Source organism: Paracoccus xiamenensis (assembly GCF_011308835.1).
GTDB lineage: Bacteria > Pseudomonadota > Alphaproteobacteria > Rhodobacterales > Rhodobacteraceae > Paracoccus > Paracoccus xiamenensis.
The window spans coordinates 56,545-142,663 of sequence record NZ_JAAOHY010000009.1 but is presented as its reverse complement, the minus strand read 5'-3'; the positions used below and the strand labels follow the sequence as shown (position 1 = coordinate 142,663).

The window sequence follows — 86,119 nt, the reverse complement described above, 5'->3', positions numbered from 1 at the left end:
AGTTGGGTGATGGTATTCTCTGGCATGTGGCATATCCCTTTCTCGGCTGAGAATTGACGGCGCGTGAACACCGCCATGATATGCCGCCCCTCAGGGCATCACCAACTTTCGCTCATTACTCACGAGGATTCGCGCATAGCCCAAGAAGGAAAGAGACTTTTGCTGCTATCCGGAGCGTCGGGAACTTTCGAAAGAGTGTCGGCTATGCTTCGAATAGAGGCAATGTTTGAGATCGGATTTAGATCTCGCGTCTCATGGGCGAAATCGAAGGATAGTCGTGTACGCTCGCCTCTATAGTCGAGATTGAGTGCTGCTATGCCGTTCTTCGCATGCTGCGTATCGACATTCGTGTCGCCCTTGTCGAATGCCCCATTAAAGCGGATGCCAAACTCTTTGTTCGGTCCGAAGCGACGACCAAGATCGACATGGGCACCGAGTTGCGAGCGTGACTCGAAGCGGGTCGTAACTTCGGTCAACGGTTCATCGCCAGCTTGCTTGGTGACAAGATTGACCGAGCCGCCGATATTTCCGTGTCCTGCCCCTCCCATTCCGATGAGCAGGGCGCTTGGTCCCTTGAGCACGTCCACGCGCTCCAGATAGTCGGCGCCCGGGAATTCTATCGGTGCTATTCCGTTTAGGCCGTTCAGGCTTCTGCCACCATTTTGCCCACTATTGCTGAAGCCGCGAATTGTTTCCCAATCGTGGCGGCTTGCAGATCTATTCGTGATCACAGACGGGTCGTTCGCCAGAACGTCATGCACCGTCCGCGCCTGCTGATTCTGGATCGTCTTGTTCGTGTAACTGGTCTGGCTGAACGGCGTGTTCATCACGTCGCGGTTGCCGAGCATGCCCACCTGACCGCCGGTCGCCACCTGCCCGCCGACATAAGCATCGGGCACCTCGAAAGTCGAATTGGGATTTGCGCCCTGGATGATGATGGTGTCGAGGAGGATTGATCCGTCTTCCGCACGTATCGCCGCACCTGCCGGGCCTGTAAGGGCTGCCGAGCCGGGCGCGCTGATGCGCACTTCAATGCCGGTTCCAGCGACGAGGCGCTGCAGAGCTACGTCCGGGGCGAGGTTCCCGTTCACTGCCGTCGAGGTCTTGTCGCGCACGAGCGCGGAAGAGTAGCTGATCTGCCAACCGCTCTGCCTGATGAATGTATTGATCGCGGAGGACAGCGATTGCGCCGGAATCTGGAAGTTTGCCGTCTCGATCGTGGCTTGCGCGACGGCTGGCCGAGCGCTCGTCAGAACCGCACCTCCCAGCACTGTGGATGCGACAAGAAGCGACAGAAGGTGACGGCATCCGATAGGTGCCCTTGCCGCAGGACTGAATGTCGACGAAGTTTTTTTGGCCATGTTTCACTGCCCCTTGTGGTCCCGGGGCAGCCCGCACTGCGCGGTATTTTTGCCCCTCTACTACTCAGACGCAGCAGAGGGGCGGAGTCGGAAAAAATAATTTAGCTTTTATCTCAGAATTATCAGTCCGCCGGGAACGCGGGTCATCGTGACACCCGCAGCATCCGCCAGGGTTCTGATTGCCGCCTCGATATCGTCGAGGCGGTAGTTGCCTGTCACCAAGAGGCGGCTGATGCTGTCGCGGGAAACAAGAATACGCCCACCATAGTAGCGGGAAAGTTCGTCGACGATGTGTCCAAGCTGGGCCTCCTCGAACATGATCCTGCCCTCCCTCCAAGCCAGCGCCTGTTCGGGATTTACAAGCGATGCGGCCTGTGGCCCCTCTTCGGTTACCTCAGCCCCCTCACCGGGGTGAAGTTCTACCTGATCTGGGTTGTCGCAAAGGCAGGTCACATCGACCCAACCGCGCTCCAGCACAACTTCGTCGCGATCATCTTCCCGCCTGACCGAAAAGGACGTTCCTTTCACGACCGCCCGGCCATATCCGCCGGATACGCGGAAAGGGTGTTCAGGATCGTGCTGTACATCGAACCATGCCTCGCCTTGAAGCAGCGCAATGTCTCTTCGACCGTTCTCGAAGTCGACAGCAATAGCGGTGTCAGTGTTCAGGATCATCGTCGATCCGTCTGGCAACTGGATGGTGGATTGCTCACCTGTAGCGGTAAAATAATCTGCCCGCCATTCGAGCATCAGCTTTGGATACTGCCAAAGACCGACCGTAACGAGGACGACCGCGGCCGCCGACGCGAGACGCTTCACCCATTTCGTCGGGCGGTAGGTCGAGTATCCTGCAATTATGTCGGGCAATTCATTTGGAAGGGTTTGAACTGCCTTCGGGAATTCGTTGGACCCCCACATTATCTCAAGGGCGCGAAACTCGGTCTCATGTCTGGGATCCTGTGCAAGCCACACGCGAAACCCTGCAAGGATCTGGGGATCCTCCTCCGCATCCCGGAGCCTGACGAACCAGTCTAGGGCGGCGTCGACGACGGGATCGTCGTGAACGTAATCCGTCTCGTCGTCATCCATCTTGTCTCGGCTGCGCGGCACGTTCTCATCCATTATTCTGGCTCGGGCCTCTACTACCTTGACGTTTCTTCTTCTTAGAACCGGAAAATTTCGCGGCTTCGGCCCGGTTGATCAATGTCACGCCGACGGAGATCGGGACCTGTCATATTTCAGCAGAGCATCCCGGCAATGGCCCATCGCCATTTTCAGGTCGTTGAAGACCGTTCGTTCCGAAACACCGAGATATTCGGCAATCCTGCGGTTCGACCAATTCTCCAGCCGGCTGAGAAGCATGACCGCCTGAGCCCGTTTCGGCAGGCCGGAGAGCGCTTTTGCGATATGTCCGAGACGTTGCCGCTCGATGATCGCGTCTTCGATCGAGGGAATGTCCTGTCCGATCTGTTGCACATGGTCGGTATCGAGCCCCTCGGCCTCCACCCGCGCTCTCGTGCCCCGCCGACGCAAATGATCCAGAGCGAGGTTGCGGGCAGTCCGATGCAGGAACGCCTCGACATTGTCGACCGGACCGCTATCCGCCGCCTTGGTGGCGCGAATGTAGGTTTCCTGCGTCAAATCTTCCGCGACCTGGAAATCGCGCACGATACGCACAACGTTCCACAGAAGCGATTGTCGCACGTCCAGAAAGATCTCTGTCAGTTCTCCGCTCATGATACGGCCCGTGCCCTGCTCGTTCATCGGAACCGAAACGAGCATGCTCCATGCCCTCAGGTTCGTCGAGTTGCCGTTGCAGTCAGCTGGAGCCGTGGGGCCGGGTCTTGCGGCTGGCACATCCAATGTTTCGGATGAAATCTTGATGTCCCATCTCGATTATCGGTTTACCGACAGGTCGCCGAAGTCAGATGGTAACAATGCTCAGCGGACGGGCCAGACTGCGAACATGCTTTCCATAAGCAAATCAGCGAGATAGCGCAACCGAGTGAGTGGAGCGGCACACAACTGGGAAAAGGGTTTGCCGGTTGTAAGCGGCAAATATGCAACAGCTTACTCACGCCGGTAAGGAATTTTGAATCTGGCGAGCGGTCGATCAGCATGGGGTTGTGTTAGAGGAAATCCTCCAGTCACGGCGAGACCCGCGGGCAGCCAGGCGGCTGCCGGTCAAGCTGATGAAGCTGCACAGCTCTGCTTGATCCTCCCCCACTGAAGTGGCCCGCCGTTATGATTAGGAAACGGAGGAACAGGCGCCATCCGGATGTCTCCCGAATGAAGGTCAAGCAATGTGAACTGCACGCGACCATCTCCATCTCAGGAATATCCACGTTGCGGCGGCCACGGTGAGGCCAGCCGCGCCGATCCACCCCCACCCCCAAAAGGTCTGCAACATGCCAGAGCCGAACGCCCCAATGGCCGAAGCCGTGGCCACAAGCGTATCATTGGCCCCCTGCACCGAGGCACGGGCGCTTGCGGGTGTGCTGGATTGCAGCAGATGCGTGGCGCCTATGAAGCCGAAGTTCCAGCCGACGCCAAGCAGGATCAGCGACAGGTTGAACAGCCCAAAAGTCTGTCCGGAAACCGCCGCCACGCCGGCGGCGAACAGCAATGCCATGCCGGTCAGCAGCACGGTATGCGTGCCAAAGCGCCGGATCAGACTGCCCGTGACCAGACCCGGAGCAAACATCGCCAACACATGCCAGCGGATCGCGGCAGCAGCCTGATCGGCCGTGCAACCAACCGCCGTCATCGCAAGCGGCGCAGGTGCCATCAGCAGCACCATCAGACCCTGCGATACGGTCGCGGCCAAGATGGCTGGGCGAACGCCCGGGATCGCGAGTGCCTCGGCCAACGGTATCGCCTGGGGCGGCGCGGTCTTCGGTTTACCCATGCCGCCAAGGGACAGAACCGGCAGCGTTCCCAGCAGGCCAAGTCCCGCGATAACCAGATATGCGCCAGCCAGGGGCACCGGCCCAGCGTCACGTGTCAGCCGGAACAGCTCTGGCCCCACAAGTGCCGCGATCAGACCCGAGGCCAGAACCAGCGAGATCGCCTGTGCCTGCCGTTCGGGCGCGACGGATTCCGCCGCCGCAAAGCGCAGGTAGTTAATGGCAATCAGCGCGGCCCCCAGCACCAGATGCGCCAGCACCAGCAGTGCAAACTGGCCTGAGGTCATCGCAAGAACCGCCAACAGCCCACCCAGGGTCAGGCTGCCCGCGCCAAGCAGGAATCCCAGCCGGCGCCCGCGACGATACATCAATCCGGCAAGCGGTCTGGCCACGAACAGTCCCGTCGACATCTGCACCGCAGGCGGCAGCATCGCCAGTGTCGGACTGGGGGCAAGCACCCCACCCGCCAGCGCTCCAAGAATGATCAGCATGGGCATGGCCGTGCCCATCACGACATTTGCCACGAGAACCAAAGATAAATTCCGATTCATCACCACCTCGCAGAATGAATTCTCTGCGTGTTTATGCCGCTGGATGGCCAAGGCCTAAATGACATACAAATATCAATTATGGACAAACGAATCGTGACCTTCATGCTTTACGATGGCCTGCATCTGGTCGATGTCGCTGGCCCGGCCGAGGCAATGCGTCATGCGGGTGGCTATCACTTGCAATATACCTCGGTCGACGGCGGACCTGCGCGGGCGCAATGCGGGTTGTCGCTGGCGGCCGAACTGCCGATCGCTGATGTTGCCAGACCATCTGACCTGCTGGTGCCCGGCGGCGACGGGATCGAGACGGCCATGCAAAATCCGGCAATCCTGAGGCCGGTTGCGAGATGGCTGGTGGATCATCCGCAGTCGCGGGTGATCTCGATCTGCTCTGGCGCGCTGCTGCTGGCAGAGGCAGGCGTTCTGAACGGGCGCAGCGCCACGACCCATTGGTGCCGCGCGGATCAGGTTCATCGTAATTGGCCGCAGGTCGATTGGCGATTGAACCAGATCCATGTGCATGACGGGCCGGTCTGGACCTCGGCCGGCGTCACCTCGGGCATCGACCTGGCCCTTGCCATGATCCGGCAGGATCACGATGCCCAGACAGCGCTTGCCGTCGCGCGGCAGATGCTGGTTCCGGTGCAACGCGGAGGTGGGCAGGACCAATATGCCAAGCTGCTGGAGGCACAATACTCGACCACCGAACGCCTCGCGCCGTTGATCCGCGCCGTGACCGCGTCCCCCGGCCATAACTGGCACCTGAACAGCATGGCGGATTTCGCGGCCCTGACGCCCCGCACGCTTAGCCGACAGTTCCAGCGAGATCTGGGTGTATCGCCTGCGCGGTTTGTTGAACGGGTGCGGACTGACTGGGCAGGGAATGCCTTGGCGGGCGGTGCCGCGCCGCATCAAGTTGCGGCGGCCGCGGGCTTCGGCGACCTGCAGCGAATGGACCGTGCCTTTCAGCGGCACCATGACTGCACAAGCCGTGCGTGGTTGCGTCGCTTTGGAACGGCGAAGTAGGGCACACCGATCGATCCCTTCGGCGAAAGCGTCATTGCGATGAAGTCCGACCGGCTGCTGGCGCGGGGCAAAGTCCGGCACAAAGCGGTCATACGAAACGACCGAGACGATGCAATGCGGCACGCGCCCCGCCCGCCGTTCGCCAAAAGTGCAAATCAGCGCATTGCCCTCTGGCGTGGTGGCTGCAGGGATCGCTGGCGACACCAAAATGCCCGCTTTGGAACCACTGCGGACATAGCTATCAACCAAGGGCGGCCCAGTGCGGACACCCGCCCGCGCCGGGACATGCCAGACGGCGCTCTCCGACGTCGCCGTTCCGGCTATCACCAAGAAATTATCGGATGCTCATGGTGGCTTGGCGGGGCCGTTGCCGGTCGATCTCTGGACCGATTTCCGGCGACAGTTTACTGAAACCGCCCGCTCGGACGGATCTTCGTGAAGAACATGGCGATCCGTTCCGATCGTGGTTCGGTCCATTTCCAGACCAGGGCCATGACCAGCATCGTCAGCATCCAGCCAAGTACGACATCCGATAGGAAATGCGCCCCGAAGAGAACGCGATTCAACGCGATCATCATGAGCACGGGTGCCATGATGATGGTTGCAGTCCACCGCTGACCTGCAGGAACAAACACAAGAAGGGAAAGCGCTGCCGCTGCTGCGGCCGCCTCGCCAGACGGGAAGGAACAGTTACGAGCGCAGGCTGCCGAGAACTGCCAAACGGGTGTAAACTCTGCATTTCCGCCGAACTCCAGCAAATGCCGAGGACGTGCGCGGCCGATCAGGGCTTTCAGAACCTCGACAAGAAGCTGGCTGGCGACAAAACTCATCAGAACGAATAGCGGTTTGTGCGGTTCGCCGGGGATGTATCGCCGTGGCAGAAGGATGTGCAGACCCAGCAGCAACAGCATCGTGCCGGCGATGAGATACGAGCCCTTGAGGCCGAACTGTCTCAGGCCCAGCAGCAGCGGCTGCTCTGCCAGAACAAAGACCGACCCATCCGCGAACCAACGCGATACCGCCAGATCGAACGCCGGGAAAATCATGAAGAAAAAGCTGATGCAGATGATCGACCTGACGATAATGGAAATTGCCCGGTTTGCGCCGGCTTCAGGGCCAAGCCGCAACTGATCGGCAGAGGCTTTGGGCAGATAGTTCGGAACGGTTCTTTGCATGGCGGTCTCTTGTCGTGATAGATCGCCAGCCGTCTGGAACGCGACTGTCAAGAAATGGCGAAGACAGGATCAAGGCACTGTCCGGAATGGGTAATCCGCCCGTCAAAGGATTGTCCGGAATCGCTGAAACGCGTATGCCCGAACTGTTGACGGCAACAAGGCATTGAAATGAAGAACAGTCTTGTTCTCATCGTCGAGGATGAACCGGCGATTGCAAGGATCCTTGAGGCATATCTGCTGCGCGAAGGGCTTCGGACCGTTCAGGCCGCCGACGGTGAAACCGCTCTTCAGCACCACGCGCTTCTGAAGCCGGATATCGTGCTGCTGGACGCACGCATTCCAAAGCTGGACGGTTTCGCCGTGCTGGCCCGCCTGCGGCAGCTAAGCGCGACGCCGGTGATCATGGTGACAGCACTTGCCGACGACGTTGATCGGCTAAGCGGCCTTCATCTGGGCGCAGATGACTATGTGGTGAAACCGTTTAATCCGCAGGAGGTCGTTGCGCGGGTCAGGGCAGTTCTGCGCCGGACCATGGGCCAGCAGGATCAGGCCGTACTGCGTTTTGGCACAATAGAGGTGGATTCCGGCAGCTTTGCGGCCTTCGTCAACAGGGATGGGCAGCGTATGCCCCTGACCCTGACGCTCAGCGAATTCAGGATACTCGCGCATATGATCCGCCACCCGACGCAGGCGTTTGCACGCGCAGATATACTTGACGCCTGCATGCCCGAAAGCGACGCGTTGGCACGGACGGTGGACACCCACATCTCCAATCTTCGGCGCAAGCTGGAAGAGATGGGGGCGACCGGCTTCTTCCCCTCTGTTCGCGGCATTGGCTATCGTCTGGCTGACCCGCAGTGAAAATGCCGAAGTATCGCGCCCTGCCACTTGCCACGCTGACCGCGACTGCAATCGCAACCATGCTGCTGCTCAGCGTGGGCGTCGCCTATATCGGCGTAACCTCCTATTCCATCTATCTGGATGAGGTGAACTATCGCAGCCTCTCGCCGGAAGCGGCACTTGCCTATAAGCTGGTGAATGAAGGGCGGCTGCCGGATGCGGATGGCCTGCGGGCGGCGATTGAGCATCTGGACACGCTCATGGGCCCGACGGACCTCAGGATTCAGATAGTGACGCTGGTGATCGGCCTTCTCTCCGCGTCGGTTTGCGGCATTATCGGCGTTTTCCTGGCGCGACGGATTGCGCGGCCTCTCGAAGAACTGACAAGCGCCGCCGAAACGCTGAGGTCGGGCGATTTTTCGGCGCGCGTCACGGCCTCGTCGAACAGCACGCGCGAGGTGACAAGTCTTGTCGAGACGTTCAACGATCTCGCCGCCAGCCTTGACCGGATGGAGCAGCGCCTGCGCTTCAACAATATGGCGGTTGCGCATGAGCTACGCACTCCGCTGACGGTCCTTCAAGGGGCACTGCAGGGGATCCTTGACGGCGTGTTCCCGATGGATCGCAAAATCTTGGGCGACCTTCTGCTGCAGGTCGAAGGGCTGGGACGGATTGTCGAAGATCTGCGCACTCTGTCTTTGGCGATTGGCCAAAGGCTCGTGATGCAGCGCGAATGGATCGACGTGGCCGAGGTGGCGGAGTCCGTTCTTTCGGCATACGGACCCACGCTGAATGCCAGTCGACTAGAGGTCGAATCCAGCCTCCGCCCCGCCAGAATAGCCGCCGACTCCGCGCGGGTCGGTCAGGCGGTATTGGCGCTTCTGGAAAACGCGAACCGATATGCTGCAAGCGGCGGCCAGCTGCGCTGCGAAACCGAACAATTGCCGGATAAAAGCGTCGTCATCCGCGTGCTCGATCGCGGGCCGGGGTTCCCGGAAGATATGGATGCGGTTGCGATCAATCCTTTCTGGCGCGGAGACTCTTCCCGGTCGCGAGAAACAGGCGGTACAGGGCTGGGCCTCTCGGTCGTCCAGGCCATAGCGGTCGCGCATGGTGGGATGTTGGACCTTGCTAACCGGCAAGGCGGAGGAGCCGTAGTTACAATCCATCTGCGTCCTGCATAGCACGCCTCTGCCGCAATCCAGTCCCGCGCCAGTTTCGCTCTGGCTGGACAGGGCACGGTCTTGGCGCGCCCGTAGGTCCTGGCGCATCCCACCGCCGCAAGCCATGACAATAGATGAAGACTATGCCGCGCAGAACGCGCCGATCATCAATGAGCGGGGGGTGCCGTCTTATTATGCGAAAAACGGTGTCAGCTGCTCTGCTTGGACCGCAGACAGCCGGTAAAGATTGCTGATCAGTCAGGCCTCCTTGCGCAGCCTGAATCATACCTAAAAACCTGAAGTCGGCAGGCCCGGAGCCTAGAGCGCTCGGCCGATCAGACCCGAAAACACCGCCAGATCGGACCGATCAGCCAAGCCCTCCACCGCCTGCCAAAGTGCATCCGCCGCGTCCGCGCTCAGCAGTGTGGTCGATTTTGCGCGCAGCCGCGCCTCGACCAGATCGGGCTCCAGCCGCACGGCAAGGTCATGCTGCACGGTAAGGCTGTCTCCGCCCGCATCGACTACCACCACCGCCTGCGTATCGCTGAGGCCGCTGTCGCCAATCACCTCGACCCGGTCGCGAAGCGCCACGAGATCGGGGCGCGCGGCGGTGCCGGCGCTATAGGCATCCAGCGCGGCGGTATCGACGCCGGCCAGCCGCATGGCAGCCGTCAGGCGATAGCTGAATTTGGCTTGAAGCCCGGTTTCGGGTTCAGGCTGGTTACAGACCGCCAGCCAGCGCGGATGCGTGCGTATCTGCACGCGGCTGACGCTGCCCGCATCCAGCGGCATCAAGCTTTCCACAGCCTCCAGCATGGCATGCAGCCCGTGGCAACATGCGTGGAACTTATAGGAGATGTCAGGGAAGACCCATTCGGACCCAAGCCCCTCGAAGGCATCGGCCTGCGCGCTTCCGGCATGAGTGGCCCCGAAGCCATGCGTTCCCTCGATCGCCTGCGGCGCGGAATCGGCGCCGGCCTGCGCCAGCAGCGCGCAGGTCACGCCGATCTCGGCGGCAAAGCCCGCGTTCAGCGGCTTGCCCATGGTGCCGAACTGGTTTTTCAGTCCGGCCGCCCGCGTGGCAGTCAGCGCCAGTGCCTGTGCCATGGCCGCGCGGTCCAGCCCCAGCAGCCGCCCCGCCGCCGCCGTGGCCCCGAACGCGCCCGAGGTGCCGGTCTGATGAAATCCGGCCTCGTAATGCGACCGGCCCAGCCACGCGCCCATGCGGCAGGCAGTTTCCAGCCCAACGGCAAGTGCCTGAAGAAACTGCGGCCCGCTGGCGCCCGCTGCCTCGGCAACAGAAAGCGCGGCGGGGATCACCGCGACGCTGGGATGACCGATATGCAGGAAATGGGTGTCGTCGTAATCCAGCGCGTGGCTGATCGCGCCATTGGCCAGGGCCGCTGCCCGCGGGGCCGCGCGGCCTCCGCCGATCACAGTGGCCCCGCCCCTGCCCGCGCTGTCGCCCAAAGCCATCTGCCGGGCGGCGCGGGCGACGGGTTCACCCTGCCCCGCCAGCCCCACCGTCGCCCAGTCGGCAAGCGAGAAGTCGACAAAGCGGCGCATCCGCGCATCGGCCGCGACAGGCGCGGTGGCAAATCCAGCCAGCGTATCGGCGAGGGTCATATGGGCGCTCCTTCCGGGAGGGGTTCGATTGCGTCGATGCCGGCGCGTTCCAGCAGCCCCAACAGGTCAACGGGCGGGGCGGGCGTCAGCGGGTCCATCGGTTCCAGCCGGTGGATCAGGACCTGTCGCGCAAGCTCCATCCGATCAGCCGCAACTGCGGGTGCGGAATCGGCCAGCTGCGCGGCCTCCCATGCCATGAAGCCTGCCGAGGCCGCGTGATACAGCGCCGACGCCGCGCGACGAGTCTCAACCTCGGCGCCATCGGCGACATTGCGGATCAGGGCAGCGGCGCGGTCCATTGCTGCGGTGATACGGGCGGCAAGCGCCGGGTCGGCGCCCTCCAGACAGGCATGAAGATGGTCCAGCAGCGCCTCCAGCGCGCCTTCACGCCGCGCCGCGCGGATCACGTCTAGCGCGACGATGTTGCTGGTCCCTTCCCAGATCGAACCCAGATGTGCATCCCGCAGGATGCGAGCGTCGGACCATTCCTCGATATAGCCGCAGCCGCCGCGCACCTCCATCGCGTCGCCGGCGACCTTGCGGGCATCGCGGCAGGTGCGATACTTGACCAAGGGCGTCAGGATGCGAAACACCCGCGCCATCTGGACATCGCCGCGATCGGCGGCATCCAGCACGCGGGCTGTGTGAAATACCATGCTGCGCCCTTGCTCCGCCCAGACCAGCATCTTGGCCAGTTGCCGCTGCATCAGCGGCATATCGATCAGCCGCTTGCCGAAGGCCTTGCGATGGCGGGCAATGAACAGCGCCTCGGACGTGGCGCGGCGCATCAGCCCGGCGCTGCGCACCCCATTGGCCAGCCGCGACATGTTGATCATGTCGGTCATCTGGCGAAAGCCCTGCCCCGGATCGCCGACAAGATAGGCCTCGGCCCCTTCCAGCGCGATCTCGCCCGAGGCCATGGATCGCGTGCCCATCTTCTCCTTCAGGCGCAGGATGCGATAGGCGTTTTCAGTCCCATCCGGCAGGAGGCGGGGCAGCAGGAACAGCGACAGCCCACGCGTGCCGTCGGCGGCGCCTTCAGGCCGGGCCAGAACCATTGCCAGCGCGGCATCAGGGTTGGAACAGAACCATTTGTCACCGTAAAGCCGCCAGGTGCCGTCCTCGTACCGCGCCACGGTATCAATCGCGCCCACATCGGAACCCGCCGCCTGTTCGGTCATGAACATGGCGCCCTGAAACAGCCGGTCCATGTCCTGAGTGGTCAGAAGGTCCAGAAACCGCGCCTGCAATTCGTTCGAGCCGAACTTGCGCAAGGTCCGCGTCAGTGAATCGGTCATGCTCAGCGGGCAGCACAGCCCGAATTCCGCCTGCACGAACAGGTAAACCAGCGCGTATTTCGCAATCGGGTGCAGCCGGTCAGGATGCCCGAAGACGCCGCCGCGATGGGACATGGCGGCAAGGCCGAATTCGCCGAAGGCCAGACGCTCCATTTCCGCATATGCGGGGTGCTTGGTGACAGTTTGGCAAGGTGCGCCAGTGCGGTCGCGGACATGCAGCACGGGCGGGTTCTTGTCGGCAGTCAGCGCAAGGTCTTCCAGCCGCCCGCCCGCCAATGCGCCCATCCGCGCAAGCTGGCCGGCAAGCACCGGTTGCAGATCTTCGGGCAGATAAACCCCCATCAGCGCCGCGAATGCCGGATCGGCGCGATAGGCGTTGGTGCCCCGGCTGTCAGGAATGTTGCGATAAATGCCCATGTTTCTGCCTATGTTTTCTGGTCGCTTACGGCCGGCCCGATCAGGTGACCCAGGCGGAGATCGGCCACCGCCATCATTCCTGTAACTCTGCACGTTGAAGGATCCGCCGCGCCCGCGCCACGACCGGCGCGTCGACCATTTCGCCATCGACAGCCGGGACACTGCCGCCACCAGAGGCGGCGACGACACGCCGCGCCCAGTCAAGCTGCTCGGCATCGGTGCGGAAACCCCGCAGCGCGGGCGCGACCTGACGCGGATGGATCAGCAGCTTGCCGCCAAAGCCCATCTCGGCGGCGTGCTGCGCATCGCTGGCGATCAGCGTCGCGTCCTGGGTCGAGACGGTGACGCCGTCCAAGGGCGCGGGCTTTCCGGCAAGCCGCGCCGCCATGACCAGCCGCGCACGCGCGGACAGCAACGGCAGGCGGGCATGGGCGCAGCCCAGATCCCAGGCAAAGTCGATGCTGCCAAAGGCCAGCCGGTCGGCCTCGGCCGCGATTTCCTCGGCCCGCGACAGGCCGAGGGCGCTTTCCACCAGCGCGATGACCACCATGCCGGGGTTCAGCGCGGCCCGCAGATCCGCGACCTGCTGGCCGCTTTCGACCTTGGGCAGCATCACCCCGTCAAACCCCGCCGCGACCGCGAAACCCACATCGTCGCGATGCCAGGGCGTGCCCACGGCATTGACCCGCAGCAGCAGTTGCGCCTTGCGGTCGGTCGGCAAAGCGCCTTCGGGGATGCGCCGCACGGCGGCCTTGCTTTCGGGCGCAACTGCGTCCTCGACATCAATGACCACGCTGTCATGCGCGGCCGCGCAGGCCTTGGCGAAGCGGTCAGGCCGGTCGGCCGGCACGAACAGCGGAAAGCTGTGCGACGGCTCCAACGGAACAGAGGCAGTCATTGCCGCACCTGCAAGCTGGGGACAGCCCGAGGCGCGCGTAGGTGGTGATCAGCGTCAATGGAACTGACTTTCACCGGATTCTTCCCTGTTTCAGCTTTGCGGACCGTTGTTTTTCAGGATCTCGTGCTCGGTGCGCTGCCAGATCTCATAGGCGAGCGGATCGCTGCGTTCTTCCAGCAGGTGCCCGACCAGCCCGATCGACCGCGCCATCACGCCAAAGCCGCGCACGATCTGCCAGGGAAAGCCAAACTCACAACAGATCGCGCCAATCGCGCCGGTGGCGTTGATCGGCAGGGACTTGCCATGTGCAGCCTCGGCGCGGGTCTGGATGCGTTGCAGCAGGTCGATATATTCGCCCGACATACCGTTTTCGGCGGCGATTTCAAACAGGCGCGGCGTGCGCGGATCGACCGGCTTGTGCAGCGGATGGCCAAGGCCAGAGATGATCCTCTTCTGCGCCACATGATCGGCCACGACCTTGTCGGCAATGGCATCGAGATCGGCGCCCGTGCCAACCTGATCCTGCGGCAGGGCCGCATAAAGCATCTTCGCCGCACCTTCCATGGAGCCGACAAAGACCGTGCCCAGCCCGCAAAGACCGGCCGCCACCGCCGCCTGCAGCGATTCCGGCGCGCCCATATAGGTCATCCGCGCGGCAATGGCCGAAGGGGTGATCCCATGTTCTACCAGCGTGACGACGATAGCGTTGAATACGCGCGATTCCTCGGGCGTGGGCTGGCGATGGGCGGTCAGCAGGAATGCCACGTCGCCCAGGTTCATCTTGCCAAGAATCTCGCTGGGCAGGTCCAGCCCGCGCACGGTGATCCGGTCGGGCGTGCTCCAACCGATTTCGGAGGTCAGGTTTTCCTTGCGCTTGGCCATTGGTCTTTCATCCTTGTTTATTGCGGTCTCGGCTCGGGCCTGATCGGATCAGGTCGGAATGGGGGGCAGAATCGTTGCATCGGTCAGGGCCTGCACCTCGTCAAAGGAATTGCCGGGCGTCAGCTCCACCAGGCGGAAGCCCTGGGGCGTGACATCCAGCACAACAAGGTCGGTATAGACGCGGCTGACCACGCCCAGCCCGGTCAGCGGATAGGTGCATTGGCGCAGCAGTTTGGGGCTGCCGTCGCGATTAACGTGGCGCATCATCACCAGAATGGTGGGCACGCCCACGACCAGATCCATGGCGCCGCCGACTGCGGGGGGAAATTTCTCGTCCAGCGTGGCCCAATTGGCCAGATCGCCGTTTTCGGCCACCTGATAGGCACCCAGCACGGCGATATCTATGTGCCCGCCGCGCATCATGGCGAAACTGTCGGCATGTTCGAAATAGGCTGCACCCGGGGCCGCGGTGACAAAGCGCTTGGACGCGTCGATCAGTTCGACATCCTCCTGCCCCTCGGGCGGGGTCGGGCCAACGCCCAGGATGCCGTTCTCGGAATGATAGATCACCTCGCGCCCCTCGGGCACGAAGGCCGAGACATGGGTGGGCTTGCCGATCCCGAGGTTAACATAGGAGCCATCGGGAATGTCGCGTGCCACACGCGCGGCCAGTTCGTTGTCATTCAGCGATTTCATGGTCGCACCCCGTATTCGACGACGCCCTGAACGAAGATGCCGGGCGTGACCACATGTTCCGGGTCCAGCGGTTCCGCCGACAGGTGGCGCACCTCTGCCACGGAATACCTTGCGGCTGTCGCCATCACCGGGTTGAAATTGCGCGCGGTGGCGTGAAAGGACAGGTTGCCCCACTTGTCCGCGCGTTCGGCCCGCAGCAGCGCGAAATCGGCGCGTAGGGGGGCTTCCAGCACATGGCCCACGCCGTCGATGATCCGGGTTTCCTTGCCCTGCGCCAGCAGCGTGCCATAGCCCGTCGGCGTGAAGAACCCGCCCAGCCCGGAACCGGCCGCGCGGATGCGTTCGGCCAGCGTGCCCTGCGGAACGACTTCCAGACCGATCTCTCCCGCCTCGAAGCGGCGCTCGAACCAGATCGAGCCGGGCGAGCGCGGATAGGAACAGATCACCTTCGCGACCCGTCCGGCCTTCAGCAGCGTGGCGATGCCGGTTTCGCCAGCGCCGGCATTGTTCGAAATGATCGTCAGCCCCGTCGCACCCTGTTCCAACAGGGCCTCGATCAGGCCAAAGGGGATGCCGGACGAACCGAAGCCGCCGATCATGACAACCGAGCCATCGGTGATCGGGGCCACCGCAGCGGCAAGGTCGGGAAGTCGCTTGTCCATGCTCTCCTCCGTCAGGCGCTTGCCGGCGTGGCCGGGCGCTTCATCATCAGGTTGATCACGATCACCCCGATCAGCAGCGCCACGCCCGCCAGGCTGGTCAGCAGCTCGGGGAAGATGATCAGCACGCCGCCGATGCCGAACAGCACCCGGCTGATCCAGCCAATCCGGCCGACCTTGTAGATCCAGCTTTCGAAGGCCGCGGTGATCGCCCAGATCGCAATCAGCGTCAGCGCCACGCGCTCGATGATCTGCAGCAGGCTGCCTTCCATGATCAGCGCCGGATCGTAGACGAAGATAAAGGGCAGCACGAACAGCGGCATGCCAAGGCGCATAGCCCGAAAGCCCGTCTCGACCGGCTTCGATCCGGCGATATTGGCCGCCGTAATGGCCGCCAGCGCCACCGGCGGCGTGATATAGGACAGCATCCCCCAATAAAGGATGAACAGGTGGCTCGCGATCGGGTTCAGCCCGGCCTGCACCAGCGCCGGGGCCAGCAGGATCGACAGGAAGATATAGCAGGCCGTCACCGTCATCCCCATCCCCAGCACAAAGCTGGTCACGGCCCCCGCCAGCAGCATCAGCGCGGTATTTCCGCCGGCATAAAGCAGCAACTCACGCGAGAAGGCGCCGGCCACACCGGTATAGGACAGGCCGCCGACAACAAGACCGATACCCGCCAGAACTGCCACCAGCCCGGCGATATTGATCGAGATGTCCATGATCAGCGCCTTCAGCCGCGCATAGGTCAGCCGCGTCTCCTTGCGGAATGCGGTCGCGACCAGCATCACGGCCGAGGCGAAATAGGGCGAGCGCGCCTCCATCCGCAGGCCCATCAGCACATAGATCAGCACTGCCAGCGACAGCAGATAGGGCCAGCCGGACTTGAGCACCGGCCAAATTGGCGGAGTATCCGCGCGCGGCAGACCCTGCAGCCCGCGCCGGGCGGCAAACATGTCCACCTGGAACAGCAGCGCGACATAGAACAGCAGCGCCGGAATGACGGCCGCGGTCACGATGCTGGAATAGGGCACCCCCAGAAACGAGGCCATGACGAAGGCGACCGTTCCCATGACCGGCGGCATCAGCGTCGCCCCGGTCGAGGCGCAGGCCTCGATCGCAGCGGCATAGCTGGCCGGATAGCCAACCTTGCGCATCGTCGGGATCGAAAACGGCCCAGAGGTCAGGATGTTGGAAATCACGCTGCCCGACAGCGAGCCAAGGATGCCCGAACCCAGCACCGCCACCTTGGCCGGACCGCCGCGGCTGTGGCCCAGCAGCGCCGAGGCCAGCTCCATGAAGAAATCGCTGCCCTTGGTGACGACAAGGACCGAGCCGAAGATGACAAAGCCGATCACCAGTTCGGCCACCACCTGCATCGGAATGCCGATGATCCCCTCGACCCCCAGCACATAGGCGCGCACGGTGCCAAGCGGCGAATAGGAAGTGCCCCACAGAAATCCCGGCATGTAATCGGCGTAAAGCGGATAGGTGCCGAAAAGCACCGCAGTACCCAGCAGAATGTTACCGCCGGCGCGGCGTACGCCCTCCAGCACCAGCACGATCAGGATGCTGGCCATCAGGTCGGCCATCGGCGGGGCGTCGTATTCCCAGCCCTGCTGAATGATTTCCAGCCCGTGCATGCCAAGCCAGGTTGCGCTGACCAGTGCAGCGACGGCCAGCGGCAGGTTCAGCCACAAAAGCCGGCCGTTCTGCCCACTGCTCACCGGCAGGGTCAGGAAGGCGATGGCCAGAAAAATGCCGATCAGATAGTACAGATAGGCGTTCCCCAGCGGCTGAAACCCAAACAGATTCAGCAGGAATTGCTGATTAATCGCCATCAGGACGCCCAGTGCGCCAAGCGCGATGACCAGCCAGCGCACCAGCCGGGTCTCTGGCGAATCTCCCGCCAGTACGGTTTGCGTCGTCAGCGCCGGTGCGTGATCGGTGTCTGCCGCGCCGCCCGGCGCTTCAGTCGGGTCTTTGTGGTGATCTTGGGACGTCATGAACGAGATCCTGACCTGCGGGATGTTCCCCCGGAACCTGCGCACCGGGACCATCTATTCCTGAAAGCGAAAACGGGGACGCCGTGGCGTCCCCGCATGCGTTGGGGCTTAACTGAGACCGGCCAGGACCTCGGCGCGGCGCGCCATCCAGGCATTGGTGAATTCCTCGCCGGCAAGGCCGGAATTCGCCGCGGTGAACTCTTCCCATGCTGCGATAAGCGCGGCTTCGCGTTCGACCCGCTTCTGGTTCCAGGCGTCGTCTTCGGCCGTCCAGATACCCTTTTCTTTCAGATAACGGATGGCGCCGTCATGGAAGGGCACGTCAATTGCGGGCTTGCCGGACTGTTCCAGCGTCCAGCGTTTCATCGTCGCGGTGCCGTCCTTGTAAAGATCGAAGGACTCATCCAGCGCCTTGATGAAGGCATAGACCTCGTCATCGGTCTTTTCCGGCAGCGTGGTGATGACCGGATAGCGATAAGCGGCCATCTTGGCGATCTCGCCCTCGGGCAGGCCGGCGGCGATATCCTCGTCAGACGGGCTCATGATCGGCAGCACGCTTAGAAGCGCATCCCACCCTTCCTGATTGTCGGCTTCGATCGGGGCATAGTGGATGCCACGCGGACTTTCGGCCAGTTCATACAGCTGGCTGGTGGTCGGTGTGGTGCAGGTCGCATCGGATTCGTTGCGCGTCATCGACGACATGGCCGCGGCATAGGTCGGGAAGGTCACCACTTCGACATCGTCCAGCGACAGGCCGCCGAAGGCCAGGATGGCCTCGCATTTGACATTGACCGACGGGTTGCCGGCGACAAAGGCGATACGCTTGCCGCGCGCGTCGGCGATGGTGTCGATCCCGGCATCACCGGCGGTGATCAGGGTGATGCCGGCGGGACGGCCGGCAACGGCGCGCAAGGCGCGCGGCCCCCATTCCGGCACCGCGAAATCGAATGCCCCTTCGTTGATGAAAAAGGCCTCGGTCGCCAGAAAGGCGTAATCGGCGCGGCCTTGAAACAACGGCTGCAATCGTCCGATGCCGCTGCCCGAAGGCTGAATGCGGACACGCGTGCCGAACTGCTTGCCGAAGGCGTCGGCAATGGCCGAGGCCTCGGCATAGCCGGCCGAGCCGACGTCATAAGACGTCCAGATCATCGTTTGCGGCAGTTCCTGCGCCGCAGCTGGCAGCGCGGCGGTCATCAAGGCGGCGAAGGCGGCCGCGCGATAGGTTTTCGTCATGCGTTGTTCCTCCCGATTGTTGGGCAGGTGGTCGACCTCCTCCGTCGGGCCGCGGCAGCTACGCGTCGCGGCACCCTGCCATTCGTGAATACACCGTGGAAGACTGGCGCCCATGTTTCAAATGCATTATTAATATATCAGTGATGCCACGGAGGCATGGATGGATATCCGCCAGCTGCGCAACTTTATCCAGATCGTCGAACTCAGCAGCATTACCGCCGCCGCAGAACACCTTCGCATCGCGCAACCCGCCCTTTCGCGTCAGGTCAAGGCGCTGGAAGAGGAACTGAACGTCGTCCTTCTGCGCCGCCACGGTCGCGGTGTAATGCCGACCGAGGAAGGGCTGCGCCTCGCCCGCCGCGCCAAGGCCATTATCGAGGAAATCGACAACCTCGCCGGCGATCTTACAGGCGATCAGCGCCTGCTGACGGGAACCGTGACACTGGGACTGCCGCCGACCGTGGCCGAGATTCTGGCCACCCATATGATCGAACGCACGATGCAGAATTTCCCCGAGGTGAAGCTGCGGATCGTGTCCGGGTTCAGCGGCCACGTCCAGGACTGGCTGCTGCGCGGAAAGATCGACCTCGGCGTGGCTTACGAAGGACAGAAATCTACCCTGATAAAATCTCAACCAATTCTTTTAGAGCAACTTTTTCTAATTCAGCCATCGACCGGCGCGGCCAGCTCGGACGGCATACCGATCCACGCGCATGAGGCGCTGAATCAGCCGCTGATCCTGCCCAATCCCGAACACGGGCTGCGCGGCCGCATCGACGCAATCGCCCATGCCGAGAAGATTGACCTGAATGTGGTCTTGGAAATCGATATCCTGCCGACCATGCTGGCCTTTGTGGAGCGGGGTCTTGGCAACACGATCCTGCCGCTGGTCAGTGTCATCACCCAGATCCGCGCCGGCAAGCTGATCGCGCGGCCGATCGTGCGGCGCACCATCGACCGCACTCTGATCCTGATGACACCGCTGAATCGCCCCGGATCGCGCCTGACCAGCGGATTCGCCGAATTTCTGACCGCAGAGGTCCATAAGCTGGTTACCGCGGGCCAATGGCCCGGAACTACCTTGTAGGTAGCTATGCCATAGCGGCATATTTAACTAACCAACGATACTATGTAGGCATTTCTTGCAGCTCGTCAGGCGGCTGGGTGTGACGCAATTTGCCCAGACCAGCAATTTCGCCCCCCCCTCAGACCACGCCAGAGATCATTAGCCCCCCCAGAAGCAGCAGCCAGACCGTCAGGATGGTCAGACTGTACGCCCCGTTCCACACCGGTCCGACGCGCCAGACCGGCCGCTCGACGATGGTCGCGGTAATGATGATGGTGGTGATGAAAGGGGACAGCCCAATCACCGCAGTCCAGCCGCCGGTAATGCCGAGGGCAATGGCCGTGTCCGACAGGTTCGGCACCGCCAATTGCACCGCCACCGATCCCAGGACCGAGGCCGATACGATCGGGTTCACGCCAAGAAAAGCCAGCGCGAAGATCGACAGCGTCAGCCCCAGCGCCATCGTCACAGGACCAAGCCCAAGCGCGCCGATCCCCTCGCGCAGGCTGTCCATTGGGATCAGCGCCAGCAGCAGCACGGGCAGGAAGCCGGCGGCAGCGAAGACGCCAACCTCGGGCGCCATGTCGGACAATCGGCCCCAGACGCCCGCGCCGGCCTGTCGCAACCCCTCGGCAGCTCCGCCCGGGCTGCGCAAGCCCGACGCCGCCGCCCACAGCGCGGCATAGCCCGGCACAGCAAGAATCAGCGCCTGCTGAAAGCTTAGCGCGGTCAGCCCGTGCAGCAGGAAGACCGCCGCACCCAGCGCCAGCACATGCCCCAGCAGCAGCGCCGCTCCGGTCCAGGATCCGTCTGGCGGCTTCGGTGGCGCCAGGCCGCGGCCACGGAATGGCCGGCCATCGCGGCGGTCAAAGGCCCAGCCGATGGCGACGAAAACGAAAGAGACGGCAAAGCCGAGCGGCCCGAACTGCACATAGCTGATCCCCGGCAGCGCGATCAGAATCGCATTGGTGGCAAACCCAAAGGGCGACCATAAGGAAATCAGGCCAAAGCCGCGTATGATGGCCAGCGTCATCCGGCGCAGCCGCGCCTCTCGCGCGTCCTCGGGCAGTTGGTCCGCGCCGGTCGCGACCATCGAACGCCGCGACAGGTCCAGCAGCAAGGCGAGGCCGCCGAAATTGATCAGCACGCCGAACAGGTGGCCGCCGAAACACAGCGCCAGATAGCGGCGCGAGGGCGGCTGGCCCGTCAGGAAGACGCCCGCGCGGGCGACCTCTGGCGCGATGGCGGCGGCGGCGCGCAGGGTGCCCAGCATGGCAATCAGCGCGGCCAGAAACAGCATCCGGTCAGCGGCGCGCATCAGCACCTCGGGCGGGACACCCCGGCGCAGCGCCAATACCAGCGCAGCCAGTGACAGCATCACCGGCACCCAGGTGCCGACGCTGAACTGCCGCCTGCCCAGCAGCAGAAACAGGCACAGCGCGGCCGAGGCCGCCAGCACCAGCCCGTCCGATTCCACGAAGACCAGCACCGCCGCCGAGACCATGGCGAAAGCCAGAAGCGCGCGCCTCAGGCTGGCGGCGGGATCGGCACCCATGGCATTGCGGCGGGCGGTCAGCATCCCCGAAACTGGGGGCTGCGCTTCTCGCGGAAGGCGGCGCGGCCTTCGGCGGCGTCACTGCTGTTCAACAGCAGCGATTGCAATTGCTGTTCATAATCCAGCGCCGCGCCCAGATCGCGGGCGAACCAGTCATTGACGAACTGGCGCGCCAGCGGCGCTGTCGCGGCTTCTTCCAGCGCATGGGCACTGGCAACCGCCAGCAGTTCGTCCGCCGTGGTCAGGTGGTCGGCAATTCCCATCGCCAGCGCCTCGGTCGCGTCGACGGCGCGGTTATCAAGGAACAGACGGCGCGCACGTGCAGGACCAATCCGCGCCGGCAGCGTTGCCAGCAGGCCCATATCGGGGATCAAGCCGATCCGGGAAAAGCTGGCGACGAAGCGCGCCCGGTCGGACGCCACGACAGTTGGGCAAGCAAGCGCCAGCGCAAAGCCGCCGCCCGCCGCCCAGCCATCCACCGCCGCCACCAGCGGCTTGGAAAAGCGCGCCATACGGCTGACCATGTCCTTGATGACGGCGAACCGTTCACGATGTGCGGAGATGCTGCGTTCGCGCTGATCGCGAATATCGCCCCCGGCCGAAAAGTTGCCGCCCGCTCCGGTCAGCACGACTGCCCTGACGGTGTCGTCGCCCTCGGCCTCGGACAGGGCGGCGGACAGGCGTTGACGCAACGGATGGCCGATCGGGTTGCGCCGTTCGGGATCGTTCAGCGTGATAAGAAGCAGCCCGTCCGGCTGTCTGGTGATCTCGATGCTCATGCTGCCTCTTTGACGCGGAACAATCCGTTGCCGATGACGACCTTGTCGCGTTCGACTGCGCGGGTGCGAAACGAGCCATCCGACCAGATCTCGGTCCGCAGCGTCTCGCCGGGGAAAACGTGGGCGGTGAAGCGCCCGGCCATAGCGCCGAACCGGCTGGCGTCGTAATCGCACATCACCGCCAGCAAGGCATGAGCCGCGCAGCCAAAGCTGCACATGCCATGCAGGATCGGGCGGTCGAAGCCGGCCTTCGCGGCCACGCGTGGATCCAGATGCAGCGGGTTCGGATCGCCGTTCCAGCGGTAATACAGCGCCTGTTCGAGCCGGGTCGGCGTGTCAAAGACGTGATCGGGTGGGGTTTCGGGCAGTTGATGGGCTGGTTTGACCGGACCGGCGGGCCCGCCATAGCCGCCATCACCCCGCAGGAAGGTGGTGCCGGTGCAGGTCGCGATCAGCGAATCGTCGGTCGCGTCGCGGATCTGCTTTTCGTAATACATCAACGCGCCGCGCCCCTCGCCCTTGTCGACCAGCCCTGTGACGCGGGTCCGGGCGCGGATGGTGGCCTGTTCGGGTATCGCGCGGTGGATGGTAATGCCCTGTTCGCCATGCACCACCTTCAGCGCATTGACCCCGGTTTCGGGATTGCTCAGCCAGAAGCCGGGATGGCCCAGCACGTTGACGATGGCAGGCATTACCCGCCGGTCATCGGCCAGTCCGCCGGTATAGGCCAGCTGGCGCAGATCCGTCGGATCCTGCCCCATTCCCACGGACAGGCCGTAAAGCGCCACCTCTGCCGGGCCATAGCTTTGTTGGATCTCGGGGATGTCGAAATTCAGCAGCTTGTCATGGTCAATGGTCACGGCCGCCCCCATCCAGTTCGATGACCGCATCCAGCGCATAGGCGCCCTGCCCCGCCGGCAGCGCCAGAACCGGGTTGAGATCGACCGAGACCAGCCGCTCCCCTGCCCCCGCCGCAAATATCGACAGAGACGAAAGCATCTGCGCCAGCGCGTCGATATCGGCGGGCGGCTGGCCCCGCGCACCGCGCAGGATCGCCGCCCCCCGGATCGAGCCGATCATCTCGCGCGCGGTATCCACATCGAAGGGGCAGGCCCGCAATGCCACGTCGTTCAGCAGCTCGACGAAGATGCCGCCAAGGCCAAAGACAGCGACCGGCCCGAAGGTCGGATCGCGGTTGATGCCCATCAGGCATTCGACGCCGCCGGTCAGCTGTTTCGCAACCAGAACGCCGCTGATCCGGGCATTCGGCGCGTGGGTGGCGGCCGCTTGCAGGATCTCGGCATAGGCGCTGCGGACCTCTTCGGGGGTGGTCAGGTTCAGCTTGACCGCGCCGATATCGGACTTGTGCAGGATATCGGGCGAGAGGATTTTCATCACCACCGGAAAGCCGAAGCTTTCGGCTGCGTCGATGGCGGCGGCGGGGTCGGTGACGGCCTGTTCGGGGGCCGCAGCAATGCCGGCATCGGCCAGCAGCGCCTTGGCGGCGGCCTCGTCCGGGGTGGCCTCTGGCAAGGCCACCGACGCGGCCCTGGGCGGCGGTGCGGGCTGGAGACGCTCGCGGTCGGCGCCGAAGCGCATCACCGCATCCAGCGCCCGCGCAGCCCGGCAAGGATCGCTGAAGATCAGGATGCCTTCGTCATCATAGCGCCGCAGCACCGCCGGATCGCCGAGGGCGCAGAAGGCAATGATGCGGTCGGGATATGCCGCACGCAGCGGCTTCATCGCGGTCAGGACCAGGTCCGACATGGCCGGGCTGCCGGCGACATAGGTCAGGAAGCACAGAACCGCGCCATAGCCGCCTTCTTCCAGCGCGGCGCGGGTGAAGGTTTCCAGAAGCGAAGGGTCGTTCAGCGCCTGCGCCGTGCAGTCCAGCGGGTTGACGGGCGAGGCATAGGACAGCACGCCTTTCAGCCGCGCCTGCGCATCTTCGGGCATGGGCGGCATCGGCAGGCCGATACGTTCGGCCTCGTCGCTGATGACGATGCCGGCGCCGCCGCTGACGGTGATGACCCCCAGCGAATGGCTGGACGGGAACACCCGTTTGGAGGCCGCATAGGCGTAATCCATCATCGTTTCGGGGTCGCGCAGGATGATCGCGCCGTGGTCGGTCAGCACCGCGTCGGCCACCACCGCATCCCCCGTCAACGAGGCCGTATGCGACGCCGCCGCCCGCGCGCCCACTGCCGAGCGCCCGGATTTCAGCGCGAAGACCGGCTTGCCCGCCGCGCGCGCCGCATCCAGCGCCGCCAGCAGCGCGGGCGCGTCATTCACGGCCTCCATATAGGCGCAAATCACGTCCGTGGTGTCGCTTTCCGCCATCCAGCGGATCGCCTCGGCCACGGTGATGTCGGCCTCGTTGCCGGTGGTGATGAGGACCGAACAGCCCAGCCCGCGGTCGCGCGCCAGCGCGCCCAGATGCGCGCCGAAGGCCCCTGACTGGCTGGCGATGCCAATATTGCCGGCGCGCGGATGGCCGGTATCCAGCGAAGAAGAGAAGGTCCCGTAATAGCCGATATCGACGTTATAGACGCCCAGCGTGTTCGGCCCCAGCACGCGCATGCCGTATTGGCGGGCCAGTGCCAGCATCTCGCGCTGCGCCGCCTCGCCTTCCTCGCCCGTCTCGGCAAAGCCGGCGGAAAACAGCGTCACCGCCTTGCATCCCTTGCGGCCAAGCGCGGTAATGGTTTCGGGGATCAGTGATGCCGGAACGGCGATCAGGGCGGCGTCGGGGGCCTCTGGCAGGTCATCGACGCTGGCGAAGCAGGGCAAGCCCTGAACCTCGGTCCGCCGCGGATTCACCGGCATGATCCGACCCTTGAAGCCAGCGCGCAGCATGGCCGCGATGGGCCGGCCACCGATGCGCGTTGGATCGTCCGAGGCGCCGATCACGGCGACCGAACGGGGGGCGATCAACGCATCAAAATGCGGTTGGCTGGTCATCGCATTGCCTCTGGGCTGCGGATGGCTTGTTTCGCTGTCATTGCTTCCTCCGAAAATCGCTGGCGCCCTAGCCGTCCCATTCCAGCAACAAATGGGTCTGCGTCGTCACCGCCGCGACCTTGCCGTCGCTGCGTGTCACGGTGACCTGCAACACCTGAATGCGGCGACCGGCCTGCAGCGGCACACAGCGCGCAGTCAGCACGTCGCCAACTTTCACCGCACGCATGAAGTTGGTCTTTGCCTCGACGGTGGTATTGGTCTGGTCGGCATCGCTGTTGATGAAGGCGGCGCTGCCGGCGGCGTTGTCGGCCAAGGTCATCATCGCACCGCCGTGCAGAACCCCGTTGCGATTGGCCATCGCCTCGGTCACGCGCATGCGGCAGATCACCTCTGCCGGCGTGACCTTGACGATCTCGATCCCCAGAAGCCCTGCAAAGTTGGACTGCGGGGGCATCTGGTCAAGTCGGCGCGTCCCCATGTCAGGCGGCGCGCGCGGCCAGCGTACGGCGTGCGATCACCAACTGCTGGATCTGACTGGTGCCTTCATAGATCCGCAGAAGGCGAATATCGCGATACAGCCGTTCGATGTCGTATTCAGACATATAGCCCGCGCCGCCATGGATTTGCAGCGCGCGATCGGCGATGCGGCCGGCGGCCTCGGTGCAGAAATACTTGGCACAGGATGCTTCAAGGATCGCCTTGCCCTCGCGGTCGAAGGTTTCGGCAGTGGCATGCACCAGCGCCCGCGCGGCGTGCAGGTCGGCCTGGCAATCGGCCAGCAGGCCCTGGACAAGCTGGTGTTCACCGATCGGCTTGCCGAATTGCTTGCGCTCCAATGCGTAATCTGTGGCGATGTCCAGCATCCGCTGGCCCTGCCCCACGGCCATGGCGCTGACATGAATGCGGCCCCGGTCCAACACCTTCATCGCCGTGCGGAACCCCTTGTTGAGGTTGTCCGGCCCGCCGATGATCGCGGTTTCGGGGATGCGCACGTCTTCAAAGATCACGTCAGAGGTCTTGGTGCCGCGCTGCCCCATCTTGCGGTCGGGCGTCGCAACGGTGATGCCCGGTGTGTTCGCCGGAACGATAAAGGCCGATACGCCGTCCGCGCCGGGCCTGGAGGGATCGGTGCGCGCAAAGACGGTAAAGACCCCCGCGCGGACCGCATTGGTGATGAAACGCTTGGTGCCGTTGATGACGAAATCGGTTCCGTCGCGGCGCGCCATGGTACGAATCCCGCCCGCGTCCGAGCCGTTATCGGGTTCGGTCAGTGCGAAGGACGCGATGACCTCGCCACTTGCGATGCCGGGCAACCATTCGTCCTTCTGTTCGGGCGTGCCGTCCATGACGATGCCCTGCGCACCGATGCCGACATTGGTCCCGATCAGCGAACGGAAGGTCAGCGAGGCATAGCAAAGCGCCTCGATCAGGCGCGCCTCTTGCGGGACGTTCAGACCGATGCCGCCATATTCTTCAGGCGTCGACAGGCCGAACAATCCCATCTCGCGCATCTCGGCGACGATCTCCTCGGGGATGTCGTTTTCTTCCTCGACCCGTTTTTCGGCGGGAATCAAACGCTCTCGCGCGAATCGGTCAACGACCTGCAAAAGCTGTTCGAAAACATCGGCATCCACCCCGGAACTCATGTCATCTCTCCTCGCTTGCTTACTGTGTTTCATTCTGTATGATGAATATCATTCTGCAAGGAAAATCTTGATGGGCGAAGAACAGACCTCGAAACCGGTGCCCGCAGTCCTGAACGCGACCGCGATCCTGCGGCTTCTGGCGGGGCGCGGGACGGCGATGGGCGCGACCCAGATCGCGCGCGAGGCTGGGCTGAATGTGTCTTCCGCATTCAACATCCTGCGCACGCTCGCCCATGAGGGCCTGCTCAGCTTCGACCCGGAATCCAAGACCTACCGGATCGGCATGGGGGTGATGGAATTCGCAGCCCCACTGCTGGGGGCGAACCCGGCCGACACGATCCGGCCGCTGGCCAATGCCATCGCCCAGGACCATCAGGTGATGATCGCGCTGTGGCAAGTGACGGCGGGCCGGCGGATCGTGCTGATCGACCATTTCGCCGCCCCGCGGATCGTGCAGGCGGTGATTGCGCCAAACAGCCGCCTGCCGGTCTTCGCCGGCGCCGTCGGCCGTTGCTATGCTGCCCGGTGCGGGCTGGACGAGGCGCAGGTGCGCAAGGGTTATGACAATGTGCGCTGGCAGTCCGCCCCCGGCTTCGATTCCTACTGGCAGGACGTGCAGGCGGCGCGCGAAACCGGCCATGCCCGCGATCGCGGCAACCTGTTCCGCGGCCTCGACATTGTCGCCGCCATGGCCTGCGACGCCGAGAACACGCCGCGGCTGGGTCTCAGCAGCATCACCATTTCGGGCCAGCACGGCGATGACAGCCTGCTGCGCGTGGCCGAAGCCCTGGCCGAAGCGGCCAAACAGATCGAGCGCGGCCTGTTCTGCCGCCCGAGCCCCCCATAACCCCAAGGACATGAAGGAGGAGACATGTCGCAGAAACCGCTTGAAGGGAAAGTCATCCTGGTTACCGGCGCTGGCGGCGGCATCGGTCGCGCCATCGCCATGGAAGCCGCCCGCGCCGGTGCCAGCGTGGTCATCAACGACCTGGGCGCAACCCTGGATGGGCGCCGCGAATCCAGTGCCGCCGCCAGCGCCGTTGTCGCCGAAATCGAGAAGGCCGGCGGCCGTGCCGTCGCCAATGGCGATGACGTGTCCGACCCGGACGGCGCGCGCGCCATGGTCAAGGCGGCCACCGACGCCTTCGGACGACTGGACGCGGTGGTCAACAATGCCGGTATCCTGCGCGATACCTTCTTCCACAAGATGAGCTTCGAAGACTTCGACGCCGTCGTGAAGGTGCATCTTTACGGCAGCTTCAATGTCAGCCGCGCCGCCGCCGATGTAATGCGCGAACAAGGCAGCGGCAGCTTGATCCACATGACCTCGACCTCGGGTCTGATCGGCAATCTGGCGCAGGCGAATTATTCGGCGGCCAAGCTGGGCGTGGCGGCATTGTCGAAATCCATCGCGCTGGATCTCGCTCGCTGGAATATCCGCTCGAACTGCATCGCACCTTTCGCATGGAGCAGGATGACATCCTCGATCAAGGTCGACAGCCCTGAACAGGAAGAACGCGTAAACCGCATGAAAGAAATGTCGCCCGAAAAAATCGCCCCGCTGGCGCTTTATCTGGCATCCGACGCGGGCGCGGACACCACCGGCCAGATTTTCGCCGTGCGCAATAACGAGATTTTCCTGATCTCGCAGCCGCGCCCGCTCCGCGCGGTTCATCGTGGCGAGGGCTGGGACATCGCCAGCGTCGCCAGCCACGCCATCCCGGCGTTGAAGCGCAGCTATGTGCCGCTGGAGGTATCGGCCGATGTGTTCAGCTGGGATCCGGTCTGACGGATCCGCTGCGAAAAGGGGCGTTCCCAGCGGCACCGATTGCAAATCGCAAACACGGTGCCGCGATGCTTGGATACGGTCAAGGTCGCCGTACTGCGCACAGTGTCGAATCTCGACCGCGCACATGCAGGGCAAACCACGGCCGAATCCCTTTCTGCGACGTCGGGCGGGTTCATGCCGGCAACGGACACCGCGTTCCGGGTTGAAAATGCGTTTTCCCACGCGATCATTGCCGATTGGTCCCGCTTTGAAGGCGGCGCTGCAACGAAGCGATCATCAACAGCGCAGCGGCTCTAGTGCCGCCGCCGCGCCGTTGATCCGTAAAATGACACCCGCGCCTTACCGTTCTGCATCCATCTGATGCAGCTTCTCGACCCGACGGCGAAAATCCTCATCCGTTGAGAACTCCGCCGCAAGGAACGAGTCGATCAGGTCGAATGCCAGCCACGGCCCGACGATCTGGGCGCCGATGCACATGATGTTCACATCGTCATGCTCGACCGATTGGTGGGCGGAATGGACATCGTGACAGACCGCCGCGCGGATGCCGCGCACCTTGTTGGCGGCAATGGCGGCGCCGACGCCGGTGCCGCAGACCATCAGGCCGCGTTCGGCACGACCATCACTCACCGCGCCGGTCACCTGCTTGGCCACATCCGGGAAATCGACCGGCTTTTCGTCGAAGCTGCCCACATCCTCGACCTCGTGACCCTGCTTGCGAAGGTGATCCAGCACGGCTGCTTTCAGCGGAAACCCGGCATGGTCAGAACCGACAACAATACGCATTTTGAAACCTCTCATTTCAGCGGAGCATTCTGGGAAGCCACAGGACCAGATCATCGGCGAAGGTGATGATGCCGAGTGTCAGCAGCAGCGGGATATAGAAGGGCAGCAGCGCGCGCAGAAGCTGCCGCAGCGAGATCTGGGCGATCTGGCTGACGAGGAACAGCGACAGACCCATTGGTGGGGTCAGCAGACCAAGCATCAGGTTGAAGATCACGATGATGCCCAGATGGACCGGGTCGATCCCGGCCAGCACCAGCGGCGGCGCGATGACGGGCACGACCAGCAGCGTTGCCGTTGTGCTATCAAGGAACATGCCCGCGATGAAGAAGATCAGGTTCGCGATGAGCAGAAGCACGATCGGATCGCTCGCGAACTGCAGGATGAAGCGGGCGAAATCCTGCGGGATCTGCTCGACCGCCAGGATCCAGCCAAACAGCGAGGCTGCGGCCACGATGATCAGGATGGCACTGGTTGCACGCGCCGTTTGCAACGTCGCGTTCCACAGATGCGACCAGGTCAGTTCGCGGTAAATCAGCCCGCTGATCAGCAGTACATAGCCGGCGGTGACCGCCGCGGCCTCTGTCGGGGTAAACATCCCCGCCATCATGCCGGAGATCATCAGGATCGGTGCCAGCAGCGCCGGAAGCGCGGGCAGGAAGGCGTCGAACAACTCGCGCAGGGTCGGCCAGCGTTCGGCGCGCGGCATGTTGCGCAGGATCGCGATGACCGCGGCGGTGATCATGAGCAGCACGATGCAGATCAGCGCCGGAACGATCCCCGCGATGAGAAGCTGGATGATCGATACGCTGGTGACCGACCCATAGACGATGAGCGGGATCGAGGGTGGAAAGATCGGCCCCACCACGGCCGAGGCCGCCGTAACCGCGGCGGAATAGGGGGCCGAGAACCCGCGCTTGCGCATCGCCTCGATCTCGATCCGGCCAAGCCCGCCGACATCGGCAAGGGCGGCACCGGACATGCCGGAAAAGATCAAGCTGGAGAAGATATTGACCTGTGCCAGGCCACCCGGAATCCGCCCGACCAGTGCATCGGCAAAGCGGAATATCCGCTCGGTCACGCCGGCCAGGTTCATCAGGTTGCCGACGAAGATGAAGATCGGCACGGCCACCAGCGGAAAGCTGTCAAGCGCATAGGTCACGCGCTGCGCCAGCAGTCCAAGCGGCAGGCCTTCGGCAATCACATAGACGATTGCGGGAAGCAGGATCGCGTAGACGACCGGCGTTCCCAGCATGAAAAGCACCAGGAAGGCGAAGATGATGGCCAGACCCATGTCAGGTCACCTCGTCGATTTTCGGGCTTGGGGGATTGCGCAGATGGACCAGATGCAGGACAGCCGCGCCTGCAAAGCCGAACAGCGTGGCACCCAGGAACAGCCAGAACGGAATTTTCAGCGTCGGCGTGGCATTGCGCATATTGTCCGAGATGTTGAGCGCGACGACCACGGCAACGAACGCGCAGGCGATGACCGAGCAGACGGCGATCACGCGGATGATGACGCGGCGCAATCGCTGCGGCAGGCTGTCCTGTATCTCGCTCATCACGATATTCTCGCCACTCGCCACGACCAGCGGATAGGCCACGAAAACGCAGCAGATCAGCAGGAAGCGCGTCAGTTCTTCGGCGCCGATGATGGGCCGGCCAAAAAGGTCGCGCATGACGACCTGTGCAAAGGGCACCAGGATCAGCACCAGAAGCAGCAGCACGCAAACGAGTTCAAGCAGTCGTTTCATGGACGCCTCGCATCAAGCGGGTGGGCAGACCTGCCCACCCGACCGGTTTCATTCGACCGCCGTGATCTGTTCGATATAGGGCGTGTAGTCGGGGAAATCGGTGTTGATCTGGGCCAGAACCTTTTCGCGGAAGGCATCCAGATCCAGCCCGTTCTCGACCGTGGTAAAGGTCATGCCGTTATCGGTCAGCTCGGTGATCAGCGCCGCCTCGTCCTCCTGCGCCCAATTCAGCGATTCCTCGGCCTTCTTGTCCAGGACCTCGGTGATTGCTGCGCGCTGTTCCTCGGTCAGGCCCTGCCATGATGCCTCGTTCACGAAGACGGCCAGCACCGATTGCATATGCCCGGTCATCGCGACATGGCTTTGCACCTCGTAAAGCTTGTTGGCCGAAATCATGGTCAGCGGGTTTTCCTGCCCGACGACCAGCCCGGTCATCAGTGCGGTCGGCAGTTCGGCCACTTCGACAGGCGTCGGTGTGGCGCCAAAGCCCTTGACCATCGACACCCACAGATCCAGCGGCACGGCCCGGAACGGCTTGCCTGCCATGTCATCAGGCGACTTGATCTCGAAATTCGACGAGATATGGCGCGCGCCGCGATAGATGCGGCCAATGATGCGCACGCCACCCTGTTCGACCAGCTTTTCGTTGATCTCCATCAGCGCGGGCGAGGTCGCGGGATCGGTCGCCGCCAGCGCGTGGGCGCCATCGCGATAGATGAAGGGGGCGTTGAAAACGGCCACCTCGGGCGTGATCCGTGCCAGCGACGCGAAGTCGTGATGCCCCATCTGGATGGTGCCCATCTTCACGCCGTCGACCATCTCGGCCACATTGCCAAGCTGGCTGGCCGGGAAGACCTGCAGCGTCACCTCGCCATTGGTGGCGGCGCTGATTTCCTCGGCCGCTTCGGCTGCATAGCGGGTCTGGATATCGCCCTCTGCGCCGACATGCGCATAGCGCAGTTCTTCGGCGGCGGCTGGGAACGCGCCCAGAAGGGCCAGTGCTGTTGCGCCAATCAGCGCCTTTGCGTTGGTGAATTTCATCTCTTCCTCCCTGATATGCCGGCCCCTCAGCCGGTTTTGCGGCGATAGGCGTCGATCAGGCTTTTCCGCCTCAGCTCATCACCGATTGAAAAATGTTCGCGCAGCCGCTGGTCGGCCTCGTCGGGGTTCTTGCCGACGATGGCCAGAAAGACCTCGCGATGGGCTTCCGCCAGATCGCCGATGATCTCGCGCGATTTGTAGGTCGTGCGCCGCCGTTCGATATGGCTTTCCTTCAGCAGCGTCGACAGCGCCGCATAAAGCGTCGAAAGCGAGCGGCTGTGGCTGGCCGCAACGATGGCCTGATGGAACATGAAATCGGCCTTGCCGCCGATTTCGGGATCGTCCAGCGTCTGCATCAGCACCTCCAGCCAGTGGCGCAGTTCAGACAGGTCGTGGTCCGTCGCGCGGCTGCAGGCCAGCCGGATCGCCTGACATTCGATCGCGATCCGCGCCTGCATGACATCCGCCAGCACATCGCTTTCCTGCGACAGGCAGAAGGTGAAGAAGTCGGTCAACACGCCGAAATCGGCCTGCGCGATATAGGTGCCGCTGCCCTGCCGCGACCTGAGCAAGCCCAACATGGTCAGCGAGCGTAGCACCTCACGCAGCAGCGGGCGGCCGACGCCGATCTGCTGGGCCAGTTCACGTTCGGGCGGCAGACGGTCGCCGACTTTCAGGCTGCCGTTAAGGATGTTGGCGCGGAAATAGGCCGATACCTTCTCGGACCCGCGTTCCCCGGCAATCTGTGCATCCTGCGTCATGGTCTTGGCTCGTCTAGCTGTGGTCGCTTTTCGCGACCCCTGCGAACATTTAGAGACGCCTGGGAAATTGGTTCAATATTAATCGTTATTGGTAATACCAATCATGCGGCGGCAAACCGCCCGTCTTGGCGTGGCCGCAGCGCAAAAGAGGCAGGCAGCGTACATTCCAGCCGCGAGAACGCGGCGGCCATCACGCCAGGCGCGTAACATGGGCGGTTTTGCTGGGGCGAGCCCAGCCCCAAAGAAAAGGCCCGGAGTTTCCTCCGGGCCGATCCGATTACCAGCTGGTGATGACCGAGCCTTGATACTTGTCCTCGATGAATTTCTTCACCTCGGGCGAGTGATAGGCCTCGACCAGCGGCGCGACCCATGCCGCACCTTCATCACCCTTGCGGACCACGATGATGTTCACATAGGGGCTGTCGGCGCCTTCGGATGCGATGGCGTCGGTTTTCGGGTTCAGGCCCGAAGCCAGCGCATAGTTGGTGTTGATGATCGCAATATCCGCATCCGCCAGCGCGCGGGGAAGCTGGGCGGCGTCCAGTTCAAGGAAGCTCAGATCCTTCGGGTTCTCGGTCACGTCCAGCGGGCTGGGGACCAGACCAGTTCCCTCGGCCAGCTTGATGACGCCCAGATCCTGCAGCACCAGCAGCGCGCGGCCGCCATTGGTCGGATCGTTCGGGATCGCCACCTTGCCGCCTTCCGGCAGCTCGGCCAGATCCTTGATCTTGTCGGAATAGATGCCCATCGGCGTGGTGATCGTGGTGCCGACCTCGACCAGTTCAAAGCCGCGATCCTTGATCTGGTTTTCAAGGTAAGGGCGGTGCTGGAAGCTGTTGGCGTTCAGGTCGCCGTCATTCAGCGCCTGGTTCGGCACGACATAGTCCGAGAACTCGATCACTTCGATGTTCAGGCCCTTGGGCGCGGCAACCTTGGCGACTTCTTCCATGATCTCGGCATGTTCGCCGGGCGAGACGCCGACCTTGATATCTTCGGCCATGGCGGCGGCAGCCGACAGGGCAAGGGCGGATACGATTGTGGTGAGACGAAGCATGTTAACCTCTCTTCGCTTTCAGAAACCTAGTTGCCGCGATTGCGCGGCGCGCGCTTGTCCACCCGCGCGGCGATCCATTCGCCGATGGATTGGACAAGCTGGACCATGACGATCAGGATGACCACGACGGCCAGCATCACATCGGGCATGAAGCGCTGATAGCCATAGCGGATGCCCAGATCGCCCAGGCCTTCGCCGCCGACCGCGCCGACCATGGCGGAATAGCCGATCAGGCTGACCACGGCGAGCGTCAGGCCAAGGGTGATGCCGGGCAATGCCTCTGGCACCAGCACCTTGCGGATAATCTGGTAGGGCGTGGCGCCCATCGCGCGCGCGGCCTCGATCAGGCCGGCGTCGACCTCGCGAATGGCGTTTTCGACAAGCCGGGCGATGAAGGGGGTGGCGGCGATGGTCAGCGGGACGATGGCCGCCGTGGTGCCGATGGAGGTGCCGGCGATCAGCCGCGTAAACGGAATGATCGCCACCACAAGGATGATGAACGGAACAGAACGCGCGGCGTTTACGACCAGCCCCAGCACCTTGTTCAGCAAGGGCGAGGACAGCAATTCGCCCCTTTGCGAGGTCGCCAGGAACACCCCCAGCGGCAGGCCCAGAACGGTGCCAAGAATGGCCGAGATCGCGACCATATACAGGGTTTGCAGGGTCGCGTCGTAAAGCAGGGCGATCAGGTTAGCGGACATAGCCAAGCACCTCTGTCAGCAGGCCGTGGCGTTGCAGATATTCGCGGGCATCTGAGCCGCGTGCAGCATCGACGGAAATCAGCAGGTTGCCGAAGGGATGCGGGCCGATTTCCTCGATCGCGCCTGCAAGGATATTGACCGAGATCCCCATCTCTCCGGTCAGTTTCGCCAGCATCGGATCAGTTGCGTGGCTGCCGGCAAAGGTTACGCGGATGACTTCTTCCGATGCGCCGTCGGGGCGGCTGTCCTGCATGCGGCTTGCGATAAAGGCCGGCAGGGTGATGCCGGTCACGCCGGACAGGAAGCTGCGTGTAGTTGGGTGCTTTGGCTGTACGAAAACGTCATAGGTCGGCCCGGATTCGACGATCCGGCCGCCGTCGATCACCGCCATGTGGCTGGCAATATCACGCACGACTGCCATTTCATGGGTAATCAGCAGGATCGTCAGCCCCAGATCGCGGTTGATGTCACGCAGCAGGCCCAGCACCGTCTGCGTGGTTTCGGGATCCAGCGCCGAGGTCGCCTCGTCCGACAGCAGCACCTTGGGCTGCGTCGCCAAGGCGCGGGCAATGCCCACGCGCTGTTTCTGGCCGCCCGACAGTTCGGCGGGATAGCGGTTCGCCTGCGCCTCAAGGCCCACGCGCGCAATCAGGTCGGTGACACGCTGCTTGATCTGGCCCGAGGGCAGACCGGCGATTTCCAGCGGCAGGGCGATATTGCCGTAAACCGTGCGCGAGGCCAGCAGGTTGAAATGCTGAAAGATCATCCCGACCTCGCGCCGGATCGCGCGCAGATCGGCGCCGCTGGCGCGGCCCACGTCGCGGCCGCCCACGGTGACGGTGCCCGATGTCGGCACCTCCAGCCCGTTGACCATGCGCAGCAGCGTCGACTTGCCCGCGCCGGACCGCCCGATGATGCCGCAGATATCGCCTGCACCGATGTCCAGCGTCACATCGCTAAGCGCGACAACGCGCCCGCGCCCGGACGCGTCGAAAGCTTTTTCAACCGCATCGAATCTGATGGCGGCACCGGTGGAAGTGGGCTCGGGCATGGTTTGCGTACTGTGTCCTTCAAACGCTGGGTCGGTAGCGCGAATCCCCATCGAATGGCAAGGCGGCGAAAGGCGCGGAGGCCACAAAGGAACCAGTTTCCAAAGCCTTTCGTGGCGCGGTGACCCCGTTTCGGGCTTTTTTGTCGCAGGGTGACAATGGCGCGCCAAATCCGCGCCGCGTGGCGCGTTGTTCCGCGATCAGGTTCCGCTGGCCGGGGTCAGCGTCCCCTGATCTATCAGGAAATGCGCCGCGAACGGCACCGCGACCGCGCCCAAGGTCCGCGCGTGGCGTCCCAGCGAGCCTTCGACGACCTGCGGCATGCTCATCCCCGAAAAGTCGAAACCCGGCAAGGCTGCGCTGATACGGGCGGCCAGATCGGCGCGGATATGGGCGGGCATCCAGCCGTCGATCACCACCGCGTCCAGATCCAGAACCGCGCAACTGGCGGCAATGGCATGGGCGGAACTGCGCGCAGCCCGGTCGAGCCATGCGTCCAGCACCGGCTGCGGCACCTTCCACTCGTCGCCATCGGTCAGGATGCGCCCATGCGGCAGCGCCTGTTCCAGCAAGTGGATCGAGGCGAGCTCGATCAGTTGCCGGGGCCGCCCCTCCCACCCGATCGGCATGGAACCAATGGCGCCGGCATTGCCGCTTGGCCCGTCATACAGGCGGTTATTCAGCACCAGCCCGCCGCCAATGAAATATCCGAAATACAAATGCAGGAAATCGGCGGGCAGGTCGGCAGAGCCGAACATCAGTTCCGCCCCGCAGGCGGCTGTCGCATCATTGCGGGTATAGACTGGCAGGCCGGACTGTTCCGCCAGACGCTCGGCCAACCCCAGATCGCGCCATCCCGCCATGTGTTCGGGGGCCATGCCGATCAACGCGCCCCAGTTCCACATCTCGGATGGAATGGCGATGCCGATGCCAAGGGCACGCGCGCCGTCGCCCTGCGCCATGATCCGCGCCACGGCATCGGTGACGAATGCCGCGACCGGCCCCGGCTCTGGCTGGGTGTAGGTCTGCGACAGCGTATCGCGGATCTGGCCGGTCATGTCCCCCAGCACGACCTCGGTACTGCGGCGGCCGACCTTGACGCCGACAAAGAAAGCGCCGTCCGGGTTCAATGCGAACGGGATCGAGGGCTGGCCAACGCGGCCCCGCATCGGCTCCCCTCCGACGATCAGGCCCTCGGTTTCCAGCTTGCGGGTAATCACGGATACAGCCTGCGCCGACAGCCCCGTCCGCGCCGCCAGTTCGGCCCGCGACAGCGTACCGTGACGATGCAGAAGCGTAATGACCAGCCGTTCGTTGCTGGCACGCATACTGGTCTTGTTGCTGCCCCGCAGGACAAGCCCGGTCGAATCGGTCAACGTCTTCCTCCCCCGACGTATCGGGTCCATTTCGGCGCAAGCCCCTGAATAAATCAACTGAAATGATTTATTGACAGAAAGCGATTCGCGCCGCACCATTTGCGCATGCGTATCCATGGGAGGATCAAATGCGCTTCAACAAGAAATTTGCCCTGCTGGCCGGTGTCGCTGTCCTGTCGATGGGCGGGGCTGCTTCTGCCCAAGACGCGGTGGGCGCTTGCCTGATTACCAAGACCGACACCAACCCCTTCTTCGCCAAGATGAAGGAAGGCGCGGTTGCCGCCGCCGAAGAAAACGGGATCGAGCTTTCGACCTATGCCGGCAAGATCGATGGCGATGTGGAAACCCAGGTCGCGGCGATTGAAACCTGCATGGCCTCGGGTGCGAAGGGCATTCTGATCACCCCGTCCGACAGCCGCGCGCTGGCACCCGCCATTGAACAGGCACGCAACGCCGGCGCGCTTGTCATTGCGCTGGATACCCCGTTTGAACCCGCCGACACCGCTGACGCCACTTTCGCCACCGACAACTTCAAGGCGGGCGAGTTGATCGGGCAATGGGCGGCAGCGACGCTGGGTGATGCAGCGGCGGACGCGAAAATTGCCTTCCTCGACCTGAACCCGTCGCAGGTTTCGGTCGACTACCTGCGCGATCAGGGTTTCATGCAGGGCTTTGGCATCGACATCAAGGAACCGACCAGGATCGGAGACGAGGATGACGCCCGCATCGTCGGCCATGACGTGACCGACGGCAATGAAGACGGCGGTCGCACGGCGATGGAAAACCTGCTGCAGCAGAACCCCGAAATCAACGTCGTCTATACCATCAACGAACCCGCCGCCGCCGGCGCTTACGAGGCGCTGAAGGCGATGGGCAAGGACAGCCAGGCGACCATCGTGTCAATCGATGGCGGCTGTCCGGGCGTCCAGAACGTCAAGGACGGCGTGATCGGCGCGACCTCGATGCAGTTCCCGCTGCTAATGGCGTCCGAAGGCATCAAGGCGATCAAGGCCTTTGCCGACAGCGGCGAGAAGCCTGCGAACTCGGAAGGGCTCGATTTCTTCAATACCGGCGTGACGCTGGTGACCGACAAGCCGGTCGACGGGATCGAATCCATCACCTCGGAAGAGGCCCTGACCCAGTGCTGGGGCTGATCTGACAAACGGACCGGCGGCACTGCGCCGCCGGTCGCTCGCGCCGTTTATGGGGGGATACCACGGTGACGGAAACCGAACAGCCGCCGCGCACGCGGCAGGATTTCGAAAACACATTGGATCAAAGCGACAAGCGCGTCGCCAGCTTCGAATCGAAGCATTCGGGCTTCATGGATCGCGCCCAGCATTTCCTGCATGGCAACCCGACCATGGTGCCGGTGATCGTGCTGATGATCTCGCTGCTGATCTTCGGGGTGATTGCCAACAACTTCTTCTCGGCATTCAACCTGTCGCTGATCATGCAGCAGGTGTCGATTATCGGGATGCTGGCCGCCGCGCAATCGCTGGTCATCATCACCGCGGGCATCGACCTGTCGGTCGCCGCGATCATGGTGCTGTGTTCGGTCGTGGCCGGCAAACTGGCGGTAGAGCTGGGCGTGCCGTCCATCATCGCGCTGCCCATGTCCTTCATCCTTGGCGCGGCCTGCGGTTGGCTGAACGGCTTTCTGATCACCCGCATCAAGCTGCCGCCCTTCATCACCACGCTTGGCACATGGAACGTGTTCTATGCGCTGATCCTGTACTTTTCCGGCGCGCAGTCGATCCGGGGCGCGGATATCGACGCCAACGCGCCCTTCCTGAAATTCTTCGGCAATTCGATCCCGATTGGCGGGGCGCAGATCACCTATGGCTCGATCCTGATGGTGCTGATCTTCGTCGTGTTGTGGTTCATGTTGAACAAGACCGCCTGGGGCCGCCATGTCTATGCCGTGGGCGATGACAAGGACGCGGCGGAACTGGCCGGCATCCAGACCAACAAGGTGCTGCTGTCGGTTTACGTTCTGGCGGGCCTGATCTGCGCGATTGCCGGATGGGCGTCCATCGGGCGGGTCGGTTCGATCTCGCCGCAAAGCTTCTATGAAGGCAACCTCAACTCGATCACCGCTGTCGTCATCGGGGGGATCTCGTTGTTCGGCGGGCGCGGCTCGATCATGGGGGCGTTGTTCGGGGCGCTGATCGTCGGCGTCTTCCAGTCTGGCCTGCGTCTGGCCGGTGTGGACGTGCTGTGGCAGGTCTTTGCGACCGGCTGGCTTATCATTCTCGCGGTCGCCATCGACCAATGGATCAGAAAGGTTTCGGCATGAGCACCCCTGTTCTGAAAGCGCGCGGGCTGGTCAAACGCTATGGCCGCGTCACGGCGCTGGATCACGCGGATTTCGACCTGTATCCGGGCGAGATCCTGGCCGTGATAGGCGATAACGGCGCGGGCAAGTCCAGTCTCATCAAGGCGATTTCCGGCGCGGTCCAGCCTGACGAGGGCGTCATCGAGCTGGACGGCAAGCCGGTGCAGTTCGGGTCGCCCATGGAAGGCCGGCAGGCGGGGATTGAAACCGTTTACCAGAACCTTGCTTTGTCGCCCGCCCTGTCCATCGCCGACAACATGTTCATGGGCCGGGAAATCCGCAAGGAAGGCTTCGCCGGCAAGTGGCTGAAGCAACTGGATCAGGCGCAGATGCGCAAGATCGCCCGCGAAAAGCTGTCGGAACTGGGGCTGATGACCATCCAGAACATCGACCAGCCGGTCGAGACGCTGTCCGGTGGTCAGCGTCAGGGCGTCGCAGTGGCGCGGGCGGCGGCCTTTGGGTCCAAGGTGGTGATCCTTGACGAACCCACGGCGGCGCTTGGCGTCAAGGAAAGCCGCAAAGTGCTGGAGCTGATCCTGGACGTGAAATCGCGCGGCCTGCCCATTGTGCTGATTTCCCACAACATGCCGCATGTGTTCGAGGTCGCCGACCGCATCCACGTCCACCGGCTGGGCCGCCGCCACGCCGTCATTCGGCCCGGCGACTACACCATGTCAGATGCGGTGGCCTTCATGACCGGCGCGAAGGACCCGCCGCCGGACAACGAAGCGGCCTGATCGGGGTCGCAAACCGGGGCAGAGGCAACTCTGCCCCGGTTTTCGTTTACAGCGTGATGCGGAAGGTCGCGAAGCCGTCCGCGCCGTCGCCGGCAGGCTCGATTTTCAGGCCCTTCACATCAGCCAGATAGTCCGCGGCTTTCGGGCCGGTATCGAACAGCACGCTGGTGCCTTCAAGCGGCAGAAATGACCAGTTGCTGTCGGCAGCGGGGTCGATTGTGCCCTGCTCGACGATATAGCGCACGATGATGTCGCGGTTGGTGTCCGGGCCTTCGAAGATGATGGTGCTCCCGTCATTGCCGGGGAAAGTGCCGCCGCCCTCGGCCCGGTAGTTGTTCGTGGCGACGATGAATTCCGCCGCCGGGTCAATGGGCTGGCCGTCGAAGGTCAGATCGGTGATGCGGTTCGCATTTTCATCCACGACCGCGCCGTCGGCATCGTATTTCGACGGCCGCGACAGGTCGATCCGGTAGCTGACCCCGTCGATCACGTCGAAATTATAGCTGGGAAATTCCGGGTTCAGCAGCGGCTGGTCGGCCTCGCCCGGGGTGATCTGGTTGAACATGCCCGCGCTGCGTTCCAGCCAGTCCTTGACCTGCTGGCCGGTGATCCTGACCGCGCGAATGGTGTTCGGATACAGATAGAGGTCCGCGACGTTCTTGATCGCGATGTCGCCGGCGGGCACGTCGGTATAGTATTCCGGCCCGCCGCGACCGCCCGCCTTGAAGGGCGCGCCTGCGGACAGGATCGGCAGGCCTTCATGCCGGGTGCCGGCAAGCATCTGTTCGATATACCATTTCTGCGCATTGGTGACGATCTGGACGCTGGGATCGTCGGCCACCAGCGCGAAATAGCTGTAGAGGGGGGCCGAAGTCTTGCCGACCGGGCGGCGGATATATTCCAGCGTGGCCTCGTGTTCGGGCTTCACGCTGTCCTCGACCGCCGCGACGCTTTCGACAAGCGGCACGACATTGCGGTCGGCGTCGCGTTCATAGATCGGGCGGGCCTCGACCGTGTGGCTGGCGATCTTCCACGCCTCGCCCTCGCGTTCCAGCAGCAGGTCGATCAGCCCCATGTGGCTGCCCCAGAAACCGGCCATGACGGCGGGCTTGCCCGCCAGCGTGCCGGCGGCGATGTCGGCGCCTTCCAGCGCTTCATAGTCGGGACCGGGGAAGACCAGATGCTGATGCCCGGTCAGCACCACGTCGATGCCTTCGACCCCCGCCAAGGCCAGTGAGGCGTTTTCGGCATCTTCCTCCAGCGGCAGGGGATCGATCCCGGAATGGGACAGCGCGATCACCAGATCGACCCCCTCGGCCCGCAGCTTCGGCACCCATGCCTCTGCTGCCGGGACGATGCCGCGCGTGGTCACGTTGCCTTCCAGATGCTTGCGGTCCCATTGCATGATCTGCGGCGGCACAAAGCCGATCAGCCCGATGCGGATCGGATGCGCCTCGCCCGCGCCATCGGTCAACTCGCGTTCAAGGATCGTATAGGGCGGGACCAGCGTTTCATCGGCGTCGGGCGTCGCGCCTTCACTGGTCACGACGTTGCAGCAGACGACCGGATATTTCGCGCCCGCGAGCGTGTTTTTCAGGAAGGGCAGGCCATAGTTGAATTCATGGTTGCCAAGCGTCCCGGCATCCACGCCCACCTCGTTCAGGGCGGTGACAATCGGGTGCATCTGGCCCTGATCCATGCCGCGCTCATAGGCGATATAATCGCCAAGCGGGTTGCCCTGCAGAAAATCGCCATTGTCGAGAAGGATCGAATTCGTCGCCTCGGACCTCACGGCATTCACCAACGCCGCCGTGCGCGACACGCCGACCGTATCGACGGGCTTGTCGGCATAGTAGTCATAGGGCCAGATATGGACGTGCAGATCGGTGGTTTCCATGATCCGCAGATGCGCCTGCCCCGCTTGGGCGCGGGCGGAAAACGGGTGCAGCACGGCAAGGCCCACGCCCGCGACAGACGCCGACAGGAGGCCGCGACGGCTGAGGTGAAGGGGGTTCGGCATCTTGCGCCTCCTGTGGCTGGTTGGATGCCGCGAAGGCTAGCATTCCTGACCTTGATGGCAAGCCACGAGGCACCCCGAGGGCGATTGATTTTTGCGCCCGGAAACGCCATTTTAGAAGGCCGCGCCCCTGCCTTGCGGACAGGCTGCGCGACATGTTGCCGCCGCCCTGCATCGCTGCTTGTCAGGGCTTCGCAGGTCAATATCTAGTAGCACCTGACGCAGAACCCACTAAGGAAAGCCCTGATGAGCCGCTTCGCCGCCCCCATTGCCGAACAGATCTGGGACATGAAATATCGGCTGAAGGACGCCGAGGGGCAGGCAATCGACGGCTCGGTCGAGGATAGCTGGCGCCGCGTCGCCCGCGATCTGGCCAGCGTCGAGGCAGAGCCTGCGGTCTGGGAAGATCGCTTCTATGCGGCGCTGGAGGATTTCAGGTTCCTGCCCGCAGGCCGCATTCTGGCCGGGGCCGGCACCGGCCGGGCGGTGACGCTGTTCAACTGCTTCGTCATGGGCACCATCCCCGACAGCATGTCCGGCATCTTCGAGATGCTGAAGGAAGCCGCGCTGACCATGCAGCAGGGCGGCGGCATCGGCTATGATTTCTCGACCATCCGCCCGCGCGGTGCGGCGGTGAAGGGGGTGGCGGCGGATGCCTCGGGTCCGCTTTCCTTCATGGATGTCTGGGACGCGATGTGCCGCACGATCATGTCGGCGGGGTCGCGCCGGGGCGCGATGATGGCGACGATGCGTTGCGACCACCCCGATATCGAAGCCTTCATTGCGGCCAAGCAGGACAGCGCCCGGCTGCGCATGTTCAACCTGTCGGTGCTGGTCACCGATGCCTTCATGGAGGCGGTGCGGGCAGATGCCGCCTGGGATCTGGTCTTTGACGGGCGCGTTTACCAGACCGTGCAGGCGCGCGACCTGTGGAACCGGATCATGCGCGCCACCTATGATTTCGCCGAGCCGGGGGTGATCTTCATCGACCGGATCAACAAGGCGAACAACCTGTCCTATGTGGAAACCATCGCCGCCACCAATCCCTGCGGTGAGCAGCCCTTGCCGCCTTACGGGGCCTGCCTGCTTGGCAGCATCAACCTGTCGCGGCTGGTATCTGCGCCCTTCACCGAGGCCGCGGGGCTGGACGAAAAGGCGCTGGATGAGCTGGTCCGCACCGCCATCCGCATGATGGACAATGTGGTCGATGCCTCGAAATTCCCGCTGCCCCAGCAAGAAGCCGAGGCGCAGGCCAAGCGCCGGATCGGGCTGGGTGTCACCGGGCTGGCCGATGCGCTGCTGATGCTGGGCCTGCGTTATGGCGCGCCCGATGCGGTGGAGCAGACCCGGATCTGGATGAAGGCGATTGCGCGCGCGGCCTATCTGGCCAGCGTGGATCTGGCGAAGGAAAAGGGGGCGTTTCCGCTGTTTGACGCCGACGCCTATCTGCAATCGGGCTTCATGCAGAAGATGGACGAGGATGTGCGCGAGGCGGTGGCCCGGCATGGCATCCGCAACGCGCTGCTGACCAGCATCGCGCCGACCGGGACGATCAGCCTTTATGCGGGCAATGTGAGTTCCGGGATCGAGCCGGTCTTTGCCTATGCCTATACCCGCAAGGTGCTGCAGAAGGATGGCAGCCGGACCGAGGAGGAGGTCGTCGATTACGCCGTCCAGATGTGGCGCGACCTGCATGGCGATGCGCCCCTGCCGGATTATTTCGTGAACGCCCAGACACTTGCGCCGCGGGATCACGTCGCCATGCAGGCGGCGGCGCAGGAATGGGTGGATTCGTCGATCTCCAAGACCATCAACTGCCCCGAAGATATCAGCTTCGAGGACTTCAAGGACGTCTACCTGGCCGCCTGGGATCTGGGCTGCAAGGGCTGCACCACCTATCGCCCGAACGATGTGACCGGATCGGTCCTGTCCGTCAGCGAAAAGGCCGAAACCGTGCCAGAGGCCGACACGGGCGCCGATGTCGTCTATCTGACCGAGCCGCTGGACCGCCCCGGCGCGCTGGAAGGCGCCACCTACAAGCTGAAATGGCCGGGATCGGAGCATGCGATCTACATCACCATCAATGACATCGTGCAGGCCGGCCATCGCCGCCCGTTCGAGATCTTCATCAACTCCAAGAACATGGAGCATTACGCCTGGACCGTGGCGCTGACCCGGATGATCAGCGCCGTCTTCCGGCGCGGCGGCGATGTTTCGTTTGTGGTCGAGGAACTGAAGGCCGTGTTCGATCCGCGCGGCGGGGCTTGGATGCAGGGGAATTATGTGCCCTCGATCCTCGCGGCCATCGGTGGCGTGATCGAGCGGCACATGATCGCGACGGGCTTTCTTGCGGGAGAGGGCATGGGCCTGAAGTCAGACCCGCAGGCCGAGGTCATGGTGATCGGCGAACGCCCCAAGGGGCCCGCCTGCCCAAGCTGCGGCCAATACGGCATGCGCATGGTCGAAGGCTGCATGACCTGCCCGAGTTGCGGGCATTCGAAATGCGGGTGATTCCATCAAGGGGCGGGGAAATTCCCCGCCTTCTTCAGTCCCCGCCTGAATGCCCGCGCAGGTCGCTAACGCGGCTTTCAGCCGGCGCCACGCAAGGGCGCATCGGCCCGTCTGTCACATGCTCGACAGCAGGATGCTGGTCTCGCTGTTCAGCACCCCGTCGACCAGCCGCACGTCGCGCAGCACCCGGTCGAACTGAACAAGGTCCTCGACAATGATTTCGGCGATCAGATCCCATTTTCCGCTGGTGGTGTGCAGCACCTGCACCTCGGACAGCCCGCGCAGCCGGCGAATGACCTGCGGTGTGTTGCGGCCCTGCACCTCGATCATCATGATCGCGCGGATGCGGCTTCTGTCGTAATCTTCGCCAACGCGGGCGGTGAAGCCCTGAATTGCGCCCGAGGCGATCAGCCGGTCCAACCGTGTTTGCACCGTGCCGCGCGCCACACCCATGATCCCGGCCAGCTTCGATACCGGCGCGCGGCCGTCCTGACGCAGCAAGGCGATCAGCTCGCGGTCGAGATCATCGAAGATATGCTTACCGCCGCCTTGCATCGTTCGACCTTCCAGATTGTATAATCATGGCAACAATAATGTAGAGGAACACAGCAAATATCTAGCAACTTCGTCATGTACTCTGCAAATTGCATTGTGGATACTGCCTTTTTTCAGTTCTACCCGAGGATCATCATGCCCGCTGCCCCGTCCAAACTGGCTTACGTTCCCTTTGTCAGCGTCGACAACATGATGCGCCTGATCCACCGCGTCGGCATCGAGGAGATGCTGAAAGGCATCGCCACCTATATCGAGGACGACTTTCGCCGGTGGGAGCTGTTCGACAAGACCCCGCGCGTTGCCAGTCACTCGGATGAAGGCGTGATCGAGCTGATGCCGACCTCGGACGGCGAGGTTTACGGGTTCAAATATGTCAACGGCCACCCCAAGAACACCAGGGAAGGCTTGCAGACCGTCACCGCATTCGGGCTGCTTGCCGATGTCAGCAATGGCTATCCGGTGCTGCTGTCGGAAATGACACTGCTGACGGCGCTCAGGACGGCGGCGACCTCGGCGCTGGTGGCGAAGTATCTGGCGCCCAAGGGGGCCGATACGATGGCGCTGATCGGCAATGGCGCGCAATCGGAGTTTCAAGCGCTGGCGATGCGGGCGATCTGCGGGGTGACGAAGCTGCGGCTTTATGACGTCGACCCCGCCGCAACGGCCAAAGCCATGAGCAACCTTGAAGGGCTGGGGTTCGACCTGACCGCCTGCAAATCCGCGCAGGATGCGATGGAAGGCGCGCAGATCGTCACCACCTGCACAGCAGACAAGCAATATGCGACGATCCTGACCGACAACATGGTCGGCGCCGGCATCCACATCAACGCCATCGGCGGCGACTGCCCCGGCAAGACCGAACTGCACAAGGACATCCTGTTGCGTTCAGACGTCTTTGTCGAATACCCGCCCCAGACCCGGATCGAGGGCGAGATCCAGCAGATGCCGGAAGATTTCCCCGTGACAGAGATGTGGCAAGTCATCACCGGCGCTGTCCCCGGCCGCAGGGATTCCGCCCAGATCACCCTGTTCGACGGCGTAGGCTTCGCGACCGAGGATTTTTCGGCGCTGCGTTTTGTCCGTGACCAGCTGGAAGGCACCGGGCTGTATCAGCAGCTGGACATGCTGGCCGATCCGGACGATCCGCGCGACCTGTTCGGGATGCTGCAGCGCGCAGGCAGTTGACGCGCAGGTTGATACGCGGCCCGGTCTGCTGCTAACATGTCGACAAAACACGACAAAACGAGCAGAAAGACCGACCATGACAGTGATCCGCAAGATGCGGCTTGCCGCCCTGCTGGCCCTTGGCCCGCTGGTGTTGGCAGGCTGCGGTATCGGCCACCACAGCCCGCAGGAATGCATGGAGCGGGCGATGTATTTCGAATCCAACCGCTCAAGCCGCGACGGAATGATCGCTGTGGGCAGCGTCGTGATGAACCGGGTGGAATCGCGCAAATTCCCCAACTCGGTCTGCGAGGTGGTAGGCCAGAAGAACCAGTTCGCGCCGGGTGTGATGACCCGCAAGATGGATTCGCGGTCCATGCCGTTGGTGCAGGAAGCCGCGCGATCCGTCCTGCGCGGCGAGCGTCACCCCTATATCGACAACGCGATGTTCTTCCACACGGCCACGCATCGCTTTTCCTATGACAACATGCATTACGTCCTGACCACAGGCGGCAATGCCTTCTATGAAAAGCGGAAATCCCGCCTGGTGACGCAGCCCTATCCGCTGCCCCCGATCGAAGGGGTCACCGGACGACGTTGGGGTTGGTTCTAGAAGGCAGACAGACCGGGCGGCGCAAGGCCGCCCGGTCGCCTTATCAGCGCGTCAGTTGCAGATGCGCGTTTTCGAAGGGCATGCCTTCGTCATCTTCGGGCCGGCGCGACAGTTCGATAAAGCCGAGCCGTTGATAGAAGCGCATGGCCTGTTCGTTCCGGGTATAGACATCCAGCGCCAGCGTGCCTTTCAGCAGAAGCGCATGGTCGATCAGGATACGCCCGACCCCATGCCCTTGCTGGTCGGGGGCGACAAAGATCGCCCCGATGAAACTGTCCATCAGGCTGATGAAGCCCACCGGTCCGACCGGCCCGCAGGCCACCCAGGTTTCGGCATTGGGCAGATAGACGTCTTCGACCATATGCCGCTGTTCCAGCAGACGCGCTTCTCCGATGAACGGATGCGCAATACGCGAAGCGTCGAGCCAGATGCCCGACAGTATTTTTGTGTCCGTGGCCGCGTCATAGGGCCGGATCACCATATTCTGGTCCTTCATGGGAACTCCGCAGAATAGATATGCAAAGAGGTTCGACACCACCATGGTGCCGGGCAAATACCGCTAGATGCGGGAAAAGGGGCCTCTGCGCATAAATCTCCTTCTGCAGGTGGCGGACCTATGGGCGATCGCTGCCAGCCAGTCAACAGTTTTAGCCGGACCCTAGCCCAGCACGTCCCTGATCGCGGCCGAGAGGCGGTCGACCAGCTGATCCACCTCATCCGCGCTGATTATATAGGGCGGAGCCAGCAGCACATGGTCGCCGCGCATGCCGTCAATGGTGCCGCCCATCGGATAGCACATCAGCCCGCGCGCCATGGCGGCCTTCTTGATCTTCGCATGGGTTTTCAGACCCGGATCCAGCGGCGCTTTCGCCTCTCGATCCGCGACCAGTTCGATGCCGCGGAACAATCCGCGGCCGCGGAGATCGCCGACATGGGGGTGCTGGCCAAGCGATGCCTCCAGCGCGTCCTGAAGATGCCGGCCCATCGCGTTCACATTCTCCATCATGCCGGGGCGGGACATGATCTCGACTACCTTGTCAGCGGCAGCCGCGGCGATGGGATGGCCCAGATAGGTGTGGCCATGCTGGAACAAGCCCGAGCCTTCGGCAAAAGCGCGATAGATCCTGTCCGACAGCAGCAGCCCGCCGATGGGCTGATAGCCGCCGCCAAGACCCTTGGCGATGGTGACGATATCGGGGACGATGCCTTCCTGTTCATGCGCGAAGATGCTGCCGGTGCGGCCCATGCCACACATCACCTCATCCAGAATCAGCAGCACGCCATAGCGGTCACAGACCTCGCGGATGCGCTTGAAATAGCCGGGCACCGCGGGCACCGCCCCCAGCGTTGCACCGACCACAGGCTCGGCCACGAAGGCGATGACCTGATCAGCGCCAAGTTCGCGGATCTTCGCCTCCAGTTCGTCCGCCAGACGGGTGCCATAGGCCTCGGGCGTCTCGTCATCGCGCATGTCGCGATAGGCGTAGCAGGGCGAAACGTGATGCGTTTCCGGCAGGATCGGCTGGAACTGGCGGCGGCGCCATTCATTGCCGCCGGTCGCCAGCGCACCGATTGTATTTCCGTGATAGCTTTGCCGCCGCGCGATGATGTGGCGACGCTGCGGCTGGCCGATCTCGACGAAATACTGCCGCGCCATCTTCAGCGCGGCCTCGACCGCCTCGGACCCACCCGAGACGAGATAAACGTAATCCAGCCCCTCCGGCGCCAGCCCGATCAGCCGCTCGGCCAGCGATTCCGCCGCATCCGAGGTGAAAAACGAGGTATGCGCATAGGCGATCGCATCCATCTGCGCGCGCATCGCATCCAGCACCTCGGCGTTGCCATGGCCAAGGCTGGTTACCGCGGCCCCGCCCGAGCCGTCGATATAGCGCCGGCCTTCGGCATCGGTGATCCAGACCCCTTCGCCCGCGACGGCGCGGGGTAGTTCGGGGCCAATGCTGCGATGAAGGATGCGGGTCATGAGCGGGTTCCGATTCGCACAGTGGGACGCAGGCAATCTGACAGCGTGCAACACGCGAAGCAACACTTGTTTCATATTACTCATCTGAGGTATATTCGTTTCACGCACGGAGCCCCAGCCATGACCGAACCATCCACATTGCAAGACCGGCTGATTGCCCAGTTCGACGCCATGCCGCCGCAGATGCAGATTGCCGCGAAGCACCTGATCGACCACCCGCAGGACGTCGCGCTGATGTCGATGCGCGATCTGGCCCGCCGCGCCGGCGTCAGCCCGGCAACGATGACTCGGCTGGCGCAATTTCTGGGCGCTTCGGGATATGAGGACCTGCGACACGAACAGGCCGAAACGATCCGCCGGGGCGAGGGCTTCGCCGCCCGCGCATTGGCGACCCCGCACAGCGCACCCGAAGCGTTGGTGCAGCAGGTTTTGGAAGAACTGGCCCGCCATGTCGCCACCCTGACCCAGCCCGAAACCCTGGCCAGCATCGCCGCCGCCGCCCGCGCCCTGTCCAAGGCACGGCGCATCTTTGTGCTGGGCGCGCGGTCCTGCCATGCCATCGCCTGGCATTTCCACTATGTGATGTCGCTTCTGGGAGAACGCACGCGCCACCTCGACGGCCCCGGCGGCACCGGGCCAGACGCGCTGATGCGGGCGCAGCCGGGCGATATGCTGCTGGCCATATCGGTCAGTCCCTATGCGGCGGCGGGGCTGGAACTGGCCGCTCATGCGCGTACGCAAGGCCTTGGCGTCGTCGCGATCACCGACAGCGCGGTCGCGCCACTGGCGGGCCTGGCCGATCACCTGCTAGTCTGCCCGACCGCAAGCCCCGGCTTTTTCCACAGCCTGACCCCCGCCATGGCCCTGTCCGAGGCACTGTGCGCGCTGCTGGCCGAATCCGACCGCGCGGGCGCGCTGGCGGGGCTTGAACGGTCGGACGCGCAGTTGCGAGCACTGGGAACCTATGCCACGGCGATCCCCCGCCGCCCCGGTTGAGAGACATCTGGACCGCAGCCCCCGCTGCTGCCACACTCGGGCAAATCACCCCAGTTGGAGCCGCGCCATGACCCAATCAGACCGCATCAACCGTCAATGGATCCTGGCCGAGCGCCCCGTAGGCGAGCCGGATGACAATACCCTGCGTCTGGTCGAGGCCCCGATCCCGGCGCCCGACCAGAACGAGATGCTGTTGCGCGCCGAATACCTCTCGCTCGATCCCTATATGCGCGGGCGGATGAGCGCCGCGAAATCCTATGCCGACCCGGTCGAGATCGGCGAGGTCATGGTGGGCGGCACTGTGTCGCGGGTAGAGTCTTCGAATGTGAAGGGCTTTGCGCCGGGCGACTGGGTGCTGAATTACGGCGGCTGGCAGGATTACAGCGTCTCGGACGGCGTCGGCGTGACCAATCTGGGGCCAGACCCCGCGCAGCCGTCCTGGGCGCTTGGTATCCTTGGAATGCCGGGTTTCACCGCCTGGGCCGGCCTGACCCAGATCGGCCAGCCCAAACCGGGTGAGACCATCGTGGTCGCCGCCGCGACCGGACCGGTGGGCGCGACAGTCGGCCAGATCGGCAAGATCCTGGGCTGCCGGGTAGTCGGCATCGCCGGCGGCCCCGAAAAATGCGCTTATGCCGTTGACATGCTGGGGTTCGATGCCTGTGTTGATCACAAGCAGGAAGATCTGCCGCAGGCGCTTGCCGCCGCGGTCCCCGATGGCATCGACGTCTATTTCGAGAATGTCGGCGGCCGCGTCTTCGATGCCGTTCTGCCGCTTCTGAACACCTTTGCCCGCATCCCCGTCTGCGGTCTGATCGCCCAGTACAACGCGACCGATCTGCCCCCCGGCCCCGATCGGCTAGGCCTGCTGACGGGCACCATTCTGACCCGACAACTAACCGTGCGCGGCTTTATCATTTTTGACAGTTTCGCAGAGCTTTATCCCGAATTCGCGCGGCAGATGACCGGCTGGATTGCCGAGGGCAAGATTCAATACCGCGAGGAAGTAATTGACGGGCTGGCAAAGGCCCCGACCGCATTGATTGGCCTGCTGCGAGGCGAAAACTTTGGCAAGCGGGTGATCCGGATGTCAGGCAATAACGACTGATCGTAAGCGCGGGCTTTTCCGACGGCATTTAAATACGGCGCGGCCTCTCATAATTTCCACGCCGCGCCGCGGCACTGACGGCCTTGTTAACTAATAGAAAAGATACATGTTTACATAGGCCTTTCGTTCGGGCAGTTTAATGTTAATTGGGCTAACACCCGTCGATTCGGCCGTGGGAACGGTTTGCAGTCTGTGGAATATAATTAGGCGTGCCATCGGTTAACCGATGCAGCATTGCCGCTTCTCCCCAGCTCATCGGCATGTGTACGGCCCTGTTGGTTAATCAGGGTGGGGGTCTCACATGACTACTTATACTTTCCAATGCATCTATCTTGGCAATGCTGCCCGGATGGACACTTACGGTCCAAGCTTCGATGATGGATCGGTTAGCAGCGCCGGGGCGACCAATGCCGTGCTTGGCAAGACGTTTGGCAGTGGGACCGACCCGCTTTTTGCACACACCACGCTGGTTGACTTCAACGACAACAACTCGACCACAAACGTCCAGTTCAACAACAATACCGGCACCCCACGCGACAATATCGACTATATCCTGAACGGTACCCAACATACCGTAGAGGCAGATGCCGGGATGATCGTCCAGAATGTGACGGTCGTACAGGCGATTGGCAACGGGCAGACGCGCAGCTTCACCGCGACCCTGCGGATTTTGCAGGATGTGAACGGCAACATGTTTGTTCTGCCGCCCCTGCAGGGTGGCTCTGATACCAATCAGGACTGGCTCGTGGAATATCCGATCCAGTCGATCTCAATTCCGTCGAATGCCCCATACTCGACCGGCTATTCCGGCATTGACGCCAGCCGCACGTCGCTGACCTACGCGGACGGTTATGTTGACGGTACGGCCGGCAACGACAGCATGGGGCCGGGCTATAACGACGCGAAAGGCGACCGGATCGATTCCAACGATGCGATCCTGCCAGGCCATAGCGGGAACATGGACTATATCCGTGGCGGCCAGGGCGCCGACACCATCGCGGCCGGTCTGGACCGCGATACCGTCGAAGGCGGCGCCGGCAACGATGTCATTTATGGCGGCACCGCCACCGGCGACGACGGCAGCGCTGACGTGCTGTATGGCGCCGCCGGGGATGACAAGCTGTTTGGCCAGGGCGGCGCCGACACACTTGACGGCGGATCCGATAACGACACGCTGGACGGTGGCCTCGGCGATGACAGCCTGGTCGGCGGTGATGGCGATGACAGCCTGTCTGGCGGCGAAGGCGGCGACAGGCTGTTGGGCGGCATCGGCAACGACACGCTGCTTGGCGGCGGCGGGCAGGACACCATGTTCGGCGGCGATGGCAACGACATCATGGATGGCGGCGTCAACGCCGACACTTTGGATGGCGGCATTGGCGATGACAGCCTGGTCGGCGGTGACGGCGGCGACAGCCTGGTCGGCGGAACGGGCAATGACACGCTGGAAGGCGGTACCGGCACCGACAACCTGCAAGGCGGCGACGGCAACGACTCGCTGACCGGCGGCAATGACAATGACACGCTGTCCGGCGGTACAGGCGCCGATTTCCTGGACGGCAGCAGTGGCAACGATCGCCTGGATGGCGGCTCCGAAAACGACACCCTGAACGGTGGCACCGGAAATGACAGCCTGGTCGGCGGCGCTGGCGATGACACCCTGGTCGGCGGCAGCGACACTGACACGCTGGAAGGCGGCATCGGCCGCGACTATCTGGACGGCGGCACAGGCATCGACCGTCTGACCGGGGGCGATGGCTTCGACACCTTCGTGGCCAGCGCTGGCGCGGACACGATCCTCGACTTCAACACCGCTGCCCAGCAGAACTACACCAACGATGACCAGAGCGATAACGACTTCATCGACCTGAGCGGCTATTATAACGAGTCCAACCTCGCGCTGATCAACGCACAGCGTGCAGCTGCCAACCTGCCCGAATACGGCAATCCGCTGGCCTGGCTGCGCGGCGACCAGCGGGACGGCACGCTGGACGACCTGCAAGGCCAGACCATCGGCGGCACCACCTTGCCCCAATATACCCTGACCATTCAGAACGGCGGGGCACCGGTCGAGGCGGCCCATCTGACCTGGGACAACACCAACGTTCTGTGCTTTGGCGCCGATGCCATGATCCGCACCGACGCGGGCGAGGCTGTCGCGGGCAGTCTGTCCATCGGTGACCTGGTCGAGACTGTTGATGCCGGGCTGCAGGCGATCCGCTGGATCGGCACCCGCGCCCTGACCGCGGCCGAGTTGGACGCCAACCCGAAGCTGCGCCCGATCCGCATCCGCAAGGGCGCGCTTGGATCGGGGCTGCCGACGGCGGACCTGATCGTCTCGCCGCAGCACCGGATGCTGGTCCGGTCCAAGATCGCACAGAAAATGTTCGGTACGACAGAGGTTCTGGTCGCGGCCAAGCAGCTTTGCCAGATCTACGGCATCGACGTGGCCGAGGACCTGACCGAGGTGACCTATGTCCACTTCCTGTTCGACGACCATCAGATCGTGTTGGCCAATGGCGCCGAGGCGGAATCGCTGCATACCGGCGAGGAAGCGCTGAAATCGGTCGGCCCCGCAGCGGTCGAGGAGATCTACGCGATCTTCCCCGAACTCCGTTACGGCGAAGAACATGCAGCGGCACGGGTGCTGACCTCGGGCCGGCTGGGACGCAAGCTGGTGGTGCGCCACGCCCAGAACGACAAGCCGCTGGTCAGCTGATATCAGCGCTGAAATGACGAAGGCCGGGCATCATGCCCGGCCTTTCGCATTCCTGACCGGGTCAGCCAAAAGGCTGCGCCCGGCGCTTTTCAAGACCGGCCATTTCCTCGGCGCTCAGCGTGATGCCCTCGGCTTCCGATTTTGCGCGCGCCGCGAAACGGCGCTGCGACGGCAGGCGCGCGCCCTGACCGGCGATCGCGTCAAACAAGGTCTCGGCGCGGGCAAAGGGGTCCCCGGACCTGCCGGCGGCGAAGCGTTCGGGCGACAGCGCGATGACCAGCTCACCATGATGTGGCAGCAACTCGGCCGAGCCCAGCGATTCCAGCGCCTCGGGGCTGGTCAGGTCGCCGATCATCACCCCGGCCAGCAGCTCGATCATGGTCGAGATGGCCGAACCCTTGTGCCCGCCAAAGGGCAGCAGCGCGCCTTGCAGCGCGGCCGTCGGGTCCGTGGTCGGATTGCCGTCGCGGTCGACCGCCCAGCCTTCCGGCAGCGGCTTGCCGGAAATCCGGTGCAGTTCGACCTCGCCCCGCGCGGCGATCGAGGTGGCAAAATCAAAGACGTAAGGCGTCCGCCCCGGACGCGGCCAGCCAAAGGCGAAGGGGTTGGTGCCCAGCAGCGCCGCAATCCCGCCGGATGGGGCGACCGTGGCATAGCTGGGGCACATCGCCATCGCGGCCAGCCCGGCGTCGGTCAGCACCTCGATTTCAGGCCAAAGCGCCGAGAAATGCGTGCAGTCGTTGATAACCATTGCGGCAATGCCCAGCTTTTTCGCACGTTCGGCCAACACCGGCGCGCCCATTGCAAAGGCCGCTGGCGAAAAGCCGCCATGGGCCGCGACCCGGATCACGCCCGTTCCGTCATCCTGCAGTTCCGGCACTGCCTGCGGCTGCACCTTGCCGGCGGCCAGCGTTCGCAGGTTGCCGTCGATGCGGTAGATGCCATGCGATTTGCAGCCGTCACGCTCGCCCGCGACGATCACCGCGGCCACGGCCTCGGCCTGCTGTTCCGACAGGCCCGCCTTCAGGAAGATCTCGGTCACGGTCTGGTTCAGCGCGGCGATGGTCAGGGTCGTCTGCGACATGGGCGGCTCCGGTGTGGAAGGTCAGGTTGCAAGTTTTGTATACGTCATGTATGCAAGGCGGGCAACTCTGCGATGCCTCACATATCGGAACGGAGACCCTGATGCCCTTTACCCCCCATGGCAAGCACCTGATCGCGGGCGACTGGGTCGCTGGTCCTGCGACCTTTACCTCGGACCCCGCGCATGGCCCGGCGCATGCGTTCAGCATCGGCACGCCCGAACTGGTCGATGCCGCCGTGCAGGCCGCCGAGGACGCCTTCTGGACCTACGCCTATACAACGCGCGAAGAACGCGCTGCCTTCCTTGACGCCATTGCCGATGAAATCGAGGCCCGCGCCGAGGCGATCACCGAAATCGGCACCCAGGAAACCGGCTTGCCAGTCGCGCGCCTGCAAGGCGAACGTGGCCGCACCACCGGCCAGCTGCGCCTGTTTGCCGATCATATCCGCAAGGGCGACTATCTGGACCGCCGCCACGACGCCGCGCTGCCCGACCGCCAGCCGCTGCCGCGCCCCGACCTGCGCGTGATCCAGCGCCCGATCGGACCGGTCGCGGTCTTCGGGGCCTCGAACTTTCCGCTGGCCTTCTCGACCGCCGGGGGCGACACCGCCGCCGCACTGGCGGCGGGCTGCCCGGTGGTGGTCAAGGGCCATTCCGCCCATCCCGGCACCGGCGAGATCATCGCCGAGGCGATCCATGCCGCAATCGACAAGACCGGAATGCCCAAGGGCGTTTTCAGCCTGATCCAGGGCGGCGACCGCCATGTCGGCGCGGCGCTTGTCCAGCATCCGCTGATCAAGGCCGTGGGCTTCACCGGCAGCCTAGCCGGCGGTCGCGCACTGTTCGATCTGTGCGCAGCGCGCCCCGAACCGATCCCCTTCTTTGGCGAGTTGGGCAGCGTCAACCCGATGTTCGTGCTGCCGGCCGCTGCCGCCAATCGCGGCGCGGCCGTCGGCACCGGCTGGGCCGGGTCGCTGACCATGGGCGCGGGGCAGTTCTGCACCAATCCGGGCATCGCGGTTGTCGAAGCTGGCCCGGCCGGCGATGCCTTTGTCGCCGCCGCGAAAACCGCGCTGGAACAGGTCGGCCCGCAGGTGATGCTGACCGAAGGGATCGCCAAGGCTTACCGCGACGGGCAAGCCCGTTTTGAAGGCCGCAACAGCGTCACCCCATTGCTGTCGACCGAAAGCCAGGGCCGAGAGGCCAACCCGAACCTCTATGAGACCGACGCAGCCACCTATCTTCAGGACCACGCCCTGGGCGAGGAGGTTTTCGGCCCCCTCGGGCTGGTGATCCGCGTCAGCGGCCTGGACGAGATGGAGCGTCTGGCGAAGGGCTTCGAAGGCCAGCTGACCGCCACCATTCATCTGGACCCGGAGGACGCAACAGACGCGCGGCGCCTGCTGCCGATTTTGGAACGCAAGGCGGGCCGGGTGCTGGCCAATGGCTTCCCCACAGGGGTCGAAGTCGCCGATGCCATGGTTCACGGCGGCCCCTATCCCGCCAGCACCAATTTCGGCGCCACCAGCGTGGGCACCCTGTCCATCCGCAGGTTCCTGCGCCCGGTCAGCTTTCAGAACATCCCGGAAGGCGTTCTGCCTGACGATCTGGCTTGACCCAAGCAGCACGGGCGTCCGATGCTTGATCGGGCGCCTGCATCCACCGCAGGTATTGCCATGATACCTGCCGAAAACGTCAGCCTTGCATACAACTTGTATTTTTTGTTTGCTTTTCACGACGGCAGGGGGAATAAAAATCGTGTGGAATCGGTTCCGCCGGACCCGCATACCAACATGGGAGAGTAAAACAACATGAAGACCTCGGTTCTGACCCTCGCAGCGGTTGCTGCGACCGCACTGACGGGCCCCGCATTCGCTGACAAGCTGGACGACATCATCTCCTCGGGGACGCTGCGCTGCGCTGTGGTGCTGGATTTCCCGCCGATGGGTTCGCGCGATGCCGATAACAACCCGCAGGGCTTCGACGTCGATTACTGCAACGACCTGGCCGCCGCCCTTGGCGTGACCGCCGAAGTCGTCGAAACCACCTTCCCCGAACGCATCCCAGCACTGGTGTCGGGTCAGGTCGATGTGGCCGTCGCCTCGACTTCGGACACGCTGGAGCGGGCGAAGACCGTCGGCTTCACCATCCCCTATTACGCTTTCGAGAATGCGGTGACCGCGAATGAAGGCGTGGAAATGTCCACTTGGGAAGACCTGAAGGGCAAGACCGTGGGCGCCACTGCCGGCACCTATGAGGCGATCTGGCTGGAAGGCAAGGTGAAGGAATGGGGCGAGGGCGAATTCCGTCCCTATCAGAACCAGGCCGATGTCTTCCTGGCGTTGTCACAGGGTCAGCTGGACGCCACCGTGTCCACCGTCGAAGTGGCAGAGGCCAATGTCGATTCCGGCAACTTCCCCGGCATCAAGATCGTCGACAAGGCACCGATGGTTCCTGACTATGTGGCGCTGATCGCGCTGCGCGAGGATCAGGGTCTGATCAACTACATGAACCTGTTCATCAACCAACAGGTACGCACCGGCCGCTATGCCGAGCTTTACGCGAAATGGGTCGGCGAGGGCGAACCCGCCAGCCTGGTCATCCCCGGCGTCTATCGCTGAGGTTACCGCCTGAAGGGCGGCGCGGGTCCACCCGCGCCGCCCTTTCCGTGAATAAGGAAGGCGGAAATGTTCAACTACAGATTCCAGTGGAACCAGGCCTGGAAGCGACTGCCAGAGATGCTGGACGGCGCCGTTGTCACCATGCAGGTGGCGGTATTGTCGATGGTCATCGGTATCCTGCTGGCGATCCTGCTGACGCTGTTCCGGCGTTCCGGCAGCCGCATCCTGTCGGGGATCGCGACGACATGGGTCGAGATCGCACGCAACACCCCGGCGCTGTTCCAGATCTATATGGCGCATTTCGGGCTGGCGGGACTCGGGCTGCATCTGTCGCCCTATCAGTCGCTGCTTCTTGGGATCACCTTCAACAATGCTGGCTATCTGGCGGAAAACTTCCGCGGCGCGCTGAAAGCCATTCCCGATACGCAGCCCCGCGCCGGGCGTTCGCTTGGCATGTCGGACCTGCAGGCCTTCCGCTATATCATCCTGCCGCAGATGATCCGCATTTCCTTCCCGACGATCACCAACCAGATGGTCTGGGCGGTGCTGATGACCTCGCTGGGCGTCACCGTCGGCATGAACATGGACCTTTACGGCGTCACGCAGGACCTGAATGCGCTGACCTTCCGCACGTTCGAGCTGTTCGCCATGGCCGCCGTCATCTTCTACGTCATCGTCAAGATCATCCAGGCCGGCGCCTGGCTGATCTCTCGCCGTCTGTTCCGGTATTGAGGGGGCTGCCATGTTCGATACCGCACTGACCGCCAATGACTTCCTCTTCCTCGCCAAGGGCGCGGGGATGACCATCTTCGTGACTGTGATCGCGGTCTTCTTCGGCACCGTTCTGGGGATCATCTTCGGCGTTATCCGCTATCAGATCGGGCCGGTCTGGGCCGCGCCGATCACCTTTGTGCTGGATATCTTCCGGTCGATCCCGCTGCTGATCCAGCTTGTGCTGGCCTATGCCTTCCTGGGCACGGTGCTGCGGCTTGGCCTGTCGGGGCTGACCGTCGCCTGTATCGTGCTGACGCTGTACACATCCGCCTATTGCGCGGAAATCGTACGCGGCGGGATCGAGGCGGTGCCGCTGACCCTGCGCCGGGCCTCGCGGTCACTGGGCATGACCTGGGGGCAGGACATGCGCAATATCGTGATGCCGCTGGCCACGCGCGTCGCCCTGCCCAGCTGGATTGGCCTCGCGCTTGGGGTGATGAAGGATTCCGCCCTTGTCTATGTCGTGCAGGTGACGGAACTGCTGAAATCCACGCAGATCCTGATTACCCGCCTGCAGGAACCGCTGCTGTTGCTGATGATATGCGGCGCGTTCTACTTCCTTATCAGTTTCCCCGTCGCGCGTTTCGGCGGTTATCTGGAAAAACGGTGGTCCAATGATTGAGATCGAAAACGTCCGCAAATCCTTCGGCGCGCTGGAGGTGCTGAAAGGCATCGACCTGACCGTATCAAAGGGCGAGGTGCTGACCGTCATCGGCGGGTCCGGTTCGGGCAAATCGACGCTTCTGACCTGCATCAACGGGTTAGAGCCGATTCAGGCCGGCAAGATCACCGTCGACGGGATCGAGGTTCACGCCAAGTCCACCGACCTGAACAAGCTGCGCCAGAAGATCGGCATCGTGTTCCAGCAGTGGAATGCCTTCCCGCATCTGACGGTCAAGGAAAACGTCATGCTGGCCCCGCGCAAGGTGCTGAAACAGTCCAAGGCCGAGGCCGAGGCGATGGCCGTCAAGCAGCTGACCCATGTAGGTCTTGGCGACAAGGTCGATGTCTATCCCGGCCGGCTGTCGGGCGGCCAACAGCAGCGCATGGCGATTGCCCGCGCGCTGGCAATGTCGCCCGATTACATGCTGTTTGATGAGGTGACCTCGGCCCTTGATCCGCAGCTGGTGGGCGAGGTTCTGGACACGCTGCGCCTGCTGGCATCCGAGGGCATGACGATGATCTGCGTCACGCACGAGATGAAATTCGCGCGCGAGGTGTCCGACCGCGTGGCCTTCTTCCATCAGGGCGTCATGGCCGAAATCGCCCCGCCTGCGGAACTGTTTGGCGATCCGAAAGATCCCAATCTGCAACAATTCCTGGCGGCGACGCACTGACATGTCACAGCCGGATGTGATCGTGATCGGGGCCGGCGTCGTCGGCCTCTCCTCGGCGCTGGCTTTGCAGGCGCGCGGGCTTGCCGTTACGGTGCTGGACCGCGAAGGCCCGGCGGCGGGGGCGTCGGCCGGGAATGCAAGCTGCTTTGCGTTTTCGGAGATCATGCCGCTGGCTTCGCCTTCGACGCTGCTGAAAGCACCGAAATGGCTGCTGGACCCGCTGGGACCCTTGTCGGTGCCGCCGTCTTACGCGCTGAAGATCGCGCCATGGATGACCCGGTTTGCCATGGCCTCGATGCCGCATCGGGTGCGCCATTCGACCGACGCGCAGACGGCGCTGATCGACCTCGCACGGGCAGAGCTGGAGCCGTTCCTGGCCGCCAACGGCCACGGCAATCTGTTGCGCAAATACGGCAATTTGCAGGTCTATGAATCCGAGAAGGAATTTCGGGCCTCGCTGCCGACATGGCAGGCCCGCGAACGCCACGGCTTTGATTTCCGCCACCTGACCCGCGCGGAAATGGACGAGATCCAGCCCGGCCTCTCCCCCCGCTTCACCAGCGGCACGTTCACGCCCGCCTATTGGTCGATTTCCGACCCAAAGGATTACACGCTGGCCCTTGCGGATCGCTTCGCGGAACGTGGCGGGGTGATCGAAAGGGCCGAGGTCCGCAACCTGCGCATCAACGGCGACAACGTTGTCATCAACGACACCCGCCGCGTGCCGCAGGTGGTGCTGGCGGCAGGGGCGTTTTCGCACCGTATCGCGCGGACCCTTGGCGACAGGATCCCGCTGGAAACCGAGCGCGGCTATAACACCACCCTGCCCCCTGACGCGCTGGATCTGCGCGTGCAGATCACCTTTGGCGGGCATGGCTTCATGGTCACCAAGCTGGATACAGGTATTCGTGTCGGCGGCGCGGTGGAGCTTGGCGGGCTGGACGCGCCCCCGAACTATAAACGTGCCGAGGCGATGCTGAAGAAAGCCAAGTCCTTCTTCCCTGATCTTAAGACCGAAGGCGGTACTCAATGGATGGGCTTCCGCCCGTCTCTGCCCGACACGCTGCCGGTGATCGGCCCGTCCAGTGCCGGGCCGCGCGTGATCTATGCCTTTGGAAACGGCCATCTGGGCCTGACCCAATCCGCCGCAATGGCCCGGCTGGTCAGCGATCTTGTCACCTGCCAGCCCCCCGCAATCGACCTGCAACCCTTCGCCCCCTCACGGTTCTGATCCCATGGCAACCCACACGTTTTCCTGCATCGACGGCCATACCTGCGGCAATCCGGTCCGCCTCGTCTCGGGCGGTGGCCCGCGGCTGGAGGGGCGCGACATGCTGGAAAAGCGCGCCCATTTCCTGCGCGAATTCGACTGGATCCGCACCGGCCTGATGTTCGAACCCCGCGGCCATGACATGATGTCGGGCACAATCCTTTACCCGCCGACGCGGCCCGATTGCGACGTGGCCGTGCTGTTCATCGAAACCTCGGGCTGTCTGGCCATGTGCGGGCACGGCACCATCGGCACCATTACGATGGGCATCGAGAACGGGCTGATCCACCCGCGAGAGCCGGGCCGGCTGTCCATCGAAACCCCCGCCGGCAAGGTCGACATCAGCTATGTTCAGGACGGCCGCTTTGTCGAGGAAGTGCGCCTGACGAACGTGCCGGGCTTTCTGTATGCCGAGGGCCTGACGGCAGAGGTCGAGGGTTTGGGCGAAGTCGTCGTGGACGTCTCCTATGGGGGCAATTTCTATGCAATTGTCGAGCCGCAGAAGAATTTCCGCGATATGGCCGATTTCACTGCGGGCGAGCTGGTCGGCTTCTCGCCCAAGCTGCGCGCGGCGTTGAACGCGAAATACGAATTCGTCCACCCAGAACACCCGGCAATCAACGGGCTATCGCATATACTCTGGACCGGCCAGCCGACCGTGGAAGGTGCACATGCTCGCAACGCCGTGTTTTACGGCGACAAGGCGATCGACCGCAGCCCCTGCGGCACCGGGACCTCTGCCCGGATGGCGCAGCTGGCGGCCAAGGGCAAGCTGGCCGTCGGCGATGAGTTCTGGCACGAATCCATCATCGGCTCGATCTTCAAGGGCCGCATGGAAGCGGAAACGCAGGTCGCGGGACGCACGGCCATCATTCCGTCGATCGCCGGATGGGCGCGGATGACCGGCTATAACACCATCTTCATCGACGACCGCGACCCCTTCGCGCATGGCTTCGTGGTGAAATGACTGCCACCCGCGTCCTGACCGGCACGGCCGAAGGGCCGGTACTGGCGATGGATCAGGGTCTCAGCTTCTGGGGCGGTGTCGATCCCGACAGCGCGCGCGTCATCGACGAACACCACCCGGCCTATCGCGCCGAACTGAACGGGCGCGTGGTGCTGATGCCGACCACGCGCGGCTCCTGCTCCGGCTCTGGCGTGATTCTGGAGATGCTGCTGAACGGCTTTGCCCCCGCCGCGCTGATCTTTTCCGAAGCCGAGGACGTGGCGACGCTCGGCGCGCTGATCGGTGCAGAGATGTTTGGCCGCGCCCTGCCGGTGCTGCGCGTGACGCCCGGTGATCTTGCGCGGCTGTCACAGTCACCACGACTGACCGTCACGCCCAATCGGATCATTGGCGACGGCATCGCGCTGCCCATCGCCGACCCGCCGCCAGGCGACCTGACCCTGACCGAGGAGGACCGAGCAGTCCTGTCGTGTCGCGACGGAAAGGCCGCAGCGCTGGCGATGCGGGTCATCTGCGCCATGGCCCGGCTGCAAGGCGCACGCAGCCTGACGCAAGTGACTCGCGGTCATATCGACGGCTGCATCCTCGCCAATCAGGCCAATCTGATATTCGCCGAAAAGATGGCTGCGATGGGTGCGCGCGTGCAGGTGCCGACGACAATCAACGCAATTTCGGTGGACCGCCAGAACTGGCAACGCCAAGGCGTGCCGATGCTGTTTGGCGATCAGGCTTCACGGCTGGCGGATGCCTATGTGCGCATGGGCTGCCGGCCCAGCTTTACCTGCGCGCCCTATCTGCTGGCTGACCGGCCCGCCAATGGCGAAGATATAGCCTGGGCGGAGTCGAACGCGGTGATTTACGCCAATACCGTGTTGGGCGCGCGCACACCGAAACATCCCGACTATCTTGATCTGTTCATCGCTATGACCGGGCGCGCGCCACTGTCGGGCGTCTATCTGCAAGACGAACGCCGCCCCGCGCGGCTACTGGATTTCGACCTGCCAGAGGGCGCCGATGACGCGATATGGCCGCTGGTCGGCTATCTGGCCGGGCTTGCCTCGCCCGACCGGATCCCGCTGTTGCATGGGCTGGCACGTCACGCACCAACGGCGGACGATCTCAAGGCACTTTGCGCGGCCTTCGGTACCACCTCGGCCGCGCCGATGCTGCATATCGAAGGGGTGACGCCCGAAGCCGACCTTGCCCCAAAGCCCGATGCAGACCGCCGCCAAATCACCCGCGCCGATCTGGTCCGCGCCTGGCAGGACTTCAACCAGGGCCCTGAGACCGTCGAGCTGGTCGCCATCGGCAGCCCTCATGCCTCGGCCGCCGAATGCCGCGAACTGGCCCGGCTGCTTGACCGCCGCACAGTCAGCGCGGCCACCATCCTTACCGCCGGGCGCGAGATCATCGACGCATTGCGGGCGGATGGGACGCTTGCCACACTGGAAACATCGGGAGTGCAGGTCATCCCCGATCTCTGCTGGTGTTCGATCACCGAGCCGGTCTTTCCGCCCGAAACGCGCACGGTGATGACCAATTCGGGCAAATACGCCCATTACGGCCCCGGCCTGTCCCGCCGCGCCCTGCGTTTCGGCAGCCTTGTCGAATGCGCGACAGCAGCGCTGACGGGCCGCGCCGCCAAGCCCCTGCCGGTCTGGCTGGCCTGACCCCTGCCGCAGAACCACCCATGCCAGGCGATCCGCGCCCGGCTTGCGCATGTTTTGCGCATGCCTTTCCCGTCCTGCGTGTCCACCAACAAAAAAAACGGATCAAACCACACATTTTTGTCGACATGTAAAATATTCAACATATTCTTTCTGCGTAAACGTGAATCAACAGGGAGCAAGACATGAAAGACTTCGTCCTCAGAACGATGTTGGCAGGTGGTTTTTCCGCCCTCGCATTTGCCGCCGCCGCGCAGGAGGTCAGCTGGCGGGTGCCGACCTCGGTCCCCGAAGGCTCGCCCTATTACGAGAGTTTTCTTGTCCGCTTTGCCGATAACGTCGAGCTGCTGACCGATGGCCGGGTGGAAATCCAGCCCTTCGGCGCCGGCATTCTTGTCCCCGCGTTGGAGGTCTATGCCGGCGTCAAGGACGGCATCACCGAGGCCGGGCATTCCACCCCCAGCTATCTGGTCAACCAGAACCCCGAAAACGCCATCTTCTCGGGCTTTCCGGGCGGGATGGGGCCGGAAGCCTATACCACCTGGATCTATGAGGAAGGTGGCAAGGACGCGCTGGAAAAACTGCGTGCTACAGAAGGGCTGAAATCGCTGGTCGTCGGCATCGGCTCGTCCGAGATCATGGCCCATTCCAACAAGCCGCTGAAGACCGCTGAGGATCTGAAGGGCCTGAAATACCGCACCTCTGGTCCCTGGGCCGAGGTGATGAAGGACTATTTCGGCGCTGTTCCGACCGTGGTCCCGCCGGGCGAGATCTATACCCTTCTGGAACGCAAGGGTGTGGATGCCATCGAATGGGGCCCGCCCTCGGGCAACCTGCCGGAAGGTTTCCACGAAGCCGCGCCCTATATCGTGACGCCGGGGGTGCATCAGCCGACCTTCCTGTGGGAAGTGGTGGTCAAGCAGGAAACCTGGGACGCGCTGGCGGATGATCTGAAGCCGAAACTGGAAGCAGCGGCGCAACTGACCACGCTGCAGGCGCTGAACCATTTCTATGCGCAGGATATTGCTGCGATGGAGCAGTTCCGCGGCACCAATGTGGAAATCATCGCGCTTGATCCCGCCTTCGTCGAAGAGCTTTCGGCCGCGGGTCGCGACTGGATCACCAAAAAGGCCGAGGCAGAGGCCGGCGAAGGCCGGGCCGAGATGAAGGACGTCCTGACCAATTACACGGAGTTCCAGAATCGCTGGGCGGCTGAAAGCGGCTATCTGATCCGCAACCAGAACTGATCTGACAGCAGGGGGCAAGAATGAAGAAACTGCTTTCACTGATCGACGCGTTTTCGGCGCTGCTTGGGCGCATTTCCGAACTGGTCGTCATCCTTCTGATTGCCTCGATGCTTTACGAAGTGGTGGCGCGCTATGTCTTTGGCGCGCCGACCCTCTGGGCCTTCGACATCGCCTATATGAGCACCGGCGCCCTGTTCGTACTGGGCGCGGCCCAGACCCTGCGCCAGGACGCCCATGTGCGCATCGACGTGCTGTCCAGCCGGTTCCCCCCGCGCGTCCGGGGCGCCATTGACGGCATCGCATTCCTGTTCGTGCTGTGCCCGATCTTCGCCATGCTGGCCAAGATCGCAGGGCAGCGGGCATGGCGCGCCTTCGTCAATGGCGAGGTCGAGACCGTCAGCCCATGGGCGCCGCTGATGTGGCCCTTCTATTCGGTCCTGACCATTGGGCTTGCGGCGCTTGCCCTGCAACTCGCGGCCGAGGGGCTGCGCAACCTGATCGACCCTCGCCGGGACGACACCTTCCGGCTGGAGGCCTGACATGCTTGTTGCAACGCTGATGTTTCCGGCGCTGTTCGCGCTGATCCTGCTGGGCCTGCCGATTGCCTTTTCGCTGACCATCGTATCGGTCGGCGCCGGGCTGGCGGCCTTTGGCCCCGCCGCCTTCAACCAGCTTTACGGATCGTTCTATTCGGCCTCGACCAATTTCATCCTGTCCGCGATCCCGATGTTCATCCTGATGGGGGCGCTGCTGGAACGATCAGGCGTGGCTGAACGGCTGTTCAAGGTGATGAGCATGTGGCTGGGGAAATTGCCCGGCGGCATCGCGCTGGCGACCATTGCCATGGGCGGCATCTTCGCCGCCGCCGCCGGAGTTGTCGGCGCGGTCGAGGTGATGATCGGCATGATGGCGATCCCGGCCATGCAGCGGCTGGGATATGACAACAAGCTGATTGCAGGCACAATCTGCGCCGGCGGATCATTGGGGACGATGATCCCGCCTTCGGTCATCGCGGTCATGTATGCCTCGCTGGCGCAGATCTCGGTCGGGAAACTGCTGGCCGGGATGATCCTGCCGGGGCTGCTGATGGTGGGGCTGTTTTTGGCATACATCGTCATTCAGGGGATGATCCGGCCCACGCCGGTGCCGAAGGGCGCACCAGAGCCGGAACTGCCGCTTGGTCAAAAGCTGTGGCTGACGGTGACAACGCTGCTGCCGGTCTTTGCGCTGATCTTCGCGGTGCTGGGCTCGATCCTGGGCGGCATCGCCTCGCCTACCGAGGCCGCCGCCGTCGGTGCGGCGGGCGCGCTGATCCTGTGCGTGCTTTATGGCAGGTTCAGCCCGAAGGTGCTGACGGAATCGCTGTCGATCACGGTTCGTATTTCGGCCATGATCCTGCTGATCGTCGCTGCCGGCACCATGTTCATGGGCGTCTTTGCCGCCAATCGCGGCGCCAGCCTGATCCGCGACGTGATCGAGGCGACGGGATTGGGCACCACCGGCATGATCGTCTTCTTCCTGCTGATCGTGTTCCTGCTGGGCTTCGTGCTGGACTGGACGGCGAATGTGCTGATCTGCGTGCCGCTGTTTGCGCCCTTCGTGCGCGCGGCGGGCATCGACCCGATCTGGTTCGGCACGCTGGTCATCATCGTAATCCAGACCAGCTACCTGACGCCGCCCATGGCCTCTGCCATCTTTTATCTGAAATCCATTGCGCCCAAGGATATGACCTATGGCCAGATGTGCCGGGGCGTGTTGCCCTTCGTGGGGCTGCAAATACTGACCCTGCTGATCGTCGCGGCCTTCCCGGTGCTTGTCACCTGGCTGCCGGACCGTATCGTCGGCATTTGATCGAGGGAGAGCATCATGCGCAGCAGCAAGACCATTCACGTCATTTCCGCCCATGCCGAGGGAGAGGTCGGCGATGTCATCGTGGGCGGCGTCATGCCGCCGCCGGGCGCGACGATCTGGGAACAATCCCGCTGGATCGCCGCCGACAACCGCCTGCGCAATTTCGTCCTGAACGAACCGAGGGGCGGCGTCTTCCGCCATGTGAACCTGCTGGTGCCGCCCAAACATCCCGAGGCAGACGCCGCCTTTATCATCATGGAACCCGAGGACACGCCGCCGATGTCCGGCTCGAACTCGATATGCGTGTCCACGGTGCTGCTGGATGGCGGGCTGATCCCGATGGTTGAACCCGAAACCCATCTGGTGCTGGAAGCGCCGGGCGGGCTGGTCCGGGTCCGCGCCGAATGCAAGGATGGCAAGGCACAGCGCATCTTCGTGCAGAACCTCCCCAGCTTCGCCGGCCCGCTGGATCAAACGCTGGAAGTCGAGGGCATCGGCACCCTGACCGTCGATGTGGCCTTTGGCGGCGACAGTTTCGTCTTCGTCGACCCGGCGGCAATGGGTTTCGCCATGACCCCGGACGAGGCCCATGACATCGCCCGGCTTGGTGTCCGCATCACCAATGCCGCGAATGAACAGATGCAGTTTCGTCACCCGACCCTGCCCGACTGGACGCATTTCAGCTTTTGCCTGTTTGCCGGCGCGGTTCGCCGCGAAGGCAGCCAGCTGCACGCCAAGGCCGCCGTGGCGATTCAGCCCGGCAAGGTCGACCGCTCGCCCACCGGCACGGCGCTGTCGGCGCGGATGGCAGTGCTGCATGCGCGGGGCCAAATGACCGAGGCCGATCACCTGACGGCGGAATCGCTGATCGGGTCGACCTTCGGGGGGAGTATACTGGGCACGACCACGGTCGGCGACACGCCGGCGATCCTGCCCGAGATCTCTGGCCGGGGCTGGATCACCGGCATTCACCAGCACATGCTGGACCCTTCGGATCCCTGGCCGGAAGGCTACAGGCTGAGCGACAGCTGGGGCGCGCGCTGAAACCAAGCCTCGCGCTGCGCATTGATATGTCTCGATCTGTCGAATATTCAGGTTGTCGACTGAAAGTGAAGTGCATGACAAAGCTCCCGGAAGCAGCAATCCCAGAACGCAAACGTGGCGAAGGTGTTAAATTCGTCTACGAGATCCTGCGCGACGATATCCTGAACCTCGTCCTGCCGCCCGGCAGCCCCATCGACGAGATCCAGCTGTCCGAACGGCTGTCGATGTCGCGCACCCCGATCCGCGAGGCACTGGTGCGTCTGGCCGGCGAAGGGTTGGTGACGACGCTTCCCAACCGCTCGACCGTGGTGTCGAATATCGACTTTCTGAACCTGCACACGTTCTTTGATGCACTGACGCTGATGTACCGGGTGACGACGCGGCTGGCCGCCGAATACCGGACCGAAGCAGACCTGGCCCAGATCCGCGCCCATCAGGCCGCCTTCACCCGCGCGGTCGAGGCGCAGGATGCACTGGCCATGATCGCCACCAATCGCGACCTGCACGCCGCCATCGCCGAGGCGGGACGCAACCCCTATTACTCCAGCCTTTTCAGCCGCCTGCTGGATGAGGGGCGGCGCATTCTGCGGATCTACTATTCCTCATTCGACGACCGCCTGCCGCGCCAGTATGTCGACGAACATGAGGATGTTATCGCGGCGATTGAAGCGCGCGATATCGACACCGCCGACCGGCTGATCACCCAGCATGCCGATCAGATCGTGCGCCAGATCCAGCGTATGATCGCCGAAGACCGCCGCCGCCCGCTGTCGCTTTAACCACCCCGTTCCGCACCCGCGCCGCCCGCCTGCGGCCGGGTTTTCGCATCGCTGAATTTTTTGTCGACAAATAAAATACAACGCGTATTATCAACCTCAACACGCCACGATTCGCCGTCTCGACAGGAGAGCTTGACATGAACACAAACATTTTTTCCGGCACCATCCCGGCCCTGATGACGCCCTGCAAGGCGGATCGCAGCCCCGATTTCGATGCGCTGGTGCGCGAGGGGCAGATGCTGATCGACGCCGGGATGTCGGCGGTGGTCTATTGCGGCTCGATGGGGGATTGGCCGCTGCTGACCGATGCCGAGCGCATGGAAGGGGTCGAGCGGCTGGTCAAGGCGGGCATTCCGGTCATCGTCGGCACCGGTGCGGTGAACACGAAAATGGCGGTGGCCCATGCCGCGCATGCCCAGAAGGTCGGCGCGCAGGGGCTGATGGTGATCCCGCGCGTGCTGTCGCGCGGTCCCTCGCTGACTGCGCAGCGCGACCACTTCAAGGCCATTCTGGCAGCCGCGCCCGACCTGCCGGCGGTGATCTATAACAGCCCCTATTACGGCTTCGCGACCCGCGCCGATCTGTTCTTCGCCCTGCGCGCCGAACATCCGAACCTGATCGGCTTCAAGGAGTTCGGCGGCAAGGCCGACATGAGCTATGCTGCTGAAAACATTACAAGTCGCGACGACGATGTGACGCTGATGATCGGCGTCGACACCGGCGTTTATCACGGCTTTGTCAATTGCGGCGCGACCGGCGCCATCACCGGGATTGGCTGCGTTCTGCCCAAGGAAGTGCTGCATCTGGTCGCGCTTTGCCAGGCTGCGGCAGAGGGCGATGTCGATGCGCGGGCCCGCGCGCTGGAGCTGGAATCGGCGCTGGCGGTGCTGTCTGCGTTCGATGAAGGCCCGGATCTGGTGCTGTATTTCAAGCACCTGATGGTGCTGAAGGGGCACCCGGAATTTGCGCTGCATTTCAACGAAACCGATGCCCTGACCGACAGCCAGCGCGGCTTTGCCGAAGCTCAGTTGAAGCTATTCGACGCTTGGTATGCCGACTGGGCCAAGCAGCCCGGCGCGGTGCAGAAATACGCCGCCTGAGGCATCACAGCGCGTACACCGCCTGTACACAGGGCGTGCACAGACCGTGTGCACGCCCTTTCCTTTTCGCGATTACCCCGCCAGCAGGGCCGCGTTGCCGCCCGCCGCCGTCGTATCGACGCACAGATGGCGTTCGTGGGCCACATGGGCCAGATCGGGCATGGCGGTGATCAGCGACACGATCTCGCCCTTGCGGGATGCGAGCGCCTGCGCATAGGCGCGGCCGCGTTCGGCATCGCCCCACCACATCACCGCCGAGATGCCTTTCAGCGACGCCAGCGCATCGGGCGCGATGTCGCCATCGGTTCCCACCGCGCGGCCGCCCAGAAGCTCGACCGATTTCATCTGCGTGGCCACGGCCAGCGGACCGGGGCCGAGGCACAGGACCGGGCCGCGGCTGAGCGCGGTCAGCCGGTTCAATTCGCCCGTCGGCCCCGGCATCTGCCAGTCGCCGATGGCGCGCGGCGTGCGTTCGACCAAAGCGGCCTCGATCTTGGCCATATCGGCCTTGACCGCCCAGTCAGAGACCTTCGCGAAAGGTGCCTCGGGCGCGTAGAAGCGCGGCAGATATTGCGCCCCGCCCGCCTTGGGTCCGGTGCCTGACAGGCCTTCGCCGCCGAAGGGCTGGCTGCCCACGACCGCGCCGATCTGGTTGCGGTTCACGTAAAGGTTGCCGACATGGATGCTGTCGGCGACTTCCTGCACGCGGCTGTCGATGCGGGTGTGCAGCCCGAAGGTCAGGCCATAGCCGCGCGCGTTCACATCGGCGATCACCTTGTCGAAATCGCGCGCCTTGAAGGTGGCGACATGCAGGATCGGGCCGAAGATCTCGCGTTCCAGATCGTTGATGCCCGACACTTTCAGCATGGTCGGGGCGACAAAGCTGCCATCCGTGGGCGCGGCGACGCGGTGCAGCACCTGCGCGGATTTGCCGGTGACATAGGTCTCGATCTCTGTCTGGGCTTCGGTGTCGATGACGGGGCCGACATCGGTCGCCAGATGCCACGGATTGCCCAGCGTCAGCTCCTCCATCGCGCCTTTCAGCATCTCGATCATATGCGGGGCCACGTCTTCCTGCACATACAGGCAGCGCAGGGCCGAGCAGCGCTGACCGGCCGAGCGGAAGCTGGAGGCCACGATATCGCGCACCGCCTGTTCGGGCAGCGCGGTCGAATCGACGATCATCGCGTTCAGCCCGCCGGTTTCCGCAATCAGCGGCGTGCCGGGGGCCAGATTGTCGGCCATGGTCCGGGCGATGATCTGCGCGGTATCGGTCGAGCCGGTAAAGACCACGCCCGCGATTGCCGGATCCGAGGTGATCGCCGCACCAACGGTCCCGCCGTCACCCGGCAGGAATTGCAGCGCCGAGGCCGGGACGCCGGCCTGATGCATCAGCCGCACCGCCAGCGCCGCAATCAGCGGGGTCTGTTCGGCGGGCTTGGCCAGCACCGCGTTGCCCGCCATCAGGGCCGCGGCGATCTGGCCGGTGAAGATGGCCAGCGGGAAGTTCCAAGGGCTGATCGCCGCGATCACGCCGCGCGGCGCGCCCACGCGGGCCTCGCCCTCGGTCGCGTAATAGCGCAGGAAATCGACGGCCTCGCGCAGTTCGCCCACGGCGTCGGCCAGGGATTTCCCGGCCTCTTGCGCGAGGATGGCGAAGATCTCGCCGAAGTTTTCCTCATACAGATCGGCGGCGCGGCGCAGCACAGCGGCGCGTTCCGTCGCCGGGGCGTCCCAGACCTGCGCATCGGCCACGGCGCGGCGCGCGGTGTCGGCATCCGCGAACAGCACTTGGGCGATTTCCGCGCCGGTCGCCGGGTTGCGGACCGGATGGGGTGTTCCGGTCGGGGCGCTGACGGTGATCGGGTCGGCATTGGCTGGGTCGATGTGACGCGCGGCTTCGATCCGGTTCAGGGTGTCTTCATCCGTCAGGTCGAACCCTTCCGAGTTCTGCCGCCGGCCCCCGAACAGATCGGCGGGTGCCACCAGCGTGGCCGGTGCCTGCGCGTCTTCCAGCGCGGCGAAGGGGTCGCGGGCGACCTCTTCCGGGGTCACGGCATCGTCCATGATCTGATGGACAAAGCTGCTGTTTGCGCCGTTTTCCAGCAGGCGGCGGACCAGATAGGCCAGCAGGTCGCGATGCGCGCCGACCGGCGCATAGATGCGGCAGCGGCCCTTGGTTTCGCGGATCACGATGTCATGCAGGCGTTCGCCCATGCCATGCAGGCGCTGGAATTCGAAATCGGTATCGCCGACCATATCCAGAACCGCCGCGACCGTATGGGCGTTATGGGTGGCGAATTGCGGATAGATGCGGTCGGCATAGCCGATCAGCTTCTGCGCATTGGCGATATAGCTGACATCGGTTTCGACCTTGCTGGTGAACAGGGTGAAATCGGGCAGGCCTTCGACCTGCGCGCGCTTGATCTCGCTGTCCCAATAGGCGCCCTTGACCAGTCGCACCATGATCTTGCGATCCAGTGCCGTGGCGGTCGCATAAAGCCAGTCGATCACCGCGCCCGCGCGCTTGCCATAAGCCTGCACGACGACGCCGAAGCCGTCCCAGCCGGCCAGTTCGGGGTCGGCCATCACCGCAGCGATCACCTTCAGCGACAGGACCAGCCGGTCCTGTTCCTCGGCGTCGATATTCATGCCCATATTCGCGGCCTTGGCCTGACGGGCCAGATCGCGGACGACCGGCACCAGTTCGGCCAGCACGCGGTCTTCCTGCGCGACCTCGTAACGGGGATGCAGCGCCGACAGCTTGATCGAGATGCCGGGGTTGTCGCGGACGGTGCCCTTGTCGCAGGACCCGGCAATCGCCGCGATCGCGGCGGCATATTCGCGGGCATAGCGGGCGGCATCGGCGCGGGTCATCGCGGCCTCGCCCAGCATGTCATAGCTGTAGCTGTAGCCTTGCGATTCCAGCGTCTTGGCGCGATCCAGCGCCTTGTCGATGGTCTGGCCCAGCACGAATTGACGGCCCATTTCGCGCATCACGCGGCCAACGGCGGTGCGGATCACCGGCTCACCAAGGCGGCGGACGGCCCCGCGCAGGGTGCCGACGATGCCGGGCTGGTCGTCATCCAGCACCTTGCCGGTCAGCATCAAGGCCCAGGTCGAGGCGTTGACCAGCGACGACGAGGCCTCGCCCAGATGCCGGCCCCAGTCGGACGGCGCGATCTTGTCTTCGATCAGGGCGTCGATGGTCATGCGGTCGGGAACGCGCAGCATCGCCTCGGCCAGGCACATCAGGGCCACGCCTTCGCGGGTGGACAGGCCGTATTCCGCGAGGAAATGTTCCATCAGCGTCGGCTTGTCTTCGGTGCGGATGCGGCGGACCAGATCGGCGGCATTGGCGCTGATGCGGGCGCGCGTCTCGGGCGACAGGGCCGCCTGGGCCACGAGCTGCTGCATAAGACCCGGCGCGGGGCGGAACTTGGCGTCAAGCGTGAAGTCGGACAGGGCCGGGACTGCTGGCATGGGATTCTCCGTGTTGTGAATGCCTCATATCTGATACATTATAGCCGATGCGCCCAATCTTGGCGCGAAATGAAGACTTATCGACTTATTTCAAGGGCATATTCAGGCGATGACCCCAGAACTGGACCAGACCAACCGCAGAATCCTCGCGGAGCTGGTCGCCAATGCCCGCATCCCCATCAGCGAACTGGCCCGCAAGGTCGGGCTGTCGAAAACCCCCGTCACCCAGCGCATCAAGCAGTTGGAGGAGATGGGCCTGATTACCGGCTATCGCGCCATCCTGTCGCCGCTGCGCCTTGGGCTGACCCATGTGACCTATATCGAGGTGCGTCTGTCCGACACCCGCCAGCGCGCGCTGGAGCAGTTCAACGATGCCGTCCGCGCGATTTCCGAGGTCGAGGAATGTTACCTGATCGCCGGCGGTTTCGATTATCTGCTGAAGGTGCGTTCGCGCGATATGACGCATTTTCGGCAGATCATGGCGGATGATATTTCCGCCCTGCCCCATGTCACCGCGACCACCAGTTACGTCGCGATGGAGGCTGTTGTCGAGCAAAGCTGGACTGAAATCTGATCCGACTTGCGCCGCGACGTCGCTTGGCTGTCTGGACCGGCTGCGATTGCAGCAGCCGATCTTATGCCTTACATGTCTGGCCATGTGTCGCGCCTTGCAGCTGTGCCGTGCGGTGCGAATCCGGAAATCACACTTCTCGGAACGGTTGCCAGAAATGAAACCAATTCAAACTGTAATGCGCGTTAGCGCGATCGGCGTCACCCTGCTGGGCGGCATGGCCGCTTTTGCTCAGGAACAGGGTGGGGAAGCCCCGCCGCCGCCGGCGGTCACCGTCGTCACGCTGAAGGGCGAGGATATTACCCTGACCGCGACGCTGCCGGGCCGGGTCGTCGCCTCGGCCGAGGCAGAGCTGCGCCCGCAGGTCAACGGCATCATCATGGAGCGCCTGTTCGAAGAAGGCAGCCTCGTGCAAGAAGGCGACCCGCTGTATCGGATCGACCCGCGCAGCTATGAGGCTGCGGTCGCGCAGGCAGAGGCCTCGCTTCTGCAAGCCCGGGCGCAGGCCGCGCAGGCCGTCAGCGAAGCCGATCGCGTGGCCGAACTGCGCGACCGCCGCGTGGCCAGCGTGCAGACGCTGGAAACCGCCGTGGCCGCTCGGGATGCCGCGGATGCCGCCGTCAAGGCCGCCGAGGCACAGCTTCAGGCCGCCAATATCGACCTTGACCGCACCACCATCACCGCGCCGCTGGACGGGGTGATCGGCCTTGCGCAGACGACGCAGGGTTCGCTGGTGACGGCGGGTCAGGCGACACCGCTGGCGGTGATCCGCACCATCGACCCGGTCCATGTCGACGTGACCCAATCGGCCGCCGATATCGTGCGCTGGCAACGTCAGGGCGCCAAGGACCAATTGCCCGAGGATGCAGACAGCACGGTGACGCTGCGGCTGGCTGATGGCACGCTGTACGACCACACAGGTTCGTTGACGGCCGCCGAGCCGCATGTGAACGAAACCACCGGCGTGGTGACGCTGCGCATGTCCTTTGACAATCCCGACGAATTGCTGCTGCCGGGCATGTACGCGCTGGCGATCATCCCGCAGGCGGAGATGAAGGATGCCGTTCTGGCCCCGCAGCAGTCGGTCACGCGCGACCGCCGTGGCCGGCCGATTGCGCTGGTGGTCAACGATCAGAACGTGGTCGAGGAGCGCGCGCTGGATGTCGTGCAGGATCACGGCAATTCCTGGGTGATCCGCGCGGGGCTGGAGCCCGGCGACCGCGTCATTGTCGAGGGCCTGCAGAAGGTTGCAGCCGGCGCCACCGTCACGCCCGAGGAAGCCCCCGCCGAAGCCGCAGAAGCCCCGGCCGCAGGCGCTGAAGGCGCAGCCCCGGCAGAAGGCGCAGCCCCGGCAGAAGGCGCAGCCCCAGCGGAAGGCGCAGCCCCAGCGGAAGGCACCGAAGCCGCAGAAACCGAGGCTGACGCCCCGGCCACGGCAGAGACGGAACAGGCAGGCGCCGGCAACTAAGCCCCGGCCCGGATCAGCGAGGGACATCCATGTCACGCTTCTTTATCGACCGGCCCGTCTTTGCCTGGGTCATCTCTATCATCATCATGGGGATCGGCATCCTGTCGATCATGACGCTGCCGGTGGCGCAGTATCCGCAGATCGCGCCGCCTTCGGTCACCGTCAACGCGATTTATCCGGGGGCCTCGGCGGAAACCGTGGCCAACACGGTTACGCAGGTCATCGAACAGCAGATGACGGGTCTGGACGGCATGCGCTATATGTCCTCCAGCTCGACCTCGGCGGGGACGGCGACCACGACGCTGACCTTCGAGACCGGCACCGACGAAGACATCGCCCAGGTTCAGGTCCAGAACAAGCTGTCACAGGCGACGCCACTGCTGCCCGAAGCGGTGCAGCGTCAGGGCGTCACCGTCGAGAAGGCCGCATCGGGCTTTCTGATGGTGATCGGCCTGATCGGCGACGACAATTATAATCAGGACGACCTGTCGGACTATATGGTTTCGAACATGGTCGACGACCTCAGCCGGATCGAGGGCATCGGTTCGGTGCAGGTTTTCGGGGCGCAATATGCCATGCGCATCTGGCTGGATCCCGACAAGCTGGCGGCTTACGAACTGGCACCCTCGGACGTGGTGGCGGCTGTATCGGCGCAGAACACCCAGATCTCGGCCGGGGCCTTCGGGGACCGCCCGACGATGGAAGGCCAGCAGCTGAACGCCACCGTGACGGCGCAATCGCTGCTGTCCACCCCGGCAGAGTTCCGCCAGATCGTCCTGCGCGCCGAAGAAGACGGCGGGCTGGTGCTGCTGCAAGACGTTGCACGGGTCGAAATCGGCGCCGAAAGCTATAGCGCCGATGCGACCTATAACGGCCGCCCGGCCTCGGGGATGGCGATCAGCCTGGCGCCCGGCGCGAACGCGCTGGATACGGCCGAGCTGGTGAAGGAACGGATGGAGGAATTCGCCGAGTTCTTCCCCGAAGGCATTGATTACGTCATTCCCTACGACACCACCCCCTTCGTCGAGATCTCTATCGAGGAAGTGGTCAAGACGCTGATCGAAGCCATCGTGCTGGTCTTTGTCGTGATGTATCTGTTCCTGCAGAACTGGCGCGCAACGCTGATCCCCACGCTGGCCGTGCCAATCGTTCTGCTGGGCACCTTCGGGATCATGGCGCTGCTGGGCTTTACCATCAACACGCTGACCATGCTGGCCATGGTGCTGGCCATCGGCCTGCTGGTCGATGACGCCATCGTCGTGGTCGAAAACGTCGAACGCATCATGGAGGATGAGGGGCTGTCCCCGCGCGAGGCCACGCGCAAATCCATGGGCCAGATCACCGGCGCCCTGATCGGCATCGCGCTGGTGCTGTCGGCGGTGTTCGTGCCGATGGCCTTCTTTGGCGGGGCCACGGGCGTCATCTATCAGCAATTCGCCATCACCATCGTCTCGGCCATGGGTCTGTCGGTGGTCGTGGCGCTGACGCTGACGCCAGCGCTTTGCGCTTCGATGCTGAAGCAGTCGCATGGGCCGAAGAAAGGCTTCTTCGGTCTGTTCAACCGCGGCTTTGACAAGACCACGAACGGCTATACCGGCACTGTCAACTGGGCGGTGCGCCGCCCGCTGCGGATGCTGCTGATCTATGCCGGGCTGGTCGCGGTCATGGCGTTGCTGTTTGTCCGCACGCCCAGCGGCTTTCTGCCCGACGAGGATCAGGGGATCATGTTCGTGCTGGTTCAGGGGCCGACAGGTGCCACCACCGAACGCACTGCCGCCGTCATCGACACCATCGAGGATTATTACCTGACCCAGGAATCGGAAGCGGTCGAATCTGTCTTTGCGGTCAGCGGTTTCAGCTTTGCCGGTCAGGGTCAGAACGTCGGCATGGCCTTTGTCCGCCTGAAGGACTGGGCCGAACGCGAGGATCCGGCCCTGAACGTGCAGGCGCTTGCCGGCCGGTCCTACGGGGCGTTGTCGCAGATCCGCGATGCCCTTGTCTTCCCGGTGGTGCCGCCTTCGGTGATCGAACTGGGCAACGCCTCGGGCTTTGACTTCTACCTGCAGGCGCGTGGCGGTCAGAACCATGAACAGCTGCTGGAAGCCCGCAACCAGATGCTTGGCATGGCGGCACAAAGCCCGCTGCTGACACAGGTTCGCCCCTCGGGGCTGGAAGATGCCGCGCAATACCGGCTGGATATCGACTGGCGCGAGGCCGGGGCGATGGGTGTCACCGCGACCGACGTGGCCAACCTGTTGCAGGTGGCCTGGACCGGTGCTTACGTGAACGACTTCATCGATCGCGGCCGCATCAAGAAGGTCTATGTTCAGGGCGAGGCGAACAGCCGTTCGGCCCCGACCGATCTGGACAAGTGGCGGGTGCGCAATGCGACCGGCGGGCTGGTCCCCTTCTCGAACTTCACGGAAGGGAACTGGACCTTCGGGCCGCAGGGTCTGAACCGCTATAACGGCGTGCCGGCCATGCAGATCCAGGGGATGCCGGTTCCCGGCGTCAGTTCGGGCGATGCGATGCTGGAGATCGAGAATCTGGCCAGCCAGCTGCCGCCCGGCTTTGCGGTCGCCTGGACCGGCCTGTCGCTGGAGGAACGAGAATCGGGCGACCAGACGACCATGCTTTACGCGCTGTCGCTGGCGGCGGTGTTCCTGTGCCTCGCGGCGCTGTATGAAAGCTGGTCGATCCCCTTCGCGGTCATCCTGGTGATGCCCATCGGGGTGCTGGGCGCGCTGATCGGGGCCTGGCTGGGCAAGTTCGACAACGGCGTCTTCTTCCAGGTCGGCCTGCTGACGGTGATCGGCCTGACCGGGAAGAACGCCATCCTGATCGTCGAATTCGCCAAGGAACAGTCCGAGGCCGGGGTGCCGCTGTACAAGGCCGTGGTCGAGGCCGCGCGTCAGCGTTTCCGCCCGATCATCATGACCTCGATCGCCTTCTCGCTGGGGGTGACGCCGCTGGTGCTGTCGACCGGCGCGGGCGCCAACGGCCGTAACGCCATCGGCGCGACGGTGCTGGGGGGCACGCTGATGGCGACGGTGCTGGCGATCATCTTCGCGCCGCTGTTCTATGTGCTGCTGCGCCGTCTTTTGCAGCGCGGCGACCAGATCGACGAGCCGACACCGGCGACCACCCACTGATCCGGAAACGGCCCCGCATCGCGGGGCCGTTTTGCAATTGCGAACACAATCTGCGGGCAGGACAATCTTATGCGCATGTTTCAGGTCGACGCTTTCACAGACCGCCCCTTCGCCGGCAATCCCGCCGCGGTGCTGGTGCTGGATGACTGGCTGAGCGACGATCTGATGCTGAGCATCGCGCAGGAAAACAACCTGGCCGAGACCGCCTTCACCCGGCCGCGCCCAGATGGCGGCTGGGATCTGCGCTGGTGCACCCCGGCGATGGAGGTCGATTTTTGCGGCCATGCCACGCTGGCCACCGCCCATATCCTGTTTACCGAACACGATGCCCCCGGCCCGCTGGTCTTTCACACCCGCATCGGCACCCTTCAGGTCAGCCGCGCAGAGGCCGGCTATCAACTGGATCTGCCCAGCCTGCCGCCCGAGCCGCTGGACGCCCTGCCCCCCGAGGCCGCCAGCAGCTTTGCCACCCCGCCGCGCCGGATCTTTCGCAATTTCGAGAACCTGTTTGCCGAGCTGGACAGCGCCGATGCCATCCGCAGCTTCCAGCCCGATTTGGCGGCGCTGTCCGGGCTGGGCCGTGAGGGGCTGGTCATCACCGCGCGGGGCGAGGATCGCGCCGATTTCATATCACGCTATTTCGTCCCCGGCGCCGGTATCCCCGAAGACCCGGTTACCGGCTCGATCCATTCGACGCTGGTGCCGTATTGGGCCGAGCGGCTGGGACGCGACCGGCTGACCGCCTTTCAGGCCTCGGCCCGCGGCGGCTGGCTGGGCTGCGAACTGGCCGGCGACCGGGTGATCCTGACCGGGCAAGCCGTGACGTTCATGGAAGGCCGGATCTTCCTGCCCTAGCGTTGCGCGCCCGCCGCCCTAAACCAGCAATGCCGCCCGATCCGAATGCGCGATCAGCGCGGCGCGCAGTCGCTGCGCCAGCGGCGAGAGCGGCCGCCGGCGCAGGCTGAGCAGGTAATAGGGCGAGACCAGCACCGTCCCCGGCACCGTCAGCCGCCGCAGCCCGGCCGCGACCGGCGGGTGGATCAACAGATCGGCCACCTCCTCGGACATGGGCGCCACGGCGTCGGATTGCGCCAGATAGGCGATAGTGAACAGCAGCGAGGGCGTGTTCACGATATTCGCCGGTTCCGGCAGGCCGATGGCGGCAAAGGCCTGAAGCGTGGTTTCGCGGATCGGGGCGCCGCGCTGCTGCATGATCCATTCGGCCCCGACCAGTTCGGTCAGCGTCACCAGCGGCGCATGGGCCAGCGGGTGACTGGCGCGGACCAGAAAGCTGACCCGTTCGTCGCGCATCGGCAGGATGTCGAAGTCATTGGCGTCATATTCAGGCAGGATCCGCCCGACGGCAAAGTCCAGCTCGCTCGCCGCAAGGTGGCGCAGCAGGTCGCTGGAGGGCAGCACCTCGACAGTGATATCCGCCGTCGGGGCCTGCGCCTTCACCTCGCGGATGGCCGCGACCAGATAGCTGACCGCCGGCCCCGTGACCGCCCCCACCCGCACCGTCCCGGCATCGCCTTCGCGCATGGCGGCGACCTCGGCCCCCATGCGGTTCATCTCGCGCAGGATCAGCGCGCTGCGGCGCAGGACAAGGCGGCCCGCCTCGGTCGGGGCCAGCCCCTTGGGTTGACGCAGAAACAGGACCGCGCCCAGCAGACGCTCGATTTCCGCCAGCATGCGCGAGGCGGCGGGCTGGGTGATGGCGCAGGCCTCTGCCGCGAGTTGCAGCTGGCCGTGATCGCCAAGCGCGGCCAGCAGACGCAGCTGCGCGGGTTTCAGCGCCATACGGGCCGGAGGATTTGACATAGCATTTCCGTTATGCAGATCGCCTGAAACGGCATTTTACCATTATCCAGACCGGCTGTTACATCTTTTTCAGAAGGTCCGAACTGCAGGAGCGCCCATGCCGATCCATCTGTCGCAACTGAAGCTGGAAGATGGCAGCCGCGCGGTCGTGGCCCGGCAAGACGGCGCGGCCTTTCTGGTGCCCGGCGCCACCTCGACCCGCGAGCTGGCGCTGGCGGCCCTTGCCGCCGGGCGCGGGCTGGCGGATGAGATCGCCGCGCGTGGCCAAGGCGCCCCGGTCGATCTGGCCGCAGCCCTGACCAAAGGTCGGGTGCTGCTGCCGCTGGATCACCCAGACCCGGCCCATCTGCACCTGACGGGCACCGGGCTGACGCATCTGGGTTCGGCCTCGGCCCGCGACGCGATGCATCAGGCGGATGAGGGCACGCTGACCGACAGCATGAAGATGTTCCGCATGGGGCTGGAAGGCGGCAAGCCCGACACCGGCACCGGCGCGCAGCCGGAATGGTTCTACAAGGGCAACGGACATGCGGCGGTGGCCCCCGGCGCCCAGCTGAGCGCCCCCGGCTTCGCGCTGGATGCCGGCGAAGAACCTGAAATCGCCGGGCTTTACCTGATCGGCCCCGAAGGCCAGCCCATCCGGCTGGGCTTTGCGCTTGGCAATGAGTTTTCCGATCACGTGACCGAGCGCGGGAACTACCTGTGGCTGGCCCATTCGAAACTGCGCCCGGCCAGCTTTGGCCCGGAAATGCTGGTGGGCGATCTGCCCGCCCATGTCGAAGGCCAGTCCCGCGTGCGCCGCGACGGCGCGGTGATCTGGGAAAAGCCCTTCCTGTCGGGCGAGGCGAACATGTCCCATTCGCTGGCCAATCTGGAACATCACCATTTCAAATACGACCTGTTCCGCCAGCCGGGCGACGTGCATGTGCATTTCTTCGGCACGGCCACCCTGTCCTTTGCCGATGGCATCCGCATTCAGGACGGCGACGCCTTCGAGATCGCCGCCGAGCCCTTTGGCCTGCCGTTGCAGAACCCGGTCCGCCACCGCCCCGACAGCAGCGCCGACCCGGTGCGGGTGATGGCGCTATGAGCAGGCCATTCACCCCCGCGCCATGGCCGCGCCAGCTGCGCTCGCAGCATTGGTATGGCGGCAATTCGCGCGACACCATCTATCACCGGGGCTGGATGAAAAATCAGGGCTGGCCGCATGACCTGTTCGACGGCCGTCCGATCATCGGCATCCTGAACACATGGTCCGACCTGACCCCCTGCAACGGCCATCTGCGCGAACTGGCCGAGAAGGTGAAGGCCGGCGTGTGGGAGGCCGGCGGCTTCCCGGTCGAGGTGCCGGTGTTTTCTGCCAGTGAAAACACCTTTCGGCCGACGGCCATGATGTTCCGCAACCTCGCCGCGCTGTCCATCGAGGAACAGATGCGCGGCCAGCCCATCGACGGCGCGGTGCTGCTGGTCGGTTGCGACAAGACCACGCCCAGCCTGCTGATGGCGGCGGCCTCGACCGATATCCCGTCAATCGTCGTGACTGGCGGGCCGATGCTGAATGGCTATTTCCGGGGCGAACGCGTGGGGTCAGGCACGCATCTGTGGAAGTTTTCCGAGGCCGTGAAGGCTGGCGAGATGACGCAGGACGAGTTTCTGGAAGCCGAGCAGTCGATGAGCCGGTCCTCGGGCACCTGCAACACCATGGGCACGGCCTCGACCATGGCGTCGATGGCGGAAGCTTTGGGAATGGCGCTGTCGGGCAATGCGGCGATCCCCGCCGTCGACAGCCGCCGTCGGGTGATGGCCCAGCTGACCGGGCGGCGGATCGTGCAGATGGTCAAGGACGATCTGAAGCCCTCGGACATTCTGACCAAGGCGGCGTTCGAAAACGCCATCCGCACCAATGGCGCCATCGGCGGATCGACCAATGCAGTGGTGCATCTGCTGGCCATCGCCGGCCGCGTGGGCGTCGATGTGACGCTGGACGACTGGGACCGCTGCGGGCGCGACGTGGCGACCATCGTGAACCTGATGCCCTCGGGCAAGTACCTGATGGAAGAGTTCTTTTATGCGGGCGGCCTGCCGGTGGTGCTGAAACGGCTGGGCGAGGCCGGGCAGCTGCACAAGGACGCGCTGACCGTCAGCGGCGGGACGATCTGGGACGAGGTCAAGGACGTTCAGAACCACAATGAGGATGTGATCCTGCCGCTGGACCTCGCCTTGACCCGGCAGGGCGGCATCGCGGTGCTGCGCGGCAATCTGGCGCCGAAGGGGGCGGTGCTGAAGCCCTCGGCCGCCAGCCCGCATCTGCTGAGCCATCGCGGCCGGGCCGTCGTGTTCGAGGATATCGACGACTACAAGGCCCGGATCGAGGATGAGACGCTGGATATTGATGAGACCTGCGTCATGGTGCTGAAGAATTGCGGCCCAAAGGGTTATCCGGGCATGGCCGAGGTCGGCAATATGGGCCTGCCGGCCAAGGTGCTGCGCAAGGGTATCACCGACATGGTGCGGATCTCGGATGCGCGCATGTCGGGGACGGCTTACGGCACCGTGGTGCTGCATACCGCGCCCGAGGCCGCGGCGGGCGGCCCGCTGGCGGTGGTCCGCGACGGTGACATGATCGAATTGGACGTGCCGAACCGCCGCCTGCATCTGGACATTTCCGATGCCGAACTGGCCGCCCGGCTTGCCGCATGGCAGCCCCGGCATGAACGGCCCGAAAGCGGCTATGCCTGGCTGCATCAGGCCCATGTGGAAGGGGCCGATACTGGTGCGGATCTGGACTTTTTGAAAGGGTGCCGCGGCAACCCGGTCGGAAAGGACAGCCATTGATGAAACTCGCGCTTGTCGGCATCGGTGAAATCGCCCGCGCCCAGCATGTGCCGGCGATTGCGGCCAGCCCGGATTGGGAACTGGCCGCCACCGTCTCGCGCCACGGCACCGTGCCGGGGGTTGAGGGTTTCACCGACATCGACGAGATGCTGGCCGCACGCCCCGATATCGGCACGGTCAGCCTGTGCCTGCCGCCGGTGCCGCGCTTTCAGGTCGCCGCCGCCGTGCTTGCCGCGGGCCGTAACCTGATGCTGGAAAAGCCGCCCGGCGCGACCCTGGCAGAGGTGCATATCCTGGCCGACATGGCGCAGGCGCGGGGCCTCAGCATCTTCGCCAGCTGGCACTCGCGCATGGCCCATGCGGTCGCACCGGCCAAGGCCTGGCTGACCGGCAAGACCGTCCGCGCCGGCCGCATCGTCTGGCGCGAGGATGTGCGGCGCTGGCATCCCGGACAGGAGTGGATTTTCGCGGCGGGAGGCATGGGCGTCTTCGATCCCGGCGTCAACGCCCTGTCGATCCTGACCGAGATCCTGCCCCAGCCCGTCCGCGTCACCGGGGCCGAGCTGGACATTCCCGACAACCGGCAAGCCCCGATTGCGGCGCGGCTGCAGATGTCGGGCAATATCAGCGCCGATTTCGACTTTCGCCAGTCGGGGCCGCAGACCTGGGACATCGAGATCGACACCGATGCCGGGGCGATGGCCCTGCGCATGGGGGGGAACCTGCTGGAAATCGACGGCGCGCCCGTCACCGGCAGCAATGACATCACCGGCGAATATCCGGCACTTTACGCCCGCATGGCGGAACTGGTGCAGGCGGGGACCTCGGACGTGGACCTGTCGCCGATGGTGCTGACTGCCGACGCCTTCACGCTGGGGCACCGCAATACCGTCGCGCCCTTTGCCTTTTAGGCGGGGGGTCCGGCCAATCGACCAGACCAGTGAATAAAACCAAGGGAGGAAGACCATGACCACCAAGTTTCTGATGACCACCGCAGCCGCGCTGGCGATTTCGGCCTCGGCCGCGCTGGCAGAGGGCGAAACCGTCGGCTTTTCGCAGATCGGATCGGAATCCGGTTGGCGCGCGGCCGAAACCACGCTGACCCGGCAACAGGCCGAGGAGCGCGGCCTGCAACTGCAATTCGCCGATGCCCAGCAAAAGCAGGAAAACCAGATTGCCGCGATCCGGTCCTTTATCGCGCAAGGGGTGGATGCGATCCTGCTGGCGCCCGTTGTCGCCACCGGCTGGGATTCGGTGCTGGAAGAAGCCAAGGAAGCCGAGATCCCGGTCGTCCTTCTGGACCGTCAGGTCGACAGCGCCGACGATCTGTATCTGACCGCGGTAGGGTCGAACCTTGTGCATGAGGGCGAGGTTGCAGGCGAATGGCTGGCGGGCACTGTGGGCGATGCGGAATGCCGCATCGTCGAATTGCAGGGCACCACCGGATCCAGCCCGGCCATCGACCGCAAGACCGGCTTTGAAAACGCCATCTCGGGCCACGACAATCTGGAAATCGTGCGCAGCCAGACCGGCGATTTCACCCGCGCCCAGGGCAAGGAGGTGATGGAAAGCTTCCTGCAGGCCGAAAACGGCGGCAAGGATATCTGCGCGCTTTACGCCCATAATGATGACATGGCCGTCGGTGCCATTCAGGCCATCAAGGAGGCCGGGCTGAAGCCGGGCGAGGATATCCTGATCGTGTCCATCGACGGGGTGCCGGACCTGTTCCAGGCGATGGCTGCGGGCGAGGCGAATGCCACGGTCGAACTGACGCCCAACATGGCCGGGCCCGCCTTCGACGCGCTGGCGGCCTATTGGGCGGATGGCACCGAGCCGGCGAAGTTCATCCAGACGGAATCGAAGCTGTTCACCCAGGCCGACGATCCGGCCGGCGAATACGAACGCCGCAAGGGTCTGGGTTACTGATATCCGCCGCCGGGCCGCCCCGCGCGGCCCGGCCCCAACAGGAGGCGGCGATGCTTCTGTCCATCCGGTCCCTGACCAAGACATTCCCGGGCACCCGCGCCCTTGACGCCGTGGATTTCGATCTGGCGGCGGGCGAGGTCCACGCCCTGCTGGGCGAAAACGGCGCAGGCAAGTCGACACTGATCAAATGCCTGACCGGCGCCTATCTGCGCGACGGCGGCACGATCACGCTGGATGCGGCGCCGATCGACCCGAAATCAACCGTCGAGGCGCAGGATCTGGGCATCGGCACCGTCTATCAAGAGGTCAACCTGCTGCCCAACCTGACCGTGGCGCAGAACCTGATCTTCGGGCGCGAGCCGCGCCGCTTCGGGCTGATCGACAACCGCGCCATGCGCGCCGAGGCCCGCGCCATGCTGGCCCAATACGGGCTGGACATCGACGTCAGCCGCGATCTCGGCAGCTATTCGGTCGCCATCCAGCAGATCATCGCCATCGCCCGCGCCGTGGCCCTGTCGGGCAAAGTACTGATCCTGGACGAGCCCACAGCCAGCCTTGATGCGCGCGAGGTGCAGATGGTCTTCGAGGTCGTGCGCGGCCTGCGTGCGCGCGGGTTGGGGATCATCTTTGTGTCCCATTTCCTCGATCAGGTGTTCGAGCTTTCGGACCGCATCACCGTTCTGCGCAATGGCCGCAAGATCACCACCGAACGCACCGCCGACCTGGACCGGATGGCGCTGATCGAACATATGCTGGGCCGCGCGCTGGAAGACGAGATCCTGCATCCCGCGCCCGAGGCCGCGGCGGAACACGCGCCGCTGCTGGAATTTCAGGGGTTTGGCCGCAATGGCATGATCGCCCCCTTCGATCTGAAGATCGGCGCGGGCGAGGTCGTGGGTCTGGCCGGCCTTCTGGGTGCCGGGCGCACCGAAAGCGCCCAGCTGATGTTCGGCACTCCGCCCGCACAGGACGGCACGGCGCGCGACGGCAGCGGCCCGCTGGACCTGCACAGTCCGCGCGCCGCCATCGCGGCGGGCTTTGGTTTCGTCCCCGAGGACCGCAAGACCGACGGCATCATCGCCGATCTGTCCATCCGCGAGAACATCATCCTCGGGCTTCAGGCGCGCCAAGGCTGGGCGCGGCCGATCCCGCGCGCCGAACAGAACCGGCTGGCCGATGACTTCATCCGGCGGCTGGACATCCGCACCTCGGGCCGGGAAAAGCCGATTGGCGAGCTTTCGGGCGGCAACCAGCAAAAGGCGGTGCTGGCGCGCTGGCTGGCGATGAATCCGCGCTTTCTGATCCTTGACGAACCGACCCGAGGCATCGAT

The 86,119-nt window shown here is 64.0% G+C and carries 74 protein-coding genes and 1 pseudogene (1 of these 75 cut by a window edge); 40 read left to right on the top strand and 35 right to left on the bottom strand.

Going from position 1 to position 86,119, the window contains the following annotated elements; translation table 11 throughout:
* Nucleotides 1-119 precede the first annotated feature (119 nt).
* The 3 genes from G7044_RS16085 to G7044_RS16075 form a co-directional block, all read right to left on the bottom strand.
* Complete coding sequence (locus G7044_RS16085) at nt 120-1,361, bottom strand: TonB-dependent siderophore receptor (RefSeq protein ID WP_166330715.1); 1,242 nt, start codon at nt 1,359-1,361, stop codon at nt 120-122.
* Between the two features lie 108 nt (nt 1,362-1,469).
* Nucleotides 1,470-2,483, bottom strand: coding sequence for a FecR family protein (locus tag G7044_RS16080; protein ID WP_207630336.1), 1,014 nt, complete (start codon nt 2,481-2,483; stop codon nt 1,470-1,472).
* Between the two features lie 84 nt (nt 2,484-2,567).
* Nucleotides 2,568-3,143 (bottom strand): RNA polymerase sigma factor, encoded by a 576-nt coding sequence (locus G7044_RS16075; RefSeq protein ID WP_235931357.1) that lies wholly within the window; start codon nt 3,141-3,143, stop codon nt 2,568-2,570.
* A gap of 314 nt (nt 3,144-3,457) precedes the next feature.
* Between G7044_RS16075 and G7044_RS18290 the strand changes: the two are divergent.
* Nucleotides 3,458-3,559: pseudogene (locus G7044_RS18290) on the top strand (IS6 family transposase); the annotation flags it as partial.
* 98 nt (nt 3,560-3,657) lie between these two features.
* Here the strand turns inward: G7044_RS18290 and G7044_RS16065 are convergent.
* A complete protein-coding gene (locus G7044_RS16065; protein ID WP_166330713.1) occupies nt 3,658-4,764 on the bottom strand; it encodes an MFS transporter in 1,107 nt (368 codons plus the stop codon).
* A gap of 132 nt (nt 4,765-4,896) precedes the next feature.
* Between G7044_RS16065 and G7044_RS16060 the strand changes: the two genes are divergently transcribed.
* The gene (locus tag G7044_RS16060) at nt 4,897-5,844 is read left to right on the top strand and encodes a GlxA family transcriptional regulator (RefSeq protein WP_166330711.1); all 948 of its coding nucleotides are present in this window, start codon (nt 4,897-4,899) and stop codon (nt 5,842-5,844) included.
* A 404-nt stretch (nt 5,845-6,248) separates the two neighbouring features.
* Here G7044_RS16060 and G7044_RS16055 read toward each other — a convergent pair whose 3' ends face one another.
* Nucleotides 6,249-7,019 carry a phosphatase PAP2 family protein gene (locus G7044_RS16055; protein WP_207630335.1) on the bottom strand — a complete coding sequence of 257 codons (771 nt, stop codon included), beginning with the start codon at nt 7,017-7,019 and terminating at the stop codon, nt 6,249-6,251.
* A 168-nt stretch (nt 7,020-7,187) separates the two neighbouring features.
* On the opposite strand from G7044_RS16055, the gene G7044_RS16050 reads away from it, so the two are divergent.
* A complete protein-coding gene (locus G7044_RS16050; protein ID WP_166330709.1) occupies nt 7,188-7,880 on the top strand; it encodes a response regulator transcription factor in 693 nt (230 codons plus the stop codon).
* A 2-nt stretch (nt 7,881-7,882) separates the two neighbouring features.
* Entirely contained in the window at nt 7,883-9,043 is a 1,161-nt protein-coding gene (locus tag G7044_RS16045) for an ATP-binding protein (RefSeq protein WP_207630334.1), read from the top strand.
* A 297-nt stretch (nt 9,044-9,340) separates the two neighbouring features.
* Here G7044_RS16045 and G7044_RS16040 read toward each other — a convergent pair whose 3' ends face one another.
* The 8 genes from G7044_RS16040 to G7044_RS16005 form a co-directional block, all read right to left on the bottom strand.
* Nucleotides 9,341-10,648 carry an MmgE/PrpD family protein gene (locus G7044_RS16040; RefSeq protein WP_166330705.1) on the bottom strand — a complete coding sequence of 436 codons (1,308 nt, stop codon included), beginning with the start codon at nt 10,646-10,648 and terminating at the stop codon, nt 9,341-9,343.
* The gene (locus G7044_RS16035; RefSeq protein WP_166330703.1) at nt 10,645-12,363 is read right to left on the bottom strand and encodes an acyl-CoA dehydrogenase family protein; all 1,719 of its coding nucleotides are present in this window, start codon (nt 12,361-12,363) and stop codon (nt 10,645-10,647) included. The genes G7044_RS16040 and G7044_RS16035 overlap by 4 nt, the downstream gene beginning before the upstream one ends.
* A 73-nt stretch (nt 12,364-12,436) precedes the next feature.
* On the bottom strand, nt 12,437-13,261 hold the full coding sequence (locus G7044_RS16030) for an HpcH/HpaI aldolase/citrate lyase family protein (protein ID WP_166330701.1): 825 nt from the start codon (nt 13,259-13,261) through the stop codon (nt 12,437-12,439).
* Between the two features lie 90 nt (nt 13,262-13,351).
* Complete coding sequence (locus tag G7044_RS16025) at nt 13,352-14,143, bottom strand: citryl-CoA lyase (protein WP_166330699.1); 792 nt, start codon at nt 14,141-14,143, stop codon at nt 13,352-13,354.
* A 48-nt stretch (nt 14,144-14,191) separates the two neighbouring features.
* Nucleotides 14,192-14,839, bottom strand: a complete 648-nt coding sequence (locus G7044_RS16020) for a 3-oxoacid CoA-transferase subunit B (RefSeq protein ID WP_166330697.1) — start codon at nt 14,837-14,839, stop codon at nt 14,192-14,194.
* Nucleotides 14,836-15,501: a 3-oxoacid CoA-transferase subunit A gene (locus G7044_RS16015; protein ID WP_166330695.1), complete on the bottom strand. Its 666-nt coding sequence runs from the start codon at nt 15,499-15,501 to the stop codon at nt 14,836-14,838. Before G7044_RS16015 ends, G7044_RS16020 begins: the two co-directional genes overlap by 4 nt.
* An 11-nt stretch (nt 15,502-15,512) precedes the next feature.
* A complete protein-coding gene (locus tag G7044_RS16010; RefSeq protein WP_166330693.1) occupies nt 15,513-17,504 on the bottom strand; it encodes a TRAP transporter permease in 1,992 nt (663 codons plus the stop codon).
* A 108-nt stretch (nt 17,505-17,612) separates the two neighbouring features.
* Nucleotides 17,613-18,737 carry a TAXI family TRAP transporter solute-binding subunit gene (locus G7044_RS16005; RefSeq protein WP_166330691.1) on the bottom strand — a complete coding sequence of 375 codons (1,125 nt, stop codon included), beginning with the start codon at nt 18,735-18,737 and terminating at the stop codon, nt 17,613-17,615.
* 160 nt (nt 18,738-18,897) lie between these two features.
* Here G7044_RS16005 and G7044_RS16000 point away from each other — a divergent pair, with 160 nt between their 5' ends.
* Nucleotides 18,898-19,824, top strand: a complete 927-nt coding sequence (locus G7044_RS16000) for a LysR family transcriptional regulator (RefSeq protein WP_166330689.1) — start codon at nt 18,898-18,900, stop codon at nt 19,822-19,824.
* Between the two features lie 118 nt (nt 19,825-19,942).
* Here the strand turns inward: G7044_RS16000 and G7044_RS15995 are convergent, their stop codons facing one another.
* From G7044_RS15995 to G7044_RS15970, 6 genes are all read right to left on the bottom strand, one after another.
* Nucleotides 19,943-21,382, bottom strand: coding sequence for a hypothetical protein (locus G7044_RS15995; protein ID WP_166330687.1), 1,440 nt, complete (start codon nt 21,380-21,382; stop codon nt 19,943-19,945).
* Nucleotides 21,376-22,137, bottom strand: a complete 762-nt coding sequence (locus tag G7044_RS15990; RefSeq protein ID WP_166330685.1) for an enoyl-CoA hydratase/isomerase family protein — start codon at nt 22,135-22,137, stop codon at nt 21,376-21,378. Before G7044_RS15990 ends, G7044_RS15995 begins: the two co-directional genes overlap by 7 nt.
* Nucleotides 22,134-22,997: a MaoC/PaaZ C-terminal domain-containing protein gene (locus G7044_RS15985; protein ID WP_166330683.1), complete on the bottom strand. Its 864-nt coding sequence runs from the start codon at nt 22,995-22,997 to the stop codon at nt 22,134-22,136. The genes G7044_RS15990 and G7044_RS15985 overlap by 4 nt, the downstream gene beginning before the upstream one ends.
* Nucleotides 22,987-25,098 carry an acetate--CoA ligase family protein gene (locus G7044_RS15980; RefSeq protein ID WP_166330681.1) on the bottom strand — a complete coding sequence of 704 codons (2,112 nt, stop codon included), beginning with the start codon at nt 25,096-25,098 and terminating at the stop codon, nt 22,987-22,989. The genes G7044_RS15985 and G7044_RS15980 overlap by 11 nt, the downstream gene beginning before the upstream one ends.
* 67 nt (nt 25,099-25,165) lie before the next feature.
* Nucleotides 25,166-25,552, bottom strand: a complete 387-nt coding sequence (locus tag G7044_RS15975; RefSeq protein ID WP_235931356.1) for a PaaI family thioesterase — start codon at nt 25,550-25,552, stop codon at nt 25,166-25,168.
* Between the two features lie 25 nt (nt 25,553-25,577).
* Nucleotides 25,578-26,744 (bottom strand): acyl-CoA dehydrogenase family protein, encoded by a 1,167-nt coding sequence (locus G7044_RS15970; RefSeq protein WP_166330678.1) that lies wholly within the window; start codon nt 26,742-26,744, stop codon nt 25,578-25,580.
* 70 nt (nt 26,745-26,814) lie between these two features.
* Between G7044_RS15970 and G7044_RS15965 the strand changes: the two genes are divergently transcribed.
* The 3 genes from G7044_RS15965 to G7044_RS18255 are packed head-to-tail and all read left to right on the top strand — an operon-like array spanning nt 26,815 to nt 28,830.
* Nucleotides 26,815-27,591 carry an IclR family transcriptional regulator gene (locus tag G7044_RS15965; RefSeq protein ID WP_166330676.1) on the top strand — a complete coding sequence of 259 codons (777 nt, stop codon included), beginning with the start codon at nt 26,815-26,817 and terminating at the stop codon, nt 27,589-27,591.
* A gap of 24 nt (nt 27,592-27,615) precedes the next feature.
* Nucleotides 27,616-28,533: an SDR family NAD(P)-dependent oxidoreductase gene (locus G7044_RS15960; protein WP_166330674.1), complete on the top strand. Its 918-nt coding sequence runs from the start codon at nt 27,616-27,618 to the stop codon at nt 28,531-28,533.
* A gap of 57 nt (nt 28,534-28,590) precedes the next feature.
* On the top strand, nt 28,591-28,830 hold the full coding sequence (locus G7044_RS18255) for a nucleoside phosphorylase-I family protein (RefSeq protein ID WP_407947417.1): 240 nt from the start codon (nt 28,591-28,593) through the stop codon (nt 28,828-28,830).
* Nucleotides 28,831-28,872: 42 nt separating this feature from the next.
* On the opposite strand, the gene rpiB is transcribed toward G7044_RS18255, so the two are convergent.
* The 9 genes from rpiB to G7044_RS15910 all read right to left on the bottom strand — a co-directional run bounded on the left by rpiB (nt 28,873) and on the right by G7044_RS15910 (nt 37,052).
* The gene (gene rpiB / locus G7044_RS15950) at nt 28,873-29,319 is read right to left on the bottom strand and encodes a ribose 5-phosphate isomerase B (RefSeq protein ID WP_166330669.1); all 447 of its coding nucleotides are present in this window, start codon (nt 29,317-29,319) and stop codon (nt 28,873-28,875) included.
* A gap of 16 nt (nt 29,320-29,335) precedes the next feature.
* The gene (locus tag G7044_RS15945) at nt 29,336-30,610 is read right to left on the bottom strand and encodes a TRAP transporter large permease (RefSeq protein WP_166330667.1); all 1,275 of its coding nucleotides are present in this window, start codon (nt 30,608-30,610) and stop codon (nt 29,336-29,338) included.
* 1 nt (nt 30,611) lies between these two features.
* Nucleotides 30,612-31,070 (bottom strand): TRAP transporter small permease, encoded by a 459-nt coding sequence (locus G7044_RS15940; RefSeq protein ID WP_166330665.1) that lies wholly within the window; start codon nt 31,068-31,070, stop codon nt 30,612-30,614.
* 48 nt (nt 31,071-31,118) lie between these two features.
* Nucleotides 31,119-32,111: a TRAP transporter substrate-binding protein gene (locus G7044_RS15935; protein WP_166330664.1), complete on the bottom strand. Its 993-nt coding sequence runs from the start codon at nt 32,109-32,111 to the stop codon at nt 31,119-31,121.
* 26 nt (nt 32,112-32,137) lie between these two features.
* Nucleotides 32,138-32,872, bottom strand: coding sequence for a FadR/GntR family transcriptional regulator (locus G7044_RS15930; RefSeq protein WP_166330662.1), 735 nt, complete (start codon nt 32,870-32,872; stop codon nt 32,138-32,140).
* A 277-nt stretch (nt 32,873-33,149) separates the two neighbouring features.
* On the bottom strand, nt 33,150-33,926 hold the full coding sequence (locus G7044_RS15925; RefSeq protein ID WP_166330660.1) for a MetQ/NlpA family ABC transporter substrate-binding protein: 777 nt from the start codon (nt 33,924-33,926) through the stop codon (nt 33,150-33,152).
* Nucleotides 33,927-33,952: 26 nt separating this feature from the next.
* The gene (locus tag G7044_RS15920; protein WP_166330658.1) at nt 33,953-34,627 is read right to left on the bottom strand and encodes a methionine ABC transporter permease; all 675 of its coding nucleotides are present in this window, start codon (nt 34,625-34,627) and stop codon (nt 33,953-33,955) included.
* Complete coding sequence (locus G7044_RS15915) at nt 34,617-35,678, bottom strand: methionine ABC transporter ATP-binding protein (RefSeq protein ID WP_166330657.1); 1,062 nt, start codon at nt 35,676-35,678, stop codon at nt 34,617-34,619. Before G7044_RS15915 ends, G7044_RS15920 begins: the two co-directional genes overlap by 11 nt.
* Before the next feature lie 198 nt (nt 35,679-35,876).
* Complete coding sequence (locus tag G7044_RS15910) at nt 35,877-37,052, bottom strand: ROK family transcriptional regulator (RefSeq protein WP_166330655.1); 1,176 nt, start codon at nt 37,050-37,052, stop codon at nt 35,877-35,879.
* 128 nt (nt 37,053-37,180) lie between these two features.
* Between G7044_RS15910 and G7044_RS15905 the strand changes: the two genes are divergently transcribed.
* From G7044_RS15905 to G7044_RS15895, 3 genes are all read left to right on the top strand, one after another.
* The gene (locus tag G7044_RS15905; protein ID WP_166330653.1) at nt 37,181-38,206 is read left to right on the top strand and encodes a sugar ABC transporter substrate-binding protein; all 1,026 of its coding nucleotides are present in this window, start codon (nt 37,181-37,183) and stop codon (nt 38,204-38,206) included.
* Between the two features lie 65 nt (nt 38,207-38,271).
* Nucleotides 38,272-39,351, top strand: coding sequence for an ABC transporter permease (locus tag G7044_RS15900; protein WP_166330651.1), 1,080 nt, complete (start codon nt 38,272-38,274; stop codon nt 39,349-39,351).
* Nucleotides 39,327-40,127: an ATP-binding cassette domain-containing protein gene (locus G7044_RS15895; RefSeq protein ID WP_166330649.1), complete on the top strand. Its 801-nt coding sequence runs from the start codon at nt 39,327-39,329 to the stop codon at nt 40,125-40,127. Before G7044_RS15900 ends, G7044_RS15895 begins: the two co-directional genes overlap by 25 nt.
* Before the next feature lie 46 nt (nt 40,128-40,173).
* Here the strand turns inward: G7044_RS15895 and G7044_RS15890 are convergent, their stop codons facing one another.
* A complete protein-coding gene (locus G7044_RS15890) occupies nt 40,174-42,147 on the bottom strand; it encodes a bifunctional 2',3'-cyclic-nucleotide 2'-phosphodiesterase/3'-nucleotidase (protein WP_166330647.1) in 1,974 nt (657 codons plus the stop codon).
* 243 nt (nt 42,148-42,390) lie between these two features.
* On the opposite strand from G7044_RS15890, the gene G7044_RS15885 reads away from it, so the two are divergent.
* On the top strand, nt 42,391-44,655 hold the full coding sequence (locus G7044_RS15885; protein WP_166330645.1) for an adenosylcobalamin-dependent ribonucleoside-diphosphate reductase: 2,265 nt from the start codon (nt 42,391-42,393) through the stop codon (nt 44,653-44,655).
* 114 nt (nt 44,656-44,769) lie between these two features.
* Here G7044_RS15885 and G7044_RS15880 read toward each other — a convergent pair whose 3' ends face one another.
* Nucleotides 44,770-45,210, bottom strand: coding sequence for an Lrp/AsnC family transcriptional regulator (locus G7044_RS15880; RefSeq protein WP_166330643.1), 441 nt, complete (start codon nt 45,208-45,210; stop codon nt 44,770-44,772).
* 135 nt (nt 45,211-45,345) lie between these two features.
* On the opposite strand from G7044_RS15880, the gene G7044_RS15875 reads away from it, so the two are divergent.
* Together G7044_RS15875 and G7044_RS15870 are read left to right on the top strand one after the other, a co-directional pair.
* The gene (locus G7044_RS15875; RefSeq protein WP_207630333.1) at nt 45,346-46,395 is read left to right on the top strand and encodes an ornithine cyclodeaminase; all 1,050 of its coding nucleotides are present in this window, start codon (nt 45,346-45,348) and stop codon (nt 46,393-46,395) included.
* 76 nt (nt 46,396-46,471) lie between these two features.
* Nucleotides 46,472-46,987, top strand: coding sequence for a cell wall hydrolase (locus G7044_RS15870; protein ID WP_166330641.1), 516 nt, complete (start codon nt 46,472-46,474; stop codon nt 46,985-46,987).
* Nucleotides 46,988-47,030: 43 nt separating this feature from the next.
* Here the strand turns inward: G7044_RS15870 and G7044_RS15865 are convergent, their stop codons facing one another.
* Together G7044_RS15865 and G7044_RS15860 are read right to left on the bottom strand one after the other, a co-directional pair.
* Nucleotides 47,031-47,483 carry a GNAT family N-acetyltransferase gene (locus tag G7044_RS15865; protein WP_166330639.1) on the bottom strand — a complete coding sequence of 151 codons (453 nt, stop codon included), beginning with the start codon at nt 47,481-47,483 and terminating at the stop codon, nt 47,031-47,033.
* Nucleotides 47,484-47,645: 162 nt separating this feature from the next.
* Nucleotides 47,646-48,968: an aspartate aminotransferase family protein gene (locus G7044_RS15860; RefSeq protein ID WP_166330637.1), complete on the bottom strand. Its 1,323-nt coding sequence runs from the start codon at nt 48,966-48,968 to the stop codon at nt 47,646-47,648.
* 120 nt (nt 48,969-49,088) lie between these two features.
* Between G7044_RS15860 and G7044_RS15855 the strand changes: the two genes are divergently transcribed.
* The 3 genes from G7044_RS15855 to G7044_RS15845 all read left to right on the top strand — a co-directional run bounded on the left by G7044_RS15855 (nt 49,089) and on the right by G7044_RS15845 (nt 53,791).
* Complete coding sequence (locus G7044_RS15855) at nt 49,089-49,964, top strand: MurR/RpiR family transcriptional regulator (protein WP_166330635.1); 876 nt, start codon at nt 49,089-49,091, stop codon at nt 49,962-49,964.
* A gap of 67 nt (nt 49,965-50,031) precedes the next feature.
* Nucleotides 50,032-51,072: an NADP-dependent oxidoreductase gene (locus G7044_RS15850; protein ID WP_166330633.1), complete on the top strand. Its 1,041-nt coding sequence runs from the start codon at nt 50,032-50,034 to the stop codon at nt 51,070-51,072.
* A gap of 301 nt (nt 51,073-51,373) precedes the next feature.
* The gene (locus G7044_RS15845; protein ID WP_166330631.1) at nt 51,374-53,791 is read left to right on the top strand and encodes a Hint domain-containing protein; all 2,418 of its coding nucleotides are present in this window, start codon (nt 51,374-51,376) and stop codon (nt 53,789-53,791) included.
* Between the two features lie 61 nt (nt 53,792-53,852).
* On the opposite strand, the gene G7044_RS15840 is transcribed toward G7044_RS15845, so the two are convergent.
* Entirely contained in the window at nt 53,853-54,875 is a 1,023-nt protein-coding gene (locus G7044_RS15840; RefSeq protein WP_166330629.1) for an Ldh family oxidoreductase, read from the bottom strand.
* A 101-nt stretch (nt 54,876-54,976) separates the two neighbouring features.
* On the opposite strand from G7044_RS15840, the gene G7044_RS15835 reads away from it, so the two are divergent.
* From G7044_RS15835 to G7044_RS15770, 14 genes are all read left to right on the top strand, one after another.
* A complete protein-coding gene (locus G7044_RS15835) occupies nt 54,977-56,491 on the top strand; it encodes an aldehyde dehydrogenase (NADP(+)) (RefSeq protein ID WP_166330628.1) in 1,515 nt (504 codons plus the stop codon).
* A 195-nt stretch (nt 56,492-56,686) separates the two neighbouring features.
* Nucleotides 56,687-57,496 carry an ABC transporter substrate-binding protein gene (locus tag G7044_RS15830; protein WP_166330626.1) on the top strand — a complete coding sequence of 270 codons (810 nt, stop codon included), beginning with the start codon at nt 56,687-56,689 and terminating at the stop codon, nt 57,494-57,496.
* A gap of 66 nt (nt 57,497-57,562) precedes the next feature.
* Nucleotides 57,563-58,228: an amino acid ABC transporter permease gene (locus G7044_RS15825; protein WP_166330624.1), complete on the top strand. Its 666-nt coding sequence runs from the start codon at nt 57,563-57,565 to the stop codon at nt 58,226-58,228.
* A 10-nt stretch (nt 58,229-58,238) separates the two neighbouring features.
* Complete coding sequence (locus G7044_RS15820) at nt 58,239-58,892, top strand: amino acid ABC transporter permease (protein ID WP_166330622.1); 654 nt, start codon at nt 58,239-58,241, stop codon at nt 58,890-58,892.
* Complete coding sequence (locus tag G7044_RS15815; protein ID WP_166330621.1) at nt 58,885-59,607, top strand: amino acid ABC transporter ATP-binding protein; 723 nt, start codon at nt 58,885-58,887, stop codon at nt 59,605-59,607. The genes G7044_RS15820 and G7044_RS15815 overlap by 8 nt, the downstream gene beginning before the upstream one ends.
* A gap of 1 nt (nt 59,608) precedes the next feature.
* On the top strand, nt 59,609-60,838 hold the full coding sequence (locus G7044_RS15810) for an NAD(P)/FAD-dependent oxidoreductase (protein WP_166330619.1): 1,230 nt from the start codon (nt 59,609-59,611) through the stop codon (nt 60,836-60,838).
* A gap of 4 nt (nt 60,839-60,842) precedes the next feature.
* Nucleotides 60,843-61,844, top strand: coding sequence for a 4-hydroxyproline epimerase (locus G7044_RS15805; protein ID WP_166330617.1), 1,002 nt, complete (start codon nt 60,843-60,845; stop codon nt 61,842-61,844).
* Nucleotides 61,841-63,514, top strand: a complete 1,674-nt coding sequence (gene lhpI, locus G7044_RS15800; RefSeq protein WP_166330616.1) for a cis-3-hydroxy-L-proline dehydratase — start codon at nt 61,841-61,843, stop codon at nt 63,512-63,514. Before G7044_RS15805 ends, lhpI begins: the two co-directional genes overlap by 4 nt.
* A 182-nt stretch (nt 63,515-63,696) precedes the next feature.
* On the top strand, nt 63,697-64,758 hold the full coding sequence (gene dctP, locus G7044_RS15795; RefSeq protein WP_166330614.1) for a TRAP transporter substrate-binding protein DctP: 1,062 nt from the start codon (nt 63,697-63,699) through the stop codon (nt 64,756-64,758).
* A 20-nt stretch (nt 64,759-64,778) separates the two neighbouring features.
* Entirely contained in the window at nt 64,779-65,297 is a 519-nt protein-coding gene (locus tag G7044_RS15790) for a TRAP transporter small permease subunit (RefSeq protein ID WP_166330612.1), read from the top strand.
* A gap of 1 nt (nt 65,298) precedes the next feature.
* Nucleotides 65,299-66,609, top strand: coding sequence for a TRAP transporter large permease (locus G7044_RS15785; RefSeq protein WP_166330610.1), 1,311 nt, complete (start codon nt 65,299-65,301; stop codon nt 66,607-66,609).
* Nucleotides 66,610-66,624: 15 nt separating this feature from the next.
* Nucleotides 66,625-67,653, top strand: a complete 1,029-nt coding sequence (locus tag G7044_RS15780; RefSeq protein ID WP_166330608.1) for a trans-3-hydroxy-L-proline dehydratase — start codon at nt 66,625-66,627, stop codon at nt 67,651-67,653.
* Between the two features lie 74 nt (nt 67,654-67,727).
* The gene (locus G7044_RS15775; RefSeq protein WP_166330606.1) at nt 67,728-68,432 is read left to right on the top strand and encodes a GntR family transcriptional regulator; all 705 of its coding nucleotides are present in this window, start codon (nt 67,728-67,730) and stop codon (nt 68,430-68,432) included.
* 137 nt (nt 68,433-68,569) lie between these two features.
* On the top strand, nt 68,570-69,532 hold the full coding sequence (locus G7044_RS15770) for a dihydrodipicolinate synthase family protein (RefSeq protein ID WP_166330605.1): 963 nt from the start codon (nt 68,570-68,572) through the stop codon (nt 69,530-69,532).
* A 72-nt stretch (nt 69,533-69,604) separates the two neighbouring features.
* On the opposite strand, the gene putA is transcribed toward G7044_RS15770, so the two are convergent.
* The gene (gene putA, locus G7044_RS15765) at nt 69,605-73,015 is read right to left on the bottom strand and encodes a bifunctional proline dehydrogenase/L-glutamate gamma-semialdehyde dehydrogenase PutA (protein WP_166330603.1); all 3,411 of its coding nucleotides are present in this window, start codon (nt 73,013-73,015) and stop codon (nt 69,605-69,607) included.
* A 109-nt stretch (nt 73,016-73,124) separates the two neighbouring features.
* Between putA and G7044_RS15760 the strand changes: the two genes are divergently transcribed.
* The 4 genes from G7044_RS15760 (at nt 73,125) to G7044_RS15745 (ending at nt 79,061) form a co-directional block, all read left to right on the top strand.
* Nucleotides 73,125-73,589, top strand: a complete 465-nt coding sequence (locus G7044_RS15760) for an Lrp/AsnC family transcriptional regulator (protein ID WP_166330601.1) — start codon at nt 73,125-73,127, stop codon at nt 73,587-73,589.
* Between the two features lie 175 nt (nt 73,590-73,764).
* Nucleotides 73,765-75,054 carry an efflux RND transporter periplasmic adaptor subunit gene (locus tag G7044_RS15755; RefSeq protein WP_166330599.1) on the top strand — a complete coding sequence of 430 codons (1,290 nt, stop codon included), beginning with the start codon at nt 73,765-73,767 and terminating at the stop codon, nt 75,052-75,054.
* Between the two features lie 29 nt (nt 75,055-75,083).
* Entirely contained in the window at nt 75,084-78,206 is a 3,123-nt protein-coding gene (locus G7044_RS15750) for an efflux RND transporter permease subunit (RefSeq protein ID WP_166330597.1), read from the top strand.
* 69 nt (nt 78,207-78,275) lie between these two features.
* The gene (locus G7044_RS15745) at nt 78,276-79,061 is read left to right on the top strand and encodes a PhzF family phenazine biosynthesis protein (protein WP_166330595.1); all 786 of its coding nucleotides are present in this window, start codon (nt 78,276-78,278) and stop codon (nt 79,059-79,061) included.
* Between the two features lie 18 nt (nt 79,062-79,079).
* Here the strand turns inward: G7044_RS15745 and G7044_RS15740 are convergent, their stop codons facing one another.
* Nucleotides 79,080-80,027: a LysR family transcriptional regulator gene (locus G7044_RS15740; RefSeq protein ID WP_166330593.1), complete on the bottom strand. Its 948-nt coding sequence runs from the start codon at nt 80,025-80,027 to the stop codon at nt 79,080-79,082.
* A 97-nt stretch (nt 80,028-80,124) separates the two neighbouring features.
* Here G7044_RS15740 and araD1 point away from each other — a divergent pair, with 97 nt between their 5' ends.
* The 5 genes in view from araD1 to G7044_RS15715 are tightly spaced (at most 55 nt apart) and all read left to right on the top strand, a layout consistent with a single transcriptional unit that may run on beyond the window.
* Nucleotides 80,125-81,117 carry an AraD1 family protein gene (gene araD1 / locus G7044_RS15735; protein ID WP_207630332.1) on the top strand — a complete coding sequence of 331 codons (993 nt, stop codon included), beginning with the start codon at nt 80,125-80,127 and terminating at the stop codon, nt 81,115-81,117.
* Complete coding sequence (gene araD / locus G7044_RS15730) at nt 81,114-82,862, top strand: L-arabinonate dehydratase (RefSeq protein ID WP_166330591.1); 1,749 nt, start codon at nt 81,114-81,116, stop codon at nt 82,860-82,862. The genes araD1 and araD overlap by 4 nt, the downstream gene beginning before the upstream one ends.
* The gene (locus G7044_RS15725; protein WP_166330589.1) at nt 82,862-83,773 is read left to right on the top strand and encodes a Gfo/Idh/MocA family protein; all 912 of its coding nucleotides are present in this window, start codon (nt 82,862-82,864) and stop codon (nt 83,771-83,773) included. The genes araD and G7044_RS15725 overlap by 1 nt, the downstream gene beginning before the upstream one ends.
* 55 nt (nt 83,774-83,828) lie before the next feature.
* Nucleotides 83,829-84,788, top strand: a complete 960-nt coding sequence (gene ytfQ, locus G7044_RS15720) for a galactofuranose ABC transporter, galactofuranose-binding protein YtfQ (protein WP_166330587.1) — start codon at nt 83,829-83,831, stop codon at nt 84,786-84,788.
* 50 nt (nt 84,789-84,838) lie between these two features.
* Nucleotides 84,839-86,119 carry the 5' portion of a sugar ABC transporter ATP-binding protein gene (locus tag G7044_RS15715; RefSeq protein WP_166330585.1) on the top strand. It continues 216 nt past the right edge of the window, so only the first 1,281 of its 1,497 coding nucleotides appear in the window; it begins with the start codon at nt 84,839-84,841; its stop codon lies off the right edge, out of view.

What these genes read in the sequence shown, in the direction of transcription:
- G7044_RS16085 (WP_166330715.1), bottom strand. Translation starts at nt 1,361, where the DNA reads ATGGCCAAAAAAACTTCGTCGACATTCAGTCCTGCGGCAAGGGCACCT.
- G7044_RS16080 (WP_207630336.1), bottom strand. Translation starts at nt 2,483, where the DNA reads ATGGATGAGAACGTGCCGCGCAGCCGAGACAAGATGGATGACGACGAG.
- G7044_RS16075 (WP_235931357.1), bottom strand. Translation starts at nt 3,143, where the DNA reads ATGCTCGTTTCGGTTCCGATGAACGAGCAGGGCACGGGCCGTATCATG.
- G7044_RS16065 (WP_166330713.1), bottom strand. Translation starts at nt 4,764, where the DNA reads ATGCCCATGCTGATCATTCTTGGAGCGCTGGCGGGTGGGGTGCTTGCC.
- G7044_RS16060 (WP_166330711.1), top strand. Translation starts at nt 4,897, where the DNA reads ATGGACAAACGAATCGTGACCTTCATGCTTTACGATGGCCTGCATCTG.
- G7044_RS16055 (WP_207630335.1), bottom strand. Translation starts at nt 7,019, where the DNA reads ATGCAAAGAACCGTTCCGAACTATCTGCCCAAAGCCTCTGCCGATCAG.
- G7044_RS16050 (WP_166330709.1), top strand. Translation starts at nt 7,188, where the DNA reads ATGAAGAACAGTCTTGTTCTCATCGTCGAGGATGAACCGGCGATTGCA.
- G7044_RS16045 (WP_207630334.1), top strand. Translation starts at nt 7,883, where the DNA reads ATGCCGAAGTATCGCGCCCTGCCACTTGCCACGCTGACCGCGACTGCA.
- G7044_RS16040 (WP_166330705.1), bottom strand. Translation starts at nt 10,648, where the DNA reads ATGACCCTCGCCGATACGCTGGCTGGATTTGCCACCGCGCCTGTCGCG.
- G7044_RS16035 (WP_166330703.1), bottom strand. Translation starts at nt 12,363, where the DNA reads ATGGGCATTTATCGCAACATTCCTGACAGCCGGGGCACCAACGCCTAT.
- G7044_RS16030 (WP_166330701.1), bottom strand. Translation starts at nt 13,261, where the DNA reads ATGACTGCCTCTGTTCCGTTGGAGCCGTCGCACAGCTTTCCGCTGTTC.
- G7044_RS16025 (WP_166330699.1), bottom strand. Translation starts at nt 14,143, where the DNA reads ATGGCCAAGCGCAAGGAAAACCTGACCTCCGAAATCGGTTGGAGCACG.
- G7044_RS16020 (WP_166330697.1), bottom strand. Translation starts at nt 14,839, where the DNA reads ATGAAATCGCTGAATGACAACGAACTGGCCGCGCGTGTGGCACGCGAC.
- G7044_RS16015 (WP_166330695.1), bottom strand. Translation starts at nt 15,501, where the DNA reads ATGGACAAGCGACTTCCCGACCTTGCCGCTGCGGTGGCCCCGATCACC.
- G7044_RS16010 (WP_166330693.1), bottom strand. Translation starts at nt 17,504, where the DNA reads ATGACGTCCCAAGATCACCACAAAGACCCGACTGAAGCGCCGGGCGGC.
- G7044_RS16005 (WP_166330691.1), bottom strand. Translation starts at nt 18,737, where the DNA reads ATGACGAAAACCTATCGCGCGGCCGCCTTCGCCGCCTTGATGACCGCC.
- G7044_RS16000 (WP_166330689.1), top strand. Translation starts at nt 18,898, where the DNA reads ATGGATATCCGCCAGCTGCGCAACTTTATCCAGATCGTCGAACTCAGC.
- G7044_RS15995 (WP_166330687.1), bottom strand. Translation starts at nt 21,382, where the DNA reads ATGCTGACCGCCCGCCGCAATGCCATGGGTGCCGATCCCGCCGCCAGC.
- G7044_RS15990 (WP_166330685.1), bottom strand. Translation starts at nt 22,137, where the DNA reads ATGAGCATCGAGATCACCAGACAGCCGGACGGGCTGCTTCTTATCACG.
- G7044_RS15980 (WP_166330681.1), bottom strand. Translation starts at nt 25,098, where the DNA reads ATGACCAGCCAACCGCATTTTGATGCGTTGATCGCCCCCCGTTCGGTC.
- G7044_RS15975 (WP_235931356.1), bottom strand. Translation starts at nt 25,552, where the DNA reads ATGCCCCCGCAGTCCAACTTTGCAGGGCTTCTGGGGATCGAGATCGTC.
- G7044_RS15970 (WP_166330678.1), bottom strand. Translation starts at nt 26,744, where the DNA reads ATGAGTTCCGGGGTGGATGCCGATGTTTTCGAACAGCTTTTGCAGGTC.
- G7044_RS15965 (WP_166330676.1), top strand. Translation starts at nt 26,815, where the DNA reads ATGGGCGAAGAACAGACCTCGAAACCGGTGCCCGCAGTCCTGAACGCG.
- G7044_RS15960 (WP_166330674.1), top strand. Translation starts at nt 27,616, where the DNA reads ATGTCGCAGAAACCGCTTGAAGGGAAAGTCATCCTGGTTACCGGCGCT.
- rpiB (WP_166330669.1), bottom strand. Translation starts at nt 29,319, where the DNA reads ATGCGTATTGTTGTCGGTTCTGACCATGCCGGGTTTCCGCTGAAAGCA.
- G7044_RS15945 (WP_166330667.1), bottom strand. Translation starts at nt 30,610, where the DNA reads ATGGGTCTGGCCATCATCTTCGCCTTCCTGGTGCTTTTCATGCTGGGA.
- G7044_RS15940 (WP_166330665.1), bottom strand. Translation starts at nt 31,070, where the DNA reads ATGAAACGACTGCTTGAACTCGTTTGCGTGCTGCTGCTTCTGGTGCTG.
- G7044_RS15935 (WP_166330664.1), bottom strand. Translation starts at nt 32,111, where the DNA reads ATGAAATTCACCAACGCAAAGGCGCTGATTGGCGCAACAGCACTGGCC.
- G7044_RS15930 (WP_166330662.1), bottom strand. Translation starts at nt 32,872, where the DNA reads ATGACGCAGGATGCACAGATTGCCGGGGAACGCGGGTCCGAGAAGGTA.
- G7044_RS15925 (WP_166330660.1), bottom strand. Translation starts at nt 33,926, where the DNA reads ATGCTTCGTCTCACCACAATCGTATCCGCCCTTGCCCTGTCGGCTGCC.
- G7044_RS15920 (WP_166330658.1), bottom strand. Translation starts at nt 34,627, where the DNA reads ATGTCCGCTAACCTGATCGCCCTGCTTTACGACGCGACCCTGCAAACC.
- G7044_RS15915 (WP_166330657.1), bottom strand. Translation starts at nt 35,678, where the DNA reads ATGCCCGAGCCCACTTCCACCGGTGCCGCCATCAGATTCGATGCGGTT.
- G7044_RS15905 (WP_166330653.1), top strand. Translation starts at nt 37,181, where the DNA reads ATGCGCTTCAACAAGAAATTTGCCCTGCTGGCCGGTGTCGCTGTCCTG.
- G7044_RS15895 (WP_166330649.1), top strand. Translation starts at nt 39,327, where the DNA reads ATGGATCAGAAAGGTTTCGGCATGAGCACCCCTGTTCTGAAAGCGCGC.
- G7044_RS15890 (WP_166330647.1), bottom strand. Translation starts at nt 42,147, where the DNA reads ATGCCGAACCCCCTTCACCTCAGCCGTCGCGGCCTCCTGTCGGCGTCT.
- G7044_RS15885 (WP_166330645.1), top strand. Translation starts at nt 42,391, where the DNA reads ATGAGCCGCTTCGCCGCCCCCATTGCCGAACAGATCTGGGACATGAAA.
- G7044_RS15880 (WP_166330643.1), bottom strand. Translation starts at nt 45,210, where the DNA reads ATGCAAGGCGGCGGTAAGCATATCTTCGATGATCTCGACCGCGAGCTG.
- G7044_RS15875 (WP_207630333.1), top strand. Translation starts at nt 45,346, where the DNA reads ATGCCCGCTGCCCCGTCCAAACTGGCTTACGTTCCCTTTGTCAGCGTC.
- G7044_RS15870 (WP_166330641.1), top strand. Translation starts at nt 46,472, where the DNA reads ATGACAGTGATCCGCAAGATGCGGCTTGCCGCCCTGCTGGCCCTTGGC.
- G7044_RS15865 (WP_166330639.1), bottom strand. Translation starts at nt 47,483, where the DNA reads ATGAAGGACCAGAATATGGTGATCCGGCCCTATGACGCGGCCACGGAC.
- G7044_RS15860 (WP_166330637.1), bottom strand. Translation starts at nt 48,968, where the DNA reads ATGACCCGCATCCTTCATCGCAGCATTGGCCCCGAACTACCCCGCGCC.
- G7044_RS15855 (WP_166330635.1), top strand. Translation starts at nt 49,089, where the DNA reads ATGACCGAACCATCCACATTGCAAGACCGGCTGATTGCCCAGTTCGAC.
- G7044_RS15850 (WP_166330633.1), top strand. Translation starts at nt 50,032, where the DNA reads ATGACCCAATCAGACCGCATCAACCGTCAATGGATCCTGGCCGAGCGC.
- G7044_RS15845 (WP_166330631.1), top strand. Translation starts at nt 51,374, where the DNA reads ATGACTACTTATACTTTCCAATGCATCTATCTTGGCAATGCTGCCCGG.
- G7044_RS15840 (WP_166330629.1), bottom strand. Translation starts at nt 54,875, where the DNA reads ATGTCGCAGACGACCCTGACCATCGCCGCGCTGAACCAGACCGTGACC.
- G7044_RS15835 (WP_166330628.1), top strand. Translation starts at nt 54,977, where the DNA reads ATGCCCTTTACCCCCCATGGCAAGCACCTGATCGCGGGCGACTGGGTC.
- G7044_RS15830 (WP_166330626.1), top strand. Translation starts at nt 56,687, where the DNA reads ATGAAGACCTCGGTTCTGACCCTCGCAGCGGTTGCTGCGACCGCACTG.
- G7044_RS15825 (WP_166330624.1), top strand. Translation starts at nt 57,563, where the DNA reads ATGTTCAACTACAGATTCCAGTGGAACCAGGCCTGGAAGCGACTGCCA.
- G7044_RS15820 (WP_166330622.1), top strand. Translation starts at nt 58,239, where the DNA reads ATGTTCGATACCGCACTGACCGCCAATGACTTCCTCTTCCTCGCCAAG.
- G7044_RS15815 (WP_166330621.1), top strand. Translation starts at nt 58,885, where the DNA reads ATGATTGAGATCGAAAACGTCCGCAAATCCTTCGGCGCGCTGGAGGTG.
- G7044_RS15810 (WP_166330619.1), top strand. Translation starts at nt 59,609, where the DNA reads ATGTCACAGCCGGATGTGATCGTGATCGGGGCCGGCGTCGTCGGCCTC.
- G7044_RS15805 (WP_166330617.1), top strand. Translation starts at nt 60,843, where the DNA reads ATGGCAACCCACACGTTTTCCTGCATCGACGGCCATACCTGCGGCAAT.
- lhpI (WP_166330616.1), top strand. Translation starts at nt 61,841, where the DNA reads ATGACTGCCACCCGCGTCCTGACCGGCACGGCCGAAGGGCCGGTACTG.
- dctP (WP_166330614.1), top strand. Translation starts at nt 63,697, where the DNA reads ATGAAAGACTTCGTCCTCAGAACGATGTTGGCAGGTGGTTTTTCCGCC.
- G7044_RS15790 (WP_166330612.1), top strand. Translation starts at nt 64,779, where the DNA reads ATGAAGAAACTGCTTTCACTGATCGACGCGTTTTCGGCGCTGCTTGGG.
- G7044_RS15785 (WP_166330610.1), top strand. Translation starts at nt 65,299, where the DNA reads ATGCTTGTTGCAACGCTGATGTTTCCGGCGCTGTTCGCGCTGATCCTG.
- G7044_RS15780 (WP_166330608.1), top strand. Translation starts at nt 66,625, where the DNA reads ATGCGCAGCAGCAAGACCATTCACGTCATTTCCGCCCATGCCGAGGGA.
- G7044_RS15775 (WP_166330606.1), top strand. Translation starts at nt 67,728, where the DNA reads ATGACAAAGCTCCCGGAAGCAGCAATCCCAGAACGCAAACGTGGCGAA.
- G7044_RS15770 (WP_166330605.1), top strand. Translation starts at nt 68,570, where the DNA reads ATGAACACAAACATTTTTTCCGGCACCATCCCGGCCCTGATGACGCCC.
- putA (WP_166330603.1), bottom strand. Translation starts at nt 73,015, where the DNA reads ATGCCAGCAGTCCCGGCCCTGTCCGACTTCACGCTTGACGCCAAGTTC.
- G7044_RS15760 (WP_166330601.1), top strand. Translation starts at nt 73,125, where the DNA reads ATGACCCCAGAACTGGACCAGACCAACCGCAGAATCCTCGCGGAGCTG.
- G7044_RS15755 (WP_166330599.1), top strand. Translation starts at nt 73,765, where the DNA reads ATGCGCGTTAGCGCGATCGGCGTCACCCTGCTGGGCGGCATGGCCGCT.
- G7044_RS15750 (WP_166330597.1), top strand. Translation starts at nt 75,084, where the DNA reads ATGTCACGCTTCTTTATCGACCGGCCCGTCTTTGCCTGGGTCATCTCT.
- G7044_RS15745 (WP_166330595.1), top strand. Translation starts at nt 78,276, where the DNA reads ATGCGCATGTTTCAGGTCGACGCTTTCACAGACCGCCCCTTCGCCGGC.
- G7044_RS15740 (WP_166330593.1), bottom strand. Translation starts at nt 80,027, where the DNA reads ATGTCAAATCCTCCGGCCCGTATGGCGCTGAAACCCGCGCAGCTGCGT.
- araD1 (WP_207630332.1), top strand. Translation starts at nt 80,125, where the DNA reads ATGCCGATCCATCTGTCGCAACTGAAGCTGGAAGATGGCAGCCGCGCG.
- araD (WP_166330591.1), top strand. Translation starts at nt 81,114, where the DNA reads ATGAGCAGGCCATTCACCCCCGCGCCATGGCCGCGCCAGCTGCGCTCG.
- G7044_RS15725 (WP_166330589.1), top strand. Translation starts at nt 82,862, where the DNA reads ATGAAACTCGCGCTTGTCGGCATCGGTGAAATCGCCCGCGCCCAGCAT.
- ytfQ (WP_166330587.1), top strand. Translation starts at nt 83,829, where the DNA reads ATGACCACCAAGTTTCTGATGACCACCGCAGCCGCGCTGGCGATTTCG.